Consider the following 88,991-nt stretch of genomic DNA (forward strand, 5'->3'; position numbering starts at 1 on the left):
CGACTCTATTCCTTATGGAGTTCCCTCTTCACGATAAAGAAGGAACTTAAATTAAAGTAGTTAACCGATAAAAATCGATTATTTAGCGTTACGAGCTTCGATTACAGCTTGTGCAACGTTGTTTGGTGCTTCATTGTACTTCAGGAACTCCATAGAGTATGAAGCACGACCTTGTGTCTGAGAACGCAGGTCAGTAGCATAACCGAACATTTCTGACAATGGTACTTGTGCACGAACGACTTTACCAGTAGGCAGGTCATCCATACCTTCAATCATACCACGACGACGGTTCAGGTCACCAATAACATCACCCATGTAGTCTTCTGGTGTTTCCACTTCAACTTTCATGATTGGCTCAAGCAGAACTGGTTTAGCTTTTTTGAAGCCATCTTTAAACGCGATTGAAGCCGCAAGTTTAAACGCCAATTCAGAGGAGTCAACATCATGGTAAGAACCGAAATGTAAACGAACACCCATGTTAACAACCGGGTAACCAGCTAATGGGCCAGATTTCAGCTGTTCTTGGATACCTTTGTCAACTGCAGGAATGTATTCAGTAGGAATTACACCACCTTTGATGTCGTTGGCAAATTCGTAATCCATTGGAACACCGTCTTTATCGTTTTTGTCCAGAGGGAACATATCGATAACGACATGACCGTACTGACCACGACCACCAGACTGTTTCGCGTGTTTACCTTCGATATCAGTCACTTTCATAGTGATTGCTTCACGGTAAGCAACTTGAGGTTTACCAACGTTCGCTTCAACTTTAAATTCACGACGCATACGGTCAACCAGAACGTCTAAGTGCAGCTCACCCATACCAGCGATGATAGTCTGATTAGTCTCTTCATCACTTGATACGCGGAAAGATGGGTCTTCTTGAGCCAAACGGCCTAATGCGATACCCATTTTTTCTTGGTCAGCTTTAGTTTTCGGTTCGATTGCAACAGAGATTACTGGCTCTGGGAATTCCATACGCTCCAGGATGATTGGTGCATCAACTGCACATAAAGTATCACCTGTAGTTACGTCTTTCAGACCGATAGCAGCCGCGATGTCACCAGCGCGAACTTCTTTAATCTCTTCACGTTTGTTAGCGTGCATCTGTACGATACGGCCAAAACGCTCTTTCTTCGCTTTAACTGCGTTCAGTACTGTGTCACCTGAGTTAACAACACCAGAGTAAACACGGAAGAACGTCAAGTTACCAACGAATGGGTCGGTTGCAATTTTAAATGCTAATGATGAGAATGGCTCATCATCACTTGCGTGACGCTCTGCAGGAGTGTCTTTACCATCGTCCAGAATACCATTAATTGCAGGTACATCTGTTGGCGCAGGTAAGTAATCAACAACTGCATCCAGCATCGCCTGAACACCTTTGTTCTTAAATGCAGAACCACAGGTAACCAGGATAATTTCGCTTGCAAGAACACGTTGACGTAATGCAGCTTTAATTTCTGCTTCAGTCAGTTCTTCACCGCCCAGATATTTTTCCATCAGTTCTTCTGATGCTTCTGCTGCGGTTTCGATCAGGTTGTTGTGCCACTCTTCAGCAGCTTCTTGCATGTTCGCAGGGATATCTTCGTATTCGAAGGTAACGCCCTGGTCTTCATCACTCCACTTGATTGCTTTCATTTTCAGCAAGTCAACAACACCAGTGAACGACTCTTCTGCGCCGACTGGTAATTGCAGTGGAACTGCGTTAGCAGCTAAACGTGATTTTAATTGCTCAACAACACGTAAGAAGTTCGCACCCATACGGTCCATTTTGTTAACGAACGCGATACGTGGAACTTTATATTTGTTAGCCTGACGCCATACAGTTTCAGACTGTGGCTGAACACCACCAACTGCACAGTAAACCATTACTGCGCCATCAAGAACACGCATAGAACGTTCTACTTCGATAGTGAAGTCAACGTGTCCCGGGGTGTCGATGATGTTGATACGGTGTGGCTCATACTGTTTTGCCATACCAGACCAGAATGCAGTAGTCGCTGCAGATGTGATAGTAATACCACGCTCTTGCTCCTGCTCCATCCAGTCCATTGTTGCAGAACCTTCGTGAGTTTCACCAATTTTATGGTTTACACCAGTATAGAACAGAATACGTTCAGAAGTTGTGGTTTTACCGGCGTCGATGTGTGCACTGATACCGATATTACGATAACGTGCTATGGGCGTTTGACGGGCCATTTTTTCCTCTCTCGTGGGCGTTCAATGCTTCATATAAAGGGTAGCAAATGGCTACCCTGAGATACATCACTAATGTGGGTAAGAACTTACCAACGGTAGTGTGCGAACGCCTTGTTAGCTTCTGCCATACGGTGAACGTCTTCACGTTTCTTAACAGCGGAACCTTTGTTCTCAGCAGCGTCTGATAATTCATTTGCCAGGCGAAGCGCCATAGATTTATCACCGCGTTTACGAGCAGCATCAACGATCCAACGCATTGCCAGGGCATTACGACGAACCGGGCGAACTTCAACTGGAACTTGGTAAGTTGAACCACCAACACGGCGGGATTTAACTTCCACAGTCGGACGCACGTTATCTAGTGCTAATTCGAATGCATCAAGTTCAGTTTTACCAGAACGCTGAGCAAGGGTTTCAAGTGCGTTATATACGATTGCTTCAGCAGTAGATTTTTTCCCGTCTACCATCAGGATATTTACAAATTTGGCCAGTAATTCTGATCCGAACTTAGGATCTGGAAGAATTTTACGTTGACCTATTACGCGACGACGTGGCATGGATATGACTCCGTTGTTAATTCAGGTTTGTCCAAAACTCTACGAGAGTATTTTGACATTAAGATTAAAATGTTTGGCCTTACTTAACGGAAATCCATTAAGCCTTAGGTTTTTTCGCGCCGTATTTAGAACGAGCTTGCTTACGGTCTTTAACACCAGAACAGTCCAGTGCGCCGCGAACGGTGTGATAACGCACACCTGGTAAGTCTTTAACACGACCACCACGGATAAGGATAACGGAGTGCTCCTGCAAGTTGTGACCTTCACCACCGATGTAGGAAGAAACTTCGAAACCGTTAGTTAAACGAACACGGCATACTTTACGTAATGCTGAGTTTGGTTTCTTAGGAGTGGTAGTATATACACGAGTACATACGCCACGTTTTTGCGGGCAAGCTTCCAGTGCTGGAACGTTGCTTTTAACAACTTTCGAGCTACGAGATTTGCGTACCAGCTGATTAATAGTTGCCATTATTAAAAAAGCTCCTGGTTTTATTGCTTCGTAAACACGGATTTTGACCCCGTTCGCCAACATGACGATACACGAGGACGCGAAATTTTATTGCTGACTGGCTCAGGTGTCAAGAAATATACAACTTTTAGTGCCTTTATATGGCAAAATGTTGTTTTTGGACTTCTGTTAGCTTCACAAAACCTTGATATGTGATTACAGAAACTGCGGTTGATAGGGTATTTTGCAACCCACGAGCATTGATGTCTACATCCAAAGCGTACAACTGCGCCCCTGTTTTTTGTAGTGCAACAAGATAAGGCGACTGTGCGACTGCCGCAACCACGCCATCTTGCATCAGTAAAACGACATCTTCAGCCGTAATAAAGCCTACCATTGTAGAAAAATCACATTTAAACGGAGATGTTACTAATGTATACAGCATAGAAAAGATCCTACTATAGATCAAAAAACAACCCAAGCTCAAAATTCACACAATAGATTAAAAATTAAGCACCACATCACATTCCGCTATTTTAGCGCTTACCTCTTTCTTGCTAAGAATTGTTGGTGTTAAAACCCATTCACAATGCTCTCCCAGCCCCCGTTCTTGTAGCGAAGAGCCGCAGAGATAAACTTTTTCAATGTCATATAACGGCAATATTTTAAATGTTACGATGTAATCTCGAGCAAGCACTTCAGCGGGATGTTGGTTTGCTAGAAGCTGATAAACGCCATCAGAGAGAAAAAACACCTGAATGTCTTCTGTCAGTGCTGAAGTTGCTAATAATGCATCTAACCCTTCTCGGCCACTGGCATTTCCATGGGGCATGGTTGTAAAGACAAAAGCTATTTTTTTCACACGGTACCTTGTATTGAGCTGTTCTTAGAATTGAATTGTCCGGTCTGTGGTTATCATCGCTTCCGCAAGGCTTCCTAACCCACTCATGATAAAGCCCTCAGCAAGGTTAGCCGTTGGAAGTGATAAACTTTGCGCTTGTTCTTGGTCAACAACCCCCCGACGCAATGCGGCAGAAACACAGATATGCATTTCGCACCCAGATTGTTTTGCCAGTTCCTGCCAAGCTGAAACTAAATTAAATTCATCTGTTGCCGGTGACGTAAGCTGGTTCGCATTAAAAACCCCTTCACGATAAAAAAAGAGTGTTTTCAATATATGCCCTTCTTCAAGAAGGGCTTTTGCAAATTGATACGCACTCGCTGCTTGTTGTGTACCATAAGCAGGGCCTGTCACAACTAAGCAGTAGGTTAACGAATTTGTATTACTCATTCACCGCTCTTGAATTGACGAATGTATAAATAAACGGTGTGTTTAGAAATGTTCAAACGGTCAGCAACTTGGTTAATGGCATCTTTAATATCGAAAATACCTTTTTCATATAGGTTAAGAACTACTTGCTTGTTTTTCGCATTATTTGAGACATTACGATCACCGCCAACTTCTTCAATTGTGTACTCCAATGTTTGTGCGACAAGGTCATCAACTGAAGAGGCAAAGTTTACATCTGAAGTAACTTCTTGCTTAGTTTCTGGAACAAACGATTGAATAATTTCAGAGAACGGCACATCTAAATTCATATTGATACATAATAAGCCAATCACACGTTGCTTGCGGTTACGAATAGCAATAGTAACGGATTTCATTAAATCACCGCTTTTCGCTTTCGTAAAATAAGCCTTCGAGACATTCGATTCTTCGTCTGCCATATCATGCAGCATTCTCAACGCTAAGTCTGTAATCGGTGAGCCGATTTTACGCCCAGTGTGCTGGCCATTTGCGATTCTGACTGCAGAGCAGTTTAGGTCTTCTAAAGAGTGAAGAACAATTTCACAGTGCCCACCGATTAGCATTGCCAGACCATCCACAGCAGCTTCATACGATTTTAAAATCTCATGGTCTGTCTCAGAAAAAGGTTGGTTATCCAATATGTTAATATCGCTGAGGTCGTGTGATTGTATAGAATCAGACATTTCAACATCATCCTTCTAATGTAAAAACTCATCCTGTTGACTAAAAAGGCGTTCATTATTCGACTATTTGGCCTTCATTACTTTGTTTGTAGCCAACAATTGTGATGATAAAAAATAAAATAGAGTCTTCTGAAGTTAAAACTCCACGGCGTTGCCGTCAAGCGAATGAATGCAAGACAGTCTGTTTTATCACAAGTTTTAAACAATTTGAGAGTTTTTTTGATGAGAAATATAAAAAAGCCCAAGGCATGAATGCATTGGGCATCAAAATACACTTAGCTAATGCTTAGTGAGGACTTATTTAGCAGCAGGTTTGATATCTAATAATTCAACATCAAAGACTAATGTTGAATTTGCTGGGATACCCGGCACGCCATTTTCGCCGTAAGCTAATTCAGCTGGGATAACCAACTGCATTTTGCCGCCTTTTTTCAGGTTAACTAAACCTTCAGTCCAGCCTTTAATAACTGAATTTAATGGAATTGTCAGTGGCTCATTACGTGAATATGAGCTATCGAATTCAGTACCGTCAATCAAAGAACCTTTGTAGTGAACCACAACGGTTTCATCTGCTTTAGGTTTCGCCCCTGTACCGTCTTTTTCAATTTTGTACAGTAAGCCTGATTTAGTTTTAACAACGCCTTTTTCTTTCGCGTATTTTTCGCGGTACTCAGCGCCTTTTTTCTCATTATTGGCTGATTCTTCTTTCATTTTTTTGTCGGCAGCTTCTTTGACTTGACCTTCAAACTGACGCAATGTTTCTTCAACTTCTGCATCGGTCATTTTGCTTTTGCCGTTAAATGCATCTTGGACACCAGCGAGTAATTGAGCCTTATCCAAATTAATACCAATTGTTTTTTGTTCTTCTAAAGAATTCTGCATGTAGCGGCCTAAAGACGCACCCAGTGCATACGCATTACGCTCTTCTGCGTTTTTGAATGCGCTGCTTTGTGCTTTGGCTTCCGCTGCCATCACTTGCGGAGCAGCAAAAGTAAATGCTAGCGTAGTTGCTAAAAGGCTTGCCTTAAACAGTGATTTCATCCTAGTCTCCGATAACTTTTATTCGATTATATTCGAATAGCGAACTATTCGTTTTATGGGTAGGGCTCTTTAAGTTTAGACCCCGTTACCCCATTGAGTATTAAAAAAATATAATAACTACTGAGACCACATTAACAAAAAGTCGTTTCGTCGCCTATATCTTTAACTAAAACTTATCTATTGATTTGTAATGTTCAGTTATTATGATGGTTTAATTACGATATAAACGCTTAAGGAGAGTCGAATATGGACTCATCTGATACATTTGAACAACGCTTAGAACTTTTAGAAAGTAAAGTTGCCTTTCAAGAACTGGCGATTGAACAACTAAACCAGGTTATTACTGACCAACAAATGCAAATGAGCCGTCTGCAGGAACATTTACGCATTGTAGCTGAAAGGCTGAAATCATCCCAAGATTCTCACTTAGCAAGGCCTGAAGAAGAAACGCCGCCACCACATTATTAATTTAAAATGCGAACCTATTGATTTTAAATGAAAAAAAGGAAGCTTTCGCTTCCTTTTTTTTACAAACACTAATACGAGGTATTAGTGGCAGCCGCAGCCGCCTTGTTTGTGACCGTGTCCGTGACCTTCACCGCCACCGCAGCAACCGCCTTCTGAACCGTGGTTATGACCGCCACCGCCACAGCAACCACCTTCATGGTCGTGGTCATGGTCGTGACCACCTGCACCATGGACGTGGCCATGTGCGATTTCTTCTTCTGTTGCTTCACGGATAGCCATGATTTCAACATTAAATTTCAGGTTTTGACCTGCTAACATGTGGTTACCGTCAACGATAACTTCATCACCTTCGATACCTGTAATTTCAACAGGAACTGGGCCCATGTCAGTGTCAGCTAAGAAACGCATGCCGACTTCTAGCTCATCAACGCCCATAAATACATCTTTAGGAACACGTTGAACTAAGTTGTCATCGTATTGGCCATATGCATCGTCTGAAGCGACTTCAACATCGAAGTTTTCGCCGACAGAGCGACCTTCTAATGCTTTTTCTAAACCTGAAATTAAAGACCCACGACCATGCAAATAGTCCATTGGCGCGCTTGCTGGCGACTCATCAACTAAAACACCGTCTTCTGTTCTTACTTGATAAGCCAAGCTGACCACCAAGTCTTTTGCTACTTTCATGACATCTCCTACTACCCGTAAGGGAAAAATTTTTGCCAATTGTACCGAAAAACTATAGTGATGTATTGAGAATTGACAAATTTCTATTATTCAGGTGTAAAAATTCCAATAACCTGCTCTTTTTGCCTAACATGTCCCGTTGCTTCATCCCCTGCTTGGCGTTGCTGATCGCCACAATTGACACACTCGACAACATCAATTTTATCTTCACGCCACATCATTAATGTGTCTTGTGACTTGCACTTAGGGCACGTCGCCCCGGCAATAAAGCGTTTACGTGTTGAAGCCATTTCTAACCCTTATTGTTCATTATTCCAGCTATGAGGCTGCCGATGTTCTCTTTGCATTTCTTTCTCAAAGAGTTCATTCAGTTCACGACGTGCCTCTTTAATGCGTGAAATTTGCCCGCTATCACTATTTTCATTCTCTGGGTAAATATCTCTAAGCATTTTCATGTCTAAACGGCGGAAATGCTGCTTCGCGCGATAAGCTTTATGAGGATGCATCCCTGTGCTAACAAGCGCTTTGCTTCCTAATTCAAGTGCGCTCGAGAATGTTTCACGGCTAAAATCAGTCACTCCACTTTGTAATAGCTCATGGGCCTCAAGGCGACCTTTAGCACGTGCAATAATATGTAAGTTAGGGAAATTTTCTTGGCAAATTTGCACAATTTCCATCACTTCTTCAGGCACATCACTGGTGATGACGATAGATTTTGCTTTATCGGCTCCTGCTGAGCGCAATAATTGCAGTTCACGTGCATCACCGTAATAGACCGTATAGCCGTAGCGGCGCATGGTACTAATCGCCGTAACATCTTGTTCTAGTACTGTAATTTTAACCTTATTCGCCATTAATAAACGGCCAACCACCTGCCCCATGCGACCAAAACCGACCAAAATAACATGTGGGTCATTGTCTTCTACAAATGGTTTTTCACTCGAGGCTGGTTGTTGATTATAACGGTAGTTTAAATAGGCATCTATCAACTGCATCACAAGTGGAGTAGTCATCATCGAAAGTGTGACAACTACCAGTAATAAGTCCATCTGCCGTTCATTTATCACACTTGCACCAAAAGCAGTTGCATAGATCACAAAAGCAAATTCACCACCTTGGCTAAGCACCCCGGAAAATTGAGCTCTTGCTCCATTTCGAAGCCTAGCGGCTAAACTCAGTCCGTAAAGCACTAACGCTTTGACTGCGACTAATACCGCAACAGCAATCAATACTTGTGGTAAATAAGCCCACAACACATCTAAATTCAATGACATACCTACTGAGATAAAAAATAGCCCCAGTAGCAGACCTTTAAACGGTTCGATATTAATTTCCAGCTCATGGCGGAACTCTGTTTCCGCTAACATGACCCCTGCCATAAAGGTTCCCAGAGCCATAGAAAACCCAAGGCTTTCCATAATGAGTGCAGAACCTAATACCACCAACAGCGCTGCAGCCGTAAAAATTTCATGAACGCCAGATTTAGCGGCAAGCCTGAACATCGGCCGTAATAAATAGCGGCCAACTACCCATAAACCTGCGAACGCCACAATCTTCAAACCAATCTTTTGCCAATCACTGGTTGCTGAGTCCCCAGCTAGCAACGGGATCAGTGCCATGATTGGGATCACGGCCATATCTTGGAAAAGTAAAACAGAAAAACCAAGTTGCCCGCTTTCTTTGTTGGACATCCCTTTTTCGTTCATCAACTGAAGTGCCATTGCCGTTGATGACATCGCCATTCCTAATCCACCAACAATGGCAGCTTGCCAAGAAAATTTGGCTAAAAACAACAGTGACGCCATGATAGCCGCAGTGACAACCACTTGAAGCGTACCTACACCGAAAATCGAGCGCCTAAGCTCCCATAATTTAGAAGGTTTTAGCTCTAACCCGATGAGAAACATCAGGAACACCACTCCCATTTCGGAGAAGTGCAAAATATCATCAACATTACGAATAAAGCCAAAAACAAATGGCCCAATCATGATCCCGGCAAGCAAATACCCCAGTACAGCACCTAAGCGGATTTTTTGTGCAATAGGTACCATGACTACCCCTGCGCAGAGGAAGATGATAACGGATTCAAATAGCCCTAGTTCTGACATTAGGATAACCCTCCCGCACCTAGCGGCTGTTGCATCCATTGGCGGTAGTCATCGATAATCTGTTCAAATCGTTCTTTAGGCTGCCGACGTGCTGCATAAATAATGGTTGGTTCCAACCACTGCATATCACACATTAATGCGGTCAATTCAAATGGGCGAAGTATTTCTGTAAGTGGATAATGGTTATATCCATCATATTGGTAAGCGTGAATAGGCTCGCCTGTGGTAATCACAGAACGCCAGTATTTGCCTTTTAATTTTTGGTACCCTACATCGGTCGCAAAACGGCGAGTTAACACGCGGTCAAACCACTCTTTCAACAACGCAGGGCAACTATATGTATAGAGAGGATGTTGAAAAATAATGATATCGTGCTGGCACAGTAATTTTTGTTCCGCGGTTACATCAATAAAATAATCTGGATAAATTGCGTATAAATCGTGTACAGTCACATGGTCAAAATCACGCACTGCCTCCAATAACGCCTTATTAGCCATCGATTCGTCGGGGTCCGGGTGAGCGTAGACCACCAGCACTTTCGGTGTATTTGACATCTTTCCCTCCTCAAAGGCGTGTCAGACGGAACATTTTCCGTTACCATGCAGCCTGCTATACTCGTCATACTTCACGTTGCTGTGTTGTTGACTACGCGCATTCGCACTAGTCACCTACTTAATTAGGCTCCTAGCGACTCATGTGCTTGTCGCCTAACAGCACCGTAAATTATTTAGAGTATATACGTTGATAATCTAACATATTTTTAATAGACGGTTGCTATGATTGTTTTCTCTTCACTCCAAATTCGCCGAGGTGTTCGTGTCCTACTGGACAATGCCACTGCGACTATTAACCCCGGCCAAAAAGTTGGTTTAGTGGGTAAAAACGGCTGCGGTAAATCGACGCTTCTTGCGTTATTAAAAGGCGAATTACAAGCTGAAGCAGGTTCTGCAACCTTTCCAAGCAATTGGTCCATGGCATGGGTGAACCAAGAAACCCCTGCCCTTGATGTGCCCGCTCTTGAATATGTGATTGATGGTGATCGCGAGTTCCGAGCTTTAGAGCAAAAACTTCAACAAGCCAATGAAAAAAATGACGGCCATGCCATCGCTGTGGTTCATGGGCAACTTGATGCCATTGATGCATGGACCATCCGCTCCCGTGCAGCCAGTTTGCTACATGGTTTAGGTTTCAGCCAAGCGCAATTAAACTCTCCAGTAAAATCATTTTCTGGTGGATGGCGGATGCGTTTGAACTTAGCACAAGCCTTGTTATGTCGTTCAGATTTATTGCTACTTGATGAACCAACCAACCACCTTGATTTAGATGCAGTGATTTGGTTAGAAAAATGGTTAAAAAGCTACCAAGGCACCCTGATTTTGATTTCCCATGATAGGGATTTCCTCGACCCGATTATTGATAAAGTGCTGCATATCGAACAAGAAACCATGTTCGAATACACGGGCAACTACTCTTCATTTGAACGTCAGCGCGCAACAAAACTGGCTCAGCAGCAAGCACTATATGAAAGCCAGCAGGCTAAAGCTGCACACTTGCAAAGTTATATTGACCGTTTTAGAGTGCAAGCCACCAAAGCTAAACAAGCACAAAGCCGTATTAAGATGCTTGAAAGAATGGAAATGGTTGCCCCAGCTCATGTGGATAACCCATTCCATTTTTCATTCCGTAAACCAGAAAGCTTACCGAATCCATTATTAAAAATGGAAAAAGTCAGCGCAGGCTATGGTGAAAAAGTCATCTTACAATCCATCAAGCTGAACTTAGTACCAGGCTCACGTATTGGATTATTAGGCCGAAATGGTGCAGGTAAATCCACATTAATTAAGATGTTAGCGGGCGATTTGCCACCGTTACAGGGGGAAATTTCCCTCGCAAAAGGGATTAAACTCGGTTATTTCGCCCAGCACCAATTAGAGTACTTGCACCCTGAAGAATCGCCTCTACAGCATCTAGTTCGCCTTGCGCCTGAACAAACTGAGCAACAATTACGTGACTATTTAGGGGGCTTCGGTTTTAAAGGCGACCAAGTTACTGACCCAAGCGGCCGTTTTTCTGGTGGGGAAAAAGCGCGCTTAGTACTCGCGTTAATTGTTTGGCAACGCCCTAATTTACTGTTGCTCGATGAACCAACCAACCACTTGGACTTAGATATGCGGCAAGCACTTACTGAAGCCTTAATGGCCTTCGAAGGTGCTTTAGTTGTCGTTTCCCATGATAGGCATTTACTGCGCACCACTACCGATGAACTGTATTTGGTCCACGGCGGTTCTGTAGAGCAATTTGATGGTGATTTAGAAGATTACCAACAATGGCTGGCAGAGCAAAATAAGCTCGAATTACAGCAAGCGCGTGATCAACAAGAAAAAGACAAGCCAGCAGCCGCTGCAACGGTGACGGCACAAGATAGAAAAGACCAAAAACGTCGTGAAGCGGAGTTCCGCCAACTGACTCAACCGATCCGCAAAAAAATCACGGAATTGGAAAAGCAAATGGATAAGCACTCGAATGCCCTAAATGAGCTAGAAGCAAAACTTTCTGATGCCACCATTTACGAACAAGATAAAAAAGCCGAATTGACGGAATGTTTGAAAAAACAAACTGAACACAAAGCAGCGCTTGAAGATGTGGAAATGGAGTGGATGGAATTGCAAGAGCAGTTAGAAACCATGACTAGTGAGTTTGAATTAAATTAATTCGTTATAAAACATCACAATCCATTAAAATCACGAAAAGCTATCTTTTGATAGCTTTTCGTTTTTATCATTACTGAATCTTATTCTTTCACACACATCACATAATACTGGCCATCAATAATTTCAGTACCTTCGGTTTCATGTTCAAAACCCGGAAATTCTCTATCCCACGCTTGAAGACTATGCAAATAGCCGATATGCGGGCTATTTTTATCGCCAAAACTTTCACCTGATAACAACATAGGAATACCCGGTGGATAGGGAATAATCGAGTTAGCGGCAATACGTCCGGCTAGTTTATCTAAAGGAATCGCCTCAACGCGGTTAGCAACAATTTCTTGATAGGCATCGCGTGGGCTCATCATCACGGCGGGGAGTTGCTCATAAGCCTGATTTAACTGGCCACCTGGGTTATTTTTTTGTAGATACACAAACATTTTATTGCCTAAATCACGTAGCCCCATCTCGCCATAGATCTCAGGAGACGCTTCAACCACTTCAGGTAATACTTTTTTCAGTGCCGTATTGTTGTCATAATGGCGCTTAAACGACAGCAACGCATTGACCAGGGTTCCCCATTTTCCTTTTGTGATCCCCATAGAAAACAAGAACATAATTTGGAAATCAGTCGTGCGGGTTGGTACAATACCATAGTGGTTTAACCATGCCGTGACTAACGCGGCTGGGACGCCGCTATCCAGTAATTTACCGTCATCTCCCATTCCCGGCGACAAAATACTCACCTTAATCGGGTCAAGCATCGCCCAATTTTCAGGGATATCTTTAAAACCATGCCATTTATCTTCAGGGTTCATCACCCAGCAGCTTTGCTCTTTCATCAACAGCTCAACAGGCGCATCTTCAAAAGCATAGCGTTTGCCTGTTGCTGGGTCTTTCACCATTTCTTGATTCCATGGTTTGAAAAACCACTCATCGTCATTGATAAATTCTTTGTATAGGTAGCCCAGTGATTGACGGAAGTCGATAGCTTCACGGATGACTTCATCAGTGAGTGAACGCCCACTATTACCGTCCATCATGTCTGCGGCAATATCATTTGAGGCACAAATTGCATATAGCGGCGAAGTAGTCGCATGCATATGATAGGCTTGGTTAAAACGATTAAAATCAATCGCATTACGGCCATTTCGAATGTGGATAAATGAAGCTTGTGAAAGTGCATTCAATAATTTGTGCGTAGAGTGAGTTGCAAAAACGGTGGGCTCATCGTCTTTTCTAGGGTCATCACGCATCGCAAAGTGGTCGCGATAGATAGGGTTAAAGCGTGCGTAGCCGTACCATGCCTCATCAAAATGGATTCTATCCAATGATTCATCCAGCAAATCCTGTACTTTACGTGCGTGATAGCACACGCCATCGTAAGTACAGTTGGTTACGACGCTATATGCAGGACGTTTGCCTATTTTATCCGAAGTTAATGGATTTTTAGCGATTTTTTCAGTAATCGCTTCGGGTGTCATTTCTTGAGGATAAATCGGGCCAATGATGCCATAACGATTACGGCTTGGTGTCATATAAACCGGTTTTGCCCCTGTTAAGATCAAACCTTGCTCAATAGATTTGTGGCAGTTACGGTCAATCACAACAACATCATTATCTGTCATACAAGCTTGCATAATCGTTCGGTTCGAACCCGATGTTCCCACAACCACGGAGTAAGATTGGTCAGCACCAAATATACGCGCAGCATTCCTTTCACACTCACCAAATGCGCCGGTATGGTCTAACAGTGAACCCACAGCAACCCGCTCAATACCGATATCCGTCCGAAATAAGTTTTCACCAAAGAAATCATGATAAATGCGACCTGCGGGAGTTTTGGTGAACCCAACACCACCTTGATGCCCCGGTGCTGCCCATGAATATTCATGTACATCACTGTATTTAATCAAACTTTTCATCAAAGGGGGCAGTAAATTGGCGCGGTAGCGGATGATCGCGGCAAGGACACGACCTGCAATAAAATCTGCGGAGTCTTCTAAAATCCATGCAAATTCATCGACTTGTTCCATCATTTTGCGGTCGAATGCCGTCAAAGCTTCTTCACGATCACTTAATAAAAATACGGGGACATCTTCTTGCCTACGGTGAAGTTGGGTAATTAACTGATGTGCCTGAGTTTGTTCTTGCTTGTCTGACATATCACGGCCATATAACAAGCAGTCAATGCTGGTATTTGACCGAATGTATGCCATTCCATCTTCAAAATTACGAATGATCACGGTTTCTACGTGCTCATCGTTAAGTTCACTGGCGAGTCTTGCTACGGCATGGCTAATAACGGAGTCGTCATCAGTTAATTCCGTATAAACTATGAGTGCTCTCATCAATAACTCCCTTTTAACTTTTTAAAATCAAAATACTTATAATATTAGTCTTAACGTAAATAAGGTTTTATTGCAAAGTTATCGATGAGAATTCAAGCCGCCAGCTATTCATCTAATTTATTAATTACTACTCTTGCATTCATAACCAACGACTTCGCTTTCGCTTCTCTTCGTTGTAATAACGCCATAAAGATCAAGTCTGTTAGCGTATTTTGTGCGGTTCTTGAAGAAATTGATGAACTACGCCATTCATCTTCCTCCGCGATACTTTCAAGAACATAATCAGCAAGTTGCCCCAAGGGGGAATCACAATCACGAGTAATCGCGATGACGCATGCCCCTTGCTTACGCGCAATATTCGCTGCTGTTAGCATGTCTTTACGTCTTCCTGTAAAAGAAATAACGATTTGTACATCATGAGTATTGAGAGTCAGCGCCGCAGCAATTTGCACATGGTGGTCTGACTCCACAAGTGTTGTGATACCAATTTTTTGTAATTTGTAACTGAGGTCTTTTGCGGTTAAACCTGACCCACCAATCCCGACAATCTGTACTCGCTGTGATTGGTCTATTCGCTCAACAATGCGTTCAAACTGCTTGAAATCAATTAATTTTGTTGTTTCTGTAATGGAGTGATTTTTTTCCATTGCGAGTTTCTGAGCAACAACCATCAAGTTATCATCAGGCGCAATACGGTTATGTAGAGCAGAATGAGGCGCTCCATCTTTGAGTTGTTGGCGCCCAATAATCTCGCTAAGTGCAAGTTTCAAGGCAGGATACCCCTTTACGCCAACTTTCTGACTAAACTTAACGATGGCTGATTGGCTAACATCTAAAATTTCCGCTAATTGCTGAGACGACAAATTTAGTACATTTTCGGGATTTTCAAGGATAAATTGGGCAATTTTGCGTTGGTTTTCCGCTAATCGCGGTAGTGAGTAGGTAATGATGTCCAATAATGTCATGGTGACCTCTAATAATAATTGTAATAGCCAGACCTATAGATAAAAAAATAATAATAAATTATTCCTCAATCAAGCCACTGATACCTGATGAATAATACTTATAATTCAAAGAGTCGTGACTTTAGCTTATAAAATTAATCACAAAATATTCTTGTATATTCACAAGTTAGAATAGATAGCACCGTGATGTTAATCACATATAAGGAATAAATAATTCCTTATATTAGCCCAATAACTGATTTAGGAGCAATTTTTATGACTATCGACTTAAGCAAAATGGTAACTGAAAGCCGCAATGCAGCCAGTACTAATATCGACCAACTATCAACGGCTGAAATGCTGAAGGTCATTAATGATGAGGATAAGCTCGTTCCGTTAGCAGTTGAAAAAGTGCTCCCTGAAATTGCTCAACTGGTTGATAAAGTCGCAGAGGCTTTCTTAAAAGGCGGTCGTCTGATTTATTCAGGTGCAGGAACCTCTGGCCGTTTAGGGATCCTTGATGCCAGTGAGTGCCCGCCAACTTATGGGACGCCACATGAACAAGTTGTGGGTTTAATCGCCGGTGGCCATCAAGCTATTTTCCGTGCCGTAGAAAATGCAGAAGATAAGCCTGAACTGGGTGAACAAGACCTCAAAGATATTCAATTTAATGATAATGATGTGTTAGTTGGTATCGCAGCCAGTGGGCGAACGCCTTATGTATTAGGCGCTTTAGCTTACGCGAAGGCTGTTGGTGCAACAACAGCGGCCATTAGCTGTAACCCAAATAGCCCAATTGCCAATGCCGCAGATATTGCTATTACTCCCATTGTAGGTGCAGAGGTTGTCACCGGTTCTTCACGCATGAAAGCAGGAACAGCACAAAAATTAGTGCTGAATATGATCACCACTGGGGCGATGATCCGTATTGGAAAGGTGTTTGGTAATTTAATGGTCGATGTCGAAGCAACAAATGCCAAACTCATTGAAAGACAAACTAAAATTGTGATGGAAGCAACCGACTGCGACCGAACTACCGCAGAGACCGCCCTTCAACAATGTAACCGGCACTGCAAAACTGCCATTTTAATGGTGTTATCGGGTTTAAATGCCGATGACGCACGTCAACTACTCTTAGATAACAACGGTTTTATTCGTACGGCTCTCAATATGGCCTCATCCGCCTAACTTGCGGACTTCAATGGGATAAATAGTATGGCTAAAATAACAATAGAAATGATACAGCAGATCCTGCAACACGTTGGAGGACGCCGTAATATTAAATTAGCGGGCAATTGTATGACCCGTTTGCGGCTCACACTCAACAATGACCAGCTAGTCGATAAAGCTGCACTCAAACAAATTGCAGGAGTGCTTGGCGTTATTGAAAGTGATGAACAACTGCAAGTGATCCTTGGCCCAGGTAAAGCGCAAACTGCCGCGGACTTGATGAACCAACTTTTAGATAGTGATGAAGAGGATAACCACGAAGCAGCAGCCCAGCCTCAGGATCTGAACGATATTGCATCCGCAAATAAGCAGCAACTGAAAAAGAAACAAACCAGTGCCGTTCACCGATTTTTATCCAAATTTGCCACCATATTTACTCCGCTAATTCCAGGTTTTATTGCTGCGGGCTTACTATTAGGTTTTGCAACTCTGGCGAAACAAACCTATTTTCCAGCAGGGCTCCCGACAAAACCTGAAGAGCAGACCCTACTCGTACATACGATTCTGTATATGTCGGTATTTAGCAAAGGGCTGTTTAGCTTCCTAAGTATTCTTATCGGTTATAACACTCAAAAAGCCTTTGGCGGTAGCGCAGTAAATGGCGCCATCATTGCTTCACTGTTTGTTCTTGGGTACAACCCTGAAATAGCTAAGGGGTTCTATTCTGATATGAATAGCTTCTTCGGGTTGGCTATCGACCCAAGAGGTAACATTATTGGGGTATTAATTGCGTGTATTTTTGGGGCATGGGTCGAAAAACAAGTACGTAAAATTATTCCAGCCAACCTTGATATGATTTTAACTTCAACAATTACCTTGTTAATTGTTGGTGCTGCAGTGTTTATCTTCATCATGCCAATTGGCAGTTGGTTATTCTCTGGTATGTCGTGGCTTTTTGTTCATTTAAGCAGCAACCCATTCGGAACCGCTATACTTGCTGGGCTATTCTTAATTGCAGTAATGTTTGGCGTGCACCAAGGTTTTGTTCCGGTATATATGGCACTCGTTGAAACCCAAGGCTTTAACTCACTTTTCCCTATCCTAGCGATGGCAGGTGGTGGGCAAGTTGGTGCCGCAATGGCGTTGTATGTTAAAGCCGCAAAAGATTCAGTGTTACGTAATCAGATTCGCGGGGCCATCATTCCAGGTTTCTTAGGTGTCGGTGAACCACTTATCTACGGTGTAACCCTTCCTCGAATGAAGCCGTTTGTCACCGCATGTTTAGGCGGTGCTGCTGGGGGGTTCTTTGTTGGACTCGTGGCTTGGATGGGTTTACCAGTTGGTTTAAATACTGTCTTTGGCCCGTCTGGCTTAGTCGCTATCCCAATGATGACCTCTGCTGATGGCGTGTTCCCAGGGATGTTAGTTTATGTTGGCGGGTTATTTACATCCTACTTATTCGGCTTTATTTTTACTTATTTTTTCGGAACTAAAAACGTCGATTTAGACTAATAACTCGATTAAACAAAAAAGCAGCCCATGGGCTGCTTTTTGATGAGTCTATAAACTGCACTTTTATCAGAAAATCATTCCAACCAAATCAGGGGAACGCACAAAGCCGTTAAAATCCCCATTACCCAGTTAAAAATAAACCAAGCACGGCGGCTACGTAAAAATAGGCTGATTAATGAACCAAACCCCATCCAAATTAAACCCGCCACTAAGTTAACTATCACAAATGCGATACTCATCATTAAAATAGATTGGGTAAATAATTCACCGGGGAGGCTAAATCCCCCGACAGCGCCTAGCCCCATCATCCATGCTTTGGGGTTTAAAAACTGTAATAAGCCGCCTTGATACCAAGTAATGCTTTTCGCAACTTCGCTATTCGTCTTCAGTGGTGCATAATTTGCTGTCGCTGTTTTCCATGCTAGCCATAGCAAATATAGACTTCCGGCGAATTTTAAGGCGACATGAAGCGCAGGATAGAGCAATAAAAGTGCAGCAACCCCGAATGCGGAGAGATAGAGTATTGACTGCATCCCTAACATAATACCAAGGCATAATATTATCGTATGGCGAAAACCGTAGTTTGCTGCACTTGACGTTAGCAACATATTGTTAGGGCCGGGAGTGACTGCAGCAATGAATAAAAACGTAAAAAGAGAAAAAACCAGCCCCAATGTCATTTATAATTTAGCCTCAAACTCAAATTTGTTTACTTGCATCACAAAAAAATAACAGTATGTTATGTGACTCACAAGAGTCTCCATTAAATAAAAATAAGGCTATGTCAGAAAACTTTCGTCCAATAAGTTGGGCTAAAAATCCACACCTCCAAACATTACTGCCAAGGATTTTCCGTAGAACACCGAAAATCAAACCTATATGGCAGCGGCTTGAATTGCCTGATGGCGATTTTATCGATCTCGCTTGGAGTGAAAAACCTGAGCTAGCGGCACATAAGCCACGTTTAGTGATCTTCCATGGTCTCGAAGGTAATTTTAAGAGCCCTTATGCCCACGGGATGCTAGAAACGGCACAAAAGCATGGTTGGTTGGGTGTAATTATGCATTTTCGCGGTTGTAGCGGTGAACCCAATCGCCAACAGCGAATTTACCATTCAGGTGAAACCAGTGATGCTCGCTATTTTCTCCGTTGGTTAAAACAAACCTATGGTGATACGCCGACGGCCGCAGTCGGCTATTCTCTTGGTGGTAATATGTTAGCGTGCTATCTCGCAGAAAGTGGGCAAAATGCAGATTTAGATGCGGGCGTCGTGGTTTCGGCCCCATTAATGCTAGAAGCCTGTTCTTTGCGGATGGAAAAAGGAATATCTCAATTCTATCAACGCTATTTACTAAATGGCTTAAAACGTAATGCAACGCGTAAATTGGTACGCTACCCTGGCTCACTACCTTTAAACTTGCTGCAGCTTAAACAACTAAAACGCATCCGTGAATTTGATGATGTGATCACTGCTCGTATTCATGGTTTTGATGATGCGACAGATTATTATCAAAAATGCAGCGCATTACCTAAATTAGCTTACATCACGAAGCCAACATTGATTATCCACGCTAAAGATGACCCATTTATGGCGCCTGAGGTTGTTCCTGATTTATCATTTTTACCCCACAATGTGGAATACCAAATGACAGAACATGGTGGGCACGTAGGCTTTGTGAGCGGTACCTTGAGAAAACCGCAAATGTGGTTAGAAACACGCATCCCTCAATGGTTAACGCCTTATTTAGATAAGGAAATAATGTGATTATTCCTTGGCAAGAACTTGAACCTGAAACATTGGAAAACCTAATTGAAAGCTATGTCTTACGGGAAGGAACCGACTACGGCTCCCATGAAAAAAGCTTACAAGATAAGGTCAACGATGTGAAACGGCAGTTAGTTTCTGGTGAAATTGTGCTAGTCTGGTCTGAATTGCATGAATCGGTTAATTTCATGCCTAAGGGGAGTTTTTCTGTCTGATGTTTTTATTCTATGGTTCATTTTTACGTCATCATCTATCATGAATTAAGTTACAGGTTTTCCACACAATCATGTCGTAAAACCATCAAATAAAACTCAAAACCCTAACACCCGTTAATCCGCTTCATGCACTATTGATTAAAATAGTGCTTATAAGCGCAACACAGGGAGTCCACGATGTCCAAAAAGCACCCAATCATTGCTATCACTGGTTCGAGCGGAGCTGGCACAACCTCAACTAGCCAAGCATTTCGTAAAGTTTTTCACCAATTAAATATCCAACCAGCAACATTAGAAGGGGATAGCTTTCATCGCTATACACGCCCTGAAATGGATATGGCTATCCGTAAAGCCAGAGAACAAGGCCGGCACATCAGTTACTTTGGCCCCGAAGCGAATGATTTTGCGTTGCTTGAACAAACCTTAATCGACTATGAAAAAACAGGTTGTGGACAGTCCCGTAAATATCTACATACTTATGATGAAGCGGTACCGTATGGCTTGCAACCTGGGACATTTACCCCTTGGGAGCCACTACCAGACAAAACAGATATTTTATTTTATGAGGGGCTGCATGGTGGCGTTGTCACTCCAGAACATAATGTTGCACAACATGTTGATTTGCTTGTAGGTGTTGTCCCTATTGTCAACCTCGAATGGATCCAAAAATTGATCCGCGATACCACAGAGAGAGGGCACTCCCGCGAAGCGGTTATGGACTCTGTTGTACGTTCAATGGGAGACTATATTAATTACATCACGCCACAATTTTCTCGCACCCATATCAATTTTCAACGCGTTCCTACGGTAGACACCTCTAACCCCTTTTCAGCTAAAGCTATCCCATCACAAGACGAAAGCTTTATTGTGATCCGCTTTCGTGGGCTGGAGCAAATTGATTTCCCCTATTTGCTGTCAATGATATCCGGCTCTTTTATTTCAGCAATGAATACAATTGTCGTCCCAGGAGGGAAACTCGGTTTAGCAATGGAATTAATTATGGCACCAATAGTCGAAAAACTAATTAATCAAAAGAACAATAATTAAATTATTTTTTGATTAAAAAATAAGATGCTTATCATTAATTAAGGTAAGCATCTTTCAATTCAAATATACCAATAAAAATTAAATTTATTTTTAGTTTTTTATTTCAAAGCTGTGTGTGACTTCAACGGTTTTCTCTAACATCAATGCGACTGAACAATATTTTTCAGCAGAAAGTTGAACGGCTCGTTCGACCGCTTTTTCCGTTAATTCATTCCCTGTTACAATAAAATGTAAATGGATTTTCACAAAATAACGAGGGGCTTCTTCGCGACGCTGTGAGGTTAATTTCACCTCACAATCCGTAATATCATAGCGGCCCTTTTGTAGAATCGAAACGACATCAATCGCGCTACAACCACCCGCTGCCATTAACACCATTTCCATTGGGCTTGGGGCTTTATCACCCGCATTGCCATCCATCATCACCTGGTGCCCAGACGCAGACTCTCCTAAGAAAGAAAGCCCTTCAACCCACTTTACTCTTGCTTCCATTGTATTTCCCCTTGAAATGAAATCGGTTTAAAGGCTACATTGTTCCATAGATATAAGGAATGTTATATCAACTTTATTTGGCTGAAGCGATACAGGGAAGACTTTCTTTATTGAATATGCTACAAACAATACTTAGTTGATAGGATTAAGATCAAAACTCAACGGTTTAATTGATCATATTATAGTGTTGATATCAATTTGCGTTACCAAAAGCAATCAAAAGCGCTGAAGTAATCAGCCCCTTGATTATTTAAAGGTATATAAGGCAAATTAATATGCTAAGCTAGTGACTTTAAAGCCAGCCTTTCTTGTACGTTTTTCCGAATGGCTGCAATAACATACAGAGGATAACGCTAATGGTTCTCGGCAAGCCACAAACAGACCCTACTCTTGAATGGTTTTTGTCACACTGCCATATTCATAAATATCCATCCAAGAGCACTCTTATCCATCAGGGTGAGAAAGCAGAAACCCTTTACTATATCGTTAAAGGTTCGGTGGCTGTTTTAATTAAAGATGAAGAAGGCAAAGAAATGATCCTCTCTTACCTGAATCAGGGGGATTTCATTGGTGAGCTTGGGTTATTTGAAGAAGGGCAAGAACGTACTGCGTGGGTTAGAGCAAAAATAGCCTGCGAAGTTGCTGAAATTTCATATAAAAAATTCCGTCAATTGATTCAGGTTAACCCTGATATTTTAATGCGCCTTTCTGCGCAAATGGCTAGTCGCCTACAAACAACATCTGAGAAAGTCGGTAACCTCGCATTCTTAGACGTTACAGGCCGTATTGCTCAAACTCTATTGAATTTAGCCAAACAACCTGATGCGATGACACATCCAGACGGTATGCAAATCAAAATTACCCGTCAGGAAATAGGCCAAATCGTGGGTTGTTCCCGTGAAACAGTTGGCCGTATTTTGAAAATGCTTGAAGATCAAAATCTGATCTCTGCACATGGTAAAACCATCGTTGTTTACGGCACACGTTAATTAACCTTTCAGCCTCGCTCTCTTGGCGAGGCGCGCATTTCGAATAGCGTTATAACATGGGTATAACGCTATTTCTCCAAAATACGATTCTTTATATATCATTTTTTAATGAGTGTCGTTTCTTTATATTTTTCTAGCTAATGATCAAACTAAGATAATAGGAGTTAATCATTATTAGGAGATTATTAGTCGTGGAGTTAAATACTCAAGAAAATAATATAAAAAAATCACCTAGCTGTATGGATAATAAAAAAATTACATCCAAAAACCTTTCATTTATTGAAGGATTAAATGTTATTAAACCATTAAATACTGGAGGTTATAAGAAAGTAAATTTCGCTATTAAAACTTGTGAGTTTTACAAGAGAGAACAACCCGAGCTAAGCCAACTACCTTACTCACCACCTGTTGAAAAACTCTTATTGCCTTATACCTATTATCAAGATGATTTAGTTTCCCCATCAGATATCTTTGAAAATAGCATCACTATAGAACATGATTTACCAATAAAAATCAACCTGGAAAATACGCACATGAAAATCACCAGCGCTAATGCCGAGCTAATTAATACCAACAGAAAAAATCTTTTAATTAACGATTTTGGTATCAATAAAATAAAACAATTCTTTTATAATTCGATTGAAAAAATACAATCAACAGGCAAGATTCAAGCTTTAGTGGTTAAAAACAAACTGAATCCTAGAAAGGAAGATTTATACAGCGTTAAGTTCTATAGCAAAAATGGGGTATCTGAAATACAAAAGGCTAACAAACAAGACATAGGGGTTATAAACGAAGAAAAGAACCCTCCTATATCACTTTCAGACAAGGATAAAGAACAATTTATTCAAACTAAAAGTCTAAAAAATGAAATTCATGAACTCGAAAAAAAGATACTACATTATGAACATTTCAACAATGCAGATGATAAATTTAAATATACAAAATCCACTCAAGATTTAATTAGTGAATGTATTTCATCCCCATTTAATAAAAGAAATACTAAATTTAGTGCTACCATTGACACTATGAATGGACTCATTAATGAATTAAATGTTCGACTCAGTTCTCTTAAAAAAAATGAAGAGGAAAACATAAAACTTACATCTAAAAAAAACATATTCAATAGTAATGAGAGCCTAAGCTCAAATTCCTCAAGTTATTTTTCAGAAACAGTTGATGAATCAGGTTATAGCTCAGAAGAGGCTGAAAATAGAGATGTGATTAATAATATTATTAATCAAAAAAGTCATGAGCTAGAAAATCAAAAATTAAAAAATACAGAAACGCCTCATAAAAAAACATACATTCCCGTGAAACCAAAAAAAATAACATATAAATTTAATGGGGAAATTTATCAAACTAACACATCAATATCAAGAGCTAAACATAATAGTAAAATATATCAATTTGCACTAAATGGAAGCTCACCAAAAATAATTTCAAATAATGGAAAGCCAGATACTACAAATTTAGATACTCAATTAAAAAATCACAGGAAACAGTCAATGATTTGAGCCATCTCAAAAAAGAAATAGAAAAGGAAGAAGCCAATTCTACTGAAATAAGAATTCAATTAAATAATTTAACGCATAAGGTAGAAGCTTAATTAAAGCAAAGGTAAGGGTGAGGTGCAGAAAATTCATTTCTGCACCTTTAATACAATGGTTAACCTAGCAACTTCTCAATCGCCGTTTCTAATTTCGCCATGCCGCTATTAATTTCTTCTTCCGAAATAATCAGCGAAGGCGTAAAACGCAATACATTAGTGCCTGCATTGAGCATCATCAGCCCTTCTACTGCACTGGCTTGCAAAATATCTTTCGAACGGTTTAATAATTTGCCATCTAACTCCGCGCCGATTAATAACCCCATTCCTCTGATTTCAGAAAAAATGCCGTATTTATCGTTCAGTTTATTTAAATGAGCAATAAACAATTCACGACGCTTTTGAACGCCATTTAATACATCTTCTGTATTAATAATATCAAACGCCGCATTACCTACTGCACAAGCTAATGGATTACCGCCATAAGTGGTACCATGCGAACCCACTTCCATCGTTTTCGCAATTTCTTCAGTAGTAATCATTGCACTGATAGGGAAACCGCCACCCAATGCTTTTGCCGTGGTTAAAATATCAGGCACAACGTTGTAATGCATATAAGAAAATAATTTACCTGTACGCCCCATACCGCTTTGTACTTCATCAAAAATCAATAATGCATTATTTTCATCACACAGCTTGCGAACTCCTTGTAGAAACTCTGATGTTGCAGGCGTGACACCACCTTCCCCTTGTACGGGCTCTAACACCACAGCACAGGTATTTTCATCAATGACCGCTTTGACCGCATCCAGGTCATTAAAAGGCACATGAATAATATCCGCAGGCTTTGGCCCAAAACCATCTGCATATTTCGCTTGCCCGCCAACCGAGACGGTAAATAATGTGCGCCCATGGAAGGCTTGTTTGAAAGCAATAATCTTCGTTTTATATGGGTTATATTTAGTGATAGCGTAGCGACGCGCTAATTTAAACGCGGCTTCGTTAGCTTCTGAGCCGGAATTCACAAAAAACGCACGGTCAGCAAATGTCGCATTCGTTAATTTTTGAGCCAGTTTTAACGCCTGTTCATTGGTGAAAATATTGCTCACGTGCCATAGCTTTTCACTTTGTTCACGCACAGCAGCTACCAAACTAGGGTGACAATGCCCTAAAGCAAGAACCGCGATCCCACCAGCAAAATCAATATATTCTTTACCTTGCTGATCCCAGACTCGGCTACCTTCACCTTTAACTGGAATAAATTCCGCCGGCGAAAAAATAGGTAACATAACTTGATCGAAAGTCTGCCGATTAACTGCGTGTTGTTCTGCTGCGTATTGTTCTGACATACCCCTCACCTGCTCTTATTTAATGCGATAATGAAAATATAATCATTAAATATGAATAAAAAATCAAAAAAGAGCAATAGCAAAGGGCATAATATGCATAATTAATTTATTCTGAACCAGATTTATAAATTAATATTTTAGAAAATTATTTAGTAATTCATGGCCTTGCTCACTCAGAATGCTTTCAGGATGGAACTGAACGCCTTCTATAGGCAAGGTTTTGTGCCGTATTCCCATGATTTCATCAACATCACCATTATTCAGTGACCATGCTGATACATCAAAAGAAACAGGGAGTGTCTCTGCCGCAATTACCAGAGAGTGGTAACGTGTCACCGTCAAGGGCCGGTTCAAGCCTTTGAATACTCCTTGATGATTATGGTGAATAGCAGAGGTTTTACCGTGCATAACTTCTCGTGCTTTAACAACTGATGCACCAAAAGCTTGCCCAATGGCTTGATGCCCTAAGCAAATACCTAAAATGGGAAGCTTACCTGCAAAATATTTTATCGCCTCAAGAGAGATGCCAGCCTCATCCGGTGTACATGGCCCAGGTGAAATCACAAGATGTGTAGGCGAAAGCTGTTCAATTTCTTCGATGGTAATTTCATCATTACGTTTTACAACAACTTCAGCCCCTAACTCACAAAAGTATTGGTATAAGTTGTAAGTAAATGAATCGTAATTATCAATAAGTAGAAGCATATTAGCCTATCCGACTGATTTTTATCATTATGTATTATTTCTTATGCATATTTTTATTGTGTTGGCAATCAGAACGGTGATTAAAACACCATAAAAATAATAAGGGCGGCTATCATAGCACAGCCAAAGCAGGAAAATAGCCTATTTAAGTCAATGATTATTTTTTCTCAGAAAAAATTTCCATATAAAAATCATGGAATTATATTTACATCCCTATAACAAACTCACATTTTGATTGAGAATTACTTTAAATACAATGAAATAAAAGGCGATTAAAACATAATAAGCACTGACACATTTTAACTAACATAGTGAATAAAGAGAAACTCAAAGGGGAAGGAAAAGCGGATTTTAAAAAAAAGTGGGCACGTTAAAACAACCTACCCACTGTATTCGACACGATAGTTTTTAATTACTACTGTTTTTTAATCACTAAGGCTTTTTAATCACTAAGGCTTTTTAATCACTTCAGCAGAAATGATTGTAATTGGCTCTACAGGAACATTTTGATATGGCCCTACATTTTCCGTTTTTACTTTAGAGATTTTATCTGCAACATCCATCCCTTTCACCACTTTACCAAATACGGCGTAACCGAAGTCACGTTGTCCGTGGTCTAAGAACGCGTTATCAGCAACATTAATAAAGAATTGGCTCGTTGCGCTGTCTTTATTTGCAGTACGTGCCATAGAGATAGTACCGCGCAAATTACGTAAGCCATTATCTGCTTCATTTTTGATTGGGGCACGGGTTTGCTTTTGCTGTAAATCTTTATTAAAGCCACCGCCTTGGATCATAAAACCTGGAATAACACGGTGGAAAGTAGTTCCGTTGTAATAACCTTCATTAACATACTGAACGAAATTTTCTGTCGTAACAGGGGCTTTTTTACTATTCAGTTCTAATTCGATATCACCCGCCGACGTGACTAGCTTGACATAAGTCTCACCCGCAGATAAAGCAAGAGAAGATGCGCTCATTGCGCAGACGGCCAAAAGTGGCACAAAAATTCGTTTTAACATGTAAGGTCCCTTTCGTTATAGCTCATTACAACTGCAATCAAGCAATTCTAGAGTGAAGCTAACAAGAATGCTGAAGATTTACCTATATTTACGCCCAAAAACAAAAGTGCATCAAATGCGTTAAATTCTAGACCACTTTCAGCAAAAGGCGTCATGAATAATGGCTATTTTTCTATTATTACAATTGCGCGACTTACAACACAGGAAAAATATTACCTGATTCCAAGAGAAAAGCGGTTGAGAGGAGATTTCGAGTTGTCGGAAAGCGCTAAGCAAAGCTATAATCCCCAAGCCTTTTGAGGCTAACTCAGGGAGAACGACAAATGGCAATTAAAAATCATAACTACCAGATGGCAAAGTTTGTCATCAGTGCACCCGATATCCGTCATCTACCTAAAGATACTGGAATTGAGGTGGCTTTTGCTGGCCGCTCTAATGCGGGGAAATCCAGTGCGTTAAACGCATTAACACAGCAAAAAAGCTTAGCACGTACCAGTAAAACACCAGGAAGAACTCAGCTAATCAACCTATTTGAAGTTGAGGAAGGCGTTCGCCTTGTTGACCTTCCAGGCTATGGTTATGCCGAAGTTCCTGAAGAAATGAAACGTAAATGGCAACAAGCACTCGGGGAATATCTCCAAAAAAGAGAATGCATTAAGGGGCTGGTTGTCTTAATGGATATCCGTCATCCATTAAAAGACCTCGATATGCAAATGATTGAATGGTCTGTTGCGATGAATGTACCCGTTTTAGTTTTACTCACAAAAGCAGACAAACTGGCCTCTGGAGCAAGAAAAAAACAACTTATGGAAGTTCGCCAAGCATTGGCTCCACTTGAAGGGGATATTGAAGTCGAATACTTTTCAGCACTGAAAAAGATTGGTATCGATAAACTCCGCATTAAGCTAGATAGTTGGTATAACACACCGGCTTGATTTCTTTTGTTGTGAGTCAGAAATGGCTCATAACACCCTTACATATTCTATATCCACTGAATTTTAGATAAAAAAATGCTCCAGTCAAAAAACTTGACTGGAGCAGCTAATATTCAGCTAAATCCGATTACGTGAAGTAAAAGGTCTGAAAGATAGAACATCTTACCTCTGTACCCTACGCCTATTAATGTACTTTATTTTTCGCTCGAAAAAAAGCCTTTTTGTAATTTTTTTTCAAAGCTTTCTACGATTCAGCACAGAAATATGAATAAAATAAGCTAAAAAACGGATTTTAATTACATATTTATGAGATGTATGTCGCATAAAAATGTTAACCATTTTCTTGACTGTCATCACAAAAATAATTGATTTATTGCAGAGTTATATTGAATTTCTAGTTAATAATTTCAAATGCATAATTATCTGTTATACCTTCGCTTAAACGTAAAAAACCCCCAGTAATTGGTTATCCAACTCTTGGGGGTCTCTTCATAATGGAGGTTCTATATATTCAATATGATTAAAAATTAGTGGGCTTCATCCCAGTTGTCACCAATTCCCACATCCACTTTTAATGGCACATCCAGTTTCATGCTTTGTTCCATTAATGACTGGACCTGAGCTTGAACACGCTCTAATTCAGACTCTTTGACCTCAAAGACCAATTCATCGTGAACTTGCATTAGCATATCTGCATGCGGTTTTTCAGTTTGCAACCAATTATCAACGGCAATCATGGCTTTTTTAATGATGTCCGCTGCGGTTCCTTGCATTGGGGCGTTGATCGCTTCGCGTTCTGCCGCTTTACGGCGCATTCCATTACTCGACTTAATATCCGCTAAATATAAGCGACGGCCTTCAAGTGTTTCAACATAACCTTGTTCAGAAGCTTGTAAGCGTGTGTTTTCCATATAACGCAATACACCAGGGTAGCGTTCAAAGTAGAGATCCATATAGCGCTGAGCTTCACCACGAGGGATCCCTAATTGACGTGCTAAACCAAATGCACTCATGCCATAGATAAGCCCGAAGTTAATCGCCTTGGCACTACGGCGTTGGTCACTGGTGACTTGTTCCAGTGGTACACCAAAGACTTCAGCGGCTGTCGCTTTATGGATATCTTTCCCTTCCGCAAACGCAGTTAATAGGCCTTTATCTTGAGATAAATGCGCCATAATACGTAATTCAATTTGTGAATAGTCCGCTGCCATCACTTTGTAGCCTTCACGCGCGATAAAGGCTTGGCGGATCCGGCGACCTTCTTCAGTTCTAACTGGAATATTTTGTAGGTTAGGATCTCGAGAAGATAAACGCCCCGTTGCTGTGACTGCTTGGTGGTAAGAAGTATGAACACGCTGAGTACGCGGGTTAATCATGAGTGGCAGTTTATCCGTATACGTGGATTTTAATTTGGCTAAACTACGGTGCTCAAGCAACAATTTTGGCAATGCATGGTTTAGCGCTAATTCTTCAAGCACTTCCTCATTCGTCGATGCTGCCCCACTTGGCGTTTTCTTTATCACTGGCAACTGCAATTTTTCGAATAAAATCGTTTGTAATTGTTTTGGTGAAGCGAGGTTAAACTCCTCCCCCGCAAGCTCAAAAGCTTCCTTTTCCAGTTCAGCTAAACGAGCGGTAATCACTTTTGACTGCACAGCAAGCACGTTAGCATCAATTAGAACACCTTTACGCTCCATTCGGACTAACACAGGCACAAGTGGCATTTCAATATTCTGGAAAATGTGATTAAGCTTAGGTTCAGCCTCTAATTGTGGATATAACGCTTGATGCAGTAATAGCGTGACATCTGCATCTTCCGCCGCATAATTAGCGGCTTCTTCTAAAGCAATTTGGTTAAATGTCAGCTGCTTTTTACCTTTACCTGCGATTTCTTCAAAGCTCACGGTTTTATGGTTCAAATGGCGATCGGCCAAGCTGTCCATATCATGGCGTCCCATCCCCGCAACACTGTTTAACACATACGATTCCAGCATGGTGTCATAACCGATACCTTTTAATTCGATGTCATAATTTTCAAGAACTTCTGCATCATACTTCAAGTTTTGGCCAATTTTGAGGATGTTTTCACTCTCAAGGATAGGCTTCATAAGTTCCAAAACCTCTTCCAGAGGAAGCTGTACTGGCGCATCAAGGTAATCGTGACCTAATGGTAAATAAGCGGCATGCCCCGGCTCAATTGCAAATGACATTCCCACTAAACGAGCTTCTTGGGTATCTAAACTATCGGTTTCAGTATCAAAAGCAAATAATGATGCTTTGCTTAATTTTTCAACCCAGCGCTCTAAATCGGCTTTTTCTAGAATCGTTTGGTAATTTTCGGCACACAATGTTGGCACAGTTGGGTTTGATGGCTTCACAGGTGACGCTGCTGGTGTTGGGCTAGGTTTCGCACTTGAGCCTTTCCCCTCCATCCAAGTCCCATTTTCAACATCGGCTAACCAACGTTTAAATTCATAACGGCTGAATAATTTATGCAGTTTATCCACATCTGGCTGAGCAACTTGTAGCTCTTCACATGTTTTTTCCAGCTCAACATCCGTTTTAATCGTCGCTAATTGGTATGATAAAAAAGCAACATCACGGTTTTCCGCCATTTTAGGGGCTAACGTTTTAGAACCTCTAAAACCTAATGGAGCAATAGCCTCAAGGTCATTATAAATTGCTTCTAAGCTACCAATACCTTGCAGTAAAGCGAGTGCTGTTTTTTCACCAACGCCAGGCACCCCAGGAATATTATCTGACGAATCCCCCATTAATGCTAAAAAGTCGATGATAAGTTCAGGGGGAACACCGTATTTTTCTTTGACTTCATCAGGCCCTAGAATAGTGTTATTCATGGTATTGATGAGCGTAATGTTAGGCTCAACTAATTGCGCCATATCTTTATCGCCCGTACTAATTAGCACTGGCATACCTTTTCGGCTTGCTTCACAGGCTAATGTCCCGATGACGTCATCGGCTTCCACTCCTGAAACCACCAGTAAAGGCAAGCCCATCGCTTCCACCATTTCATGTAATGGGGCGATTTGAGCGCGTAAATCATCAGGCATAGGTGGGCGATGTGACTTATAGCTTTCAAACAATTCATCACGAAATGTTTTTCCCTTCGCATCAAAGACAACCGCTACATGGCTAGGTTTATACTGCATAATTAAACTACGTAGCATATTAAGCACGCCATACATTGCCCCTGTAGGCTCACCAGCACTATTGGTCAGTGGAGGGAATGCATGGTAAGCACGGTATAGGTAAGAGGAACCATCAACCAAAATAAGAGGGTTTTCTGCAATCTGAGCCATAATCTGTCATCATCTTTTTAGTCAGGAACGAATACCAATAGGATGCCATAATGTGGCCTCAGATACATCCCAAGTTTTATATTCCGCTTAGTTAGATAATTAAAAACACACCAAATCATCCACTATTATAAGTACACCATTGATTACAGTTAATTAAAATTAATCACGCCGATTAACTAAGTATCTGACTAACATCCTGTGGATAAGCTTGTGTGTAAATTTGTGTTACTCAGTAAATTCAACAGGTAATATGAATATTAACAATATAAACAGAAAAGTAAAATCAATGGGTTAGCGCATAATTGAATGGGTTTAATACAGGTGAGAGAAAGTCTTTGAATTGTGGATATTAATAGAAAAAAAGAGACGATGGCGAGTATACCACCGTCTATTTACGATTATTTTTTATTTACTAAGAAGTTCACAACATTAGAGAACTCTTTGCCGTAGTCAGCTGCGTTATCAACTGAGATACCGTTATTACGAACTTGGTATTTACCATCAACAAATAATGCAGGAACACCGCGCAGTTTTAAGTCTTGCGCTGCATTTTGCTGTTTCGCAACGATAGATTTCACAACGAAGCTGTTTAAAGCTGCATCATACTCTTCACCAGAAATACCTGCTTTGATAAAGGCATTACGGATATCTGCTTTACTGTTGATAGTTTGCGTTTTTTGGATACCTTCAAACAGGATAGGTGTGACTTTGTCTTCTGCTTTCAAGACAATCGCAACGGCCCAAGCTTGAGTTAAATCGGCACCTAAAGGACCAAGAAAATCAACGTGATAACGCTCCATTTTCACGCCTTCTGGTAAGTTTTTCTCTACCGTTTGAGGCACTTTATACACGCTCTCAAATTGATAGCAGTGTGGGCAATAAAATGAGAAGAACTCCAAAACTTGAGGTAAATTTGGTACAGCTTTAACATCAGTATACTCTTTACCTTCCGTGTAGTTTGCCGCTGCAGCACTAAAAGACATGGCAATACCAAGCAAAGCCAACATAATTTTTTTCATAGACTACATTCTCCAAAAACAAAAACTTAAAAGTTAAAACTGAGGGGTTAACTGCAAAGGGGCGTCTTGCAACCGTTCAATCTGTTGATTAAATTCGAGCGATTGTTTTTGCCAAAAATCATCAGCTTGTAGCCATGAAAATGCTCGAGGAAACGCAGGGTCTTGCCAGCGGCGGATAATCCACCCGAGGTAATGTACCATACGCATTGCTCTAAGAGGTTCAATCAGCTTCAGCTGTTTTACATCAAAATCACAAAACTCATTATACGTTTCTAATAACGTATCCAATTGAATGACTTGTTCTTGGCGAGAGCCATTAAGTAGCATCCAGAGGTCTTGAATTGCAGGCCCATTTCGGGCGTCATCAAAATCCACCAGCCAAGCTTCATCGCGCCACAGAATATTGCCTGGGTGGCAATCACCTTGTAGGCGAATAGATGAAATAGAGTCAGGCCATTGTAATTTTACTTGTGCAATCAATGCATCTAAAGACTCTATAAATTGAGCTTTATAGCGTTCTGCAATCAAAGGGCTTGAAGCTATCACTTGGCGAGGTTGTGCCAAATATTCATCAAGACCCATTGTCGGACGAAATGCAAAATTTTTACGCTGGCCAATTTGGTGTATACGTCCTAGCAAATGGCCTACACTTTCTAATTGAAACAAGTTATCTGTTTCATATTGTCTGCCACCGATACTCGGAAAAATTGCAAATATAAACCCACCAAACTCCAATACCGTTTGCCCAGCAAACTCAAGAGGCGCTGCGACAGACAGCCCTTCATCTCGAAGCTCTAAAGTGAAATCGTGCTCTTCTTGAATTTGTGAACGGTTCCAACGCTCAGGACGATAAAATTTAACCACATAGCGTTGCCGATTTTCGTCTTGGAATTGATAAACCCGATTTTCGTAGCTATTTAATTCAAGCAGACCTGATTCGGGGTAAACCCCGACTTCCATTAAGGCGTCTAAAATTAAGTCAGGGGAGATTCCACTAAAATGGAAATTCGAATGTTCTATTTCGTCCATCGCGTTTTAGTCTTTAATAATGCCACGGGCACGCAAAATAGCGGTTTTAAAGTCATCTTCATAATCTTTTTTTAAACCCGGGATCGCTTCATTGCTATCCGAACCACGCATTTTTAAATGATAAATTAGCACATCATCTGTTAACTCAGATAAACTGCCTTTAAAACCTGCTTCATCAGCCAGTTTTTGCAATAATTCTACCAAGTTTAAATCTGAATTATCTTTCCAGACAGGATGCAGAAGCTCAATAACTTCATTTAAGCGATGGCATTTCATGTTTATTCCTTTATCACGAATATTCGATACAAGTTACCAATAATCATACAAGAGAAAAAGCGAACTGTTGTCAATCTACGTAAAGTTTAACTGCAATACGCACGAATATTCATTGATTTTATAGCAAAATAGAATAAATTTTAGTAATTACTATACTCGAAAGTGTTTTCTAGGAATGTTGAAACATTTTCTTGAAGATATTCAAGGATATTGAACATGTCATTTCGTCAGTTAATAACTGGTGTGATACTTGCTGGTGGCCGAGGCTCTCGAATGGGTGGTCAAGATAAGGGATTGGTACTTTTATCAGGAAAGCCGCTCTATCAACATATTTTAGCACGCTTACAACCCCAAGTTGGCGAAGTACTCATCAATGCAAACCGTAATCAACCGCGTTACAGTGAAAGCCAATTGACGGTTATCTCTGATTTAAATAACCATTTTTCTGGCCCATTAGCAGGAATGCAAGCGGCTTTACACCATGCCAAAACAGATTGGTTACTGTTTGTGCCTTGCGATGTTCCTGCTTTCCCTCTCAATTTAGCGGAAAAAATGTTCAATGAGAAAGAAAAACATTTAGCCTGCTACGCTTGTGATACAGAACGAGAGCACCCGACGTTTGCTTTATTGCATCGCTCACTAAAAGCTCAACTTGATGATTACCTTGCAAGAGGTGACCGTAAATTAATGTTCTTTATGCATGAAATTAATGCAAAAGGTGTTATTTTCTCACCCGAATCGGGTTCATTTGCGAATCTTAATACACTGGAAGATAGCCGTAACTGGGAGTTACAACAAAAAGAATTATGAAGCAAAATACTCTACCCCTACTTGGAATTACCGCTTATAGCGGCACAGGAAAAACGACTTTATTAAAAAAAGTTATCCCTCTGCTTAAGCTGCGTAACGTTCGTGTTGGTTTAATTAAGCACACTCACCATGACATGGAAGTGGATAAACCGGGCAAAGACAGTTTTGAATTACGTAAAGCAGGCGCAAACCAAACGCTTGTTGCCAGTGAAAAGCGCTGGGCGCTGATGACCGAAACCCCCGAAGCTAATGAAATGGATCTACACTATTTAGCCAGTCGTTTCGATCACACAACATTAGATCTGATTTTAGTTGAGGGCTTTAAGCACGAACCGATCGATAAAATCGCCTTGTTTCGCTCTGAAGTGGGCAAACCTCTCAACGGTTTGATAGATAACTATGTGGTGGCTGTTGCCAGTGATGAAATCATTGATACTCACGTGCCGCAGTTAGATATCAATAACCCAGAGCAAATCGCAGATTACATTGTGTCTTGGTGGCAAAAAAGTGTCTTGGTGGCAAAAAACAATTAAATAAGCACGATACCGTCATTAGCCATGCAAAAAAGAGATTGGCTGAATTGAGCGTGTGAGTTCACATTTTCATACTTTGCTGTTTGAATAACCCAAAAAGTTTAATTACAGTATTTGAAAATTAAGTTACTGGATTGTTACTGTGCTTATCACACAGGCAAAACCTGATTAGTCAATGAATTATCATTGTGCTATCAGGTTTTTTTCGTTTTAGGGGAAACAAAATGCAGATCGCAAAAATTTTAAACAACAATGTGGTCGTTGCCCTAAATGAACAACAGCAAGAAATTGTCGTTATGGGGCGTGGGCTCGCCTTTCAAATGAAAGTTAATGACTTTGTCGATTCTAAAAAAATAGAAAAAGTCTTTGAGTTACGTAGCCATGAATTAACAAGCCGATTAAGTGAACTGTTAAGCCAAATACCAATTTCTATTATGAAAGTCTGTGACAAAATAATTGAAAATGCGAAAAGTAAACTTGGCAACCTACATGAAAGCTTATATATCGTTTTAACTGATCACTGTAATTATGCAATTGAAAGACAGCAAAAAGGCCTAGCTATCACTAATACCATGTTATGGGAAATTCAACGACTTTACCCAAAAGAGTACCAGTTGGGGCTAGAGTCATTGGCATTGATTAAACAAGATTTAGAGATTGAGTTACCCATCGATGAAGCTGGCTTTATCGCGTTACATTTCGTCAATGCTCAGTTGACGGGTGAGATGCCAATTGTCATGGAAACGATGGCGATAATGAATGAAATCATGAACATCGTAAAATATCATCTACAAATTGAATATCATGAGGACACACTAAGTTATCAGCGGTTTGTAACTCATTTAAAGTTTTTTACCCATCGTATGATGAGTGATGAGCCAGTTCCTAATGACGATATTGCGATGCATCTTGTCATCAAAGAAAATTATTCAATTTCTTGGAAATGTGCTGAAAAGGTCAGTACTTATTTATCCAAGAAATACCAACGCGACTTAACAGATGAAGAACGCATGTATTTAACCATTCATATAGAGCGTATTAGGAAAGAAAAATCGTCACATAAGTGACGCAAAGTAAGCCGAAAAACTATTTATTGATACAAACTGATAAAAACCGATGGATTGCTACTGCCCGTTTGCAGGCAAAACCTGATTTTCACTACTAGCCTTATTCGTGCTGGTGGTGAGTCAGGTTTTTTTTTGCTTATTTATCAATAGTAACGTGGCTTCTATTGTTCAGGTAATAAAGGAAATCAATATGAAATATCAAGCTTTGGCGGAGCAAATTATCGAAAACGTTGGAGGAAAAGATAACGTTGTCGATTTAATACATTGCGCGACACGCCTACGCTTTAAACTGAAAGAAAGTAAAAAAGCCAATGCAGAGCAATTAAAACAAAGTCCAGAGGTTATTACCGTAGTTGAAAGCGGCGGTCAATTTCAAGTCGTCATCGGTAACCACGTTAACGAGGTTTTTAACGCAGTTAATCAGTTAATTGATACAACTTCAAACTCAATAAATCAGCCCAAAAAAGCGGGAAAAAAAGTGGTAAAACAAGATAAAGAAAGCCTACTAGGCTACTTTATTGATATTGTCTCCAGCATCTTTACGCCTATTTTAGGCATCATGGCTGCTTCAGGTATTTTAAAAGGGTTACTTTCATTAGCAGACGCATTAGGTTGGCTATCCACAAGCAGTGGCACTTATCAAATCTGGTTTGCAGCAAGTGACTCTTTATTCTATTTTTTCCCACTGGTACTCGGTTACACCGCAGGGAAAAAATTTGGTGGAAGCCCATTTGTTACCATGACGATTGGTGGTGCACTCATTCACCCAATGATGATTACCGCTTTTCAGCAAAGTCTCGTTGCGGGTTCTACACCTGAATATTTTTTGGGGATCCCAGTCACCTTTATTAACTATGCAGCATCTGTCATTCCGATTATTTTTGCCTCTTGGTTAAGCTGCCTGCTTGAAAAGCGACTAAACCAAATTTTACCTTCTGCAATGAAGAATTTTATTACACCTTTCTTGTGCTTACTCATTATTGTCCCTCTGACCATTCTTGTTATTGGGCCTTTAGCAACTTGGATAAGCATGTTAATTGCGGAGAGTTTCCAAGCTATTTACAACTTTGCCCCAGTTATCGCAGGTGCTTTCATGGGTGCTGTTTGGCAAATATGCGTTATTTTCGGTTTACATTGGGGAATTGTCCCTATTGGTATTAATAACTTAAGTGCCCTAGGCCATGATGCGCTTTTCCCCCTATTACTTCCCGCTGTAGCAGGGCAAATTGGCGCCACTTTAGGTGTTCTATTAGCAACAAAAAATGCAAAAATGAAAATTATGGCTGGCTCTTCTGTTACTGCTGGCTTATTTGGTATTACTGAGCCTGCTGTCTACGGTGTGACTCTTCCTTTGCGCCGACCTTTTATTTTTGGCTGTATTGGTGGTGGTGTTGGTGGCGCGATTGTTGGCTATAGCCAAACTCTGACATTCTCATTTGGGTTAATTAATATTTTCACTTTTGCACAAATCATCCCGGAACATGGTGTTGATAATACTGTTTGGGGAGCCATTATTGGTACAACGCTCTCTTTCTTATTTGCCACTATCGCAACCCGTTTCTTTGGTATTAAAAGGGAAGCGATATCCCCTGAAATATCGGTTAAAACTGAGATTACGTCGACCCCCAATGACGTTCTTGCACCATTGGGCGGTGCAGCTATCCCATTAAAAGATACTCCAGATGAAACTTTTGCAAGTGGTTTACTTGGACAAGGTGCTGCCATTATTCCAAATACTGGGAAAGTCTATGCGCCATTCGATGGTGAAGTGAGCTCATTATTTAAAACTGGCCATGCATTAGGGTTATTAAGCCAAAGCGGTATTGAACTACTCATCCATGTGGGGATCGATACCGTGAAATTAGATGGGCTTCATTTTTCACCTCAAATTAAACAAGGTGATGCATTCAAAACAGGTGATTTATTACTGACATTTGACCGAGAAAAAATTCTCGAGGCAGGATATGACTTAACAACCCCTGTTATTGTAAGCAACAGTGATGATTATGCGTCGATCGAATTCGTCGAGCTCAATAAATCAATTCAAAGCTGTCAGAAATTTATCACCGTTAACCACAAATAAGGAGCTAAGCATGATTAAATTTCCAAATTCATTTTTATGGGGTGGCGCAATCGCAGCCAATCAAGCTGAAGGTGCTTATTTAACTGCGGGTAAAGGGCTCAGCACATCCGATGTTCAACCTCATGGCATATTTGGTTCATTAATTGAAAGAACACAAAATGAGAGTTTTATTAAAGATATTGCCATCGATTTTTATCACCAATATAAAACCGATATCGCACTTTTCGCTGAAATGGGTTTCACCTGCTTACGAACCTCGATTGCATGGAGCCGTATATTTCCACTTGGTGACGAATTAACGGCCAATGAAGAAGGCCTCGCTTTTTATGATAATTTATTTGATGAAATGGCAAAGCATAACATTCAACCTGTCATTACATTATCCCATTATGAAATGCCCTATCACCTAGTGACACAATATGGCGGTTGGGGAAATCGTAAAACGATTGAGTTTTTCGAACGTTATGCACGTACCGTCTTTGAACGTTATAAAAATAAGGTCAAACTATGGCTGACGTTCAATGAGATTAATATGTCACTACATGCACCAATGACTGGTGTGGGCCTACCTGAAAATAGTTCTCCTTCTGAGGTTTACCAAGCGATTCACCACCAACTTGTCGCCAGCGCTAGAGTCACTAAAGCCTGCCATAGCATTATCCCTGATGCTAAAATCGGTAACATGTTATTAGGAGGTCTCGTTTATCCATTAACTTGTAAGCCTGATGATGTATGGGAAGCCATGATAGAAAATCGCAAATGGCTATTTTTTGGTGATGTACAATGCAGAGGCCAATACCCAGGTTATATGCTACGCTATTTTAGAGATAACCAAGTTAATATTACAATAACAGAAGAAGATAAACGTGACTTACAAAATACAGTGGACTTTATCTCATTCAGTTATTATATGACAGGTTGTATTACCGCAGATAAAGATGAATATGAGAAAAAACGCGGAAATATCCTTAGTATGGTCCCAAATCCTTATTTAGAAAGCTCAGAATGGGGATGGCAAATAGATCCAAAAGGAATTAGAACGCTATTAAATTTATTATGGGATCGATATCAAAAACCATTATTTATTGTTGAAAATGGACTAGGCGCTATTGATGAAATAACGCCTGAGGGAGAAATTATTGATGATTATCGTATTCAATATATCAACGACCATTTAGTTCAAATCCATGAGGCTATTCAAGATGGTGTTAATATTATGGGTTATACCAGCTGGGGGCCTATAGATATTGTCAGTGCATCCAATGCAGAGATGTCAAAACGTTATGGATTTATCTATGTTGACCGTGATAACCAAGGTAACGGCTCTCTCGAAAGAAAACGTAAAAAAAGCTTCTATTGGTACCAAAGTATTATCAAGAGCCAAGGAGAGTTATTAAATCAATAGAATAAATATCTAAATATAATAAAACTATCTCGGGATAATTATTTATCTCGAGATTCCTTATATTAAAAATAACACCGCATGAGCCCATTCTCTATTATTGGGTTAAAGCAAACCATTGCTAATAGGTTATCTCCGACATGAATAAAAAATTATTATTCTCTTTGTTGTTTTTAACATTGCCTGCTATTGCTAATGAACAACAATGGAATGGAACTGTTTTAGGCTTTGAGCCCGCTCCTAAAGGAATATTTGGTGATATGTTGGGCATACGTCCTATATTATCTGACCACGGCTTTTCATTTCACAGTAATTATTTGAGCCAAGTCGCCTATAATGCAGGGGGCGGTTATAATAATGACAAACATACTGCTTATATAGACCAATTTGCTTTCACATTCACACAAGATCTTGAACGTTGGACAGGAATTCCCGATGCTCGTATTGAAGGAAACATTGTCAATCGTAACCATGAAGACAACCTGACAGTCAAGCGCCTGCAAGACCCTCGAGTACCTAATAATGACCTTGCACAAGAAAGCTATGGAGGTGGCTCCGTAACGCGGTTAGGTTGGCTTACTTTTGCTCGCAGTTTTGATGACCGCCGACTAACTTGGCGTATTGGGATGATGAACAAAGTACAAGAATTCGACCAAATTATCCCTTGTGATTTCCAACTACTCAGCCAATGCGGCGGAAAATCAGCTAATGCCCTGATATGGAGCAACTGGAATATTCATTCTTGGGGAACGACTGTTAGCTATAAGATTACCCCTGAAATTACCATCAAAACAGGGATTATGGAGCAGAATCCTCAAGCGACGGATAGAAGCCATGCGTGGAGTTGGTCAACCAAAGGTAGTAAAGGTATTTTATTACCCTTAGAAGTTGAAAATCGCACTTTCGTCAATGGGTTGCCTGGCGCTTATAACTTAGGGTTATTATATACCAATGCCAAACAGCATGACCTGTATAAAGATAAAAGCTATAACAACACATGGTTTGTCTATGGTGGAATGAACCAACAATTAACTCGCCATCAAGATGATGAAAATCGAGGTTTAAGTTTGTCAGTCAGTGGCAGTTATCATGATGAACGCAGTAATTTCATGAATTATGTTGTTTCAAGCTCCCTTCGCTACCGCGGTGCATTTGATGCAAGGCCTGAAGATTGGATTGGTCTCGGTGTCTCATATATTGAGCTCAGCGACCACTTTGCGAAAAACCAAAAAATACAAAATGAGCAGCTAGGGATCACCGATTATAATGACCCGTTATATCACCCTATTACTTCAAACGCGTTAAATGCAGAACTATATTATCGCTTTAAACCTGTTCACTGGCTGGAACTCCAACCAAGTATGCAATATTGGCATCAACCAGGCGGCGTCCAGAAAACATCAGATGCATGGGTCCTAGGGTTAAAAACTATTTTAACGTTTTAAATGATATTACCGTGTATTTATCGGTATTGATAAAGGGAACTTTCCACTCCCTTTATCACCAATTTACATATAAATTAGCATTCAGCTCATTATTTTTTTACTATAGCTAAATTAGCTTTGCTGTTTTTCTCACTCAATAACATTAAGCAGACAACTTCATGACCCGCACCCAGCGTCTACTCACCCTATTGCAGATACTCAAAGAAAATCGCTATCCTATTACGGCTGAAGCACTTTCATCACAACTTCAAGTCAGCGTGCGTTCTATCTATCGAGATATTGAATCCCTGCGTGATCAAGGTGCTGAAATTATCGGGGAAGCAGGTATTGGTTACCAATTAAAAACGGGACTATTACTACCGCCTTTAGCTTTCGATGAAAATGAACTTGAAGCCTTAATATTAGGTTTACGTTGGGTAAAAAGTAACGCAGACACTGAACTAAAAAACTCAGCAATACGGGCGATAAGCAAAATTAATGCTGTAGTTGCAGGTCATTCACAGAAAATCCTAAATCAAAATACCTTATTTGCCCCCACCACACATTTCTATGAAATTAATGACGTCATTGTTAAAGACTTACGTTTAAGTTTACGAGAAGAATGCAAAGCCAAAATGACTTACCTTGATGGGCAAAATCAACCTAGTGAACGAATTATTTGGCCAATTGCCATTGGTTATATGAAAGATTCCCAAGTATTAGCCGCTTGGTGTGAATTACGTGAAAGTTACCGCCATTTTCGTTTAGACCGCATTCAGTCTTATCATGCACTTTCAGATAAACTACCTTACCCCAAAAATTACCTACTAGAGCGCTGGCAAAAAGAAGTATTGTGCGTCTCTCCTGACAATTTCTGACACTCCGCTCCCTTATAGTAAGCACTCAACTTCATATAAGGAAATCACCATGAGCGAACTGGTTCTTTTTACTAATTCAATGTCACGTGGCAACACGGTCGACCTACTATTAAAAATTTTAGATGTTCCTTACAAGCGTATTGAATTAGGTTATGGTGCAGATATGCATACGGCGGAATATCTTGCAATTAATCCGATGGCGAAAGTTCCCGCACTTGTTGATGGTGATGCCGTCGTCACTGAAACCGCTGCAATTTGCTTGTATTTAGCGGATAAATTTATTGAAAAAGGTTTAGCACCAGCTTTGAATGACCCTAAACGTGCAGATTACTACCGTTGGTTCTTATTTACTGCTGGCCCAATTGAATCTGCCTTCACTATCAATAATTTAGGCATTCAATTAGATGAAGAACAGCAAAAATCTTCTGGCTTTGGTTCTGTCGAACGCACAATGGCCTGTTTAGAAATCGGTTTAAACAATGCTAAACCGTTTATTTGTGGCGAGCAATTTACTGCTGTTGATGTGTATGTCGGTGCATTTGTGATGTTTTTAGTTAAATACCAAATCATGGAAACCACCCCTGCGATGCAAAAATACCTTGATAGCTTAGCGGCTATTCCTGCGATTGCAGAACTGTTGGCAAAATAATGCCAAAAAAAAGCTAAGCTCAAATGAACTTAGCTTTTAATTTAAATAACCAATACTTAACGCATGGTCACAAATTCTTCTGCCGCTGTTGGGTGAATGGCCACCGTATTATCAAAGTCTTTTTTGGTTGCACCCATTTTTAATGCAACCGCAAAGCCTTGTAAGATTTCATCCATACCAAAACCGATACCATGAATACCCACGATTTTTTCTTCTTCACCCACACAGACCAATTTCATACGGCAAGGCTGGCGATGCGAAGTGACGGCGGTATACATGGCTGTGAAAGATGACTTATAGCATTTAACTTTATCAGCACCATATTTTTCAATCGCTTCTGGTTCAGTTAAACCAACTGTACCAATTGGTGGGTGAGAGAACACCACAGTTGGGATATTACTGTAATCTAAGTGCTCATCCGGTTTATTATTAAATAAACGTTCAGATAAACGACGACCCGCAGCAACCGCAACAGGGGTTAACTCAACGGCGCCAGTATTATCACCAACCGCATAGACACCCGGTACATTGGTATTTTGGTATTTATCAACCTTGATATAACCTTTTTCATTCAGTGCGACGCCTGTGGCTTCAATATTCAGGTTATCTGTCATTGGTTCACGACCAATAGCCCAAATTAATGCATCGACGGTTTGTTCTTGGCCATTTTCCAATTTTAATGTCAGTGAACCATCTGCATTTTTCACGACTTCTTTTGGAATTGATTCCGTATGCAGTTTAGGGCCTTCCGTATTCATGACTTCCACTAATGTTTCGACAATCAGTGGGTCAAATGAACGTAACGGGGCATGTTTACGCACAAATAAATGCGCCTCTGCGCCTAAACCATTTAATACACCAGCAAGTTCAACGGCAATATAACCGGCACCCACAACCGCAACACGTTTTGGCAATGCTTCAAGTTCAAAGAAGCCATCAGAAGTCATGCCATATTCTGCACCTGGGATAGCAGGGATCACTGGACGCCCGCCAGTTGCAATCAAAATATGGTCTGCCGTGTAGGTTTCACCATTTACCTCAACAGTATGGGCATCAATAAAACGTGCAAAACCATTGATGACATCAACTTTATTATTCCCTAAGACACGGTCATAAGACTGGTGAATTCGGTCAATATAAGCAGTACGACTATCAATAAGTGTTTTCCAATCAAAACGATTAATTGTCGCATCAAAACCATAATCAGGACCATAATTGCGAATAGCTTCCGAGATTTGTGCCGCATGCCACATCACCTTTTTCGGTACGCAGCCCACGTTAACACAAGTCCCACCTAATGCTTTCGCCTCAATTAAGGCACATTTTTGCCCATACATTGCTGCACGGTTCATCGACGCAATACCACCGCTTCCGCCACCAATTGCGATATAGTCGTAATGTTTGCTCATAATTTGGTTATTCCCATTGATTGAATGATTTATGAATGCATTTTCTCGCATCATACTATTGATTGTCATGGCATAAATAGCGCTTTACGATAGATAACACCTGTTAATTTAATCGGTATTACCTATCAAAAATACAGTTTACTCTGGCACAATCCACTCAACTAACGTATGCCCAGTGCCTTCTGGGACGAGTGTTTTATGTAACCATGGCAGCACATTCTTCATTTGCTGCTCAAGTTTCCAAGGTGGGTTGATCACTATCATACCGGATGCCGTCATCCCACGTTGGTCGCTATCAGGACGTACCGCCAATTCAATTTGTAATATTTTACGAATGCCTGTTGCTTCTAATTGATTGACCATACGCTTAATTTGTTGACGTAATACAACAGGATACCAAATTGCATATGTTCCTGTTGCAAAGCGTTTATAGCCTTCCACCACCCCTTTCACGACCGCTTCATAATCCGTCTTCATCTCATAAGGAGGGTCCATCAGCGCAAAGCCACGTCGACTCTGTGGGGGTAGTTTCGATTTTAGCTGTTGATAGCCGTCTTCCTTGAAAACTTGCGCGCGGTTATCCCGTGAAAATTCTGTACGTAATAATGGATAATCGCTCGAATGTAGTTCAGTTAATACCAGCTTATCGTGTTCACGTAATAAATATTTTGCTAATAATGGTGAACCTGGGTAATAGCGTAAACGCCCATTATCATTCAATTGGCGCACAATATTCATATACGGCAATAATTCCTCAGGCAAATCAGGTTGCTCCCAAATACGCGCAATCCCTTCAAGATATTCACCTGTTTTTTCTGCATGTTCCCCCGTTAATTGATAACGGCCAGCACCTGAATGTGTATCTAAATACAGAAACGGTTTTTCTTTCTCTTTCAGAGATTCAATGATCAAGCTCTGTACTGTGTGTTTTAACACATCAGCATGGTTGCCTGCGTGAAAGCTGTGACGATAACTTAACATGTAACGTTTGTTTCCTGAGGAAATTCAATACTAGCCACTAAGATGACTATTATTAAATAGGTTCTTTAAAGATAGCCCTTTTGAACAAAAAATAGACCGGATTTATTCATCCGCGTCATTATAGCTAAAATTGACTACAAATGTCATAACCATAGCTGTGTTAAAATTCACATGACTGAAAAGAAATAAAACGCTATCCTAAACACAAATTTTAAAATAAACAGAGGTAAATGATGAATAAACTACTCCTTACAACTAGTATTTGTATTTCCTTTTTTGCTAGCGCATCAGTAATGGCAGCAAAAACACAAAATGGCTGCGAAATAAAGAAACAACGCATTCAAGAACAAATTGATTACGCAAAACAACATGGTAATCAGCATCGAGTTAAAGGCTTAGAAGAAGCATTAGATAATGTGAATCGTTATTGCACTCCAGAATCTTTATATCGTGATAGTCAAAAAGATGTAGCTGAGAAAACAGAAAAAGTGCAGGAACGCGAAGCTGAGCTGCAGGAAGAAAAATTAAAAGGCGATGACAGTAGTAAAATTAAAAAACGTGAAAGAAAACTCGCAGAAGCTCAAGCAGAATTAAAAGAAGCCCAAGCTGAACTGCAAGTTTATAAAGATGCGCTTTAATTTCTAACGCCCCTTTTCCTCTGATTAATTAACCAGTTGCTTTGACTTTAAACAAACGTTCCAATGACTATTTGTCTCTTAAAACAGTCATTGGGATGAAGTTATTGTCCAATTTAAGCTATAGTATTATGCATATCATTCATTTATAGGCATTAAATAGGTCGAAAAGTCAGACAACTTTTAGTTGCGGGAAAAGGGGATTAAATGTCGAATACGCAGGAAGAAGAACAGAAAGATACTAATAAACTGAAAGCGACACTGAATAAAAGTATTGATGGCAGTAAAAAAGCAGTGACCTTCTCAATGCGAGTTGTGAACTTTATTTGTGCAATTCCTTTTATTGCTCACATCATTCGTACCGTGCAACGTTTTAATGACCGAATGGGGAACCAGTTTGGGGCTGCAATTACCTATTTCTCCTTTCTCTCTTTAATTCCCGTTTTAATGTTTTCATTCGCCGCTGCCGGTTTTGTATTAGCCAGTAATCCTGAATTGCTTGAAAAATTAGTTCGTGGAATTTCTGCAAATATTACTGACCCTACGCTCGCAAATACATTAGAAAGAACAATAGACACCGCAATCCGCCAACGTACGACAGTTGGGCTGACAGGGTTGGCTTTAGCCGTGTACTCAGGGGTTAATTGGGTTAATAACTTACGTTTAGCTATTTTGGCACAATCACGTTCTGTATGGGAACGTAATGAAGATGAACATGAAAATATTATTTTCCGCTACATTCGCGACTTCTTTGCCTTAATTGGCCTACTTATTGCCTTAATTGTGACAATTACACTTACCTCAGTTGCTGGCTCTGCACAAGCAACGATTGTCAGTACGCTTGGGTTAGATGGTATAGAATGGCTTAAACCTGCTTGGACACTGATTGGTTTAACAATATCAATTACAGCTAATTTCCTACTGTTTTTATGGATTTTTTGGATCCTACCGCGTATGCAGCATCGCCGCAGGTCACTATTTAAAGGAACATTACTTGCTGCTATTGGGTTTGAAATCATTAAATCCATTATGACATGGATTTTACCTAACCTTGCTTCGTCACCTTCTGGAGCGGCTTTTGGTTCAGTGCTTGGCCTAATGGCATTCTTTTACTTCTTTGCGCGTTTAACCTTATTTTGTGCAGCTTGGATAGCGACTGATGAGCCAAAAGGTTCATTGGATAACGAAATAATTAAATAACAACTTACTGGGGCGGTAAGACAAACCGCCCTACCACTGTTTAAAACTAGCGTTTCATTTCTTCTGCCAACGTTCTAACCAATAAAGACGCAGACATCTCACGAGCTTTCGCCACATTCTGCCCCGCCCAATATGCCGCAAACTCATCACTACCTAACTTCATTGCTGCTGCATTGAGCTGCTTACCAATATCATAAACCAATGGATAATCAGGTAATTGACTTGTCTCATAGCCGTTACCTGCTCGAATAAATTGATTAATAATCCCTCTCGCTGGGCGCCCTGAAATTGCAGAAGTTAGTTGAGTGTGATCCGCTGTTTGCAATTTGATCTTAGCTCGATAGCCTGCGTTCGCGGCAGATTCAGGGCAAAGCAAAAATGCAGTGCCTAATTGAGCGGCAGCAGCACCGCACTCTAAAGCCCTATTGATATCTTGCCCATCCATTATGCCACCCGCTGCAATCACAGGTAAATCAATATACTGGGAGATTAATGTCACTAATTCATAAGTAGTGAGTTCTTCATCTAAAGCCTGCAAATCAAACATGCCTCGATGCCCTCCCGCTTCAATACCTTGTGCAACAACAGCATCAATTCCAGCCAATTCAATTTGTTGTGCTTCTTGTAAATTCGTTGCTGTCGCCATGGTATAAATACCATGTTGTTTCAATTGCTGTACCACCTCGATGGATGGAATATTAAAATGAAAACTCACTACCGCAGGTTTTGTTTCAAGTAACATAGATAACATTTCTGAGTTATCTAAAAAAGTGTGATAAATTTCATTGAGATAGGTAGGAGGAGTCTCATTAAATTGAGCGAAATAAGGCGCTAAATACTGGCTCCATGCCAGTTCATTATCAGGATGACGTTTCGCAGGTAAATGGCAGAATAAATTGACATTGAATGCTTTACTTGTCAGTGCTTGTGTTTGAGTAATCAATTGGCGAGCTTGTTCTACTGAATTTGCGCCTAGGCCTAGTGAGCCAAGCCCTCCAGCTTCTGAAACCGCAGCGGCTAGCGCCGGAGTAGAAACTCCCGCCATTGGGGCTTGTATAATGGGATAACGCAAACCTAACCGTTGTAGAAATATATTCGAGCTATTCATGTTATTTCCTTTACTTCAATGTCTGGGTACATTTTATGTTCTTATATTGAGGATAAACATAGCACCAAATTTATATAAAAAGAAAAAACACTGGCCATTGTGTCATCGCCATATTGTCACTTTAAGCGCATTTAAAGCGTACAGGGATCGTATAGATATGATTAAGATGCCATATATCCTCATCTTAATCATTCAATAATGAGATTATTATGACCACCTCTATTCAACAACTCGAAAATTTAACTTGTGGCATCGTCCTTTACTATCATAATCAAAACAAAAATAGCGTGGGTGCCTTCTGTGCTAGAGGAATGGATATTGAAGGTAGGCCTCTTACTGTTGATACACCACTACGAATTGCCAGTAATACAAAGACATTTACCGCAGCTGCAATTTTACGTCTTGCTGAAATGGAAAAACTCAGTATTGATGATGCAATATCTGAATATATTGACCCTCAATATAATACGCTACTCAGTACCCAATATAATACTCACGCTATCACTATCCGCCATTTACTGGAGCACAGTAGTGGCCTGCTAGACCATGCAGATGGAGACTATCTAAAAGCCGTTCTCAAACAACCTAACTATGTTTGGAGCCGAACAGAACAAATCGAAATGTACATGCGTAAACAATTTCCAACGTTTTCGCCTGCAAAATCCTTTATCTATTCAGATACGGGTTATATTTTGCTCGGTGATATTATTGAACGGATTACGGGGCAATCTCTTGGCCTAGCTGTTAGGGAGCTTTTGCATTTCGATTCTATTGGTCTCGAGAGCGCATATTGGGAGTCATTAGAACAACCGCCGCAAATCGCAGCACCACGGGCTCGTCAATATTTAGGTAAATTGGATGGAACACATATTCATGCTTCCATGGATACCTATGGCGGTGGGGGTTTAGTTATGTCCTCGAAACAAATGGCGATATTTCTAGAAGCGCTGTTTGAGGGAAATATTTTTTCATCACCGAACACGCTAAAGACGATGCTTAGTATGGGCTCTCACGAAGGTGCAGAACTTTACCGATTAGGCATTATGGTGAATGTGGTCAATGGTATCACCCTGTATTCCCATTTAGGCTTTTGGGGATCTGTAGCCTATTACGCACCAGAAGCAAAAATCAGTGCGGCAGGATTTGTTGATGACAGAGAGTCGCGAGAGACTCTAATTCGCGTTATTGAATCGCTATTAAGCCAATAACATTAATGAAAAGGTAGCCACTGAATCATTCAATGACTATCTTTTCATATATCTATCTTTTCATGCTTATTGTGAGGTGTGGTTTTCTTCTGCTGGTGCAGCAGGAGCCGCTTCTGTTGGTACTGGCGCAGCAATTTGGGGCCATAACACCTTGGTAAATTTCTGGCGAATTTGTTCTGCATCCATCATTTGTTTATCTTTTGGCTGCGCTAATACAAACGCTGCCTCTTGAGATAATAACCGACGGGCTTCCATATTCACCTGTTCAAGGCTTTGTGACGCCAAGAAAGATTGCCTTAACCGCTGGTATTGTTCAGGAGCAATGTCAACCACCCCATTTTGTTGAGAAATCAAACGTTGGCTAATCAAAACATCAGTACTCGTACGCGCATAGGCTGCAAATAGTTGCGATAACTGCACTTGTTTTTCTTTAAGCATATCGTCAAATAGCTCAGCAGCAATACCATTTTGGTTAATCGATGCAAGCTCACTCGCAACAATATCCGTTACCGCTGCCATTTTTTCAGGTGCTGCTGTCACCGTTAACGTACAACTGGCTTTCTGATATTGCACACGACAATCTAACCCCGGAACAACTTCTCCTTGATTAAATTTTTGATTGAACGCTTTTTGCAAAGAACGATAAACCGCTTCACGTGCTAAATCGCTCGACCAATAACGCAGTAAAACATTTGAGTCTTTAATGGGGAGCCAATCAATATCCCAAATTAATGAAAGCGTATCCTGTGCAGGCTGTTCCTGTAAAATATCAATAGATTGTGGTTTTACCGCCGATAGTACTGCAACAGAAACAGGTTCAGAGCGCCTACCTTCTAATGATGAGAAAGTTTGTGAAATTGAATCAGATAACATTCGAGAATCAACATGGCCCGCTACATACAATGTCATGACGTCCGGTGTGTACCATTTTTGATAAAAAGAATTCACACTATCAAGAGCTACAACATCATTCGGTTTTTGGCCTGGGTCATACCCCATCATCGTCGACCCCTTTAAACGCGCTCGCCAAACGGGATCATTGGCATTTAAAGGAAGTGTTGCAACTGGGACATTTTGTGCTGTCAAACCATTATGTAATGTCGTTTCTGTATACTCAGCTCCTGCAACAGAAGTTGCTAACCAGCTGAGTGCTTGCTTAATTAAGTCTGGGCGATTATTCGGTAAACTTAAGCTATAAATGGTGTAGTCATAAGAAACAACAGCGGGTGGAATTGGCATGTCAGGGTCTGTGGCCTGACGCCAGAAATCTTGTAATGTTGCTGTTGGAAATGCTTCAGTTTGATGAAGCAACGCCATTTTAGGAATGAGGTAACTGTACCCTTTCTCGCTCGCTTTTTCTGTTAATGAGCCTGTTTTAATTGCTAACCTAAGCTGGATACGATCATTAGGACGTTGCGGTGTTTGTAATAATTGCCAGCTAAAGCCATTTTCTAGCTTCCCTTGCTGCCATGCTGGATCAGGTTGTAAAGGCTCAGCTCCCGCTAAATACGCGACTGAGAATAATACAACACCAATGATATACCGAACTTTCAAGCCCTGCATGTAAACCCCTATGTGTTTTATATCTTTATATTTAACCGCAAATAGCAACAGATAAATTAACGAAAAACGTGAACTTATCGGGTTAAACGATATAGTTTGGCTTTATTCCATTTTTCATTGTTACCACTATAACGATATTAGACCATAAAGCTGAGTTCATGTTCATGACTTAATCTGATTTTTGCTGTTTTCTTTGACGGTTATACCCTTTTGCAAGTAAACCGAGCTCATCGTCACGATGATATTCAGACACAACAATTTGATTAACTTCAGAATTTGTCTGTAATTCAATTGCGATTTTACGTAGCGGCCTTATTATCATACGACTGACACACCACGTCATTCCAATAGCAATAATGAGTACCAACAATAAATAAGTTGTTGTCATCAAAGCAAGGGTATTTAGTGCAAATCGATAAACACGGTTAGGATCCACTTGTAATGTTAAATACCCTTGAGGCTTCGCTTGCAACACAACATTTCCATACGCATACAATGGTACAGTCATTTCGACAGGGATCCCCACAAAATGGGTAACCCAATTGGGTATCGGCTTCGGCGTTGCAAAGCTTAGGTTCATTACCGTTGTGCCATCAACAGTAATAATCGCGTTTCCCATAATGCCTGATGTCTTTAAGCTTATCAGCAGCCGTTTAACTTCATTAAGGTCGGAGCTTAGGAGGGAATCTGTTAATGGTTTTTGAATTTGCACTACAGCGTTACTGAGCTGGTCTAAATAATCTTGCTTACGTTGTTCAACTAAGTAACTGAATTGAATAGCTAAAAAAAGCGCAAGTGATAGTAGCGTAATCATAAAGAATACGACCATACTTTTTAATGTTAGTGAGCGTTGGACTCGGGTATTCATTTGGCCACAACCTTTCTAATCAAGCAGCTTTTTAAAGAAAACGGAAACATCAGTCAGTATACTTGATTTTATCCGTAAAAGAGTAGCTTAAAAAGAAAGATTGGGTATTTAGGACAAACAGCATGTTAAAGCGGCTTAAAGTGGCACTAGAATAAAAGACGGCAGAAAGTTAGCCTTTCCACCGTTTCACTCCTTAACTCACGACAACCGTTTGTTTTTCATCTTCATCAACTGCAAAACACGCAACTAACTGTTGGTTATATTCCTTCAATGTTGGTTGAAATTGAGTACACTGACCAAATGCTCTACGGCAACGCGCTGCAAATGCGCACCCCGGTGGTGGGTTTAAAGGACTTGGTAACTCTCCCGTTAACTTAATACGTTCGCGCCGAGCGTCTGGGTTCAACCTTGGTGTCGCTGATAATAACGCTTGAGTATAAGGGTGAAGAGGGTTATTAAAAATCTGCTCTTTTGTTCCTTTCTCCACACAGCGGCCTAAATACATCACCATGACTTCATCAGCAATATGCTCTACCACCGATAAATCATGTGAAATAAAGACATAAGACAAACCTAAATCTTGCTGTAAATCCATCATCAGATTTAATACTTGAGCACGAACAGAAACATCCAGTGCGGAAACGGGTTCATCTGCAACCACAATGTCAGGGTCAAGCATTAAACCACGTGCTATCGCGATACGCTGGCGTTGACCACCAGAAAACATGTGAGGATATCGGCTATAGTGCTCTGTTTTTAAACCCACTTTAGCCATCATCGATAATACTTTTTCCTTGCGCTGCTCTTTCGACAGTGAAGTATTAATCAATAACGGCTCTTCCAAAATTTGCCCCACCTTTTTACGTGGATTCAAAGAGCCATAAGGGTTTTGAAACACAATTTGGATTTTTTGGCGACGCAGTTTCTCTGCAGACTTATCTTTTACTAACAAGTTTTGGTCTTGGTAATACAACTCGCCCTCAGAAGGTTGCTCAATCATGGTTAATAAACGACCTAATGTCGATTTACCACACCCCGACTCCCCAACCACGGCCAGTGTTTTACCTCGTTCTAGCTCAAAAGAGACTCCATCCAATGCTTTTAAGGTTTTTTCAGCAGCAAAAACCCCTCTTTTGACGGAATAATATTTTTTCAAATCCACCGCTTTGAGCAATGGAGTGTGTTGTTTATCACTCATAATGTTGGCCTCCCCATATCATCCAGCGGCATATGGCATTTGACTTGGCGATCACCAACGGTTTGTAACATTGGCTCTTCTTGACGGCATTTCTCCGTTGCATACGGACAACGTGGGTTCAATAAACACCCTACAGGCCTATCGTATTTTCCGGGGACCACACCAGGAAGTGAGGCTAAACGGGATTTATTCGTCGCAAATTCCGGCAAGGCACGTAATAGCGCTTGTGTATAAGGATGGCGAGGATGTTTAAAAATATCACTTGCTTTGGCGGACTCCACCACCTGCCCCGCATACATCACAATAATATGATGCGCAGCTTCTGCCACTAAAGCGAGGTCATGCGTGATAAGCACTAATGCCATATTTTCTTGCTGCTGCAATTCCAACAATAATTCAATAATTTGGGCTTGAATAGTGACATCTAATGCCGTTGTCGGCTCATCCGCAATCAATAATTTAGGCCGGCATGCTATCGCCATAGCAATCATCACACGCTGGCTCATTCCTCCTGACAATTGGTGAGGATACACATCTAAACGTGATTGTGGGTCAGGGATACCCACCATGTCTAACAGGTCAATTGCCCGTTGCTTACGCGTACTTTTGCTGCCGCCTTGGTGGACTTTCAATGCTTCCATAATCTGATAACCCACCGTAAAACATGGGTTTAAACTAGTCATCGGGTCTTGGAAAATCATCGCCACATCGGCTCCAACGATTTGCCGGCGCTCTTTTTCAGGGATTGACAATAAATCTCGTCCATCAAATTGCAATGAATTCGCCATCACTTTTCCGGGGTAATCAATTAACCCCATAATAGCCAGTGAACTCACTGATTTACCTGAACCAGATTCCCCTACAATACCAACGACTTGGCCTTTATCAACGCTATAGCTGATGCGGTCAACGGCGCGAAACGGTGCCTTTTCGTCTCCGAAATGAACCGAAAGTTGTTCTACATTTAACAATGCCATTTGGTTACCTCATCACTGCTTGAGTTTTGGATCAAATGCATCACGTAACCCATCACCCATTAGGTTAAACGCAAGCACCGTCAATAAAATTGCCAGTCCAGGGAAAGTCACAACCCACCATGCGCTTTGTGCAAATTGCAGCACATCAGACAGCATCGTTCCCCACTCAGGAGTTGGTGGCTGCGCGCCCATTCCGAGGAAACCCAAAGCAGCCATATCTAAAATGGCATTCGAAAAACCTAAAGAGGCCTGTACAATCAATGGTGCCAAACAGTTAGGCAAAATATTCACGAACATTTGGCGTACTGCCCCTGCACCCGCAACACGAGAAGCCGTCACATAGTCACGGTTGACTTCCACTAAAACAGCCGCTCGTGTTAATCGAATATAGTGAGGTAATGCAACAAACGTCAAAGCAATCGAGGCATTTACAATCGAAGGTCCAAAAATGGCGACCAGTACCAAAGCTAATAACAAACTTGGCAATGCCAACATAATATCGACAACTCGCATAATTAATGCGTCAACGACACCACCAAAATAGCCAGCGATCACACCAATAGTGACCCCCATGATTAACGACAGCACAACCACTAAACAACCAACTAGCAGTGACAGGCGGGCGCCATACATTAAACGAGAGAGTAAATCACGCCCAACATCATCAGTGCCTAAAATAAACTGCCAACTTCCCCCATCTTCCCAAACTGGCGGAGCAAGTAAGAAATCACGAAATTGTTCATCTGGAGCATGTGGAGCTAATACACCTGCAAAAATCGCAATCAGTACCATCAGGATAATGTAGAACATCCCGACAACTGCCCCTTTGTTACGTTTAAAATAATGCCAAAATTCTTGTAATGGTGTCATCGGCTGTGGGGCGCTGACAACGGTTGGCTCAGTAGATTGAGACATTTAGCGCTCCTTATTTCTTATGACGAATACGTGGGTTTACAATGCCATACAGCACGTCGACCACTAAGTTTACGAAGATAATCAGTGTAGCAACCAGCAGAACTCCCCCTTGTACCACAGGGTAATCACGACGCTGTAGCCCTTCGATTAACCAGCGCCCTAACCCAGGCCATGAGAAAATAGTTTCTGTCAAGATAGCCCCTGCTAACATCACCCCAACCTGCAAGCCAATTACCGTAACAACGGGTAATAATGCATTACGTAGTGCGTGAATTAAAATTACGCGAGCGCGGCCAAGACCTTTAGCACGTGCAGTACGAATATAATCCTCTCCCAATACTTCCAACATTGACGAGCGAGTCATACGCACAATAACGGCTAATGGGATCGTACCCAAAACAATGGAAGGCAATATCAAGTGCTCTACCGCATCAATAAAATCGCCATCTTCACCCCAAATTAGGGTATCAATTAGCATAAAACCGGTCAGAGGCTGGGAATCATCAAGAAAAACAGTGTCACTCACTCGTCCTGCAACAGGGGTGAGGTCTAATTGCACCGACACTAACATGATGAGCATGATCCCCCACCAGAAGATAGGCATTGAGTAGCCTGTTAAAGAAAGGCCAATCGCAGTATGGTCAAAGATTGAACCACGTTTTACTGCGGCTAAAACCCCAACTGGGATCCCTACAGAAATTGCAAAAATCATGGCACAAGTTGCCAATTCCACTGTCGCTAAAAAACGGGGCAAAAACTCTTCCCATACACCAATGCGACTTTTTAAGGAAATCCCTAAATCACCATGAAATATCCCATTGATATAATGAAGATATTGTTTCCAAAGTGGCTGATCAAGCCCTAACTCTGCCATTAAATAAGCATGCCTTTCAGGGGATAGTCCCCTTTCACCGGCCATGATCATCACCGGGTCGCCTGGGATCATGTGGACAAAGGCAAAAGTCAATAATGTAATACCGATAAACGTGGGGATCACAAGCCCCAATCGTCGGAGGATAAATTGCAACATATCCTGAATCTCTTTAATAATGCCGTTGACGGCTCTTAGTCCGTTTGGCTACTCAGAAAATTGCTTTTCCGGGTGCTCACAAACAACTTAACTTCTCTGCTTCTTCTAGAGAAGAAAACGCCCTCCGCTCTAAACCAGCAACGAAGGGCATAGACAGATTAGATACGATTACTTCTCAATATCGACGTTTTCGAAGTGGTGCTTGCCTAATGGGTCAACCACATAGCCTTTGACTTCTTTACGTACGGGTTCAAACACTGTAGAGTGCGCGATAATCAGGGCTGGCGCCTGCTCATTCATCACAACTTGCGCTTGTTTGTACAGTTCGACTCGCTTGTCGTGATCTGCTGTTTGGCGCGCTGGTTGGATCAAGTTCTCAAAGCTTTCATTACACCATTTTGAGTAATTAGAACCTTGCTCTTTTGCTGCACAGCTAAACAAGGTTGCAAAGAAGTTATCAGGGTCCCCATTGTCACCCGTCCAACCCATCATTACTGTTTGTGGCTCACCATCTTTCGCACGTTTGAGGTACTCTCCCCATTCGTAGCTAACAACTTTTGATTTAACGCCAACTTTTGCCCAGTCTGCTTGGATCATTTCCGCCATACGGCGTGCATTTGGGTTATATGGTCGTTGAACAGGCATAGCCCACAGGTCAATTTCAAAACCATTCGGGAAACCCGCTTCTGCTAATAAGGCTTTGGCTTTTTCAGGATTATATTCGTAATCGTTTACCGCATCGTTATAGCCCCACATTGTCGGTGGGATAAGGTTTTTCGCTTTTTGGCCTGCACCTTGATAAACCGCTTCGATAATTGCATCTTTGTTCACCGCCATAGACAGTGCTTGGCGAACCTTTTGATTATCTAATGGTTTTTTCTCAACATTATAAGAGAGATAGCCGACGTTTAGGCCTGGTTGCTCCATTAATGTAATGTCTTTATCTTGCTTCATGCGCTCTAAATCAGCCGGATTTGGATATGGCATGACTTGGCATTCATTTTTTTGCAGTTTTGCATAACGAACGGAAGCATCTGGTGTGATAGAGAAGACTAAACGGTCAAGTTTAGGTTTTGTACCCCAATATTGGTCATTGGCTTTATAAAGAATACGAGAGTCTTTTTGGTATTGTTGCAGAACAAATGGGCCCGTTCCAATTGGGTTTAAGTCCACTTTCTCTGGCGTACCCGCTTTCAACATCTGGTCTGCATATTCAGCAGAAAGAATCGATGCAAAGTCCATTGCCATATCAGCTAAGAATGGTGATTCTGGGCGAGTTAATGTGATTTTTACTGTGTTATCATCGACTTTTTCAACTTTATCGATAATTTTATCCATATCCATTCCCATAAAGTATTCGTAGCTACCGCCTGAAACTTTATGATATGGGTGATTTGCATCTTTTTGGCGCATAAATGTATAAATCACATCATCTGCGTTAAGATCACGGGTCGGTTTAAATTCTTTGTTAGAGTGCCATTTGACACCCTTACGTAGATGGAAAGTGTACTCTTTACCATCATCACTCACTTCCCAGCTTTCCGCTAAACCCGGTTCAATTTCCGTTGTTCCTAATTTGAATTCAACTAAACGGTTATACAGCGGGATAGAGCTTGCATCATAGGTTGTTCCTGATGTGAACAACTGTGGGTTAAAGCCTTCTGGAGAACCTTCAGAACAGTAAACTAACGTTTTTGCCTGTACTGTTGCTGATACTGCTAATGCTGCCAATGTAAGTCCTACAGTCAGTAGACCTGTCTTTTTAATAGAGCGCATCTGTATGCTCCTATGGTGTTCATGTTGTTTTGCTTGATGTCTAGATCCGTCATAAAAGCGACAGATGTAGTATCTGTATTTTTTGTTATTCATTGTGCAATTAATCAACTGTCACTCACTTCGTCAATAGCCACATTTACGCTCCACCCACAATTCATGTAACATATTAGAAACAATTAGCATTGCAATTTAGCTTAAAATTTCATAATGAAGTGCAAGATGCAGGTGTTATAACCATATAATTAGTAGTGAATAGGGTTTTATATCGAGGTTATTTATTTTTATATTTGTGATTAAGTGCTGAATTACTGAACGAATATAGTGCTTTTGTTGGCATGATACGAAATAAAACACTAGAGAGAATCGATGTGGAAATTATTTTAGTATGTAATTATTTAGTTTGTTTTTTATGCAAATAAAAAACATTCAACTGCTTTCACTAAACATAATTTTAACCAATTGATAACTTAAAGAATAAAATAATACTGGCTGTAGTTTGTATTCTTATTTTCCAAAGTACAGAATATGCTTTAATACTGATGATAAAAACTACAATTGCCTAATATTACCTAGGTCATTTTAAATAGATACAATCACCAGCTTTAACCCTATGATTTAATTAATAATGAAATTTCATTTGAAGGCTCGAACTCATTGAATTTGCCAGTAGTCGGTCAGTTTGCCAAACTGGCGCTTCTACAAATAAATGATATGACAAACTCCCAATTTGGCCTTTAGCTCCGACTCTCCCTCCCAGCAATAGGTTTTCTTTCCAAAATGTGGCTCTATCATTTGATGTTGTTCCTAAACCTAACGAGGTATATAAAGCCATTTGCGGCCATGGGCTCTGCCAGACCACCTCGTTTTGTAGCTTTAAGCTATTATCCCCCATTTCAAGGTGCTCAGCTCCACCGATAAAACCACTAACACCTCCAAATCCAGTAAGTGATCCTTGGTCTAATAAAACATCTAGCTTGTCACGACTTAATTGCATATCAAATTGGCTTTGATATTGAAAAGGGGAGGCTTCCTTCATTGCTGAAGCCGAAATCTGTAAAACCTGTGGCTTATTTAAACCCGTAATTTGCTGTACATTGGTACCAAACCAGTTAGTTCCTTGTTTATACGTTAATGTAACTAAAGCACTTCCCCGTAAAAAATTGACCTGATGAGTTAACCCACCAATGATGTAATGAGCCAAGCGTTGTTGTGTTCGTAAGTGTAGGTCAGCCAAAAACGTGTCACTTTTTTGGCTTTCAGACCCTAGACTTAATGAAGTTACCGTTTTTTCTGTTCGTTTTAATAAATATTCGGCTTGTAGTAATAAGAAGCCGTTATACTGCTGTAGTGGTAAAGCGGCATCATTACTGGTAATAACTGTTTTATTTTCCTGATACCCACTAAATATTGAAAACAACCAATATTGATAAGGGAGAGAGTAAAACAATATTGCTGATTTAATTTCAGTTTCTTCTGTGTTACTAAATTGACGGCTGATTTCTGAATATAAAAAATCACTTCGTAAAAAAGGATTGGCGACCATAAAAGTATGGCCAACAGTGCTACCGACTTGCCGAGAAATTGAGTGTGATTCAAAAGAAAGCGCACCTTGGAATTCGCGTCGGTGCTGGCCTACCACGACAATTTGCGTGGCATTCCCATAGGTATCATCAGGAATTAGTTTTATATGGAAAGGAAGTAAAGATGTATTTTGCAAATTGTACAAGCCTTGTTCAATTTGCCGTAAATTAAGCGTATCACCTAACTGGAAAGGAAATATGTGTGGTAGTAATTTATCTTCTGACTGCTCATTTTGATAAACCACAGAAGAAACCGTTCCTGCTATTATTTTTGCTTGCAAAATACCAAACAGAAAAGTTTGCTCAGGGTAATACAAGTAAGAGGTCAGATAGCCTGCATGAATTAACTTCGCCGTAATATCATCTGCATAATTGAGTAAGCCTTGTTCATCAATACATTGGCCCTCTATCTTTTGCCGCCATTTATTGACTTGGCTAACAGCTATTTCCTTAATCTGCTCAAGCCCAATGAAATGTACTTGGTTTATCATAATACAAGTAGATGGCATCTCAACAATACCATTTGGAGGCGCTATAGGCGCGCTATAAGCTTTAAAGCCAATAACGGTATAAAGACTTAATAAGAAGAAACAAAGAGGTATCGATAAAACGTTATTAACTTTCATTAACGAGTCCTTGTAATGAAAAAGCGTTTTTACCTAAAACAACATGAGTGAATCAGCTTATATATCAACAGAGATAGGTTATTGAGTGCAAGCCAAGTTAGTCTGAAATAGTTGGGGTGAAAAATAGGAAGGGATATAAACGAAAAAACCCACCTCAATGAGGTGGGTTCTAAAATTTGGTCGGCGAGAGAGGATTCGAACCTCCGACCCACTGGTCCCAAACCAGTTGCGCTACCAAGCTGCGCTACTCGCCGAAAACGGTGTGAATAATACTGCCAAGAACGGAGATCGTCAACCCATTTTTCGCCAATTCTGTTCGTTTGCTGATAAAACCACCAAAACAGTAAGGCTTATATGCAAATTACCTTATTTTAAGTAAAAAATAAGCACTAGAATATTTTAGTGCTTATTTATCAAACAGGTTAGCGTTTATAAAAATAACGTTAACTACAAGCTAATAACCTATTTTTAAGGCTATTGAAGCAAAGAAATATCCGCTACTTTTAAGAACAACTCACGTAATTGGCTTAATAGCGTCAAACGATTAATACGAACCGCTTGGTCTTCATCCATTACCATAACATTTGCAAAGAATTCATCTACGATATCGCGTAAAGAAGCTAATTCAACTAAAGCCTCTTGATAATTCCTTTCTGCAAACATTGGCGCAAGTTTATCTTGCAATACCACAACATGGGTCGCAAGTTTGACTTCTTCAGGTGTTTTTAGAACAGAAGCTAAAACGTTATCAGCCAATTTTTCTTCTGATTTGCTCAGAATATTGGAAACACGTTTATTTGCCGCTGCAAGTGCCTGCGCCTCTTCTAATGAACGGAAGTGAGTAACAGCTTTCACTCGTGCATCAAAGTCAGCAGGTTGTGTTGGATGACGAGCTAATACCGCTTGGATGGTATCAATACTATAGCCTAATTCTTGATACCAAGAACGGAAACGACCAAGCATGAACTCGACAACGTCATTAACCACATTTTTATTGGTTAATTTATCACCGTATAAACGAGCTGCTTCTTCTGTCATTTCAACAAGATCAAGCTGGTAGCCTTTTTCTACGATGATGCGTAAGACACCTAATGCAGCACGGCGCAAAGCGAATGGGTCTTTATCGCCTTTAGGATGTTGGCCAATACCAAAAATACCAGCAAGCGTATCCATTTTTTCAGCCAATGCTAATGCGGCTGAAACATCAGTCGATGGAAGTGCATCTCCAGAAAAACGCGGTTGGTACTGCTCTTTTAAAGCTAATGCAACGTCTTCTGACTCACCATCATGGCGTGCATAATGCATTCCCATAACGCCTTGAGTGTCTGTGAATTCAAACACCATATTAGTCATTAAGTCACATTTTGCTAATAAACCAGCTCGTGTCGCATGGTTTACATCTGCACCAATTTTGTTTGCAATCCAGCCAGCTAATGCTTCTAAACGGTCAGTTTTATCACGCAGTGTACCTAATTGTTTTTGGAACAATACAGTTTCTAAGCGTGGTAAGTTATCTTCCAAACGTTGTTTACGGTCAGTTTTAAAGAAAAATTCGGCATCGGCTAAACGCGGACGTACAACTTTTTCGTTACCTGAAATAATTTGCTGAGGGTCAGAAGACTCAATATTTGCCACAAAGATAAAATTAGGCATTAACTTGCCCGTCTTATCATAAACTGGGAAATATTTTTGGTCCCCTTTCATGGTATAAACTAGCGCTTCTGAAGGAACATCTAAGAATTTCTCTTCAAATTTAGCTGTTAAAACGACCGGCCATTCAACCAATGAAGTCACTTCTTCAAGCAAACTATCTGTTAAGTCAGCTTGGCCACCAAGAGCCTGAGCCGCTTTTTCCGCATCGGCTTTAATAACCGCTTTACGTTCTGCGTAATCTGCCATGACTTTACCGCGTTCACGTAAAATGGCTGGATATTGTTCCGCATTATCAATAGTAAATTCAGATTCACCCATGAAACGGTGACCACGAATTGTGCGCCCGCTCTTAATCCCTAAAATTTCGCCATCAATAACATCACTACCCAGTAACAATGTTACCGTGTGCACAGGGCGAACAAATTGTGTGTCCTTATCTGCCCAACGCATTAATTTAGGTATAGGTAATTTGGCCAATGCACGGCTAACCATATCAGCCAGTAATTCACTGACTGCCTGCCCTTTCATTTGGGCACGATAGAGTAGCCACTCGCCTTTATCCGTGGTCAAACGCTCAGCCTGATCAACGGTAATACCACACCCGCGAGCCCAGCCTTCAGCGGCTTTAGTTGGTTGGCCATCTGGACCGAATGCTTGAGAGATAGCAGGGCCGCGTTTTTCAATTTCACGGTCTGGCTGTGAAGCCGCTAAATCAGCGACTTTAAGTGCTAACCGGCGAGGAGCAGCAAACCACGTTACTGCACCATGAGCAATATCTGCCCCATCAAGTTCAGCCGTAAAATTTGCAGCAAATGATTCAGCTAATGAACGAAGAGCCTTCGGCGGTAACTCTTCGGTGCCGATTTCCACAAGGAAAGTCTGTTGAGTCATGACAGCCTCTTAGTTCTTATGACACATAGGGAATCCAAGCGCTTCACGAGAAGCATAATACGCTTCTGCAACCCCTTTGGTTAGGGTACGAATACGTAAGATATAGCGCTGGCGTTCAGTAACAGAAATGGCTTTACGTGCATCGAGTAAGTTGAAAGTATGAGCCGCTTTCAAGATACGTTCGTATGCAGGTAGTGGAAGTGGCGTTTCCAAAGCCAGCAAGTGTTGAGCTTCTTTTTCGTACTCTTCAAAGCATTTGAAAAGAAAATCAACATTTGCGTATTCAAAGTTATAGGTTGATTGCTCAACTTCGTTTTGATGATAGATATCACCATAAGTGGTTTTACCCAATGGGCCATCACACCAAACAAGGTCATACACGCTGTCCACGCCTTGGATATACATCGCTAAGCGCTCTAAACCGTATGTAATTTCACCTGTTACTGGTTTACACTCAAGACCACCGACCTGCTGGAAGTAAGTGAACTGAGTAACTTCCATACCATTAAGCCACACTTCCCAGCCTAATCCCCAGGCACCTAATGTTGGGTTTTCCCAGTTATCTTCAACAAAACGAATGTCGTGAACTGTTGGGTCAACACCTAATTCTTTTAAAGAACCAAGGTATAACTCTTGGATATTGTCTGGTGATGGTTTGATGATCACCTGAAACTGGTAATAGTGTTGTAGACGGTTTGGGTTTTCACCATAGCGGCCATCAGTTGGTCGACGAGATGGTTGAACATAAGCCGCTGCAATAGGCTCAGGGCCTAATGCGCGCAAACACGTCATTGGGTGAGAAGTTCCAGCGCCGACTTCCATGTCCAATGGTTGAACAATGGTACAGCCTTGACGCGCCCAGTAGTCCTGTAATGTCAGGATAAGACCTTGAAAGGTTTTGGTATCAAACTTTTGCATGTTAGATCCGCACGCGATACGTAAAATTTAATGAAAGTACGCCAGTATACCCTTTGACCGCAAGATATACAGCATTGAATATGCCTGTATTTATTCTAAAAATAAAAAAAAATACTTTCACCCCTTTTAAGCTGGTTATTTATACAGTATAAATAGTTTGTTTTTTGAAGCAAACCAATTACCATTGTAAAAAGGATGAAAATGGATACCGCACTAACACGTTGCCATTGGGTCAATCAAGATCCTGAATATATCGCTTATCACGACCATGAATGGGGTAAACCCACTTATGATAACTTAACATTATTTGAAATGATCTGCCTTGAAGGCCAACAAGCCGGGCTCTCTTGGTACACCATTTTAAAAAAACGCCAAGGATATCGTGATCTATTTCATCATTTCGACCCTGAAAAAATTGCATCAATGAATGAAGACGATATTGAGCGACTCATGCAAGATACTCGGATCATCCGTAATCGATTAAAAATTAATGCAATTATTGCAAATGCAAAAGCTTATTTAGCCATGAAAGAAAATGGTGAAGACTTCTCCACTTTTATTTGGCAATTTGTTAATGGCCAACCCATTATCAACGGTTGGGAGCTCTCATCACAAGTTCCTGCGGAAACAGAACTTTCTAAGCTTCTCTCCAAAGCGCTCAAAAAACGTGGGTTTAAATTTGTCGGCTCAATTACTTGCTACGCCTTTATGCAAGCAACTGGCATGATAAATGACCATTTAGTGAATTGTTGCCAATTTAAATAAATTAGTTTTTATCGGTGTAACTCATCGAGTAAAAAGAAAAATAAACCACCAAAGCATTAACATTACAACACTTTACACTACTAAATATATTCATCTTGATATTTTATCTTAATAAAAGATAGAAATTGGTGGTTGAACTCTGAGGTGCAGCGGAGTATGTTTTAAATTCCATTAACAATCTAATAAATATATGTGAATAAATGCGATGATATTTTCTAAATTTGGCAATAAATTTGCTAAAAATTCAGGTATTTCATTATTAATGAAAGACTTGAATGAAGGCATAAGAACCCCTGGCTCCATTATGTTAGGGGGAGGAAATCCTGCTCATATCCCTGAAATGGATAAGTATTTCCAAGATCTGTTAGCTGAGATGTGTGCTAATGGCCAATTGACGGACACTTTATGTAATTATGATGGTCCTCAAGGTAAAGATGCCATGTTGAAAGCGCTTGCAGCAACGCTAAAAGCAAAACTAGGTTGGAATATTAGCGCGAAAAATATTGCCCTATCTAACGGCAGCCAGAGTGCTTTTTTCTATCTATTTAACTTGCTAGCCGGTCGCTTTGAAGATGGTATCACCCGTAAAGTGCTATTTCCTCTTGCCCCTGAATATGTCGGTTATGCAGACTCAGGTCTTGATGATGGCTTATTCGTCGCGAATAAGCCACAAATAGAATTTTTACCTAATGGTCAATTTAAATACCGAGTCGACTTCAACACATTAGAGGTTACTGATGATATTGGGGTGATTTGTGTGTCTCGCCCAACAAATCCGACTGGTAATGTCATTACTGATGAAGAAGTTGAGCATTTAGACCAACTAGCTAAACAACATAATATTCCACTACTAATAGATAATGCTTATGGTGTTCCTTTCCCTGGCATTATTTTCAGCGAAGCTACGCCATTTTGGAACGAAAATGTCATTCTTTGTATGAGTTTATCTAAACTTGGTTTACCAGGAACTCGATGCGGCATTATCATCGCTAACGAAGAAATCATTGAAGCTGTTAGTAATATGAATGGCATCATCAGCCTTGCTCCTGGTGGCATAGGCCCTGCGCTTGCCTTAGAAATGCTTAAAAAAGATGACCTTATCTCGTTATCTAAAAATGTAATTGGTCCTTTTTATAAGCAGCGTGTAGAAGAAGCCATCGAAATTATTCGCCGCTATATCCCAGAAGATAAGTGTTTAATTCATAAGCCAGAAGGTGCCATTTTCCTCTGGTTATGGTTTAAAGACCTACCAATTAATTGCTTAGAATTATACCAACGCTTAAAAAAACGTGGTGTATTGATGGTTCCCGGCCATTACTTCTTCCCTGGTATTGAACAGGATTGGCCACATGCGCATCAATGTATGCGTATGAACTATGTCCCTGAGCCAGAAAAAATTGAACAAGGGATCAAGATATTAGCTGAAGAGCTTGAAAAAGCTTATCAAGAAGTGACCTGCTAGTTGTGAAACGACAAGGTACTTTTAGCCCTGTTATTGCAATATTTAGGTAAAAAAAAAGCCCTTTCATATAGAAGGGGCTAAAAATTAGCGAGAACTCCGTAATTGAAATCAAATTAATTTTTCAATACGAATATCATTCAAAACTATTAGAACATCTTTTCTATTTGGTTATTGCTTAAACAAAAGCACTTTTTGCCCCTATATATCGTGATACCTTTCATTACTGCCTTATACATCAAACATCAAAATCCAAATATCATATTGAAAAAGCTATAATTTTAGAAATTTCAATAGAATTTCTGCTATTCATCGGTTTAACAATCACATCTAGCTAAACCGCCCAAAATAAAATAGCCAGCAATTGTGGAGAAATAATTCTTAAAAACATCGCTAATGGATAAACCGTTGCATAAGACAATGCCGGAGCACCGCTGGCCGCATGAATATTATTTGCAAAAGCCAGTGCAGGAGGGTCTGTCATAGAGCCCGCTAGCACCCCACAAAGGCTCAAATAGTTCATTTTGCCAAAAATTCGAGCTACAACACCTGTAATAAATAGTGGTACAAACGTAATCAATAGCCCATAACCAATCCACGTTAGCCCATCACCTTTAATTAAAGTATCAATGAAGCCACCACCAGAATTGAGCCCAACAACAGCGAGGAACATGACGATTCCCAGTTCTCTCAGCGCTAAGTTTGCACTCGGAGGCATAAACCAATATAAACGCCCTATAGTCCCTATACGACCGAGAATTAGAGCAACAACCAGTGGCCCTCCCGCTAATCCTAGTTTCAGTGCGGCAGGAAAACCAGGAACAAAAACGGGTATTGACCCCAGCACAACTCCAAGCCCTATCCCGAGGAATACAGGTAACATTTGAACTTGCTGTAGTTTCTGTTTCGCATTACCTAACAAAGCGGTGACGGCTTCGATTGACTCAGGACGTCCAACAATATTTAAAATATCACCAAATTGTAAAACCGAATTGTTATTAGCAACTAAATCAATACCAGTACGGTTTAATCGTGTCACAACAACATCATATTTTTGTTTTAAGTTTAAGTCTTTCAGCCTTTTACTTAGTACAGCATCATTCGTCACCACCACACGAACGGAATGCAAAATAGAGCTTGATGTCGACAAGGATACGTCAACTTCCTCACCTAATATTAAACGAACTCTATTTAAATCATCTTTTAAACCAACAACGTGCAATAAGTCACCTAAATGAATTTCTGTGGTAGGCTGAGGAACAACCAGCATGTCCCCACGTTTTAATCTTGAGCAAACAATAGCTTCACTACCAAGCAGTGGGATGTCTTGCATCATTAAGCCATCAAGATTGGCGTTACGAATGGCAATGTTCATAGTCTGCAGAGAGTCGCGCTGTTGAAAAGTAGAACTATTAAATGCAGAAGCCTCTTTCTCTACTGAAATTCTAAAGATAATGCGTACTAACCACATCACCAATAAGATGCCACAAATCCCCATAGGGTAAGCCATGGCATAACCCATCCCCATCTGGCCAACAAGATTAGGGTCAGATCCTAAGTCAGTTAAAATTTGCTGACCAGCACCTAAAGATGGCGTATTCGTTACCGCCCCTGAGAAAATACCTAAGATAATCGGTAATGGAATATTCGCGACTTTATATATGATTGCTGTTACCACCGCGCCTAAGACAACGACCATCAACGCAAAGCCGTTTAGTTTCAGCCCAGAAACGCGTAGAGAAGAGAAAAAACCAGGCCCAACCTGAATACCTATTGTGTATACAAACAGTATCAAGCCAAATTCTTGAATAAAATGCAGCATGTCTTTATTAAGTTGCAAGCCATAACTTTGGGCGAAGTGTCCAACAATGATCCCCCCAAATAGAACACCACCAATCCCTAGCCCAACGCTCCGGATCTTCCAATTTCCAATCCATAGCCCTAAAGCAGCAGCTAACGCCAACAAACTTACAGTAAGAGCTAATTCACTCATAGACCGCATCCTTTTGACGACAAGTTACCCGTTAAACACACCCAAATAGGTGATAAAACATACTACTGAATCGATTATGCCAAATAGCATAAGGGTAATATGTGCCATAGAGCACAGTTCAGAAGGAATAAATGATCTATTTTTTTAGAATTTTCAACCTGATAACAAATATAAAATAGTATGTCTTTATTTCTTAACGTTATTTATCATTCATCGAAATAGCTACCTAAGACAAACATTTTTAGTTAATAGCTACAAGTAAACTATTAACTAAAAAAATACATACGGTTAAATAAAATAATAATACGACACCATTATTGTGAATTTCTTGTTTTTAGTTATTATAAGTAAATATTGGGGACGACAAACTAAATACAGGTTAACAATGTCTATGCCGAGTTTAATTTCAATACGATTATATTTTCTTATCGCACCTCTTATTTTGAGTGGTTGCTCCAGTATTATGACTCATGCAGGCCCATCAGAAGGTTATTACCCTGGTTCGAAAAACAGTATTAAAATGATTAAAGATGATGAGACCGGCTGGGTTGTTAAACCTTTACTTGCTATTGATTTACCCTTTTCTGTTGTTATGGATACTCTTTTAATTCCTTTAGATTACGCAAAATCGGGTAATGATGATAAAGCAGACTCACCCAAAAAACGCATAGAAGAACTTGAAAAGAAAGATAAAACTAAAAAGTAATTCAGGCTCAATCAAACGTTTGTAATTAAAATTTCACTGTGTATTAACTGTATTTATGAATACATTATTTTTTAATCTAAGATCTGACCAATCATTTATATAATATCTGTTTAATTATTATCTTATTATGATAACCATCTCCTTAACTTAAATATTCTATTCTGTTTATAAGTATTTTTGCACTCATTACATGAATAATTAACAATTAAATTTTTTAAATGCTAATCAGAGAAAAATAAAAACAGTCACAGATAAAAAAAAGCTTATCAATACTTTTTTTATTCGTGACTGTAGTAACATAATTATTTTATTTGCTGTTTAAACCCGTTTCTACGGTATAAATTTGCCTAAATCCATCAATATCTCGCATAAACGCAATCAATTCATCATTAGGTGAAAATACAACGGAATCAGCAACAGGAGCAAGTTCAGTACGCTGCGTTAATTTTTGTATGGTTCCGCTCACGACATGACAATACACGACACTATTGTCACAAATAAAGCAAATGTGCTCACCTTTACTATCCCAGCTAAAGGCAGACTGAACCGGTGAAGAACCCTGAGTTATCTGCCTTTGCACTCCAGTCAGCGTATCAACTAACCACAATTGAGCATTACCGTCATCATCATTCATCAAACAAGCGATTGATTTACCATCTGGCGAAGTTCTTAGCCAATGTCGTGGCTGCTTCGCTAAACCAGGAAATTTTTTATCGTGTGTATAAGTTAAACGCCTTTGCTGTATACCTTTTGGTGGGGAAGGCATGCTTGATTCTGTTCCTTGGATAGGAGATTCCCCCGCAATCATGTAATCCTCAAGCTGTGAAGGTAGATCAACAATATAGATCTCAGGAATAATTTCTCCATTTGTAGAATGAGTGTCACCAATAAACACCAGCGCTCTTTCTTGCCACTCTCCATTCTCTTTTTGATAACCTTTTTGGCCTACCCAACCCTCTTCATATGCACGGCTAATCTCATCGCTGCTAGGCTTAGGCTGTTGCGTTGTTCGCGTCACAACACAACAAAAGTAATCGCCACTATATTCTCGAAAATGTATTTTAGGACTCACATTAACGGGCCCAATAGGTACTGCAATTGCCACATTTCGTTGGTCTAATTGCACATCTAATTCATGCATTACATGGTCATTATAGGTAAAACTCAACCACTTTCCGTCTGGACTAAAAACATGGACATGAGTCCCCCCACGCAACGCCCCCACTAAATACGGAGGGGTAATACACATTGCATCAATTGGGTGAGCTACATTTAATTGATCTTCTTTAACATACACCCCTCTTCGATGGTGAAAGTCATATTGCCACTGTTCATCAGGGTACTCAGGGCCATGGATAAAAGCATATCGAGTTGGCAGTTGAGGACTTACCGTTACCACTCCAACATGAGCCCCATGACTTGCACGATAAACCTCAACGACTTGTAATGTTTTTACATGAATTTTTTCTATAGATAAACCTGTAAAAGAACTACCGCTCGGCCGTATATCATACGCTAACCACTGGCTGTCTGGAGTCCAGATATTAATATTCGTTAGTTGGTGGCTTCGTTCATCATGCGTTAAACGTGTTTCTTTATAGGGCAATTTATTATTCAATCTGTTATCCTTTGACATCATTTAATATCGCTATCGGATTACTTTAACTAATCTAGTTTAATCAATACTAGAAAATCTCAGTCGAGAAGTTTCATAAGTAATATTACCCTTTAGCAATAACCTTAATCTCGAACAAAACTACCATGTTATTAAGTGTACTTTATATTATTGGTATCACCGCAGAAGCCATGACTGGAGCACTTGCGGCTGGCAGACGAAAAATGGATGTCTTTGGCGTCATTATTATTGCGTCCGCGACGGCAATTGGTGGTGGTTCCGTCCGTGATATCTTACTTGGCCATTACCCCCTAGGTTGGGTGGAACATCCTGAGTATATCCTGACTGTTGCAGGCGCTGCGATTGTGACAATCTGGATAGCCCCTATGATGAAACATTTACGCCGATTATTCCTCATATTAGATGCTATCGGGCTAATTGTGTTTTCTATACTTGGCGCCCAAATAGCACTCGATATGCACTACAGCCCAATCATTGCAGCTATTGCAGCAGTGATTACTGGCGTTTTTGGTGGTGTGTTAAGAGACATGCTGTGTAACACAATCCCTTTAGTTTTCCAAAAAGAAGTCTATGCTGGCGTTTCTTTCGCTGCCGCTTGGATCTATATTGGCCTATTACAAACGCCTTTACCTAAAGATATCGTGGTTATTATCACACTCGTTGTTGGCTTGAGTGCAAGGCTAATAGCCATTCGTTATCGTCTCGGTTTGCCTATTTTTAATTACGAAAACCAAGATTAATCTAATCAATAAAAGAGTTTCAGCCATTAATGATTTACTATTGATGGCTTTCTATTGGTGGCTGAATCGCTTTCATGTCAGACAATATACGTAAAATAGATTCAATTTCTGGTTCCGCTAGCCAATTAGCTAATTTTTTCTTTTGCAGCTTCGTCAAATTTAGACTGTTAACCCATGATGGGTCATACAACATACCTATGTCAGTCACTTTCCCTACTTGTAATTTAGTTAGTGGAATTGCGAGACCTTTTAACCAAAGCGAAATAGGTTGATCCTTTGCCATTTTCAGTTGCTTTACTAACATTTGGTGTTTTTTACCTTTCGATAAATCGCTTTGCCATTGTTCTGACAACCAAGTTGTTAATCGAGTTAGGTTATGGTTTTCTACCCACTGGCGCCATGTAGCCTCACTTATTCCTCGCATACGTAGTTGTTTACCTAACCACGTTAACCTTGCGACAAACTGCTGTGAGCAAACTTCAGTATAAGTAAGACAACTTAGTGAGTGAAACTGTTTTAAGGTTGATGTCTCTGGATATTCGCGTTCCTCTCGTCGCCAAATAACATCTTCAATCTTTGGACTTCCTAGCCCTGAAAGAGAGACAAGTATTTTATCTCCAACAAGTAAATCTCGTTTTTCCCATGATGATAATGATCCAGCATTTACCTTTGAAATAGTTTTCGAGTCAATATTGATGGGGGTTATGCTAGCTACAACACTAATTCTCCCAGTCCTTCCTATATTGAACTGAAGCTTAGTTACCTCTGATAGCACACTGCGTAATGGATATTTCCATGCAATCGCCCAACTATTTTGTTTTGATTGCCAGGCTGATGCTGCTGGCGCTGGAAAATTTTTAAGCACTATGCCATCTGTAGCAAATGGTAATTGCCCTTGATAATAGTATTCCCTTAGTTGCTTAGCTTGAATCTTATTTTCAATTTTATGGCTATATTGTTCAGCAAGCGGAAAACCTATCTCAGAAAGTAATGTTAACTGTGTTTTTGGATTAGCATCCCCCGCAGGCCATGCCCAAATAAAAATACCAATATTTTCTTCAAGGGCGGTTGGCTCATTTTTTCGCATTAACCACCCCGCAATCTTATTACGAGCGTTCACTCCCCCACTTTTAGCTTGAATATGTCCATTCATACGCCAAAATAATTCGCCTTGAAGGACTAACATGCCTGAATATTTGATTTGTTTGGGTATCGCAGGAATAAAATCTGCTTTTGCCCGCCACTCGATTCCTTCAACACTATTTCCTCGGCTAATCATGGAAATAAGCTTGCCATTTTTATAAACCAACGTTACTGCTACACCATCAACTTTAGGTTGTAGCCAGATATTTTACGTGTTTCTATCCAGCTATAAACTTCTAATTCATTGAGTTTCTTTAACCCTGTATGAGGAATGGGATGCATAGTTAGCTGTGATTTTTCAGGTAATAGTACTTCTGGCAATTCTTCGGGAAGTTGCTGGCATCGTTGTAAAGAACGCCATAAATTAAATAGCTGGTCATAAGCTTCATCACTAATGGAACTGCTACCCGCCAAACGGTAAGCTTGGTTCCACAGTTGTAATTGTTTTCCTAACCGATGACTTTCCTGACTTATTATTTTACTATTTTGTTTTTCACACGGTTTATTAACGGCAATTTGCTGCGTTGCTTGAGCAACATTAATACACACCATTACCCCAACAATTAACCCACTTAGTCTATAAACTGACGCGAACCAATAACCATACAAAATATAAATCATAACTATTCCTTGTTATTACCAATCCATTAAGATATTACTCTTTTAAAGCATTTTCTCCTCAGTTGCTAAGCATCAAACAACCTCTCAAAGTCTTCATCCTCAAAAGAAGTTGTTTGCAAAAGGCTTCGCAAAACTAATGATGCTTTCATGAGTAATAAGTTAATTTCTCGAGCCCGTTCACAATTTAGTTACTAATCAAATTCATTTAATTAAAATTCATGATTTATTGATATCGCTGCATGTTGATGCAAGTCCGTGTATACTATGTCGGGTTTATCACCATCTTTTATGTTTAATCCTCGACTATTCAAGAAATCATCATGATACAAGGCACGTTATATATTGTTTCTGCCCCTAGTGGAGCAGGGAAATCAAGTCTGATTCAGGCTTTATTAAAAACACAACCATTGTATGACACACAGGTTTCCGTTTCTCATACAACTCGAACTGCACGTCCAGGAGAAGTCCATGGCGAGCACTATTTCTTTGTATCTGAAACTGATTTTTTACAAATGGTCGACAAAGGTGAATTCCTAGAGCACGCATGCGTTTTTGGGAATTATTATGGGACGTCCAAACCTATCATTGAAGATGTATTAAATAGTGGTGTTGATGTTTTTCTTGATATCGATTGGCAGGGAGCGCAGCAGATAAGAGCCAAAATGCCTGAGGCACGTAGTATTTTCATTCTCCCACCATCAAAAGATGAACTTTATCGCAGACTGCGTGGTCGTGGGCAAGACAGCGATGAAGTTATTGAAAAACGCATGTCACAAGCAGTAGGTGAAATTGAACATTTCAACGAGTATGATTACCTTATTGTTAATGATGATTTCAATACCGCACTGAGCGATTTACAATCTATCATCCGTACTGAGCGTTTAAAATTAGGGCGTCAAGTTCAACGACATGATGCTTTAATCAGCAAATTACTAGCAGACTGAGAATAGTTTCAGTATCATATCAGGTCATTTTTTTATTTCTTTGGAGTAGCACATTTATGGCACGCGTAACTGTTCAAGACGCAGTAGAAAAAATTGGTAACCGCTTTGACCTCGTATTGGTTGCGGCACGTAGAGCTCGTCAGTTACAAACGGGTGGAAAAGACCCTTTAGTTCCTGAAGAAAATGATAAATACACTGTTATCGCATTACGTGAAGTAGAAGAAGGCTTAATCAACGGTCACATTTTAGATGTGCGTGAGCGCCAAGAACAGCAAGAGCAAGAAGCGGCTGAAATGCAAGCAGTTTCTGCAATCGCTGAAGGTCGTCGCTAATCACTAAGGTGGGTCTGCCTTGTATCTGTTTGAAAGCCTTAATTTAGTCATTCAAAAGTATCTTCCTAAAGAACAAATTGAATTACTAAGAAAAGCCTATGTTGTTGCTCGGGATGCCCATGAAGGACAGACCCGTTCAAGTGGTGAGCCTTATATTACTCACCCAGTTGCTGTTGCTTGTATTCTTGCTGAGATGCGTTTGGACCATGAAACACTAATGGCAGCGCTACTTCATGATGTGATTGAAGATACTCCAGCGACATTTCAAGATATAGAAGAATTGTTTGGTACCACCGTCGCCGGTCTCGTCGAAGGTGTATCCAAACTAGACAAGCTCAACTTTCGCGACAAAAAAGAAGCCCAAGCAGAAAACTTCCGCAAAATGATCATGGCGATGGTAAAAGATATCCGTGTCATTTTGATAAAACTGGCAGACCGCACTCACAACATGCGCACGTTGGGTTCACTTAGGCCCGATAAACGTCGGCGCATTGCACGTGAAACCCTTGAAATATATAGCCCGTTAGCCCACAGGCTAGGTATACACCACATCAAAACAGAGCTTGAAGAGCTGGGTTTTGAAGCGTTATATCCCAACCGTTATCGTGTTATTAAGGAAGTCGTCAAGGCTGCTCGCGGTAACCGAAAAGAGATGATCCAAAAAATTCTCTCGGAAATTGACGGTAGGCTAACCGAGGCAGGAGTTCCTTGTCGCGTAAGTGGCAGAGAAAAACACCTTTATTCCATCTATCGCAAAATGCACCAAAAAGAGCAACGTTTCCATTCCATTATGGATATCTATGCTTTTAGGGTAATTGTAAAAGATGTGGATACTTGCTACCGCGTTTTAGGCCAAATGCATAGTTTATACAAACCGCGTCCGGGGCGTATTAAAGACTATATTGCTATCCCTAAAGCTAACGGCTATCAATCGCTACATACCTCATTGATTGGGCCACATGGTGTTCCTGTCGAAGTGCAAATTCGCACAGAAGACATGGACCAAATGGCTGAGATGGGGGTTGCTGCGCATTGGGCATATAAAGAGCAAGGCGAACAAGGTACAACAGCACAAGTTAGAGCTCAACGTTGGATGCAAAGTCTACTTGAGTTACAACAAAGTGCAGGTAGCTCGTTTGAATTTATTGAAAGCGTTAAATCGGATCTATTTCCAGATGAAATCTACGTTTTCACCCCTGAAGGCCGCATTGTTGAGTTACCTACTGGTGCCACACCTGTTGACTTTGCCTATGCGGTGCATACAGATATTGGTCATGCTTGCGTGGGCGCGCGCGTTGATCGCCAGCCTTACCCACTTTCGCAATCCCTTACGAGTGGCCAAACTGTCGAAATTATTACCGCGCCAGGCGCACGGCCAAATGCAGCATGGCTCAATTTTGTTGTCAGCTCAAAAGCGCGGGCCAAAATTCGCCAGTTATTGAAAAATTTAAAACGTGAAGATTCTATTAATTTAGGTCGCCGTTTACTCAACCATGCGCTAGGGGCAGGAAATAAACTCACTGATATCCCTCAAGCCAATATTGATGCGGAATTGGCACGCATGAAGCTGCACTCTATCGATGATTTGCTTGCTGAAATTGGGTTGGGTAATGCAATGAGTGTGGTTGTCGCACGTAACCTACAGAACAATCCACAAAATACACCTGAAGAACAAGTGTTAGTTGAAAGCCGGAATAAACTCTCTATCAAAGGTGCTGATGGTGTTTTAATCACCTTTGCAAAATGTTGTCGTCCTATTCCTGGTGACCCAATTGTTGCACATATTAGTCCTGGTAAAGGTCTCGTTATTCATCATGAATCCTGCCGCAACATTCGTGGTTATCAAAAAGAACCTGATAAATTTATGGCTGTTGAATGGGACAACGACACTGATACCGACTTTATCGCTGAAATTAAAGTGGATATGATTAATCACCAAGGTGCTTTAGCGAATTTAACTGCCGCCATTAATGACGCCAATTCAAGTATTCAAAGTATGAATACAGAAGAAAAAGATGGCCGTGTATATTGCGCTTTTATTCGCCTTACAACTAAAAACCGAGTTCAATTGGCAAATGTGATGCGGAAAATCCGTATTATGCCTGACGTTCTACGTGTTAGCCGAAACCGTAATTAACGACCATACGTAATTAATAACTATGAATGAACGCCGCTATCGCCGCATTTGCCAAATGATGGCGATGCGGCAGCCTGACCTAACTCTCTGCCTCGAAGAAATTCATAAACCGCACAATGTTTCTGCGATTGTACGCAGTGCGGATGCCGTAGGGATCCATCAAATTCATGCTATTTGGCCGGACCAACAAGTCAAACTGTCCGTTTCTTCTGCTGCGGGGAGTAATAGCTGGGTTAAAATTATTTCACACACATCCACCGAAGAAGCAATTGCCCACATAAAATCACAAAATATGCAGGTTTTGGCGACTAACTTGTCAGAACATGCCGTTGATTTTCGTGAAATTGATTATACTTTGCCAACTTGTATTATGATGGGGCAAGAAAAAACAGGGATTTCACAACAAGCCCTCGCACTGGCTGATAAACACATTATCATTCCAATGGCTGGCATGGTGCAATCTTTGAACGTTTCCGTTGCTTCTGCACTGATTTTATATGAAGCCCAACGGCAACGGCAGCAGGCGGGTATGTACGAACGTGACCATTGCTTACTCTCACCAGATGAACAACAAACTTGGTTATTTGAAGGAGGTTACCCTGTACTGGCTGAAGTTGCTAAACGTAAGGGACTTCCTCGCCCATTTATCAATAACCAAGGGCAAATTGAAGCTGATGACTCGTGGTGGGCACAAATGCAATTAACCGAAAAAATGAAAAGACGGCAGTTTGGTTAAATAAAAGGAAATAACATGAATAATGGGCTACTTGATACCATTTCACTGACTTCATTGCACGGAATTGGAGCAAGCCAGTCAGAAAAAATGCGTAAAATCGGTTTGAACACCGTTCAAGACCTTCTTCTTCATTTCCCTTTACGCTATGAAGACCACACCCGTCTATATCAAATAAAAGATCTCCTCCCCGGTACGACCGCAACAATTACCGGTGAAATACTGCAAACTAAAGTGGTATTCGGCCGCAAAAGAATGATGACCTGCTTGATTTCCGATGGCACAGGTAACCTCACCTTACGTTTTTTTAATTTTTCAGCTGCAATGAAGAATAACTTAGCAGAAGGAAAACAGGTCACCGCCTATGGGGAAGTTCGCAGAGGAAATACAGGGCCAGAAATCATTCACCCCGAATATAAAGTCTCCCAAGACACCAGCAACATCAGCTTACAAGAGAACTTAACATCTGTTTACCCAACCACGGAAGGTGTTCGTCAGGCCACTTTACGCAAGGTAATGGAACAAGCGCTAAGGTTACTTGATAGCGGGAAAATAAAAGAATTGCTTCCAGAAGAGCTTAGCCGTGGAATGATAAGCCTACCAGATGCCATTCGCTTATTACACAATCCACCACCGAATGTCGCTTTGATTGAACTGGAGAAAGGGCATCATCCTGCCCAGAAACGGCTTATACTCGAAGAGCTTTTAGCACATCACCTCAGTATGCTAGCCATCCGTGCAGGCAACGAACGCCTATATGCCGAGCCTTTAGCAACAAGTGGTCAATTAAAATCACAGTTACTCGCACAATTACCTTTCTCGCCAACAAATGCACAAAACCGTGTTGTTAGCGAAATTGAAGCAGACCTCGCCAAAGATGCCCCTATGATGCGTTTGATTCAAGGGGATGTAGGGTCAGGAAAAACGCTTGTTGCAGCCTTAGCGGCCGTTTGTGCCATCGAGAATGGCAAACAAGTAGCTTTGATGGCTCCCACCGAAATTCTTGCAGAGCAACATGCCAATACATTCAAACAATGGTTAGAGCCTTTAGGCATTAAAGTGGGTTGGCTAGCGGGCAAACAGAAGGGTAAGGCACGTCAGGCTCAGCAAGATGCCATCGCAAGTGGAGAAGTTGCGATGGTTGTTGGAACACACGCTATTTTCCAAGAGCAAGTGAGCTTTAAAGCGCTGGGGCTTGTTATCATTGATGAACAACATCGCTTTGGCGTTCATCAGCGGCTCGCTCTGCGTGAGAAAGGTGAGCAGCAAGGGTACCACCCTCATCAATTGATCATGACCGCTACGCCAATCCCACGGACACTGGCGATGACAGCGTATGCAGACTTAGATACCTCTGTCATCGATGAGCTTCCTCCGGGCCGTACGCCTGTCACTACTGTCGCCATCCCAGACACTCGCCGTAACGATATTATTGAACGCGTTCGCCAAGCCTGTATTGAAGAAGGTCGCCAAGCCTATTGGGTCTGTACACTCATTGAAGACTCTGAATTATTAGAAGCACAAGCGGCTCAAGTGACCAGCGAAGAACTCGCACTGGCACTACCTGAATTAAAAGTAGGCTTAGTCCACGGGCGAATGAAACCTGCTGAAAAACAAAGCATTATGGCGGCTTTTAAAAGGAATGAAATTCAACTGCTTGTGGCTACAACGGTCATTGAAGTCGGTGTTGATGTGCCTAATGCCAGTTTGATGATCATTGATAACCCTGAGCGCCTTGGTTTAGCTCAATTGCACCAATTGAGAGGACGAGTTGGCCGTGGAGCTATCGCATCTCACTGCGTATTATTATATAAGACACCGCTAACCCACACCGCTAAACAACGGCTACAAGTTTTACGTGATAGCAATGATGGCTTTGTTATCGCACAAAAAGATCTCGAAATTCGCGGGCCTGGGGAATTATTAGGCACTAGACAAACAGGAAATGCAGAATTTAAGGTCGCTGATTTGTTACGTGACCAATATATGTTGCCAGAAGTGCAACGCCTCGCTCGCCATATTCAACAAAACTACCCAGAAAATGCACAACAACTTATTGAGCGCTGGTTACCTGAGCGAGAACAATACAGCCACGCTTAAGTTTTATATCTTCTTTTTATTTATCCATTCCTTAAAATGAAAATTGCCGTGAATATTTTCACGGCAATACCTGCTTAACTTGATTTATTATTAAATAAAAACTATCCCGCAATAGTTGGGAATAGTGGCAACATTAAATACAATTTAATGACTATCGCATTAACAATATCAATGAAGAATGCCCCAACCATTGGGACCACAAGGAACGCAAGGTGAGATGGCCCCAACCTATCCGTTACCGCTTGCATATTCGCAATCGCTGTTGGCGTAGCCCCAAGACCGAAACCACAATGCCCCGCAGCTAAAATAGCGGCATCATAGTTTTTCCCCATCACACGGAAGGTAACAAAAATTGCATACCCTGCCATTACACAAGCTTGTACAGCAAGAATAATGATCATTGGAATGGCCAGTGATGCTAATTCCCAGAGCTTCAAGCTCATTAAAGCCATCGCTAAGAATAATGATAGACTCACGTTACCCATAACAGAAACGGCGCGGTCAAACACTCGGTAAAAACCAAGCAGTGATAGGCTATTGCTTAAAATAACACCAACAAACAGTACACATACAAATTTAGGCAGTGCGAAAGGAGTATCGGCTAATTCACCTGCAATATAACTTCCTATCAGCAAACAGATAGCAATCAATGCAATAGTTTCAATTAAAACCATTGACGTGATCATGCGCCCTGATTGAGGCTTCTCAAATGCAGTTGGCACATCTTTATCATCTTCTGCCGTTCCTGGCGTTGGAATATTACGTGTTAGAAAACGTGCAACAGGTCCGCCAATTAAACCACCAAGAACGAGCCCAAATGTAGCACACGCCATTGCAACTTCTGTTGCACTTTGGAAACCATAATTTTCAGTGAAAATTTTACCCCATGCCGCACCAGTACCATGGCCGCCAGATAAGGTAATTGAGCCAGCTAACAGCCCCATTAAAGGGTCTAGTCCCAATAATTCAGCAAGGGCAATCCCCACTGTGTTTTGGACTAGCAATAAGCCTACAACCACAAAAATAAATATAAACAATGCCTTACCACCAGCTTTCAAGCTAGCAAGGTTGGCATTAAGACCAATAGTGGCAAAGAATGCCAGCATCATAGGTTCTTGCAGTGATAAGTCAAAAGAAAGGCTCCAGTCAAATAATTGTTTAAGCAATAAAAGACTAAAAGCAACTAACAACCCACCCGCAACAGGTTCAGGGATGGTATATTTTTCAAGAAAAGGGACTGATTTTACCAGTTTACGCCCAAGCAATAATACTAAGGTAGCAGCTACCAGTGTACCGTAGACATCGAGATGATACATTCACGTACCTCGTCTGTTGTTAAAATTATCAAAAACTAGTTAGACGTTAATTTCTTCCTTAAAACGCCAAAAGCAGGTTGTAGGATTAGAAAAAAAAACTGTTATAAATACAAGTTAAAATATATATAAATGTGACGACACTATTTAACTAATGAATATATTTTTTAAAAGCAAACGATTGCTTTTTAATTTCGACACATTACAATGCGTTTTTTGTTGGCGAGAAATGAAGGCAATGAATACTGCGACGTCTGAAAAGCAAACTACTGAAGCGACCATACACACGCAAAGCGAACTTATTTACAAATTAGAAGACCGTCCACCGCTGCCGCAAGCTTTGTTTGCTGCCGGGCAACATCTTCTGGCGATGTTTGTCGCTGTTATTACCCCAGCGATGCTGATTTGCCAGGCTTTGGGGCTACCAGCTCACGATACTCAACGCATCATTAGTATGTCTTTATTTGCCTCCGGTATTGCTTCTTTAATTCAAATTCGTGCATGGGGCCCTATTGGCTCAGGCCTACTTTCGATTCAAGGAACCAGTTTTAACTTTGTTGCACCGTTAATCATGGGAGGTGTTGCACTCAAGCAAGGTGGAGCTGATATCCCATCCATGATGGCAGCTTTGTTTGGCACGTTACTCGTCGCCGCATTAACCGAAGTGATTCTTTCACGTTTTTTACATCTAGCCCGTCGAGTCATTACACCACTGGTTTCTGGTGTCGTTGTCATGATCATCGGCTTATCTTTAATTCAAGTCGGCTTAACCTCCATTGGTGGTGGTTATGGTGCGATTAGCGATAATACCTTCGGTTCACCAGATTACCTGATTTTGGCTGGGGTTGTTTTAGCGGTTATTATTTTACTTAATCGGCAGAAAAACCCTTACTTACGTGTCGCATCTTTAGTTATTGCCATGGCCGTTGGTTATATTGCAGCTTGGTGGATGGACATGTTGCCAAATGCTCAGCCAATGGAAGCCAATCAGCCAATTATTACTGTTCCTGAGCCTTTCTATTATGGCTTATCCTTCGACTGGAACCTGTTGATCCCATTAATTCTCATTTTCATGGTGACTTCCTTAGAAACGATAGGTGACATTACCGCCACTTCTGATGTATCAGAACAACCCGTTCGTGGCCCTTTATATATGAAACGAATCAAAGGTGGCGTACTTGCCAATGGTTTGAACTCGATGGTCTCTGCGGTATTTAATACTTTCCCTAACTCTTGTTTTGGGCAGAACAACGGTGTTATCCAATTAACAGGGGTGGCAAGTCGCTATGTCGGTTACATTGTTGCTTTAATGTTAGTGTTATTAGGGCTATTCCCTGCGGTTGCAGGCTTTGTACAACAAATCCCTGAGCCCGTATTAGGCGGAGCAACCATTGTGATGTTTGGTACCATTGCCGCTTCAGGAGTGCGTATCGTGTCTCGTGAGCCACTCAATCGCCGCGCCATCATGATTATAGCCCTTTCTCTCGCCGTGGGTATGGGTGTGTCACAGCAACCCTTGATTTTGCAATTCGCGCCTGACTGGTTAAAAACATTATTTTCTTCAGGTATTGCTGCGGGGGGTTTAACTGCAATTGTTCTGAATTTAGTCTTCCCTCTCGAAAAATAACCTTTCATTCTAGCCGCCAGTGTTGAACACTCTGGCGGTTTTTCTGTATGCTATCCTTAAATTGTCGTTATATTAGACGGTTTCTTCCTGTGTCTATTCGTTCACAAACCAAAGGAGCAGTAAACTGTGAAATGGTTAATCAAATTTACTACCTATGCACTCTTGTTACTGCTGCTATTGTTTATTTTTACTTATATCGGGCTACAAACCCGTTGGGGCGCATCCTACTCCAGTCAATTTTTAAGTAAATTTACCGATTACGATATTGATGTGGGAATTATGGGGCATGAGTTTTCTAACCCCGGTGAGTTCATCTTCCAAGATGTTAAGTTAACGGCTAAAAACAGTGACCTATCTTTAGATTCACGGCAAGTCGTGGTTGATGTTAATTGGCTAAACCTATTTAGTGGCACCGCAATAAAACGTTTGGTTATCACTCAAGGGACATTATCTACAACAGTCTCACCAAATACGGTGTTGTTCCCTATTTCCGCGACTATTTTGCAATTTGAAAATAGCCAGATTACGCTTAAAAAAGGCAATGATACGGTACAAGTCGCCGGCTTTACGGGAGGAATGACCCCTTGGAAACCCACCGAAAACACTCCTTTTGGTTACGGTGATTTTCGATTTACCTCTAACCAATTAAAATTCAATGACCTTGCATTCAAGAATATTGCCATTACCGGTAAATTACAGCAGCAAGGAACAGAAATAAGCCAAGCCAGTGCCTACTTAAATAATGGCTATATTGCGGGCACTGGGAAGGTACTTAATGATGGCTCTATCATGGTTGACTCCCTCACCATGAATAAAGTTGGCTGGGAAAATAATGTTAATTTCGATTCACTATTTGATGCAATAACGAGTGATAAATCACTGCAAGTCAAAAAAGTAGAACTAACCAATGTTGATATTCAAGGTAAAGATTGGGCACTTTCTGGCTTAAGCACCGAAATTGACCAACTCAGCTTCGTTAGAGGCAGCTGGACTAGCCCTAAAAGCAGCATTAGCTTTAATGTCGACCAATTCGTCGTGAAAGACCAGCAGCTGAGTACCTTAATTGGAGAGCTGAATATTAACGGTGATAACCTCAATATCAGCAAGTTATCAGGTTACTATAATAAAGGCATTTTTAACCTCAGTGGGTCTTGGCAACGCAATAATCAAGTACTCACTATCGATGAAGGTAAACTCGCGGGTATCTTATATACCTTACCTGAAAATTGGTTGTCCTTCTTCGCGCAACCAACGCCAGCGTGGTTGTCCGGTTTAAATATTAAGAAATTCACCCTTTCCCAATCACTTTTGATGAATATCCAGCCGCAATTTCCTTTCGAGTTGACGGCATTAAGCGGTAATATTGAAAATGTTGATTTAATCAAACAGAAACAATGGGGAATTTGGAGCGGTAAAGCGACATTCAATGCAGATAGCGGCACAATCAACCAAGTTCTAGTGCGCCGTCCATTTGTCGAAATACGCCAAAGTGGTAAATCCTCGGCAGCAGCGAGCTTAACGGTCAGTACTGATAAAGGTATCAGTAAAATTGGCTTGCTGGTAAAACAAGAGCCCAAAAAAGTCCCCTTCTTACTCAGGGCATCAGGTTCTAATATTGACCTCGTCGATTTAAACCAATGGGGTTGGGCAGGCTTCCCAGCTCAAGTTATCGGTGACTTTGATGCGACATTACAAGGGGACTTACTCGCCCCATCAGTGGCAAAAAGTTTGAATGGGGAATTGATGGCCATACCATTGCAAGGTAAACGCCTATTCCGTACCGTTGTTAACGGGGTTGTCACTTCTTCAGTAGAGTCCGAAGCCGATTTACAGCCTACCGAGCCTTCTTTGGTAGAGCCGCTCCCCGCTCTTAGCAATCCATAAAAACTATCAATCCATAGAAATACAAAAGGCAGGTCAATCATACCTGCCTTTATCTTTTAATTTTCAATGAATAACGTTACTTTGCGGGCTCTACAGGTAACACCATATAGACACCACTGAATACAGCACCCACTTTACCATCGGGGTTACTGACTTCGACTTTCAGTTTTACTCGCGCTTTGCTACCCCGAGCTAAACGGTCAAGGTCACCGCTCATATTAGCTAAGTCCGCAGTTGCTGTAGGCCTGCCGCTTACAGGTTTACCATAACGAATACTGGCATCGACCAATACAATATCGCCACCAAGCTGGTGTTCTTGCATTAACAGCCAAATCAGCCCCCATCCTGTCAGTGTAGCTAATGAAAATTGGCTCCCTGCAAAAATCGTTTCATGGGGGTTTTGATTGCCCGCCTCCGGCATGGTAGTAATAAAACGGGTCCCCGTGTATTGGTCGATTCGGACACCCATTTTTTCGCTTAATGGAATATACTTATACCAAGCTTGTTGTAGCTCACCACACCAGTCTGGACGATGTAGAATTTGGTCTAATGTCTCAATGGGTTTGATCATCAAGTAATGGCGCACTGGTGTTTTTAACTGCCCAGCGACTTGCCCACGGTTCTCAAAGCCCATTTTATCGAAAAATGGTACTGCTTCTTCACGAACACTGGATACGATGCGTTTGACGCCTTCTTGGCGTGCAACGGACTCTAGGGCCATGATAATCAATTTACCGAGCCCTTTACCTTGCATGGCAGGGTTAACGGCTAAAAAACGGATTGCTCCCTCGTTGTCAGCATTGATATATAAGCGACCAATGGCAAGAATACGGTTTTTATCATCCACGACCATTTGATGGTGTGCGGTTAAATCATAACCATCTTTTTCTGAACCTAGGGGTTGATTAAACGGTTTTCGCAACATTTCCCAGCGAAAATGGTAGTAAGTTGCAAATTCAATATCATCTTTCGGTGTACGTAAATGGTACATCGCTTCCCCCTTTAAAAATGAACTCACACTTGTAGCCAGAAGGTAACAGGGCCATCATTGGTTAAATTCACTTGCATGTCAGCGGCAAACTCACCAGTTTGTGTTTCAACCCCTTGTTGGCGGCTTTGTTCAACGAAGTATTGGTACAAAGCATCTGCTCTTTCAGGCTCTGCTCCCCCTGAAAAGCTAGGCCGCATACCTTTTTTAGTGTCAGCTGCTAAAGTAAATTGAGAAACAACCAAAAGGCTGCCTCCCGCCTGTTGAACATTGAGATTCATTTTCCCTTGTTCATCACTAAAAATACGGTAGCCCAATACTTTTTCACACAAACGTTTGGCTTTCTGCTCATCATCATCTTTTTCAACGCCAAGCAAAACCAACAACCCAGCATTTATTTGCCCTACTATTTTCTGATCAACAGCCACACTCGCATGAGTGACTCTCTGGATTAATGCAATCATGATGACTCTTTACAAAAAGATGGAGCAACGTTAGCCGTTGCCCCACTATAAAATCAGGATGTTATTCAACTTCTGCACTAAAATCGTAAGTGCGGAAATATTCAGGAATGGTGTCTTTATCCACAACATGAATACTACGAATACCAAGGGCTTCTGCGGCTTTTACATTTTCTTCGACATCATCAAAGAAAATAGCATCTGCAGCATCAAACTCTTCTGATTGCAGTACATATTTGTAGATTTCAGGATCAGGCTTACGCATGCCTAAATCTTGGGACAGATATAGGAAATCGGAGGAGGCTGCAATTTCTGGGTAGTGTGCTGGCCAGTAGTCTAGATGTAGACGGTTGGTATTCGATAAAACCACCACTCGGTGCCCTTGCTCACGCAGGCGTTCCATAATATCAATGACTTCAGGTCTTAACGAAATAAAAATAGCGTGCCAGCCTTCAGCAAAGTCTTCAAAGCTTAGAGTGATGTCCATTTCTTCACAAAGCAGCTCAGCAAACTCGATGTCTGAAATTTTTCCACACTCATGTAATTGAAAGATATTACCAAAAGTAAACCGTGATTTGATCTCTTCACTTGGTGTACCACTGAGTTCAGACCATTTATCAAATACACGATTAAAGTCGATATCAATAATCACATTACCCATATCGAAGATATACAGCATAAATTTTCCTCATTGTTATTCACTAAATTTACTTTAATCATTATTCACGCAACTGAACAGCCCTAATTAGTGATAATTCACGTTATTTTGTCAATTTATCGATTAAGCAATCCACACTTAGCACAATTAATGAACAACAAACCAGACGATTTGTTCCATTAATGAGAAAACGCTTTTTATCCCAAAGGTGCTATTTCACACAGCACTATCGATTTTTGATACTAAATGTTAAGTCCCTCCATACGCTTTTTGCATAATAGTTTTTACGTAGCAAGCCATGCCACAAGCAATGTGAGCTGATATCTATCCGATATCAGTAATAAATAAATCTTAAAATATAAAAGTCATACTATGAAAATAGATAAAACAATCTCTTGGCCGATTGCTATTCTGTGGGGAAGCTTATTTTTAATTCCATTATTTAATACTATCCCTCTGGATTTTAATATCGACCTTACAACAAAAATTATTGAACATTTTCAATCTATTATTCTAATTATCAGTGCCATTTTCACTTGGTTTTATATGAAACCATTACAGCAAAAAAATCAGGGAATGAAATTATTTTGGGTGTGGGCAACTATCTGGTGGGTAACATTATTTGGCAGAGGAATAAATTGGGGGCGTGAATTTTTTCCTAATCTGGATCACTCTTACTTCAGGCTAATTTCTATCATCTTGATTGGCAGTTTAGTTTTGATGCTATTTGCTTCTTCATTAAGAAAAAGTATTATTTTTCACCTAAAAAACACAGCTATTCCACTTTGGAGCCTACTACTGACCCTGTGCGCTTTTGTGATTTCAGATAGTGTTGAACACCATAGATTTCTCAGTTCAGTTTTCCTATATCATTCTGAACTACAAAGCCTTATCGAAGAATTATACGAAATCCCTTTAATTATCGGACTGTTTATTTCGTCGCTGTATTTTATGAAAAAAGACAAGTCATTATAAACCTTATAAATAAGTAAGGCGCCTTTCGGCGCCTTACTGCATAACTACAATGACGTAATGAACAACATCACGTAACGATAATTAGTCTTCTTTAGAACGGTTTGCACGACGGCGATCGTTCTCAGTCAAGTGGCGTTTACGCAGACGGATAGACTGCGGAGTCACTTCAACTAACTCGTCATCATCAATGAACTCAAGTGCTTGTTCCAGAGTCATTTTAATTGGTGGTGACAGTGTTGTTGCTTCATCAGTACCTGACGCACGCATGTTAGTCAGTTTTTTACCCGTTAAGCAGTTAACGGTTAAGTCGTTAGAACGTGAGTGAATACCGATGATTTGACCTTCATACACTTCAGCACCGTGACCTAAGAACAGCTTACCACGGTCTTGCAGGCTGTATAGCGCATAAGCAACTGCTTTACCTTGACCATTGGAGATCAGAACACCGTTTTGGCGGCCGCCGATTTCGCCTGGGCGAACATCATCGTAATGACTGAATGTTGAATACAGTAAACCAGTACCTGATGTCATTGTCATGAATTCAGTACGGAAGCCAATCAGACCACGGCTTGGAATGACGTAATCAAGACGTACGCGGCCTTTACCGTCTGGCATCATGTCGCGCAGGTCACCTTTACGTTCACCTAAAGCTTTCATGATGTCGCCTTGGTGCTGTTCTTCAACGTCTAAAGTCACTTGTTCGAATGGCTCTTGTTTACGGCCATCGATTTCACGAATGATAACTTTTGGACGAGATACAGCTAATTCGAAACCTTCACGACGCATGTTTTCAATCAGAACAGATAAGTGAAGCTCACCACGACCAGAAACACGGAATGCGTCTGGATCTTGAGTTTCTTCAACACGCAGTGCAACGTTGTGAACCAATTCTTTATTCAAGCGGTCAAGGATCTGACGTGAAGTCACGAACTTACCTTCTTTACCGCAGAATGGTGAAGTATTAACACAATAGAACATGCTAACTGTTGGCTCATCAACCGCTAACGCAGGCAATGCTTCAACGCTACCGACTTGGCAAATGGTGTCAGAAATGTTCAGTTCACCTAAACCTGTCAGAGCGACGATATCACCCGCTTCAGCTTGTTGTGAATCAATACGCTCTAAACCTAAGTGAGTCAGAACTTTACCAATTTTACCGTTACGAGTTTTACCTTCGCTATCGATAACTGTTACTTGTTGGTTAGGCTTAACAACACCACGTTTGATACGGCCGATACCGATAACACCTAAATAGCTGTTGTAATCCAATTGCGAAACTTGCATTTGGAATGGACCGTCGATATCCACTGCTGGTGGTGCAACATGTTCCACAATCGCTTCATACAGTGGAGTCATGTCTTCAGCCATGTTTTCGTGGTCAAGGCCTGCGATACCGTTTAATGCAGATGCATAAACAATAGGGAAATCGAGTTGCTCATCCGTTGCACCTAAGTTCACGAATAAGTCGAATACTTGGTCAACAACCCAATCAGGGCGTGCGCCTGGGCGGTCAACTTTATTGATAACAACAATAGGACGTAAACCGTGGTCGAACGCTTTTTGCGTTACGAAACGAGTTTGTGGCATTGGGCCATCCATCGCATCAACAACCAGCAGTACGCAGTCAACCATAGACATAACGCGCTCAACCTCACCACCGAAATCGGCGTGACCTGGGGTGTCTACGATATTGATATGATAACCATTCCATTGGATAGCGGTATTTTTAGCAAGGATAGTAATACCACGCTCTTTCTCCAAGTCATTGGAGTCCATAACACGCTCATCAACAGTTTCACGTTCACCGAACGTGCCTGATTGCTGCAATAATTTACCAACCAGTGTGGTCTTGCCATGGTCAACGTGAGCGATGATGGCGATGTTTCTTAAATTTTGAATTGACAAGGATTTTTACCGTTTAATTGACAGGAAAGGAATATGCTTACTGAGCCGTTATTCATACCCAAAGCATACTTTCTACGTTAATTTGCTGTTATTTTACACGTTTTTCCGCACAAGTGGAATAAATGTGAAACCCATCACTGTATAAAAAGTTTTTAGCGAAAAAACATTCAGTTGCGTAACAGTGCCAGATTCCCTCACAAAATAATGAGCATCATCTCTGCGAAACCACGAAGTGACAGAATAATACGCTAAAAACTTAATATTCGCAGCCCAAAAAAAGAACAAAAAATAGACTTTCTTTCTTAACTGCCAGTTTAAATATCTTTTTGCATTATTTAGATATATCTAAATTGACTAATTAGATATATCTAAATATAGTAAAACCATAAAATAAATTCGATATATCTAAAGTTACAAACTAAGGAGTAACTATATGCTAATTAAATCTTGTCGTCATGTATATTATGCACGCCATGATGAAAATCAACATGGCCACCGCGGTGGATGTTGCCACGATGAAGGCCGTCATGGTCATGGAAGCGGTGAATGCTGCCACGACGAAGACCGTCATGGTCGTGGGCAC

Annotated in this window: 79 protein-coding genes and 1 tRNA gene; 33 read left to right on the top strand and 47 right to left on the bottom strand. The window is 40.8% G+C overall.

From position 1 onward, the window contains the following. Positions 1 to 78 precede the first annotated feature (78 nt). From fusA to fkpA, 8 genes are all read right to left on the bottom strand, one after another. A complete protein-coding gene (fusA, locus tag PR834_RS17360) occupies positions 79 to 2,205 on the bottom strand; it encodes an elongation factor G (protein ID WP_004262483.1) in 2,127 nt (708 codons plus the stop codon). An 86-nt stretch (positions 2,206 to 2,291) separates the two neighbouring features. Continuing rightward, positions 2,292 to 2,762, bottom strand: coding sequence for a 30S ribosomal protein S7 (rpsG, locus tag PR834_RS17365; RefSeq protein ID WP_004262486.1), 471 nt, complete (start codon positions 2,760 to 2,762; stop codon positions 2,292 to 2,294). A 97-nt stretch (positions 2,763 to 2,859) separates the two neighbouring features. Then, positions 2,860 to 3,234, bottom strand: a complete 375-nt coding sequence (gene rpsL / locus PR834_RS17370) for a 30S ribosomal protein S12 (protein ID WP_004265905.1) — start codon at positions 3,232 to 3,234, stop codon at positions 2,860 to 2,862. 136 nt (positions 3,235 to 3,370) lie between these two features. Continuing rightward, positions 3,371 to 3,658, bottom strand: coding sequence for a sulfurtransferase complex subunit TusB (tusB, locus tag PR834_RS17375; RefSeq protein ID WP_181488831.1), 288 nt, complete (start codon positions 3,656 to 3,658; stop codon positions 3,371 to 3,373). Between the two features lie 57 nt (positions 3,659 to 3,715). Then, positions 3,716 to 4,075 carry a sulfurtransferase complex subunit TusC gene (gene tusC, locus PR834_RS17380; protein WP_004262499.1) on the bottom strand — a complete coding sequence of 120 codons (360 nt, stop codon included), beginning with the start codon at positions 4,073 to 4,075 and terminating at the stop codon, positions 3,716 to 3,718. Between the two features lie 24 nt (positions 4,076 to 4,099). Continuing rightward, positions 4,100 to 4,504, bottom strand: coding sequence for a sulfurtransferase complex subunit TusD (gene tusD / locus PR834_RS17385; RefSeq protein ID WP_115166426.1), 405 nt, complete (start codon positions 4,502 to 4,504; stop codon positions 4,100 to 4,102). Continuing rightward, positions 4,501 to 5,205 (bottom strand): helix-turn-helix transcriptional regulator, encoded by a 705-nt coding sequence (locus tag PR834_RS17390; protein ID WP_004262503.1) that lies wholly within the window; start codon positions 5,203 to 5,205, stop codon positions 4,501 to 4,503. The genes tusD and PR834_RS17390 overlap by 4 nt, the downstream gene beginning before the upstream one ends. A 297-nt stretch (positions 5,206 to 5,502) precedes the next feature. Beyond that, on the bottom strand, positions 5,503 to 6,246 hold the full coding sequence (fkpA, locus tag PR834_RS17395; protein ID WP_004262506.1) for an FKBP-type peptidyl-prolyl cis-trans isomerase: 744 nt from the start codon (positions 6,244 to 6,246) through the stop codon (positions 5,503 to 5,505). Between the two features lie 246 nt (positions 6,247 to 6,492). Here fkpA and PR834_RS17400 point away from each other — a divergent pair, with 246 nt between their 5' ends. Beyond that, a complete protein-coding gene (locus PR834_RS17400) occupies positions 6,493 to 6,714 on the top strand; it encodes a SlyX family protein (RefSeq protein WP_004262507.1) in 222 nt (73 codons plus the stop codon). Positions 6,715 to 6,795: 81 nt separating this feature from the next. Here the strand turns inward: PR834_RS17400 and slyD are convergent, their stop codons facing one another. The 4 genes from slyD to kefG form a co-directional block, all read right to left on the bottom strand. Continuing rightward, positions 6,796 to 7,401, bottom strand: a complete 606-nt coding sequence (slyD, locus tag PR834_RS17405) for a peptidylprolyl isomerase (protein ID WP_181488835.1) — start codon at positions 7,399 to 7,401, stop codon at positions 6,796 to 6,798. An 86-nt stretch (positions 7,402 to 7,487) separates the two neighbouring features. Further along, entirely contained in the window at positions 7,488 to 7,691 is a 204-nt protein-coding gene (locus tag PR834_RS17410) for a YheV family putative zinc ribbon protein (protein WP_004262510.1), read from the bottom strand. 9 nt (positions 7,692 to 7,700) lie between these two features. Further along, positions 7,701 to 9,509 carry a glutathione-regulated potassium-efflux system protein KefB gene (gene kefB / locus PR834_RS17415; RefSeq protein ID WP_004262513.1) on the bottom strand — a complete coding sequence of 603 codons (1,809 nt, stop codon included), beginning with the start codon at positions 9,507 to 9,509 and terminating at the stop codon, positions 7,701 to 7,703. Continuing rightward, positions 9,509 to 10,063, bottom strand: a complete 555-nt coding sequence (gene kefG, locus PR834_RS17420; RefSeq protein WP_196724765.1) for a glutathione-regulated potassium-efflux system ancillary protein KefG — start codon at positions 10,061 to 10,063, stop codon at positions 9,509 to 9,511. Before kefG ends, kefB begins: the two co-directional genes overlap by 1 nt. Positions 10,064 to 10,285: 222 nt before the next feature. Between kefG and PR834_RS17425 the strand changes: the two genes are divergently transcribed. Continuing rightward, entirely contained in the window at positions 10,286 to 12,220 is a 1,935-nt protein-coding gene (locus tag PR834_RS17425; protein ID WP_112307474.1) for an ABC transporter ATP-binding protein, read from the top strand. A gap of 80 nt (positions 12,221 to 12,300) precedes the next feature. On the opposite strand, the gene adiA is transcribed toward PR834_RS17425, so the two are convergent. Then, positions 12,301 to 14,568: an arginine decarboxylase gene (gene adiA / locus PR834_RS17430; protein WP_262960637.1), complete on the bottom strand. Its 2,268-nt coding sequence runs from the start codon at positions 14,566 to 14,568 to the stop codon at positions 12,301 to 12,303. A gap of 104 nt (positions 14,569 to 14,672) precedes the next feature. Further along, the gene (locus PR834_RS17435) at positions 14,673 to 15,533 is read right to left on the bottom strand and encodes a MurR/RpiR family transcriptional regulator (RefSeq protein ID WP_004262528.1); all 861 of its coding nucleotides are present in this window, start codon (positions 15,531 to 15,533) and stop codon (positions 14,673 to 14,675) included. Between the two features lie 255 nt (positions 15,534 to 15,788). Here PR834_RS17435 and murQ point away from each other — a divergent pair, with 255 nt between their 5' ends. Beyond that, entirely contained in the window at positions 15,789 to 16,700 is a 912-nt protein-coding gene (gene murQ / locus PR834_RS17440; protein ID WP_004262531.1) for an N-acetylmuramic acid 6-phosphate etherase, read from the top strand. 27 nt (positions 16,701 to 16,727) lie between these two features. Then, a complete protein-coding gene (murP, locus tag PR834_RS17445) occupies positions 16,728 to 18,194 on the top strand; it encodes a PTS N-acetylmuramic acid transporter subunit IIBC (protein WP_262960636.1) in 1,467 nt (488 codons plus the stop codon). A gap of 74 nt (positions 18,195 to 18,268) precedes the next feature. Here the strand turns inward: murP and PR834_RS17450 are convergent, their stop codons facing one another. After that, a complete protein-coding gene (locus tag PR834_RS17450; protein ID WP_004262547.1) occupies positions 18,269 to 18,874 on the bottom strand; it encodes a LysE family translocator in 606 nt (201 codons plus the stop codon). 101 nt (positions 18,875 to 18,975) lie between these two features. Here PR834_RS17450 and PR834_RS17455 point away from each other — a divergent pair, with 101 nt between their 5' ends. From PR834_RS17455 to PR834_RS17465, 3 genes are all read left to right on the top strand, one after another. Further along, positions 18,976 to 19,959: a hydrolase gene (locus PR834_RS17455; RefSeq protein WP_036958590.1), complete on the top strand. Its 984-nt coding sequence runs from the start codon at positions 18,976 to 18,978 to the stop codon at positions 19,957 to 19,959. Continuing rightward, complete coding sequence (locus PR834_RS17460) at positions 19,956 to 20,174, top strand: YheU family protein (protein ID WP_004262551.1); 219 nt, start codon at positions 19,956 to 19,958, stop codon at positions 20,172 to 20,174. Before PR834_RS17455 ends, PR834_RS17460 begins: the two co-directional genes overlap by 4 nt. Before the next feature lie 177 nt (positions 20,175 to 20,351). After that, entirely contained in the window at positions 20,352 to 21,221 is an 870-nt protein-coding gene (locus tag PR834_RS17465; RefSeq protein ID WP_272536826.1) for a phosphoribulokinase, read from the top strand. Between the two features lie 90 nt (positions 21,222 to 21,311). Here PR834_RS17465 and PR834_RS17470 read toward each other — a convergent pair whose 3' ends face one another. Then, positions 21,312 to 21,713: an OsmC family protein gene (locus tag PR834_RS17470; protein WP_004262554.1), complete on the bottom strand. Its 402-nt coding sequence runs from the start codon at positions 21,711 to 21,713 to the stop codon at positions 21,312 to 21,314. A gap of 356 nt (positions 21,714 to 22,069) precedes the next feature. Here PR834_RS17470 and crp point away from each other — a divergent pair, with 356 nt between their 5' ends. Further along, complete coding sequence (gene crp, locus PR834_RS17475; RefSeq protein ID WP_004262556.1) at positions 22,070 to 22,702, top strand: cAMP-activated global transcriptional regulator CRP; 633 nt, start codon at positions 22,070 to 22,072, stop codon at positions 22,700 to 22,702. Between the two features lie 191 nt (positions 22,703 to 22,893). Next, positions 22,894 to 24,219, top strand: coding sequence for a hypothetical protein (locus PR834_RS17480; protein WP_164561246.1), 1,326 nt, complete (start codon positions 22,894 to 22,896; stop codon positions 24,217 to 24,219). 151 nt (positions 24,220 to 24,370) lie between these two features. Here the strand turns inward: PR834_RS17480 and PR834_RS17485 are convergent, their stop codons facing one another. The 3 genes from PR834_RS17485 to ppiA form a co-directional block, all read right to left on the bottom strand. Next, the gene (locus tag PR834_RS17485; RefSeq protein ID WP_272536827.1) at positions 24,371 to 25,600 is read right to left on the bottom strand and encodes an aspartate aminotransferase family protein; all 1,230 of its coding nucleotides are present in this window, start codon (positions 25,598 to 25,600) and stop codon (positions 24,371 to 24,373) included. A 129-nt stretch (positions 25,601 to 25,729) separates the two neighbouring features. Further along, positions 25,730 to 26,305, bottom strand: a complete 576-nt coding sequence (locus PR834_RS17490; RefSeq protein WP_004265957.1) for an aminodeoxychorismate synthase component II — start codon at positions 26,303 to 26,305, stop codon at positions 25,730 to 25,732. Positions 26,306 to 26,754: 449 nt separating this feature from the next. Continuing rightward, complete coding sequence (ppiA, locus tag PR834_RS17495; RefSeq protein WP_004262568.1) at positions 26,755 to 27,327, bottom strand: peptidylprolyl isomerase A; 573 nt, start codon at positions 27,325 to 27,327, stop codon at positions 26,755 to 26,757. Between the two features lie 323 nt (positions 27,328 to 27,650). Between ppiA and yihA the strand changes: the two genes are divergently transcribed. After that, positions 27,651 to 28,262, top strand: coding sequence for a ribosome biogenesis GTP-binding protein YihA/YsxC (gene yihA / locus PR834_RS17500; RefSeq protein WP_036958591.1), 612 nt, complete (start codon positions 27,651 to 27,653; stop codon positions 28,260 to 28,262). Positions 28,263 to 28,375: 113 nt separating this feature from the next. Here yihA and PR834_RS20455 read toward each other — a convergent pair whose 3' ends face one another. The 5 genes from PR834_RS20455 to PR834_RS17520 form a co-directional block, all read right to left on the bottom strand. Then, positions 28,376 to 28,423, bottom strand: a complete 48-nt coding sequence (locus PR834_RS20455; protein ID WP_438361642.1) for a hypothetical protein — start codon at positions 28,421 to 28,423, stop codon at positions 28,376 to 28,378. A 366-nt stretch (positions 28,424 to 28,789) separates the two neighbouring features. Beyond that, a complete protein-coding gene (polA, locus tag PR834_RS17505; protein ID WP_272536828.1) occupies positions 28,790 to 31,582 on the bottom strand; it encodes a DNA polymerase I in 2,793 nt (930 codons plus the stop codon). A 398-nt stretch (positions 31,583 to 31,980) separates the two neighbouring features. Further along, the gene (dsbA, locus tag PR834_RS17510) at positions 31,981 to 32,601 is read right to left on the bottom strand and encodes a thiol:disulfide interchange protein DsbA (RefSeq protein WP_004262579.1); all 621 of its coding nucleotides are present in this window, start codon (positions 32,599 to 32,601) and stop codon (positions 31,981 to 31,983) included. Between the two features lie 33 nt (positions 32,602 to 32,634). Then, positions 32,635 to 33,630: a serine/threonine protein kinase gene (locus PR834_RS17515; RefSeq protein WP_112307786.1), complete on the bottom strand. Its 996-nt coding sequence runs from the start codon at positions 33,628 to 33,630 to the stop codon at positions 32,635 to 32,637. 6 nt (positions 33,631 to 33,636) lie between these two features. Then, complete coding sequence (locus PR834_RS17520) at positions 33,637 to 33,906, bottom strand: YihD family protein (RefSeq protein WP_004262581.1); 270 nt, start codon at positions 33,904 to 33,906, stop codon at positions 33,637 to 33,639. A gap of 216 nt (positions 33,907 to 34,122) precedes the next feature. Between PR834_RS17520 and mobA the strand changes: the two genes are divergently transcribed. The 8 genes from mobA to PR834_RS17560 all read left to right on the top strand — a co-directional run bounded on the left by mobA (position 34,123) and on the right by PR834_RS17560 (position 42,752). Further along, positions 34,123 to 34,716, top strand: coding sequence for a molybdenum cofactor guanylyltransferase MobA (mobA, locus tag PR834_RS17525; protein ID WP_272525025.1), 594 nt, complete (start codon positions 34,123 to 34,125; stop codon positions 34,714 to 34,716). Next, entirely contained in the window at positions 34,713 to 35,249 is a 537-nt protein-coding gene (gene mobB / locus PR834_RS17530; RefSeq protein ID WP_196724759.1) for a molybdopterin-guanine dinucleotide biosynthesis protein MobB, read from the top strand. The genes mobA and mobB overlap by 4 nt, the downstream gene beginning before the upstream one ends. A 224-nt stretch (positions 35,250 to 35,473) precedes the next feature. Beyond that, the gene (licT, locus tag PR834_RS17535; RefSeq protein WP_094960791.1) at positions 35,474 to 36,316 is read left to right on the top strand and encodes a BglG family transcription antiterminator LicT; all 843 of its coding nucleotides are present in this window, start codon (positions 35,474 to 35,476) and stop codon (positions 36,314 to 36,316) included. 190 nt (positions 36,317 to 36,506) lie between these two features. Continuing rightward, a complete protein-coding gene (bglF, locus tag PR834_RS17540) occupies positions 36,507 to 38,399 on the top strand; it encodes a PTS beta-glucoside transporter subunit IIABC (protein WP_272536829.1) in 1,893 nt (630 codons plus the stop codon). 10 nt (positions 38,400 to 38,409) lie between these two features. Further along, on the top strand, positions 38,410 to 39,804 hold the full coding sequence (locus PR834_RS17545; protein WP_112307788.1) for a glycoside hydrolase family 1 protein: 1,395 nt from the start codon (positions 38,410 to 38,412) through the stop codon (positions 39,802 to 39,804). A gap of 137 nt (positions 39,805 to 39,941) precedes the next feature. Beyond that, positions 39,942 to 41,246, top strand: coding sequence for a carbohydrate porin (locus PR834_RS17550; protein ID WP_112307789.1), 1,305 nt, complete (start codon positions 39,942 to 39,944; stop codon positions 41,244 to 41,246). Positions 41,247 to 41,404: 158 nt separating this feature from the next. After that, the gene (locus tag PR834_RS17555) at positions 41,405 to 42,103 is read left to right on the top strand and encodes a helix-turn-helix transcriptional regulator (protein WP_004262584.1); all 699 of its coding nucleotides are present in this window, start codon (positions 41,405 to 41,407) and stop codon (positions 42,101 to 42,103) included. Positions 42,104 to 42,152: 49 nt separating this feature from the next. Continuing rightward, on the top strand, positions 42,153 to 42,752 hold the full coding sequence (locus PR834_RS17560; RefSeq protein WP_004262587.1) for a glutathione S-transferase family protein: 600 nt from the start codon (positions 42,153 to 42,155) through the stop codon (positions 42,750 to 42,752). A 56-nt stretch (positions 42,753 to 42,808) separates the two neighbouring features. Here PR834_RS17560 and gorA read toward each other — a convergent pair whose 3' ends face one another. Beyond that, positions 42,809 to 44,161, bottom strand: a complete 1,353-nt coding sequence (gene gorA / locus PR834_RS17565; protein WP_036958623.1) for a glutathione-disulfide reductase — start codon at positions 44,159 to 44,161, stop codon at positions 42,809 to 42,811. Between the two features lie 138 nt (positions 44,162 to 44,299). Then, complete coding sequence (locus tag PR834_RS17570; protein ID WP_004262593.1) at positions 44,300 to 45,142, bottom strand: 23S rRNA (adenine(2030)-N(6))-methyltransferase RlmJ; 843 nt, start codon at positions 45,140 to 45,142, stop codon at positions 44,300 to 44,302. A 233-nt stretch (positions 45,143 to 45,375) separates the two neighbouring features. On the opposite strand from PR834_RS17570, the gene PR834_RS17575 reads away from it, so the two are divergent. Together PR834_RS17575 and yhjD are read left to right on the top strand one after the other, a co-directional pair. Continuing rightward, on the top strand, positions 45,376 to 45,780 hold the full coding sequence (locus PR834_RS17575) for a DUF1090 domain-containing protein (protein WP_036958592.1): 405 nt from the start codon (positions 45,376 to 45,378) through the stop codon (positions 45,778 to 45,780). Positions 45,781 to 45,984: 204 nt separating this feature from the next. Then, positions 45,985 to 46,977 carry an inner membrane protein YhjD gene (gene yhjD, locus PR834_RS17580; protein WP_004262608.1) on the top strand — a complete coding sequence of 331 codons (993 nt, stop codon included), beginning with the start codon at positions 45,985 to 45,987 and terminating at the stop codon, positions 46,975 to 46,977. A 46-nt stretch (positions 46,978 to 47,023) separates the two neighbouring features. On the opposite strand, the gene PR834_RS17585 is transcribed toward yhjD, so the two are convergent. Continuing rightward, positions 47,024 to 48,085, bottom strand: a complete 1,062-nt coding sequence (locus PR834_RS17585) for an NAD(P)H-dependent flavin oxidoreductase (protein ID WP_144138765.1) — start codon at positions 48,083 to 48,085, stop codon at positions 47,024 to 47,026. Positions 48,086 to 48,294: 209 nt separating this feature from the next. Here PR834_RS17585 and PR834_RS17590 point away from each other — a divergent pair, with 209 nt between their 5' ends. Continuing rightward, entirely contained in the window at positions 48,295 to 49,293 is a 999-nt protein-coding gene (locus PR834_RS17590) for a serine hydrolase domain-containing protein (protein WP_272536830.1), read from the top strand. Between the two features lie 66 nt (positions 49,294 to 49,359). Here PR834_RS17590 and PR834_RS17595 read toward each other — a convergent pair whose 3' ends face one another. From PR834_RS17595 to glyQ, 11 genes are all read right to left on the bottom strand, one after another. Beyond that, the gene (locus tag PR834_RS17595) at positions 49,360 to 50,856 is read right to left on the bottom strand and encodes an insulinase family protein (RefSeq protein WP_228677355.1); all 1,497 of its coding nucleotides are present in this window, start codon (positions 50,854 to 50,856) and stop codon (positions 49,360 to 49,362) included. Between the two features lie 169 nt (positions 50,857 to 51,025). Beyond that, positions 51,026 to 51,724, bottom strand: a complete 699-nt coding sequence (locus PR834_RS17600; RefSeq protein ID WP_036958595.1) for a HAMP domain-containing protein — start codon at positions 51,722 to 51,724, stop codon at positions 51,026 to 51,028. Between the two features lie 193 nt (positions 51,725 to 51,917). Next, positions 51,918 to 52,922 carry a dipeptide ABC transporter ATP-binding subunit DppF gene (gene dppF, locus PR834_RS17605; protein ID WP_004262626.1) on the bottom strand — a complete coding sequence of 335 codons (1,005 nt, stop codon included), beginning with the start codon at positions 52,920 to 52,922 and terminating at the stop codon, positions 51,918 to 51,920. Beyond that, positions 52,919 to 53,899: a dipeptide ABC transporter ATP-binding protein gene (dppD, locus tag PR834_RS17610; protein ID WP_094960799.1), complete on the bottom strand. Its 981-nt coding sequence runs from the start codon at positions 53,897 to 53,899 to the stop codon at positions 52,919 to 52,921. Before dppD ends, dppF begins: the two co-directional genes overlap by 4 nt. A gap of 12 nt (positions 53,900 to 53,911) precedes the next feature. Further along, on the bottom strand, positions 53,912 to 54,814 hold the full coding sequence (gene dppC / locus PR834_RS17615) for a dipeptide ABC transporter permease DppC (protein WP_109912889.1): 903 nt from the start codon (positions 54,812 to 54,814) through the stop codon (positions 53,912 to 53,914). Between the two features lie 10 nt (positions 54,815 to 54,824). Next, entirely contained in the window at positions 54,825 to 55,844 is a 1,020-nt protein-coding gene (gene dppB, locus PR834_RS17620) for a dipeptide ABC transporter permease DppB (RefSeq protein ID WP_004262635.1), read from the bottom strand. 168 nt (positions 55,845 to 56,012) lie between these two features. Beyond that, positions 56,013 to 57,620 (bottom strand): dipeptide ABC transporter periplasmic-binding protein DppA, encoded by a 1,608-nt coding sequence (gene dppA / locus PR834_RS17625; protein WP_004262639.1) that lies wholly within the window; start codon positions 57,618 to 57,620, stop codon positions 56,013 to 56,015. A 619-nt stretch (positions 57,621 to 58,239) separates the two neighbouring features. Next, positions 58,240 to 59,826: a ShlB/FhaC/HecB family hemolysin secretion/activation protein gene (locus tag PR834_RS17630; RefSeq protein WP_272536831.1), complete on the bottom strand. Its 1,587-nt coding sequence runs from the start codon at positions 59,824 to 59,826 to the stop codon at positions 58,240 to 58,242. A gap of 177 nt (positions 59,827 to 60,003) precedes the next feature. Then, a tRNA-Pro gene (locus tag PR834_RS17635) sits at positions 60,004 to 60,080 on the bottom strand. Positions 60,081 to 60,300: 220 nt separating this feature from the next. Beyond that, positions 60,301 to 62,370: a glycine--tRNA ligase subunit beta gene (glyS, locus tag PR834_RS17640; protein ID WP_004262644.1), complete on the bottom strand. Its 2,070-nt coding sequence runs from the start codon at positions 62,368 to 62,370 to the stop codon at positions 60,301 to 60,303. Between the two features lie 9 nt (positions 62,371 to 62,379). Continuing rightward, entirely contained in the window at positions 62,380 to 63,288 is a 909-nt protein-coding gene (glyQ, locus tag PR834_RS17645; protein ID WP_004262647.1) for a glycine--tRNA ligase subunit alpha, read from the bottom strand. 201 nt (positions 63,289 to 63,489) lie between these two features. On the opposite strand from glyQ, the gene PR834_RS17650 reads away from it, so the two are divergent. After that, a complete protein-coding gene (locus PR834_RS17650; RefSeq protein WP_004262650.1) occupies positions 63,490 to 64,053 on the top strand; it encodes a DNA-3-methyladenine glycosylase I in 564 nt (187 codons plus the stop codon). A 205-nt stretch (positions 64,054 to 64,258) separates the two neighbouring features. After that, on the top strand, positions 64,259 to 65,515 hold the full coding sequence (locus tag PR834_RS17655) for a valine--pyruvate transaminase (protein WP_094960801.1): 1,257 nt from the start codon (positions 64,259 to 64,261) through the stop codon (positions 65,513 to 65,515). 331 nt (positions 65,516 to 65,846) lie between these two features. On the opposite strand, the gene PR834_RS17660 is transcribed toward PR834_RS17655, so the two are convergent. After that, positions 65,847 to 67,505, bottom strand: coding sequence for a putative transporter (locus tag PR834_RS17660; protein ID WP_136134095.1), 1,659 nt, complete (start codon positions 67,503 to 67,505; stop codon positions 65,847 to 65,849). A 385-nt stretch (positions 67,506 to 67,890) separates the two neighbouring features. On the opposite strand from PR834_RS17660, the gene PR834_RS17665 reads away from it, so the two are divergent. Next, complete coding sequence (locus PR834_RS17665; RefSeq protein ID WP_442959650.1) at positions 67,891 to 68,211, top strand: YceK/YidQ family lipoprotein; 321 nt, start codon at positions 67,891 to 67,893, stop codon at positions 68,209 to 68,211. A gap of 307 nt (positions 68,212 to 68,518) precedes the next feature. Here the strand turns inward: PR834_RS17665 and PR834_RS17670 are convergent, their stop codons facing one another. Further along, entirely contained in the window at positions 68,519 to 69,850 is a 1,332-nt protein-coding gene (locus PR834_RS17670; RefSeq protein ID WP_272536832.1) for a DUF3748 domain-containing protein, read from the bottom strand. A gap of 122 nt (positions 69,851 to 69,972) precedes the next feature. Between PR834_RS17670 and PR834_RS17675 the strand changes: the two genes are divergently transcribed. After that, the gene (locus PR834_RS17675) at positions 69,973 to 70,587 is read left to right on the top strand and encodes a trimeric intracellular cation channel family protein (RefSeq protein ID WP_004262660.1); all 615 of its coding nucleotides are present in this window, start codon (positions 69,973 to 69,975) and stop codon (positions 70,585 to 70,587) included. A gap of 37 nt (positions 70,588 to 70,624) precedes the next feature. On the opposite strand, the gene PR834_RS17680 is transcribed toward PR834_RS17675, so the two are convergent. Both PR834_RS17680 and PR834_RS17685 read right to left on the bottom strand, forming a co-directional pair. Continuing rightward, positions 70,625 to 71,896 (bottom strand): NAD-dependent DNA ligase LigB, encoded by a 1,272-nt coding sequence (locus tag PR834_RS17680; RefSeq protein WP_272536833.1) that lies wholly within the window; start codon positions 71,894 to 71,896, stop codon positions 70,625 to 70,627. Between the two features lie 8 nt (positions 71,897 to 71,904). Beyond that, entirely contained in the window at positions 71,905 to 72,351 is a 447-nt protein-coding gene (locus PR834_RS17685; protein WP_272536834.1) for a hypothetical protein, read from the bottom strand. 320 nt (positions 72,352 to 72,671) lie between these two features. Here PR834_RS17685 and gmk point away from each other — a divergent pair, with 320 nt between their 5' ends. Genes gmk through recG form a run of 5 tightly spaced genes read left to right on the top strand, consistent with a single transcriptional unit; the run spans position 72,672 to position 78,597 of the window. Next, positions 72,672 to 73,295 (top strand): guanylate kinase, encoded by a 624-nt coding sequence (gene gmk / locus PR834_RS17690; protein WP_004262662.1) that lies wholly within the window; start codon positions 72,672 to 72,674, stop codon positions 73,293 to 73,295. 56 nt (positions 73,296 to 73,351) lie between these two features. Continuing rightward, positions 73,352 to 73,627 (top strand): DNA-directed RNA polymerase subunit omega, encoded by a 276-nt coding sequence (rpoZ, locus tag PR834_RS17695; protein ID WP_004262665.1) that lies wholly within the window; start codon positions 73,352 to 73,354, stop codon positions 73,625 to 73,627. 19 nt (positions 73,628 to 73,646) lie between these two features. After that, positions 73,647 to 75,764, top strand: coding sequence for a bifunctional GTP diphosphokinase/guanosine-3',5'-bis pyrophosphate 3'-pyrophosphohydrolase (gene spoT, locus PR834_RS17700; RefSeq protein WP_004262666.1), 2,118 nt, complete (start codon positions 73,647 to 73,649; stop codon positions 75,762 to 75,764). Positions 75,765 to 75,786: 22 nt separating this feature from the next. After that, positions 75,787 to 76,500: a tRNA (guanosine(18)-2'-O)-methyltransferase TrmH gene (trmH, locus tag PR834_RS17705; protein ID WP_096863551.1), complete on the top strand. Its 714-nt coding sequence runs from the start codon at positions 75,787 to 75,789 to the stop codon at positions 76,498 to 76,500. A gap of 15 nt (positions 76,501 to 76,515) precedes the next feature. Then, complete coding sequence (recG, locus tag PR834_RS17710) at positions 76,516 to 78,597, top strand: ATP-dependent DNA helicase RecG (RefSeq protein ID WP_272536835.1); 2,082 nt, start codon at positions 76,516 to 76,518, stop codon at positions 78,595 to 78,597. 101 nt (positions 78,598 to 78,698) lie between these two features. Here recG and gltS read toward each other — a convergent pair whose 3' ends face one another. Continuing rightward, on the bottom strand, positions 78,699 to 79,913 hold the full coding sequence (gltS, locus tag PR834_RS17715; RefSeq protein WP_004262677.1) for a sodium/glutamate symporter: 1,215 nt from the start codon (positions 79,911 to 79,913) through the stop codon (positions 78,699 to 78,701). Between the two features lie 235 nt (positions 79,914 to 80,148). Here gltS and PR834_RS17720 point away from each other — a divergent pair, with 235 nt between their 5' ends. Beyond that, complete coding sequence (locus PR834_RS17720; protein ID WP_036958597.1) at positions 80,149 to 81,537, top strand: uracil-xanthine permease family protein; 1,389 nt, start codon at positions 80,149 to 80,151, stop codon at positions 81,535 to 81,537. Positions 81,538 to 81,663: 126 nt separating this feature from the next. Further along, positions 81,664 to 83,421, top strand: a complete 1,758-nt coding sequence (locus tag PR834_RS17725) for an AsmA family protein (protein ID WP_196724748.1) — start codon at positions 81,664 to 81,666, stop codon at positions 83,419 to 83,421. Positions 83,422 to 83,497: 76 nt separating this feature from the next. Here the strand turns inward: PR834_RS17725 and fabY are convergent, their stop codons facing one another. From fabY to yihX, 3 genes are all read right to left on the bottom strand, one after another. After that, a complete protein-coding gene (fabY, locus tag PR834_RS17730) occupies positions 83,498 to 84,412 on the bottom strand; it encodes a fatty acid biosynthesis protein FabY (protein ID WP_036958598.1) in 915 nt (304 codons plus the stop codon). A gap of 23 nt (positions 84,413 to 84,435) precedes the next feature. Continuing rightward, complete coding sequence (gene dtd / locus PR834_RS17735) at positions 84,436 to 84,873, bottom strand: D-aminoacyl-tRNA deacylase (RefSeq protein WP_004262693.1); 438 nt, start codon at positions 84,871 to 84,873, stop codon at positions 84,436 to 84,438. A 61-nt stretch (positions 84,874 to 84,934) separates the two neighbouring features. Beyond that, positions 84,935 to 85,549 (bottom strand): glucose-1-phosphatase, encoded by a 615-nt coding sequence (gene yihX / locus PR834_RS17740; RefSeq protein WP_094960806.1) that lies wholly within the window; start codon positions 85,547 to 85,549, stop codon positions 84,935 to 84,937. Positions 85,550 to 85,900: 351 nt separating this feature from the next. On the opposite strand from yihX, the gene PR834_RS17745 reads away from it, so the two are divergent. Next, entirely contained in the window at positions 85,901 to 86,503 is a 603-nt protein-coding gene (locus tag PR834_RS17745; RefSeq protein WP_047756061.1) for a hypothetical protein, read from the top strand. Between the two features lie 81 nt (positions 86,504 to 86,584). Here PR834_RS17745 and typA read toward each other — a convergent pair whose 3' ends face one another. Continuing rightward, positions 86,585 to 88,408 carry a ribosome-dependent GTPase TypA gene (typA, locus tag PR834_RS17750; RefSeq protein WP_004262702.1) on the bottom strand — a complete coding sequence of 608 codons (1,824 nt, stop codon included), beginning with the start codon at positions 88,406 to 88,408 and terminating at the stop codon, positions 86,585 to 86,587. Positions 88,409 to 88,991: the final 583 nt, after the last annotated feature.

It is taken from the genome of Providencia sp. PROV182, assembly GCF_028480325.1.
In the GTDB taxonomy this organism is placed as follows: domain Bacteria; phylum Pseudomonadota; class Gammaproteobacteria; order Enterobacterales; family Enterobacteriaceae; genus Providencia; species Providencia hangzhouensis.

What these genes read in the sequence shown, in the direction of transcription:
- fusA (WP_004262483.1), bottom strand. Translation starts at nt 2,205, where the DNA reads ATGGCCCGTCAAACGCCCATAGCACGTTATCGTAATATCGGTATCAGT.
- rpsG (WP_004262486.1), bottom strand. Translation starts at nt 2,762, where the DNA reads ATGCCACGTCGTCGCGTAATAGGTCAACGTAAAATTCTTCCAGATCCT.
- rpsL (WP_004265905.1), bottom strand. Translation starts at nt 3,234, where the DNA reads ATGGCAACTATTAATCAGCTGGTACGCAAATCTCGTAGCTCGAAAGTT.
- tusB (WP_181488831.1), bottom strand. Translation starts at nt 3,658, where the DNA reads ATGCTGTATACATTAGTAACATCTCCGTTTAAATGTGATTTTTCTACA.
- tusD (WP_115166426.1), bottom strand. Translation starts at nt 4,504, where the DNA reads ATGAGTAATACAAATTCGTTAACCTACTGCTTAGTTGTGACAGGCCCT.
- PR834_RS17390 (WP_004262503.1), bottom strand. Translation starts at nt 5,205, where the DNA reads ATGTCTGATTCTATACAATCACACGACCTCAGCGATATTAACATATTG.
- fkpA (WP_004262506.1), bottom strand. Translation starts at nt 6,246, where the DNA reads ATGAAATCACTGTTTAAGGCAAGCCTTTTAGCAACTACGCTAGCATTT.
- PR834_RS17400 (WP_004262507.1), top strand. Translation starts at nt 6,493, where the DNA reads ATGGACTCATCTGATACATTTGAACAACGCTTAGAACTTTTAGAAAGT.
- slyD (WP_181488835.1), bottom strand. Translation starts at nt 7,401, where the DNA reads ATGAAAGTAGCAAAAGACTTGGTGGTCAGCTTGGCTTATCAAGTAAGA.
- PR834_RS17410 (WP_004262510.1), bottom strand. Translation starts at nt 7,691, where the DNA reads ATGGCTTCAACACGTAAACGCTTTATTGCCGGGGCGACGTGCCCTAAG.
- kefB (WP_004262513.1), bottom strand. Translation starts at nt 9,509, where the DNA reads ATGTCAGAACTAGGGCTATTTGAATCCGTTATCATCTTCCTCTGCGCA.
- kefG (WP_196724765.1), bottom strand. Translation starts at nt 10,063, where the DNA reads ATGTCAAATACACCGAAAGTGCTGGTGGTCTACGCTCACCCGGACCCC.
- PR834_RS17425 (WP_112307474.1), top strand. Translation starts at nt 10,286, where the DNA reads ATGATTGTTTTCTCTTCACTCCAAATTCGCCGAGGTGTTCGTGTCCTA.
- adiA (WP_262960637.1), bottom strand. Translation starts at nt 14,568, where the DNA reads ATGAGAGCACTCATAGTTTATACGGAATTAACTGATGACGACTCCGTT.
- PR834_RS17435 (WP_004262528.1), bottom strand. Translation starts at nt 15,533, where the DNA reads ATGACATTATTGGACATCATTACCTACTCACTACCGCGATTAGCGGAA.
- murQ (WP_004262531.1), top strand. Translation starts at nt 15,789, where the DNA reads ATGACTATCGACTTAAGCAAAATGGTAACTGAAAGCCGCAATGCAGCC.
- murP (WP_262960636.1), top strand. Translation starts at nt 16,728, where the DNA reads ATGGCTAAAATAACAATAGAAATGATACAGCAGATCCTGCAACACGTT.
- PR834_RS17450 (WP_004262547.1), bottom strand. Translation starts at nt 18,874, where the DNA reads ATGACATTGGGGCTGGTTTTTTCTCTTTTTACGTTTTTATTCATTGCT.
- PR834_RS17455 (WP_036958590.1), top strand. Translation starts at nt 18,976, where the DNA reads ATGTCAGAAAACTTTCGTCCAATAAGTTGGGCTAAAAATCCACACCTC.
- PR834_RS17465 (WP_272536826.1), top strand. Translation starts at nt 20,352, where the DNA reads ATGTCCAAAAAGCACCCAATCATTGCTATCACTGGTTCGAGCGGAGCT.
- PR834_RS17470 (WP_004262554.1), bottom strand. Translation starts at nt 21,713, where the DNA reads ATGGAAGCAAGAGTAAAGTGGGTTGAAGGGCTTTCTTTCTTAGGAGAG.
- crp (WP_004262556.1), top strand. Translation starts at nt 22,070, where the DNA reads ATGGTTCTCGGCAAGCCACAAACAGACCCTACTCTTGAATGGTTTTTG.
- PR834_RS17485 (WP_272536827.1), bottom strand. Translation starts at nt 25,600, where the DNA reads ATGTCAGAACAATACGCAGCAGAACAACACGCAGTTAATCGGCAGACT.
- PR834_RS17490 (WP_004265957.1), bottom strand. Translation starts at nt 26,305, where the DNA reads ATGCTTCTACTTATTGATAATTACGATTCATTTACTTACAACTTATAC.
- ppiA (WP_004262568.1), bottom strand. Translation starts at nt 27,327, where the DNA reads ATGTTAAAACGAATTTTTGTGCCACTTTTGGCCGTCTGCGCAATGAGC.
- yihA (WP_036958591.1), top strand. Translation starts at nt 27,651, where the DNA reads ATGGCAATTAAAAATCATAACTACCAGATGGCAAAGTTTGTCATCAGT.
- polA (WP_272536828.1), bottom strand. Translation starts at nt 31,582, where the DNA reads ATGGCTCAGATTGCAGAAAACCCTCTTATTTTGGTTGATGGTTCCTCT.
- dsbA (WP_004262579.1), bottom strand. Translation starts at nt 32,601, where the DNA reads ATGAAAAAAATTATGTTGGCTTTGCTTGGTATTGCCATGTCTTTTAGT.
- PR834_RS17515 (WP_112307786.1), bottom strand. Translation starts at nt 33,630, where the DNA reads ATGGACGAAATAGAACATTCGAATTTCCATTTTAGTGGAATCTCCCCT.
- PR834_RS17520 (WP_004262581.1), bottom strand. Translation starts at nt 33,906, where the DNA reads ATGAAATGCCATCGCTTAAATGAAGTTATTGAGCTTCTGCATCCTGTC.
- mobA (WP_272525025.1), top strand. Translation starts at nt 34,123, where the DNA reads ATGTCATTTCGTCAGTTAATAACTGGTGTGATACTTGCTGGTGGCCGA.
- mobB (WP_196724759.1), top strand. Translation starts at nt 34,713, where the DNA reads ATGAAGCAAAATACTCTACCCCTACTTGGAATTACCGCTTATAGCGGC.
- licT (WP_094960791.1), top strand. Translation starts at nt 35,474, where the DNA reads ATGCAGATCGCAAAAATTTTAAACAACAATGTGGTCGTTGCCCTAAAT.
- bglF (WP_272536829.1), top strand. Translation starts at nt 36,507, where the DNA reads ATGAAATATCAAGCTTTGGCGGAGCAAATTATCGAAAACGTTGGAGGA.
- PR834_RS17545 (WP_112307788.1), top strand. Translation starts at nt 38,410, where the DNA reads ATGATTAAATTTCCAAATTCATTTTTATGGGGTGGCGCAATCGCAGCC.
- PR834_RS17550 (WP_112307789.1), top strand. Translation starts at nt 39,942, where the DNA reads ATGAATAAAAAATTATTATTCTCTTTGTTGTTTTTAACATTGCCTGCT.
- PR834_RS17555 (WP_004262584.1), top strand. Translation starts at nt 41,405, where the DNA reads ATGACCCGCACCCAGCGTCTACTCACCCTATTGCAGATACTCAAAGAA.
- PR834_RS17560 (WP_004262587.1), top strand. Translation starts at nt 42,153, where the DNA reads ATGAGCGAACTGGTTCTTTTTACTAATTCAATGTCACGTGGCAACACG.
- gorA (WP_036958623.1), bottom strand. Translation starts at nt 44,161, where the DNA reads ATGAGCAAACATTACGACTATATCGCAATTGGTGGCGGAAGCGGTGGT.
- PR834_RS17570 (WP_004262593.1), bottom strand. Translation starts at nt 45,142, where the DNA reads ATGTTAAGTTATCGTCACAGCTTTCACGCAGGCAACCATGCTGATGTG.
- PR834_RS17575 (WP_036958592.1), top strand. Translation starts at nt 45,376, where the DNA reads ATGAATAAACTACTCCTTACAACTAGTATTTGTATTTCCTTTTTTGCT.
- yhjD (WP_004262608.1), top strand. Translation starts at nt 45,985, where the DNA reads ATGTCGAATACGCAGGAAGAAGAACAGAAAGATACTAATAAACTGAAA.
- PR834_RS17585 (WP_144138765.1), bottom strand. Translation starts at nt 48,085, where the DNA reads ATGAATAGCTCGAATATATTTCTACAACGGTTAGGTTTGCGTTATCCC.
- PR834_RS17590 (WP_272536830.1), top strand. Translation starts at nt 48,295, where the DNA reads ATGACCACCTCTATTCAACAACTCGAAAATTTAACTTGTGGCATCGTC.
- PR834_RS17595 (WP_228677355.1), bottom strand. Translation starts at nt 50,856, where the DNA reads ATGCAGGGCTTGAAAGTTCGGTATATCATTGGTGTTGTATTATTCTCA.
- PR834_RS17600 (WP_036958595.1), bottom strand. Translation starts at nt 51,724, where the DNA reads ATGAATACCCGAGTCCAACGCTCACTAACATTAAAAAGTATGGTCGTA.
- dppF (WP_004262626.1), bottom strand. Translation starts at nt 52,922, where the DNA reads ATGAGTGATAAACAACACACTCCATTGCTCAAAGCGGTGGATTTGAAA.
- dppD (WP_094960799.1), bottom strand. Translation starts at nt 53,899, where the DNA reads ATGGCATTGTTAAATGTAGAACAACTTTCGGTTCATTTCGGAGACGAA.
- dppC (WP_109912889.1), bottom strand. Translation starts at nt 54,814, where the DNA reads ATGTCTCAATCTACTGAGCCAACCGTTGTCAGCGCCCCACAGCCGATG.
- dppB (WP_004262635.1), bottom strand. Translation starts at nt 55,844, where the DNA reads ATGTTGCAATTTATCCTCCGACGATTGGGGCTTGTGATCCCCACGTTT.
- dppA (WP_004262639.1), bottom strand. Translation starts at nt 57,620, where the DNA reads ATGCGCTCTATTAAAAAGACAGGTCTACTGACTGTAGGACTTACATTG.
- PR834_RS17630 (WP_272536831.1), bottom strand. Translation starts at nt 59,826, where the DNA reads ATGAAAGTTAATAACGTTTTATCGATACCTCTTTGTTTCTTCTTATTA.
- glyS (WP_004262644.1), bottom strand. Translation starts at nt 62,370, where the DNA reads ATGACTCAACAGACTTTCCTTGTGGAAATCGGCACCGAAGAGTTACCG.
- glyQ (WP_004262647.1), bottom strand. Translation starts at nt 63,288, where the DNA reads ATGCAAAAGTTTGATACCAAAACCTTTCAAGGTCTTATCCTGACATTA.
- PR834_RS17650 (WP_004262650.1), top strand. Translation starts at nt 63,490, where the DNA reads ATGGATACCGCACTAACACGTTGCCATTGGGTCAATCAAGATCCTGAA.
- PR834_RS17655 (WP_094960801.1), top strand. Translation starts at nt 64,259, where the DNA reads ATGATATTTTCTAAATTTGGCAATAAATTTGCTAAAAATTCAGGTATT.
- PR834_RS17660 (WP_136134095.1), bottom strand. Translation starts at nt 67,505, where the DNA reads ATGAGTGAATTAGCTCTTACTGTAAGTTTGTTGGCGTTAGCTGCTGCT.
- PR834_RS17665 (WP_442959650.1), top strand. Translation starts at nt 67,891, where the DNA reads ATGTCTATGCCGAGTTTAATTTCAATACGATTATATTTTCTTATCGCA.
- PR834_RS17670 (WP_272536832.1), bottom strand. Translation starts at nt 69,850, where the DNA reads ATGATGTCAAAGGATAACAGATTGAATAATAAATTGCCCTATAAAGAA.
- PR834_RS17675 (WP_004262660.1), top strand. Translation starts at nt 69,973, where the DNA reads ATGTTATTAAGTGTACTTTATATTATTGGTATCACCGCAGAAGCCATG.
- PR834_RS17685 (WP_272536834.1), bottom strand. Translation starts at nt 72,351, where the DNA reads ATGATTTATATTTTGTATGGTTATTGGTTCGCGTCAGTTTATAGACTA.
- gmk (WP_004262662.1), top strand. Translation starts at nt 72,672, where the DNA reads ATGATACAAGGCACGTTATATATTGTTTCTGCCCCTAGTGGAGCAGGG.
- rpoZ (WP_004262665.1), top strand. Translation starts at nt 73,352, where the DNA reads ATGGCACGCGTAACTGTTCAAGACGCAGTAGAAAAAATTGGTAACCGC.
- trmH (WP_096863551.1), top strand. Translation starts at nt 75,787, where the DNA reads ATGAATGAACGCCGCTATCGCCGCATTTGCCAAATGATGGCGATGCGG.
- recG (WP_272536835.1), top strand. Translation starts at nt 76,516, where the DNA reads ATGAATAATGGGCTACTTGATACCATTTCACTGACTTCATTGCACGGA.
- gltS (WP_004262677.1), bottom strand. Translation starts at nt 79,913, where the DNA reads ATGTATCATCTCGATGTCTACGGTACACTGGTAGCTGCTACCTTAGTA.
- PR834_RS17720 (WP_036958597.1), top strand. Translation starts at nt 80,149, where the DNA reads ATGAATACTGCGACGTCTGAAAAGCAAACTACTGAAGCGACCATACAC.
- fabY (WP_036958598.1), bottom strand. Translation starts at nt 84,412, where the DNA reads ATGTACCATTTACGTACACCGAAAGATGATATTGAATTTGCAACTTAC.
- dtd (WP_004262693.1), bottom strand. Translation starts at nt 84,873, where the DNA reads ATGATTGCATTAATCCAGAGAGTCACTCATGCGAGTGTGGCTGTTGAT.
- yihX (WP_094960806.1), bottom strand. Translation starts at nt 85,549, where the DNA reads ATGCTGTATATCTTCGATATGGGTAATGTGATTATTGATATCGACTTT.
- PR834_RS17745 (WP_047756061.1), top strand. Translation starts at nt 85,901, where the DNA reads ATGAAAATAGATAAAACAATCTCTTGGCCGATTGCTATTCTGTGGGGA.